Source organism: Klebsiella sp. CN_Kp106 (assembly GCF_040064575.1).
Taxonomy (GTDB): domain Bacteria; phylum Pseudomonadota; class Gammaproteobacteria; order Enterobacterales; family Enterobacteriaceae; genus Klebsiella; species Klebsiella michiganensis.
This window is the reverse complement of the sequence record NZ_JBEAIG010000001.1, coordinates 1-115,343: the sequence shown is the minus strand read 5'-3', so window position 1 is coordinate 115,343 and position 115,343 is coordinate 1. Positions and strand designations below refer to the sequence as shown.

The 115,343-nt window shown below is 56.7% G+C and carries 94 protein-coding genes and 3 pseudogenes (1 of these 97 running past the window's edge); 56 read left to right on the top strand and 41 right to left on the bottom strand.

Annotation, left to right across the window (positions count from 1 at the left end):
* The 3 genes in view from ABLU96_RS00485 to ABLU96_RS00475 are tightly spaced (at most 16 nt apart) and all read left to right on the top strand, a layout consistent with a single transcriptional unit that may run on beyond the window.
* On the top strand, positions 1–567 hold the final stretch of the coding sequence (locus ABLU96_RS00485) for an MFS transporter (RefSeq protein ID WP_025107089.1). 675 nt of this gene lie to the left of the window's left edge; 567 of the gene's 1,242 nt are visible here — the last part of the coding sequence; the start codon falls outside the window, past its left edge; it ends in the stop codon at positions 565–567.
* A 16-nt stretch (positions 568–583) separates the two neighbouring features.
* Positions 584–1,609, top strand: a complete 1,026-nt coding sequence (locus tag ABLU96_RS00480; RefSeq protein WP_064378339.1) for a sugar phosphate isomerase/epimerase — start codon at positions 584–586, stop codon at positions 1,607–1,609.
* On the top strand, positions 1,609–2,760 hold the full coding sequence (locus ABLU96_RS00475) for a Gfo/Idh/MocA family oxidoreductase (protein ID WP_064405473.1): 1,152 nt from the start codon (positions 1,609–1,611) through the stop codon (positions 2,758–2,760). The genes ABLU96_RS00480 and ABLU96_RS00475 overlap by 1 nt, the downstream gene beginning before the upstream one ends.
* Positions 2,761–2,797: 37 nt before the next feature.
* On the opposite strand, the gene ABLU96_RS00470 is transcribed toward ABLU96_RS00475, so the two are convergent.
* Complete coding sequence (locus ABLU96_RS00470) at positions 2,798–3,214, bottom strand: Exc2 family lipoprotein (RefSeq protein ID WP_014228272.1); 417 nt, start codon at positions 3,212–3,214, stop codon at positions 2,798–2,800.
* A gap of 600 nt (positions 3,215–3,814) precedes the next feature.
* On the opposite strand from ABLU96_RS00470, the gene ABLU96_RS00465 reads away from it, so the two are divergent.
* Positions 3,815–4,456, top strand: coding sequence for a LuxR C-terminal-related transcriptional regulator (locus ABLU96_RS00465; protein WP_233933021.1), 642 nt, complete (start codon positions 3,815–3,817; stop codon positions 4,454–4,456).
* Here the strand turns inward: ABLU96_RS00465 and ABLU96_RS00460 are convergent, their stop codons facing one another.
* From ABLU96_RS00460 to ABLU96_RS00430, 7 genes are all read right to left on the bottom strand, one after another.
* Positions 4,457–5,140: a fimbria/pilus periplasmic chaperone gene (locus tag ABLU96_RS00460; RefSeq protein WP_025107085.1), complete on the bottom strand. Its 684-nt coding sequence runs from the start codon at positions 5,138–5,140 to the stop codon at positions 4,457–4,459.
* A complete protein-coding gene (locus ABLU96_RS00455) occupies positions 5,137–6,771 on the bottom strand; it encodes a hypothetical protein (protein WP_064405474.1) in 1,635 nt (544 codons plus the stop codon). Before ABLU96_RS00455 ends, ABLU96_RS00460 begins: the two co-directional genes overlap by 4 nt.
* A complete protein-coding gene (locus ABLU96_RS00450; protein ID WP_046876903.1) occupies positions 6,761–9,298 on the bottom strand; it encodes a TcfC E-set like domain-containing protein in 2,538 nt (845 codons plus the stop codon). The genes ABLU96_RS00455 and ABLU96_RS00450 overlap by 11 nt, the downstream gene beginning before the upstream one ends.
* 8 nt (positions 9,299–9,306) lie before the next feature.
* Positions 9,307–9,984, bottom strand: coding sequence for a hypothetical protein (locus tag ABLU96_RS00445; RefSeq protein ID WP_025107082.1), 678 nt, complete (start codon positions 9,982–9,984; stop codon positions 9,307–9,309).
* 64 nt (positions 9,985–10,048) lie between these two features.
* Positions 10,049–10,627, bottom strand: coding sequence for a common pilus major fimbrillin subunit EcpA (locus ABLU96_RS00440; RefSeq protein WP_004111140.1), 579 nt, complete (start codon positions 10,625–10,627; stop codon positions 10,049–10,051).
* A 70-nt stretch (positions 10,628–10,697) separates the two neighbouring features.
* A complete protein-coding gene (locus ABLU96_RS00435) occupies positions 10,698–11,315 on the bottom strand; it encodes a LuxR C-terminal-related transcriptional regulator (protein WP_025107081.1) in 618 nt (205 codons plus the stop codon).
* Between the two features lie 675 nt (positions 11,316–11,990).
* The gene (locus ABLU96_RS00430) at positions 11,991–12,389 is read right to left on the bottom strand and encodes an NUDIX domain-containing protein (protein WP_025107080.1); all 399 of its coding nucleotides are present in this window, start codon (positions 12,387–12,389) and stop codon (positions 11,991–11,993) included.
* Positions 12,390–12,600: 211 nt separating this feature from the next.
* Between ABLU96_RS00430 and ABLU96_RS00425 the strand changes: the two genes are divergently transcribed.
* Positions 12,601–13,581 carry a LacI family DNA-binding transcriptional regulator gene (locus ABLU96_RS00425; RefSeq protein WP_014228283.1) on the top strand — a complete coding sequence of 327 codons (981 nt, stop codon included), beginning with the start codon at positions 12,601–12,603 and terminating at the stop codon, positions 13,579–13,581.
* Positions 13,582–13,586: 5 nt separating this feature from the next.
* On the opposite strand, the gene ABLU96_RS00420 is transcribed toward ABLU96_RS00425, so the two are convergent.
* Both ABLU96_RS00420 and ABLU96_RS00415 read right to left on the bottom strand, forming a co-directional pair.
* The gene (locus tag ABLU96_RS00420) at positions 13,587–14,831 is read right to left on the bottom strand and encodes a mechanosensitive ion channel family protein (protein WP_014837733.1); all 1,245 of its coding nucleotides are present in this window, start codon (positions 14,829–14,831) and stop codon (positions 13,587–13,589) included.
* A 77-nt stretch (positions 14,832–14,908) separates the two neighbouring features.
* Positions 14,909–16,336, bottom strand: a complete 1,428-nt coding sequence (locus tag ABLU96_RS00415) for an MFS transporter (protein ID WP_064405476.1) — start codon at positions 16,334–16,336, stop codon at positions 14,909–14,911.
* Between the two features lie 109 nt (positions 16,337–16,445).
* Here ABLU96_RS00415 and ABLU96_RS00410 point away from each other — a divergent pair, with 109 nt between their 5' ends.
* Together ABLU96_RS00410 and ABLU96_RS00405 are read left to right on the top strand one after the other, a co-directional pair.
* Entirely contained in the window at positions 16,446–17,309 is an 864-nt protein-coding gene (locus ABLU96_RS00410; RefSeq protein WP_064407202.1) for a helix-turn-helix transcriptional regulator, read from the top strand.
* 561 nt (positions 17,310–17,870) lie between these two features.
* Positions 17,871–20,747, top strand: coding sequence for a sigma-54-dependent transcriptional regulator (locus ABLU96_RS00405; RefSeq protein ID WP_064405492.1), 2,877 nt, complete (start codon positions 17,871–17,873; stop codon positions 20,745–20,747).
* An 83-nt stretch (positions 20,748–20,830) separates the two neighbouring features.
* Here the strand turns inward: ABLU96_RS00405 and gspS are convergent, their stop codons facing one another.
* The gene (gspS, locus tag ABLU96_RS00400) at positions 20,831–21,226 is read right to left on the bottom strand and encodes a type II secretion system pilot lipoprotein GspS (RefSeq protein WP_064405595.1); all 396 of its coding nucleotides are present in this window, start codon (positions 21,224–21,226) and stop codon (positions 20,831–20,833) included.
* A 431-nt stretch (positions 21,227–21,657) separates the two neighbouring features.
* Here gspS and ABLU96_RS00395 point away from each other — a divergent pair.
* The 17 genes and pseudogenes from ABLU96_RS00395 to ABLU96_RS00315 all read left to right on the top strand — a co-directional run bounded on the left by ABLU96_RS00395 (position 21,658) and on the right by ABLU96_RS00315 (position 39,177).
* Positions 21,658–22,567, top strand: a pseudogene (locus tag ABLU96_RS00395) (mannose/fructose/sorbose PTS transporter subunit IIB).
* A gap of 11 nt (positions 22,568–22,578) precedes the next feature.
* On the top strand, positions 22,579–23,379 hold the full coding sequence (locus ABLU96_RS00390; protein WP_014228290.1) for a PTS mannose/fructose/sorbose transporter subunit IIC: 801 nt from the start codon (positions 22,579–22,581) through the stop codon (positions 23,377–23,379).
* 14 nt (positions 23,380–23,393) lie between these two features.
* On the top strand, positions 23,394–24,239 hold the full coding sequence (locus tag ABLU96_RS00385) for a mannose/fructose/sorbose PTS transporter subunit IID (RefSeq protein WP_048263552.1): 846 nt from the start codon (positions 23,394–23,396) through the stop codon (positions 24,237–24,239).
* A gap of 131 nt (positions 24,240–24,370) precedes the next feature.
* Positions 24,371–27,058 (top strand): glycoside hydrolase family 32 protein, encoded by a 2,688-nt coding sequence (locus tag ABLU96_RS00380; RefSeq protein WP_064405494.1) that lies wholly within the window; start codon positions 24,371–24,373, stop codon positions 27,056–27,058.
* 281 nt (positions 27,059–27,339) lie between these two features.
* On the top strand, positions 27,340–28,197 hold the full coding sequence (gspC, locus tag ABLU96_RS00375) for a type II secretion system protein GspC (protein ID WP_064405497.1): 858 nt from the start codon (positions 27,340–27,342) through the stop codon (positions 28,195–28,197).
* Between the two features lie 33 nt (positions 28,198–28,230).
* Positions 28,231–30,177, top strand: coding sequence for a type II secretion system secretin GspD (gene gspD, locus ABLU96_RS00370; protein ID WP_086073926.1), 1,947 nt, complete (start codon positions 28,231–28,233; stop codon positions 30,175–30,177).
* A gap of 5 nt (positions 30,178–30,182) precedes the next feature.
* On the top strand, positions 30,183–31,682 hold the full coding sequence (gene gspE, locus ABLU96_RS00365; protein ID WP_233933023.1) for a type II secretion system ATPase GspE: 1,500 nt from the start codon (positions 30,183–30,185) through the stop codon (positions 31,680–31,682).
* Between the two features lie 4 nt (positions 31,683–31,686).
* Complete coding sequence (gene gspF, locus ABLU96_RS00360) at positions 31,687–32,907, top strand: type II secretion system inner membrane protein GspF (RefSeq protein ID WP_048263548.1); 1,221 nt, start codon at positions 31,687–31,689, stop codon at positions 32,905–32,907.
* A gap of 29 nt (positions 32,908–32,936) precedes the next feature.
* Complete coding sequence (gspG, locus tag ABLU96_RS00355; protein WP_042944533.1) at positions 32,937–33,365, top strand: type II secretion system major pseudopilin GspG; 429 nt, start codon at positions 32,937–32,939, stop codon at positions 33,363–33,365.
* Positions 33,365–33,916: a type II secretion system minor pseudopilin GspH gene (gene gspH / locus ABLU96_RS00350; protein ID WP_064374605.1), complete on the top strand. Its 552-nt coding sequence runs from the start codon at positions 33,365–33,367 to the stop codon at positions 33,914–33,916. The genes gspG and gspH overlap by 1 nt, the downstream gene beginning before the upstream one ends.
* Positions 33,913–34,278, top strand: a complete 366-nt coding sequence (gene gspI / locus ABLU96_RS00345) for a type II secretion system minor pseudopilin GspI (RefSeq protein ID WP_048263547.1) — start codon at positions 33,913–33,915, stop codon at positions 34,276–34,278. The genes gspH and gspI overlap by 4 nt, the downstream gene beginning before the upstream one ends.
* Positions 34,275–34,874: a type II secretion system minor pseudopilin GspJ gene (gene gspJ, locus ABLU96_RS00340; RefSeq protein WP_072065692.1), complete on the top strand. Its 600-nt coding sequence runs from the start codon at positions 34,275–34,277 to the stop codon at positions 34,872–34,874. Before gspI ends, gspJ begins: the two co-directional genes overlap by 4 nt.
* Positions 34,871–35,857, top strand: a complete 987-nt coding sequence (gene gspK / locus ABLU96_RS00335) for a type II secretion system minor pseudopilin GspK (RefSeq protein ID WP_348862241.1) — start codon at positions 34,871–34,873, stop codon at positions 35,855–35,857. Before gspJ ends, gspK begins: the two co-directional genes overlap by 4 nt.
* Complete coding sequence (gene gspL, locus ABLU96_RS00330) at positions 35,857–37,062, top strand: type II secretion system protein GspL (protein WP_064405499.1); 1,206 nt, start codon at positions 35,857–35,859, stop codon at positions 37,060–37,062. Before gspK ends, gspL begins: the two co-directional genes overlap by 1 nt.
* The gene (locus ABLU96_RS00325) at positions 37,049–37,543 is read left to right on the top strand and encodes a type II secretion system protein M (protein ID WP_014228304.1); all 495 of its coding nucleotides are present in this window, start codon (positions 37,049–37,051) and stop codon (positions 37,541–37,543) included. The genes gspL and ABLU96_RS00325 overlap by 14 nt, the downstream gene beginning before the upstream one ends.
* On the top strand, positions 37,533–38,273 hold the full coding sequence (locus ABLU96_RS00320; protein ID WP_064358069.1) for a type II secretion system protein N: 741 nt from the start codon (positions 37,533–37,535) through the stop codon (positions 38,271–38,273). The genes ABLU96_RS00325 and ABLU96_RS00320 overlap by 11 nt, the downstream gene beginning before the upstream one ends.
* 61 nt (positions 38,274–38,334) lie before the next feature.
* Positions 38,335–39,177 carry an A24 family peptidase gene (locus ABLU96_RS00315; protein ID WP_048263543.1) on the top strand — a complete coding sequence of 281 codons (843 nt, stop codon included), beginning with the start codon at positions 38,335–38,337 and terminating at the stop codon, positions 39,175–39,177.
* A 158-nt stretch (positions 39,178–39,335) separates the two neighbouring features.
* On the opposite strand, the gene nfsB is transcribed toward ABLU96_RS00315, so the two are convergent.
* The 3 genes from nfsB to ABLU96_RS00300 all read right to left on the bottom strand — a co-directional run bounded on the left by nfsB (position 39,336) and on the right by ABLU96_RS00300 (position 41,057).
* Positions 39,336–39,989 (bottom strand): oxygen-insensitive NAD(P)H nitroreductase, encoded by a 654-nt coding sequence (gene nfsB / locus ABLU96_RS00310; RefSeq protein ID WP_014228307.1) that lies wholly within the window; start codon positions 39,987–39,989, stop codon positions 39,336–39,338.
* Positions 39,990–40,107: 118 nt separating this feature from the next.
* Positions 40,108–40,476 carry an MmcQ/YjbR family DNA-binding protein gene (locus ABLU96_RS00305; protein WP_014228308.1) on the bottom strand — a complete coding sequence of 123 codons (369 nt, stop codon included), beginning with the start codon at positions 40,474–40,476 and terminating at the stop codon, positions 40,108–40,110.
* Positions 40,476–41,057 carry a TetR/AcrR family transcriptional regulator gene (locus ABLU96_RS00300; RefSeq protein WP_004848568.1) on the bottom strand — a complete coding sequence of 194 codons (582 nt, stop codon included), beginning with the start codon at positions 41,055–41,057 and terminating at the stop codon, positions 40,476–40,478. The genes ABLU96_RS00305 and ABLU96_RS00300 overlap by 1 nt, the downstream gene beginning before the upstream one ends.
* Positions 41,058–41,247: 190 nt before the next feature.
* Between ABLU96_RS00300 and ABLU96_RS00295 the strand changes: the two genes are divergently transcribed.
* The 6 genes from ABLU96_RS00295 to ABLU96_RS00270 all read left to right on the top strand — a co-directional run bounded on the left by ABLU96_RS00295 (position 41,248) and on the right by ABLU96_RS00270 (position 48,960).
* The gene (locus ABLU96_RS00295; RefSeq protein WP_064405508.1) at positions 41,248–42,348 is read left to right on the top strand and encodes an MBL fold metallo-hydrolase; all 1,101 of its coding nucleotides are present in this window, start codon (positions 41,248–41,250) and stop codon (positions 42,346–42,348) included.
* A gap of 32 nt (positions 42,349–42,380) precedes the next feature.
* Positions 42,381–42,722 carry a RamA family antibiotic efflux transcriptional regulator gene (locus ABLU96_RS00290; RefSeq protein ID WP_004848570.1) on the top strand — a complete coding sequence of 114 codons (342 nt, stop codon included), beginning with the start codon at positions 42,381–42,383 and terminating at the stop codon, positions 42,720–42,722.
* 425 nt (positions 42,723–43,147) lie between these two features.
* Positions 43,148–44,497, top strand: a complete 1,350-nt coding sequence (locus ABLU96_RS00285) for a glycoside hydrolase family 172 protein (protein ID WP_032694572.1) — start codon at positions 43,148–43,150, stop codon at positions 44,495–44,497.
* Positions 44,498–44,556: 59 nt separating this feature from the next.
* Positions 44,557–46,257 carry a glycoside hydrolase family 32 protein gene (locus tag ABLU96_RS00280; protein ID WP_049079263.1) on the top strand — a complete coding sequence of 567 codons (1,701 nt, stop codon included), beginning with the start codon at positions 44,557–44,559 and terminating at the stop codon, positions 46,255–46,257.
* Between the two features lie 18 nt (positions 46,258–46,275).
* On the top strand, positions 46,276–47,670 hold the full coding sequence (locus ABLU96_RS00275) for a glycoside-pentoside-hexuronide (GPH):cation symporter (RefSeq protein WP_064405510.1): 1,395 nt from the start codon (positions 46,276–46,278) through the stop codon (positions 47,668–47,670).
* A gap of 291 nt (positions 47,671–47,961) precedes the next feature.
* Positions 47,962–48,960, top strand: coding sequence for a LacI family DNA-binding transcriptional regulator (locus ABLU96_RS00270; protein WP_025107072.1), 999 nt, complete (start codon positions 47,962–47,964; stop codon positions 48,958–48,960).
* 361 nt (positions 48,961–49,321) lie between these two features.
* Here ABLU96_RS00270 and ABLU96_RS00265 read toward each other — a convergent pair whose 3' ends face one another.
* Entirely contained in the window at positions 49,322–49,570 is a 249-nt protein-coding gene (locus ABLU96_RS00265) for a DUF1158 domain-containing protein (protein WP_025107071.1), read from the bottom strand.
* 493 nt (positions 49,571–50,063) lie between these two features.
* Here ABLU96_RS00265 and ABLU96_RS00260 point away from each other — a divergent pair, with 493 nt between their 5' ends.
* The 3 genes from ABLU96_RS00260 to ABLU96_RS00250 all read left to right on the top strand — a co-directional run bounded on the left by ABLU96_RS00260 (position 50,064) and on the right by ABLU96_RS00250 (position 57,043).
* The gene (locus tag ABLU96_RS00260; protein ID WP_064405513.1) at positions 50,064–52,787 is read left to right on the top strand and encodes a cation-transporting P-type ATPase; all 2,724 of its coding nucleotides are present in this window, start codon (positions 50,064–50,066) and stop codon (positions 52,785–52,787) included.
* Positions 52,788–52,857: 70 nt separating this feature from the next.
* Positions 52,858–53,940, top strand: a complete 1,083-nt coding sequence (locus tag ABLU96_RS00255) for an efflux RND transporter periplasmic adaptor subunit (protein ID WP_064405515.1) — start codon at positions 52,858–52,860, stop codon at positions 53,938–53,940.
* A gap of 10 nt (positions 53,941–53,950) precedes the next feature.
* Positions 53,951–57,043 carry an efflux RND transporter permease subunit gene (locus ABLU96_RS00250; RefSeq protein ID WP_064405517.1) on the top strand — a complete coding sequence of 1,031 codons (3,093 nt, stop codon included), beginning with the start codon at positions 53,951–53,953 and terminating at the stop codon, positions 57,041–57,043.
* A 735-nt stretch (positions 57,044–57,778) separates the two neighbouring features.
* Here the strand turns inward: ABLU96_RS00250 and ABLU96_RS00245 are convergent.
* Positions 57,779–58,498 carry a phosphodiester glycosidase family protein gene (locus tag ABLU96_RS00245; protein ID WP_064405519.1) on the bottom strand — a complete coding sequence of 240 codons (720 nt, stop codon included), beginning with the start codon at positions 58,496–58,498 and terminating at the stop codon, positions 57,779–57,781.
* Positions 58,499–58,549: 51 nt separating this feature from the next.
* Positions 58,550–59,665 carry a YbdK family carboxylate-amine ligase gene (locus ABLU96_RS00240; RefSeq protein WP_049069797.1) on the bottom strand — a complete coding sequence of 372 codons (1,116 nt, stop codon included), beginning with the start codon at positions 59,663–59,665 and terminating at the stop codon, positions 58,550–58,552.
* Between the two features lie 449 nt (positions 59,666–60,114).
* On the opposite strand from ABLU96_RS00240, the gene ABLU96_RS00235 reads away from it, so the two are divergent.
* Genes ABLU96_RS00235 through ABLU96_RS00205 form a run of 7 tightly spaced genes read left to right on the top strand, consistent with a single transcriptional unit; the run spans position 60,115 to position 68,155 of the window.
* On the top strand, positions 60,115–61,779 hold the full coding sequence (locus tag ABLU96_RS00235; RefSeq protein WP_014228317.1) for an ABC transporter substrate-binding protein: 1,665 nt from the start codon (positions 60,115–60,117) through the stop codon (positions 61,777–61,779).
* Between the two features lie 18 nt (positions 61,780–61,797).
* Positions 61,798–62,751: an ABC transporter permease gene (locus ABLU96_RS00230; RefSeq protein ID WP_004848587.1), complete on the top strand. Its 954-nt coding sequence runs from the start codon at positions 61,798–61,800 to the stop codon at positions 62,749–62,751.
* A gap of 2 nt (positions 62,752–62,753) precedes the next feature.
* Positions 62,754–63,647 (top strand): ABC transporter permease, encoded by an 894-nt coding sequence (locus tag ABLU96_RS00225; RefSeq protein ID WP_014228319.1) that lies wholly within the window; start codon positions 62,754–62,756, stop codon positions 63,645–63,647.
* A 3-nt stretch (positions 63,648–63,650) separates the two neighbouring features.
* Positions 63,651–64,694 (top strand): ABC transporter ATP-binding protein, encoded by a 1,044-nt coding sequence (locus ABLU96_RS00220; protein ID WP_004848592.1) that lies wholly within the window; start codon positions 63,651–63,653, stop codon positions 64,692–64,694.
* A complete protein-coding gene (locus tag ABLU96_RS00215; protein ID WP_049101490.1) occupies positions 64,684–65,694 on the top strand; it encodes an ABC transporter ATP-binding protein in 1,011 nt (336 codons plus the stop codon). Before ABLU96_RS00220 ends, ABLU96_RS00215 begins: the two co-directional genes overlap by 11 nt.
* A gap of 18 nt (positions 65,695–65,712) precedes the next feature.
* Positions 65,713–66,897: an amidase gene (locus ABLU96_RS00210; RefSeq protein ID WP_064405521.1), complete on the top strand. Its 1,185-nt coding sequence runs from the start codon at positions 65,713–65,715 to the stop codon at positions 66,895–66,897.
* Positions 66,887–68,155: a Zn-dependent hydrolase gene (locus ABLU96_RS00205; protein ID WP_064405522.1), complete on the top strand. Its 1,269-nt coding sequence runs from the start codon at positions 66,887–66,889 to the stop codon at positions 68,153–68,155. The genes ABLU96_RS00210 and ABLU96_RS00205 overlap by 11 nt, the downstream gene beginning before the upstream one ends.
* An 816-nt stretch (positions 68,156–68,971) precedes the next feature.
* Here the strand turns inward: ABLU96_RS00205 and ABLU96_RS00200 are convergent.
* Positions 68,972–69,313: pseudogene (locus tag ABLU96_RS00200) on the bottom strand (DMT family transporter); the annotation flags it as partial.
* Between ABLU96_RS00200 and ABLU96_RS00195 the strand changes: the two are divergent.
* Positions 69,264–69,836: pseudogene (locus ABLU96_RS00195) on the top strand (aminotransferase class I/II-fold pyridoxal phosphate-dependent enzyme); the annotation flags it as partial. The pseudogenes ABLU96_RS00200 and ABLU96_RS00195 overlap by 50 nt on opposite strands.
* Before the next feature lie 275 nt (positions 69,837–70,111).
* Positions 70,112–70,759 (top strand): LysE family translocator, encoded by a 648-nt coding sequence (locus tag ABLU96_RS00190; RefSeq protein ID WP_025107060.1) that lies wholly within the window; start codon positions 70,112–70,114, stop codon positions 70,757–70,759.
* Between the two features lie 31 nt (positions 70,760–70,790).
* Here the strand turns inward: ABLU96_RS00190 and ABLU96_RS00185 are convergent, their stop codons facing one another.
* Complete coding sequence (locus ABLU96_RS00185; protein WP_014228326.1) at positions 70,791–72,257, bottom strand: PLP-dependent aminotransferase family protein; 1,467 nt, start codon at positions 72,255–72,257, stop codon at positions 70,791–70,793.
* Positions 72,258–72,491: 234 nt separating this feature from the next.
* Here ABLU96_RS00185 and ABLU96_RS00180 point away from each other — a divergent pair, with 234 nt between their 5' ends.
* The 4 genes from ABLU96_RS00180 to ABLU96_RS00165 are packed head-to-tail and all read left to right on the top strand — an operon-like array spanning position 72,492 to position 75,467.
* Entirely contained in the window at positions 72,492–73,343 is an 852-nt protein-coding gene (locus ABLU96_RS00180; RefSeq protein WP_004848610.1) for a transporter substrate-binding domain-containing protein, read from the top strand.
* A gap of 48 nt (positions 73,344–73,391) precedes the next feature.
* Positions 73,392–74,033, top strand: a complete 642-nt coding sequence (locus ABLU96_RS00175; protein ID WP_004100025.1) for an amino acid ABC transporter permease — start codon at positions 73,392–73,394, stop codon at positions 74,031–74,033.
* A gap of 14 nt (positions 74,034–74,047) precedes the next feature.
* On the top strand, positions 74,048–74,713 hold the full coding sequence (locus ABLU96_RS00170; RefSeq protein WP_025107058.1) for an amino acid ABC transporter permease: 666 nt from the start codon (positions 74,048–74,050) through the stop codon (positions 74,711–74,713).
* The gene (locus ABLU96_RS00165) at positions 74,706–75,467 is read left to right on the top strand and encodes an amino acid ABC transporter ATP-binding protein (protein WP_014228328.1); all 762 of its coding nucleotides are present in this window, start codon (positions 74,706–74,708) and stop codon (positions 75,465–75,467) included. Before ABLU96_RS00170 ends, ABLU96_RS00165 begins: the two co-directional genes overlap by 8 nt.
* A gap of 632 nt (positions 75,468–76,099) precedes the next feature.
* Here ABLU96_RS00165 and ABLU96_RS00160 read toward each other — a convergent pair.
* Entirely contained in the window at positions 76,100–76,864 is a 765-nt protein-coding gene (locus tag ABLU96_RS00160; RefSeq protein WP_032748618.1) for an SDR family NAD(P)-dependent oxidoreductase, read from the bottom strand.
* Between the two features lie 182 nt (positions 76,865–77,046).
* On the opposite strand from ABLU96_RS00160, the gene ABLU96_RS00155 reads away from it, so the two are divergent.
* The gene (locus ABLU96_RS00155; RefSeq protein ID WP_038424195.1) at positions 77,047–78,384 is read left to right on the top strand and encodes an aspartate aminotransferase family protein; all 1,338 of its coding nucleotides are present in this window, start codon (positions 77,047–77,049) and stop codon (positions 78,382–78,384) included.
* A 108-nt stretch (positions 78,385–78,492) separates the two neighbouring features.
* Here the strand turns inward: ABLU96_RS00155 and ABLU96_RS00150 are convergent, their stop codons facing one another.
* From ABLU96_RS00150 to ABLU96_RS00130, 5 genes are all read right to left on the bottom strand, one after another.
* Positions 78,493–79,197, bottom strand: a complete 705-nt coding sequence (locus ABLU96_RS00150; protein WP_025107055.1) for an ABC transporter ATP-binding protein — start codon at positions 79,195–79,197, stop codon at positions 78,493–78,495.
* Positions 79,184–80,020, bottom strand: a complete 837-nt coding sequence (locus tag ABLU96_RS00145; protein ID WP_046876883.1) for an ABC transporter ATP-binding protein — start codon at positions 80,018–80,020, stop codon at positions 79,184–79,186. The genes ABLU96_RS00150 and ABLU96_RS00145 overlap by 14 nt, the downstream gene beginning before the upstream one ends.
* Positions 80,013–80,846, bottom strand: a complete 834-nt coding sequence (locus tag ABLU96_RS00140; protein WP_064406577.1) for an ABC transporter permease — start codon at positions 80,844–80,846, stop codon at positions 80,013–80,015. The genes ABLU96_RS00145 and ABLU96_RS00140 overlap by 8 nt, the downstream gene beginning before the upstream one ends.
* Positions 80,846–81,895: an ABC transporter permease gene (locus ABLU96_RS00135; RefSeq protein WP_048263530.1), complete on the bottom strand. Its 1,050-nt coding sequence runs from the start codon at positions 81,893–81,895 to the stop codon at positions 80,846–80,848. The genes ABLU96_RS00140 and ABLU96_RS00135 overlap by 1 nt, the downstream gene beginning before the upstream one ends.
* A gap of 164 nt (positions 81,896–82,059) precedes the next feature.
* Entirely contained in the window at positions 82,060–83,628 is a 1,569-nt protein-coding gene (locus ABLU96_RS00130; RefSeq protein WP_064406579.1) for an ABC transporter substrate-binding protein, read from the bottom strand.
* Positions 83,629–83,837: 209 nt separating this feature from the next.
* Between ABLU96_RS00130 and ABLU96_RS00125 the strand changes: the two genes are divergently transcribed.
* Positions 83,838–84,533 carry a GNAT family protein gene (locus ABLU96_RS00125; RefSeq protein WP_049084278.1) on the top strand — a complete coding sequence of 232 codons (696 nt, stop codon included), beginning with the start codon at positions 83,838–83,840 and terminating at the stop codon, positions 84,531–84,533.
* A gap of 51 nt (positions 84,534–84,584) precedes the next feature.
* Here the strand turns inward: ABLU96_RS00125 and betA are convergent, their stop codons facing one another.
* From betA to betI, 3 genes are read right to left on the bottom strand one after another with little or no spacing between them, the layout of a single operon-like run.
* Entirely contained in the window at positions 84,585–86,249 is a 1,665-nt protein-coding gene (betA, locus tag ABLU96_RS00120; protein WP_014837759.1) for a choline dehydrogenase, read from the bottom strand.
* 14 nt (positions 86,250–86,263) lie between these two features.
* Entirely contained in the window at positions 86,264–87,736 is a 1,473-nt protein-coding gene (betB, locus tag ABLU96_RS00115; RefSeq protein ID WP_064406580.1) for a betaine-aldehyde dehydrogenase, read from the bottom strand.
* Positions 87,737–87,746: 10 nt separating this feature from the next.
* Positions 87,747–88,340, bottom strand: coding sequence for a transcriptional regulator BetI (gene betI / locus ABLU96_RS00110; protein ID WP_032693526.1), 594 nt, complete (start codon positions 88,338–88,340; stop codon positions 87,747–87,749).
* A gap of 128 nt (positions 88,341–88,468) precedes the next feature.
* On the opposite strand from betI, the gene betT reads away from it, so the two are divergent.
* A complete protein-coding gene (gene betT / locus ABLU96_RS00105; protein WP_025107047.1) occupies positions 88,469–90,502 on the top strand; it encodes a choline BCCT transporter BetT in 2,034 nt (677 codons plus the stop codon).
* 222 nt (positions 90,503–90,724) lie between these two features.
* A complete protein-coding gene (locus ABLU96_RS00100) occupies positions 90,725–90,877 on the top strand; it encodes a Hok/Gef family protein (protein WP_004130292.1) in 153 nt (50 codons plus the stop codon).
* A gap of 194 nt (positions 90,878–91,071) precedes the next feature.
* Here the strand turns inward: ABLU96_RS00100 and ABLU96_RS00095 are convergent, their stop codons facing one another.
* The 8 genes from ABLU96_RS00095 to ABLU96_RS00060 all read right to left on the bottom strand — a co-directional run bounded on the left by ABLU96_RS00095 (position 91,072) and on the right by ABLU96_RS00060 (position 100,227).
* Positions 91,072–91,857, bottom strand: a complete 786-nt coding sequence (locus ABLU96_RS00095) for an SDR family oxidoreductase (protein ID WP_064358087.1) — start codon at positions 91,855–91,857, stop codon at positions 91,072–91,074.
* Positions 91,858–92,036: 179 nt separating this feature from the next.
* Positions 92,037–92,834 carry an SDR family oxidoreductase gene (locus tag ABLU96_RS00090; RefSeq protein WP_014228342.1) on the bottom strand — a complete coding sequence of 266 codons (798 nt, stop codon included), beginning with the start codon at positions 92,832–92,834 and terminating at the stop codon, positions 92,037–92,039.
* 60 nt (positions 92,835–92,894) lie between these two features.
* On the bottom strand, positions 92,895–93,950 hold the full coding sequence (locus ABLU96_RS00085; RefSeq protein WP_004848640.1) for an ABC transporter permease: 1,056 nt from the start codon (positions 93,948–93,950) through the stop codon (positions 92,895–92,897).
* A gap of 17 nt (positions 93,951–93,967) precedes the next feature.
* Positions 93,968–95,512, bottom strand: a complete 1,545-nt coding sequence (locus ABLU96_RS00080) for a sugar ABC transporter ATP-binding protein (RefSeq protein WP_014228343.1) — start codon at positions 95,510–95,512, stop codon at positions 93,968–93,970.
* A 1-nt stretch (position 95,513) separates the two neighbouring features.
* Positions 95,514–96,134, bottom strand: coding sequence for a DUF2291 domain-containing protein (locus ABLU96_RS00075; RefSeq protein WP_025107046.1), 621 nt, complete (start codon positions 96,132–96,134; stop codon positions 95,514–95,516).
* A 43-nt stretch (positions 96,135–96,177) separates the two neighbouring features.
* Positions 96,178–97,113 carry a D-ribose ABC transporter substrate-binding protein gene (locus ABLU96_RS00070; RefSeq protein WP_004130307.1) on the bottom strand — a complete coding sequence of 312 codons (936 nt, stop codon included), beginning with the start codon at positions 97,111–97,113 and terminating at the stop codon, positions 96,178–96,180.
* A gap of 280 nt (positions 97,114–97,393) precedes the next feature.
* The gene (locus ABLU96_RS00065; RefSeq protein WP_047724265.1) at positions 97,394–98,914 is read right to left on the bottom strand and encodes an FGGY-family carbohydrate kinase; all 1,521 of its coding nucleotides are present in this window, start codon (positions 98,912–98,914) and stop codon (positions 97,394–97,396) included.
* 362 nt (positions 98,915–99,276) lie between these two features.
* Positions 99,277–100,227 carry a sugar-binding transcriptional regulator gene (locus ABLU96_RS00060; RefSeq protein WP_004848649.1) on the bottom strand — a complete coding sequence of 317 codons (951 nt, stop codon included), beginning with the start codon at positions 100,225–100,227 and terminating at the stop codon, positions 99,277–99,279.
* A 364-nt stretch (positions 100,228–100,591) separates the two neighbouring features.
* Between ABLU96_RS00060 and ABLU96_RS00055 the strand changes: the two genes are divergently transcribed.
* Positions 100,592–101,422 carry a transketolase gene (locus ABLU96_RS00055; RefSeq protein WP_004848651.1) on the top strand — a complete coding sequence of 277 codons (831 nt, stop codon included), beginning with the start codon at positions 100,592–100,594 and terminating at the stop codon, positions 101,420–101,422.
* Positions 101,415–102,350 (top strand): transketolase C-terminal domain-containing protein, encoded by a 936-nt coding sequence (locus ABLU96_RS00050; RefSeq protein ID WP_004848653.1) that lies wholly within the window; start codon positions 101,415–101,417, stop codon positions 102,348–102,350. The genes ABLU96_RS00055 and ABLU96_RS00050 overlap by 8 nt, the downstream gene beginning before the upstream one ends.
* A gap of 54 nt (positions 102,351–102,404) precedes the next feature.
* Here ABLU96_RS00050 and entD read toward each other — a convergent pair whose 3' ends face one another.
* On the bottom strand, positions 102,405–103,028 hold the full coding sequence (gene entD, locus ABLU96_RS00045) for an enterobactin synthase subunit EntD (protein ID WP_048263526.1): 624 nt from the start codon (positions 103,026–103,028) through the stop codon (positions 102,405–102,407).
* Between the two features lie 67 nt (positions 103,029–103,095).
* Positions 103,096–105,345: a TonB-dependent siderophore receptor gene (locus ABLU96_RS00040; RefSeq protein ID WP_049079990.1), complete on the bottom strand. Its 2,250-nt coding sequence runs from the start codon at positions 105,343–105,345 to the stop codon at positions 103,096–103,098.
* A gap of 272 nt (positions 105,346–105,617) precedes the next feature.
* On the opposite strand from ABLU96_RS00040, the gene fes reads away from it, so the two are divergent.
* From fes to entF, 3 genes are read left to right on the top strand one after another with little or no spacing between them, the layout of a single operon-like run.
* Positions 105,618–106,817 carry an enterochelin esterase gene (fes, locus tag ABLU96_RS00035; RefSeq protein WP_032748633.1) on the top strand — a complete coding sequence of 400 codons (1,200 nt, stop codon included), beginning with the start codon at positions 105,618–105,620 and terminating at the stop codon, positions 106,815–106,817.
* Positions 106,818–106,844: 27 nt separating this feature from the next.
* On the top strand, positions 106,845–107,048 hold the full coding sequence (locus ABLU96_RS00030; protein WP_004848660.1) for an MbtH family NRPS accessory protein: 204 nt from the start codon (positions 106,845–106,847) through the stop codon (positions 107,046–107,048).
* A 10-nt stretch (positions 107,049–107,058) separates the two neighbouring features.
* Positions 107,059–110,940 carry an enterobactin non-ribosomal peptide synthetase EntF gene (gene entF, locus ABLU96_RS00025; RefSeq protein WP_064406582.1) on the top strand — a complete coding sequence of 1,294 codons (3,882 nt, stop codon included), beginning with the start codon at positions 107,059–107,061 and terminating at the stop codon, positions 110,938–110,940.
* Between the two features lie 223 nt (positions 110,941–111,163).
* Here the strand turns inward: entF and fepC are convergent, their stop codons facing one another.
* From fepC to fepD, 3 genes are read right to left on the bottom strand one after another with little or no spacing between them, the layout of a single operon-like run.
* Positions 111,164–111,958, bottom strand: a complete 795-nt coding sequence (fepC, locus tag ABLU96_RS00020) for an iron-enterobactin ABC transporter ATP-binding protein (RefSeq protein WP_025107037.1) — start codon at positions 111,956–111,958, stop codon at positions 111,164–111,166.
* The gene (gene fepG / locus ABLU96_RS00015) at positions 111,955–112,947 is read right to left on the bottom strand and encodes an iron-enterobactin ABC transporter permease (RefSeq protein WP_009653197.1); all 993 of its coding nucleotides are present in this window, start codon (positions 112,945–112,947) and stop codon (positions 111,955–111,957) included. Before fepG ends, fepC begins: the two co-directional genes overlap by 4 nt.
* Positions 112,944–113,951: a Fe(3+)-siderophore ABC transporter permease gene (gene fepD, locus ABLU96_RS00010; protein ID WP_014228353.1), complete on the bottom strand. Its 1,008-nt coding sequence runs from the start codon at positions 113,949–113,951 to the stop codon at positions 112,944–112,946. Before fepD ends, fepG begins: the two co-directional genes overlap by 4 nt.
* 112 nt (positions 113,952–114,063) lie before the next feature.
* Here fepD and entS point away from each other — a divergent pair, with 112 nt between their 5' ends.
* On the top strand, positions 114,064–115,296 hold the full coding sequence (gene entS, locus ABLU96_RS00005; RefSeq protein WP_064406583.1) for an enterobactin transporter EntS: 1,233 nt from the start codon (positions 114,064–114,066) through the stop codon (positions 115,294–115,296).
* Positions 115,297–115,343: the final 47 nt, after the last annotated feature.

Below are 115,343 nucleotides of genomic sequence, written 5' to 3'. Positions count from 1 at the left end.
TCCCTCTGCGCGACGCTGATTTCGATTCCGCTGGGGACCTACTACGCCTATACCGCCTCTTATCTGGCGGATGCCGGCATCGCGGACGTCAGCACCGCGATGTCGTTCGGTCAGATGTCAGAAATTTTCTTTATGCTGGTGATCCCGCTGCTGTTCCGCCGCCTCGGGGTGAAATACATGCTGCTGATCGGCATGGCGGCGTGGTTCGTGCGCTACGCCTTCTTTGCGCTGGGGGTCAGCGAAGAGGGGCGTTTCCTGCTCTATCTCGGCATCCTGCTGCACGGCGTGTGCTATGACTTTTTCTTTGTTGTCGGCTTTATCTATACCGACCGCGTGGCCGGTGAAAAAGTGAAGGGCCAGGCGCAAAGCATGATCGTGATGTTCACCTACGGTATCGGCATGCTGCTGGGGTCGCAGATCTCCGGCGCGCTGTACAACCATCTGGTGGCAGGCCAGAGCGTACCGCAGGCGTGGGTGACCTTCTGGTGGATCCCGGCGGTGGCCGCTGCGGTTATCGCGCTGATTTTCCTTTTCTCTTTCCATTACAACGAGAAAGAGCAGCGTTAATTTTTCAGGAGGTGGTATGAAAACAATCAAAGGACCGGGCATTTTCCTGGCGCAGTTTATCGGCGCGCAGGCGCCGTTTAATACCCTGGAGGGCCTGGCGCAGTGGGCCGCCGGTTTGGGCTATCAGGCACTGCAGATCCCCTGTAACCATCCGGCGATTTTCGACGTTGAACGCGCCGCCGCGAGCCAGACCTACTGCGATGAGGTGAGCGGCATCCTGGCGGAACAGGGCCTGGCGATCGGCGAGCTGTCCACCCATCTTGAGGGGCAGCTGGTGGCCGTTCATCCGGCTTATGATACGGCCTTTGACGCGTTTGCGCCCGCCGCGCTGCGCGGTAACCCGCAGGCGCGCCAGCAGTGGGCGGTAGAGAAAGTGCGCCAGGCGGCGGTGGCCTCGGCGCGTCTGGGGCTGAAGGCGCATGCCACCTTTTCCGGGGCGCTGGCGTGGCCTTATTTTTATCCGTGGCCGCCGCATAATCAGCCGCTTCTCGATGAGGCCTTCGATGAACTGGCCCGGCGCTGGCGACCGCTGCTGGACGTTTTTGACGAACAGGGCGTGGATGTCTGCTACGAAATCCATCCCGGCGAAGACCTGCATGACGGCGTGACCTTCGAGCGTTTCTTGCAGCGGGTCGATAACCATCCGCGCTGCAATATGCTCTATGACCCCAGCCACCTTCATCTTCAGCAGATGGACTACCTGGCGTATATCGATATCTATCATTCGCGAATCAAAGCGTTTCACGTCAAAGATGCCGAATTCCGCCGCGACGGGCGCAGCGGGGTCTACGGCGGCTATCAGAACTGGCAGCAGCGGGCGGGGCGTTTTCGTTCGCTGGGCGATGGGCAGATCGATTTCAAAACGATTTTCAGCAAGCTCACCGAGTATGATTTTGACGGCTGGGCGGTGCTGGAGTGGGAGTGCTGCCTGAAGGACGCGGAGGTCGGCGCGCGCGAAGGCAGCGAGTTTATCCGCCGCCATATCATCCCGGTCTCCGGGCGGGCGTTTGACGATTTCGCCGCAGGCAAGGAGGAGGAATAATGATTCAGGTCGGCATTATTGGCTCCGGATTTATCGGGCCGGCGCATCTGGAAGCGCTGCGCCGGGTGGGCGACATCGAGGTGGTGGCGCTGTGCGACGGTTCGCTGGAGATGGCGCAGCAGAAGGCGCGCCAGCTCAACGTGGCGCACGCCTACGGTAGCGTTGAGGCGCTGCTGGCGCATCCCGGGCTACAGGTGGTGCATAACTGTACGCCGAACCATCTGCATGCGCGGATTAACCGACAGATCCTCTCCGCCGGACTGCACGTCTTTTCAGAAAAGCCTCTCTGCATGACCGCGGAGGAGGCCTGTGAGCTGGTGGCGCTGGCGGAAAGCGCCGGGGTGATTCATGGCGTCAGCTTTGTTTATCGCCAGTTTGCCATGGTGCAGCAGGCGGCGGCGATGATGCGCAACGGCGATGTCGGGAGGCTGTTTGCGGTGCACGGCAGCTATTTGCAGGACTGGATGCTGCTGGAGACCGACTATAACTGGCGGGTGGATTCGGCGCAGGGCGGGGCCTCGCGGGCGATGGCCGACATTGGTTCCCACTGGTGCGATACGGTGCAGTTTATGACCGGCCGACGCATTGTGGAGGTGATGGCGGACCTCTCCATCGTCTGGCCGACGCGCCAGGCGCCCGTGGCCGGCGACGCGACGTTCAGCCAGCATCGCGATGATATCGCGTATGAAGCGCGGCCCGTCGATACCGAAGATTTGGGGTCGGTCCTGTTTCGCTTCGACGATGGCAGCAAAGGGAGCTTTATCGTTTCGCAGGTCAGCGCCGGGAGAAAAAACGGCCTGACGGTGGAGATCGGCGGCAGCCGCTGTTCGCTGGCCTGGGATCAGGAAATGCCACAGCGGCTGTGGATTGGCCATCGCCAGGGGCCAAACCAGCTGCTGAGCGACGATCCGAGCCTGATGCTCGGCGAGGCCGCCGCCAGCGCCCACTTCCCCGGCGGGCATAATGAAGGCTGGCCCGATGCGTTTAAAAATATGATGCTGAGCTTTTATCAGGCGGTGCGCACCGGTGAGATGCCGCCGGCATCGTCACGGCGTTTCGCCTCGTTCTACGAGGGGGCGGATGTGATGTACATCATTGCGGCGATAGTGAAAAGCCATCAGCAGCAGCGCTGGGTGAAGGTGGAAAGATAAGCCGAAGGCGCGGTGCGCATTTCGCGCACCCGCTGGGTTATTTCACGCCAAAATAGCCGTCGAGATACGTTCCGGCCAGTTCATTACCGAACAGCACGGCGTCTTTATTTTCCATTTCGTTATCCCATTTATCGCTGACGTTGCCGGTAAATGCGTGCTGGGTTTTTGTGCCCTCTGCCACCTGCTGCCTGATTGCGTCGGCGGTACGGCGGGCGTCGCTTTCGCTCATCCCCGACTTTCTGTCCTGCTGGCCGCGGGCATAGATGTCGGTAAAGTTCGGCAGATTTAAGCGGTAGTTTTCCTGACGGTTACTAACGAAGTTACCGCCGACGAAATCGCTGCGGTGTGAGACAAAATAGTAAGCGTGGCGTTCCGGGGACGATTTTGAGGAGGTACAGCCGGAAAGGGCGGCAAGCGAACAGCCGAGCGCGATAAACGCTATTTTTAGTTTCATTGATATCATCATCCATAATTATTAGAACAGGTATACCGATCATTCGGCTACAGAACAAAACGGCTAATTATGTCTATACGGTAGCACCTGAAGACCCATGAATCCAAGGGTCTTCAGGCAGCATTTTTTAGTTCTGCGCCAGCCCGCCATCAACGTAGTCTGGTGGTTGCTGACAGCCCCTCGGACCTTATCAGCGGCAATATCGACTGCGCGTATTTATCGACTGGCTGGCGGAGGCATTTCCGGCGGCGGCGAGTGGGCCACTGCCCACCGGAGCCAGAGAATGACGATTGCCTGCGAATATTATGCATCGCGTGATGATAAATTAAGTCACAAAATTGTATGCTCGCTTCGAGTAAGGGAATCAGGCAGCGATGTTTTGCTATATATGATATAGTTAAATTATATGATGGTTCTATTAAAATATTTAATGAAAGGTGTTAACGTTATTTTTCCGAAGGTCTGGAATTATAAATTAGTCTTTTGTTTTCTATGGTTATAGTAAATATAATAGCGGCAATAATTTTTGTTTATAGTATGTTTGATATTCCATATGTATCTTTTTGAAAATATTTTTTAGCCACTCAAGAGGTAAGCGTAATGCCGGCAGGTAACCATGAGATTAAATGTATGGCGTGTGGTTTAAACTGCCCTATTGAAGCGGAAGATAAAATGGAGCGATCCCTTTGCGGAGAGAGGAAGTTTTCTGTATGGCCAGATAAAAACTATTTTTTTAAGCGAGCGGTTAATGATTTGGTTTTTCGTGAAATTACCTGTTTTCTGCCTGAGGGAATGGTGGTAGTGGATTTCTCCCTCGACAATATTTTGTATTTTCTGCATGAGGAGTGGGCTGAAAAACTGCAGGAGACCGGACTGAAAGTTATTTTACTCGCGGATAAGAGCATGCTGCCCATGGCTAATTTTTGGATGCTGCGCTCCGGATTATTATGGTCGGTGGTGGAAGTCAACGATAGCTTAAGCAGCTTAATCAAGAAAATAAAACGCATCATGCTGGGGCGAAATCTTCGCTGCCGGCGCACACCGTCGCTGACGGAGCATGAAATGAAGACGCTGCGCCTGCTGGCGGACGGGCATTCCAGCCAGGATATCGCCCGCATCATGGCGTGCGATACCCGCAGCGTCTGCCGCTTTCAATACTCTTTATGCAAGAAGTTCGGCGGACTCAATCGCCTGCGCGAGCTGCGCTTCAGGCATAACATACCCGCTCTGGATCGGCAGTGATTAGTCAGAGGCATCGGTAAAGCAGCTGCTTCCTAAGCGATGGTATTTACCCAGTGCGACAATAAATTTTTTATTACCGTATTGAGCCTTAGGATCTTTCCAGCTTTCCCCTGGCAGCATGTAAAATTGCGTCGAACTTTCATCATCACCATTGCATCCTTTCTGGATAACAACTCTAAAAAAGGTGTTACCGGTATTTTTAATAGTGCCTGTTTCTTCGTTTATCTCATACTTGAACTGCGTTTTACGCGGGCGCACGATGAGAATGGTGCTCATAGACACTGAGGGAACGACATCCATTTGTTTCTGGTCCTGACGCCAGGGGAAAATCGTAACCGGGGTTTCCTTAAAAATTACCCGATAATATCTCTCAACGGCATCTTTAGGCCCGCGATAATAGAGTTTAAAATATTCCTGGCCATTCGCCTGTACCGTGAACTTCAGCGGCGACCAGACCAGATCTTTATCCTGGCCTGGAACGGGTCTTTCATCTCCGCTGCCCGGTCGGGAGATTTTATAAGCCGATATGGTATACAAATTGTTGTTTTTTGTATCATTGACTATTGGCCGGGAGATAAAATCTTTACTGGCATCCATATCATAGATAATAGAGTCAAAGTACACCGCAGACGCGGGCGGCATCCACAGTCCGCATAATCCGATGACAAGGATTTTTTTCATCATACCCCCCGATCGACGCCAATCCAGGTGGCGGTCACTTTCACATCTCCGGTAGCGTTGACGACACCCATCCAGTCATGGCCATTGGTGGTGAACTGTGAATGCGGGTCATCCATCGGAAACAGCAGTTTCAGCGTGGTGGTAAAAAAGAAACCATCGTTAACGTTGGCGTTCCAGGCCGTCTGAACCCAGGCGGCATTGGTCATATCGACAGGATCTTCGCCACAGCTGTTGCGGACTTTTACCGCTTTACCGGTAGCGGACGTCCATTCGAGGTAGGCCGGGACAGGCACTTTTAGCGTCTCGTCCGCTGAGGTAAACAGGCAGTACGGCAGACCATACATGTTGATGGAGTCGCCGATTACCTGGGCGGTGATGCTATCGGCCTGACGCGATGCGGAGGTGGTGACTTTATACTCAAAGGTGATGGGCTCTTCGCTACCGATCTTGCCGGATGCTTGTGGATGCGAATGCCCGTCGCTGGCGACAATGCTGATGCCGTATTCCCGCGGGATGAGGTTAATTAATGTTGATGGCGTGAACTGATAATAACCCGATTGTGTGGTGACGGCGTTATCAAAATAGAAGGTAAACAGAGAATCCTTGTTGGTTAAATCCGTTCCCGCCTTGAGGACTTTTTGGAAAAAGGCGTTGGACAGGAACACGTAGACGTAGTTACCTGACGGTGTGAAAACCTGGTTATAGTCGACGGTAGTGCTACTGTAGTTGTACCAGGTTGCCCCATCACCGCTGAACCTTACTTCCGATGCCGAAGGAGAGAATCCCAACATTGCCGTATCAATGAGCATCCGGATATCAAGGCTGGAGGTGAGTACTTTGGTCTCCTGTAAATTGTAAGACACCATTTTACAGATGATTCCCGAAGCGCTCGTCAAACCGCTCCCTACCACGCCCATCTGGCATAAATCAGAGCCGAGGTTAACGCTTGGCGTGCCATCGCTGGCAATCCACACTTCTGCCATAGCACCGGTACTGTTTAACTTCAGATGCGAGACCTTTTCGAGGTTGAACGTGTAGTAGCGCCATGTTCCCCCGCTGGGGAGATCTTTACAGCGAACGCCGGAGGCAAAGTCATAATCGGTATTGGTATTCATGTAGCAAAGATTAAGCTGCAAAGAATCGATGGTCCCCACTGGCCGATCGCGAAAATACTCATAGGCCGACTGGCTCAGCGCGCCGGCGCCGTAATAACCGTTTGCTACGGTGTTGCCGGACATCGCGTGATAGTAGCCGTCTTTATCGATGACATCGGGAGAAATATAGCCAGACGCCGGGCAGTTTGCGCCCGTAGACATGCAGCGGATCCCGAGAAACGGCTGGTTAATGGGCGAATTCTCGATCCACAGGTCGAAGTAGCGGTTGGCGTAAGCCCAGCCTACGTAGGTTATATACCCCAGGCTACGCTGGTTAGTCGGATATTTTGTCCAGACGTTGGCTCCGGTGAAGCGTGGGTCGAGGGAGCTGGTGGTGATGAAATATTCGTCATCGACATCATTGTCGATAAACATATAGGAGTTGCTGCCGCTTCCGCTGTTGCTGGGGGTGAGCGCCATAGCCGGCGCGGCCAGCAGCCAGCCGGCCAGCAGCATGATGCTCTGGGGTTTAATAGACATTCTTAACATCTCCAGTCACTGATGCCGTTTGTTGTTGGATCTCACAAGGAATCTCCCCGACCCACACGGCGCCTTTCGCTTCATTCAGATCCAGATCCACTTCGCAAATGCCGCCGAATTTATCCACCAGGGTAATCACTGGATAACGCTTATCGACGTCCATGGCGAACTCACCGAGTTCGTCGGTTCGGGTTTTACCAATGTGGTTATGAATATCGGCGTTGGCGTAGTAACCGCCGCGACGGTCTTTCACCCGGCCAAATACGGTGACCAGCTGTTTGACTTCCGGATTAATCACGCTGACGTTGCCCGGATAGAGCACGACTTTGCTGCGGCGGTCGGTCACGATGTCGACGCTGTCTTCTGAGTTTTTGTCGTTCATCAGCTCCACCTTATATTCCGCGTAAGGCGGAAGGCTGATGAAGTTGCTTTTGCCGGTGAGGGGATAGCTTTGACCGTTGATCTGCGCCATCATCCGGCCCTTGCCGCTGAAATTGGTGTTGACCACCAGGCCGGCGGTTTGGGTACCTTTTCCGGCATAGATATTTTTTTGCGTCCAGGCCACGCTGCCCTGCGAGCTCAGGCTGTAGTTTGAGCTGTGCTGCGATGAGCGGCTGACGGAGACGGTGCCGGCGTTATATTTGGTGTCATAGCTGACGTAACCATTGGTTGCGTAATCGTCGGCGCGATAGCTGCTATCGTCATTTTTATTCTGTTTAATTTGTTTCGAAACCGATGCCCCCACCTGGGTAATGGCGCTGTTGTCGAAGCTTTTGCGCAGCGTGGCGTTCGCCAGCATGTTTCCGTTCTGGCTGGACACCCCGGTGCTAAGCCAGGTAGAGAAGGGGATAGAGATATCAATATTGACGTACTTATCGCGCAGATTTTCGTGGTTGTTGTACTGATAATTCTGAATACCGGCGCGCAGAGAAATCGTCGCATAGCGATTGGCTAACAGCGATTGATCGTAATCGACGTTGGTATAGGTGCTTCCGGTATATTTATTATTGGTTCGGCTGACGCTCAGCGTACCGAGGAACGGCGCTATTTTGCGCAGGTTAGCGTTAGCGCCTACGGTAAAGTAGTCGTTCTGCTGCATGGGCAGCGCGTTACCGATAGAACCATACTGGCGCGACCCCCACAGGCTGCCGTACCCATCCGGTAAACTCATATTGAAGGTGGAGGTACTCTGCCAGCTGCCGTCGGTAGCGAGCAGCCCCTGCTGGTTAAAGCTGAACGAGTTGTTGAAAATAACGTTCGCTTCCGTTTCATTGACGCCGTTATTGTCAAAACCGTAGAGCGTGGTTTTCAGATTCACGCCGGAAAGCCAGGGTTGGCTGGTTGCAGCGGCGACCCCGGCAATCCACGTATTCCGTGTGCCATAATTGATGTTGTAGTTGTGGCGATAGTCCATCTTGTTGTATTCGAGGCTGCCCGCGAAGGTTTGCCATGAGAGATCGCCGGTGACGCTCGATTTTCGGGCGAACGTTTTATTGATGTTCGCCGTCCGGCTGCTGACTACGCGCCCGTTAACGACCACCTGTATATCAACGTTATAGATGCCAAACGGCAGGCGCGACGTATCCAGTTCGTAGCTGCCCATGGAGAAGTTTTGAATGCTGAGCAGTTTACCGTCACGGTAAACGTGCACTTCACCGGCGGCCGGCAGGAACACCGTTACGGGCACCAGAGCAAGCGTGTTGTCTTGCGTTTGTGAACTGCTTTTATTGCCATAGCTGATGCCGTAAATGCGGCTGGAGTTCAGGGCGCTCATGCTGGCGATCGATTGCAGATTCCAGGTATCCACCATCCCCATCGCCAGGCGGCGCCCCTGATAGTCACGTTCGTACATCGAGCGATACAGTTTGCTCTGCTGATTGCTGGTACCAATACCGTACAGAGAACCGTTGAAGTTCAGATGGTGCTCGCGCAGCGACCAGGTATTGTCCAGCGTCAGGTAGCTACTTGCGCTATCGGTATTCTCATATTTGTTGTAATAGCTTCCCATGGAGTAATTCAGTACGCTGGAGAGGTCCTGCGCAGTGGATTCTCCAAGTACGTTGGTACGCGGCAAAATAGCGGCCTGCATGGCCTCCCGGTTAACCGTCAATTCAAGATAAAATGAACGCGTATCGAGTGATAGCGAGGCGTCTTTGTTGATATAAACGCGCTGACCGTCGCCGATGCTTTTGTCCTGCATCTCGTTAATCAGCGATTTTATTTGCGGCGATAGTTCAGTTCGCTCTGGGAGATCGCTGAGGGTGATCTGGTTCAGGCGAAACTCATTATCCTTGATGGTAAGGATGGCATCAGCGATTTTTTGCTGGCTGCGTTGGGTACTATTATCGCCTTCATAACGAATAAAAACAGGGACCGACATGCCCTGATATAACGCGTTAGCAAATACCGAAGGAATAACATAGTTACTGACTTTAACTGGCGCTGTAGCATTAGCTGCCCAACCCTGGTTTACCGTAAGCAATAACCCAGCGAACAACGTCCCTTTGACATAACCAAGATTATCCATAATGTTACTCAGTTTACATTTATATATTGCTCACCGTGCCATATTCCAATTCGCGTTTTTTTGTTGGTGAGATCGGTATGCTTTATTTTTACGCTGACACCAGGCATGACATAATAGCGTTCACGGCAGCCTTGACCCTCATCCTTCGCTTTATCACGACAGGGCCCATAGGAGATAACGCGGAATGAAGCGTTGCCGGTATTGGTCACCGTGTCATTATCGCGACGATAGTCAAATCTTTCTTCACGCGGCGCGACCACCAGAATGGTACCAATAATGGCAGAGGTCGTTGCCTCACCCTGTTTTTTCTTTTTACTGGCTTCGAACTCGGTCACCGGCTCATCGGTCCAGGATATGCGGTAATAACGTTCCTGGTTGTCCTGAGGTCCTTTGTAAAAAAAACGAAAGTTCTCTTTAGCATTTCCGGGTAATATCAGGCTGGCTGGCGTTGATAATAATTCCGATCTGCTCGCCATCGGGATAACCGTGCCACCGGCCATAGGCGATGAAATACGCTCCACGCTGACGCTAACGTAACGCGCCGTATCGGTGGTATTAATGATTTCTTTTGCCAGAGTCGAGGCATCCGGCCCCATTATTGAGGTGACGTCTCCGACATTAATTGCATGGGAGGAGGGCGTCACGGTGAATAAGAAGAGAGAGAGTAATAATGGATTCAGTTTCATGGCGCATCCTTATAAGGAGGCCGAAGCCTCCTTGTCATACCGGACAGGTGTTGGCTACACCTGATTAGATAGTCCAGACCGCGTTGAACTGAACGCGAACGTCGCCGCTCCAGTAACCGTCGGTTAAATCTTTGAACTCAGCTGCGGTGCTGCCGTCAGAAGTCGCGGAGTCGACAGTGAAATCGAAGGAACCCTGAGTGCTGACGCGATCGGCGCCTGCGAAGGCGGTAGCGACAGCCAGCGCATCCAGACCCGCGGAGATGTTGTTGGCGGTATCAATCATCGTTACCGGGGTGGTTTTGTTCAGCGCGTTGCCGTTCCAGCTCACACCGACGGCCAGAGTAGAGGCATCAGTGGTACGGCTCAGGGTGTTGCTGACGATCTGAGAGGTCAGCGTGAAGTCGGTCGCGCCAGACTGGCCCTGGATGGTGATGTCAAAAGCGCCTTTCTGGGCGTTAAACGCTTCAATCCCTTCAGCGTACTGGAAGTTCAGGGATTTCAGCGGAGTGACAACCAGCGCGCTGGTGGTGTCTTTAGTTGCGCTTGCATCCCAGCTTGCAGTGGCGGAAGTGGTCACGTCAGCCATTGCGTTGGAAGAGATAAGAGCCGCAGCCACAACACCCGCTAATACGATTTTTTTCATTTTAAATTTCCTGAGAATAATTAAGTTAGTTCCATTTATGGAGTTATTGCTACAAATACTGATAATGACTTTATCCAGATAGAATAATGTTTAACTTCCCTCTGCCTCCCATCTTATTCTGCAAGCTGAGCTTGATTGCGTAGATCCTTTTTTCTGCCATCTGCAATTCGTTGGCTATTTGCTTAACCGACTTTTCTGCGAGTAAAAGATCGAGAACCAGCACTTCCTGGTCGCTGAGTTTTTGGCGGTAACCTCGACCATCTCTTTGACCGAGAAACGAAAGCTGTATTTTCTTTTCAATCTCGTCTCGGGTATCGCTGGTGTTGATAATCGAAACTATCTGCTGACAGCGGTGTTTCCAGAACAGCGCCAGCGGCTGCGCTAACCTGTCGGCAATCAACACTATCCGCAACCCTGTTTTGATCAGATATTCAATCCATTTATCATTGGTGAATAATCTGATGTTGTAGCGAGAAAAATCAACAAAAATAAATCCAGAATTAGAGAAGTTGTAGTGCTTGTTAATTAAAAAACAATGCACACCATTTTTTAAATAGATGTTTTTATCGGGCCATACGCAATAGCGGGTTTCAATGCAGTTAATCGATTTTATCGTAGGTCGTGGATAGATTTCGCATTGATACTGACAGCTTATGCAGTATACCTTCTCATATTTCTGCGGAGCCATATGTCGATTTATTTCCCTATATTGTATTACCCTATCGTTCAATGATGTGGCTATATTATGGCTAGTTAATAAATGTGACAACTTTAATTTCTGGAGAGTTATATAGATGAAAAATGTGTAAATTCTTAAGGGCTGAAATTGACTGGATTGATACTAACCTACTATTCTGAATAAGAAAAATCTTAAGGTGCAGGATTTTATGTCGATCGCTCCTTAAGAATTATCCATGGTGACCAGGAATTTTCTCGCTGAATGGGGGAGAATTGGTTAAAAAAAAACAGCACAATAAGTCAAAAAAAATGCTATTTCATCGCTGTTTGTTAATTTTGTGTTTTTGTTTTGTTTTATTTTGTGGTGTTTATTCTGTAATCACCTGTTTTTTGTAAGGGAAAGTTGCGATATTTTGGATTATGGGGGAAAGGACCGTCTGGCGAAATATGATCTGGCGTACAAAACAGGGCGTTTTTAAGAACTAAAACGCGTCGGCGCTTGAAAAGGAGCGAATCAGAAGGATGTGCTAAATCTTAACCGGAAGAAGCGGACAAATGCTTCTCGGGGAGACGGGGCGCTGCAGCCTGAACGGGCTCTGCCTGCAGGCCGCCGTAGCGCCACCGGGACGATGGCAGCGTGAATGTGCAGACAAATGAGCCAATACTTTCGATGCGCCCCGGGCGCTTACGCCCCTTTCAGCAGAGGAAGCAGGTGATTCTCGGTAAGAGGAGCAAGCTTAATATGCCGATCCTGGCCCGGCGTATACCAGATAACTTCTTCTATTTCTGCCGTCGGTGTAAAGCTCGCTCTGTTGGTGGCTATCTGAAAGATATCCGCCGAGACCGTATGGCCCGGCTCGTTTGCCGCCGTATCGGTGAAGCGGCCTAACGGGACCAGTTCTTCAGGTGAGACGATGAAGTTGAGCTCCTCTTCGAGCTCGCGGATCAGCGCCGCTTCCGGGGCTTCCCCGATTTCAGGTTTTCCACCGGGCTGCATAAAGTACTCAGTCCCTCGTTTGCGTACTAAAAGACAGCGTCCTTGACCGTCGGCGATCACTGCCGCCGCGATATGAATATTTTTTATTGTGTTCAAGAGATACCCCAGTTATATGCCGATGATGTTCAACGGCCGGCGTACGTTTCATCTCTCGCGAAACAACGCCGACGCTATCATGATAGCGACCTTAGCGTGCTAATCAATCCCGTCGATTCTCGCAAAACCTGCTGACGGCGCAGGCGGGGCTCATTTATGATAGCCTGCGAAATATAACGTCTATGCGGGAAGTGCAGCCTCTATGTCAATTCAGAAAATCGCTCGCCTGGCGGGCGTCTCGGTGGCGACGGTATCGCGGGTATTGAATAACAGCGATACCGTTAAAGCGAAGAATCGCGAACGTGTGCTGCAGGCGATCAAAGAGAGTAACTACCAGCCGAATTTGCTGGCCCGCCAGCTGCGAACGGCCCGCAGCAATATGATTCTGGTGATGGTCTCTAATATCGCCAACCCCTTTTGCGCCGAGGTGGTCAAGGGCATTGAAGAAGAGGCGGAAAAGAACGGCTACCGGATCCTGCTGTGTAATTCAGGTTCGGATTTAGCCCGTTCAACCTCGGGGCTGCAGCTGCTCTCCGGCAAAATGGTCGACGGCATCATCACCATGAACGCGCTCTCCAGCCTGCCGGAACTCACCACCATGATCGGCGACGCGCCCTGGGTGCAGTGCGCGGAATATGCCGATAACGGCAGCATCTCCTGCGTCGGCATCAACGACGTCGACGCGGCGCAGGGCGCCGTTTCCCGGCTGGTTGACGGCGGGCGTAAACGCATTGCTTTAATCAACCACGATCTCAGCTATCGCTACTCGCGCCTGCGCGAGCGCGGCTATAAAAGCGTTCTGCACGTTCGCGAACTGGCGTATCAACAGGTGATCTACGCCAGCGATCTGAGCGCCGCGGCCGGTAAACAGGCGATGGAGACGCTGCTGGCGCAGGAAGAGCAGCCGGACGCGGTGTTTGCCGTCTCTGATTCGCTGGCGGCGGGCGCGCTGCGGGCTATCGCTCAGGCCGGAATGCGGGTGCCGGAAGATATTGCGGTGGTCGGTTTTGATGGCACCGAACTGGCTGAAGTGGTATCGCCGCAGCTGACCACCGTGGAACAGCCTTCGCGCGAGATTGGCCGTACGGCGGTCACGCTGCTGATGAAAAGAATCGACAATCCCGACGCCGCGGTCGAGCGGGTGATGATGGACTGGCGCGTCATTTCCCGCGCCAGTGCCTGAGGATATTACTGAGACACCGCGCCCGCCAGCGAACGAATGTCGTTACCGGTAGGGGACTGATGGATCCGCAGGCCGAATTCGTCAACCACGGCATAGACGTGATCGAATATATCCGCCTGAATGCTTTCATATTCCGCCCACACCACGGTGTTGGTGAAGCAGTAAATCTCAATCGGCAGGCCGCTGGCGTCCGGCGCCAGCTGGCGCACCATCAGCGTCATATCTTTGCGGATGCGCGGATGATTACGCAAATACTCCTGCAAATAGGCGCGGAAGGTGCCGATATTGGTCATCCTGCGCTGATTCAATATCGATTGATCGGCGGCGTTCTGCTGGTTCCACAGGCTGATTTCCTGATGACGTGAATCCATATACGGCTTCAGCAGCCTGGCCTGAATTAAGCGCTGCTGCTCCTGTTCATCAAGAAAATGAATGCTGGTGGTATCGATATTCAGGCTGCGCTTAATGCGGCGACCGCCGGATGCCGACATACCGCTCCAGTTTTTAAACGAGTCGGAAACCAGCGACCAGGTTGGAATGGTGGTGATGGTGTTATCCCAGTTGCGCACCTTCACCGTGGTCAGGCCGATGTCAATCACCGCGCCATCGGCGCCATATTTTGGCATCTCCAGCCAGTCGCCGAGCTTGAGCATATCGTTGGCGGAGAGCTGAATTCCCGCCACCAGGCCAAGAATAGGATCTTTGAATACCAGCATCAGTACCGCGGCCATCGCGCCGAGTCCGCTAATCAGAATCGCCGGCGACTGGCCAATCAGTAAGGAGATAACCAGAATGCCGACAATAATCGCGCAGACCAGCTTAATACCCTGAAATATCCCTTTAAGCGGCAGCTGAGAAGCGGTGGCGAATTTCTGCGATAAATTGAACACCACGTCCAGCAGCGAAAAGAAGGATAGCATCGCGTAGATCATCACCCACAGCTGCGCGCAGGTGGTGAGTATTTCCGCGGCCTCGCTGCCTTTTTGCAGCCACAACACCGCCTGCACGTTGACGATAATCCCCTGCAGGGTGAAGGCCAGACGATGAAACAGTTTGTTCTGGGTAATAATTTGCAGCCACAGGTGGCTACTGGCCTTCGCCCGCTTTTCGAAGGTGCGCAGCACCACTTTGTGCAGAATAAGATGAACGACAATCGCCGTCAGAAAAATAATGCCGAAGATAATAATGAGTGAGGTGGTGGGGGTAATTTTGATGCCTAATGCGGCGATTTGCGATATGAATTCCTGCATAACGTCTCCTTTACATCCAGCGGTTATGATGACCGCTGGATGTCTATTATGCAAATCGCAGGTTACGCCGTTGTGAATTATGGGGTCGCTACCGCCGGACGGACGTTAAGGTGATGGCGTAGCCACAGCGCGATGGCGCCCAGTACCAGCATCATCACCACTTCCACCGCCAGGAAATCGATCAGCGCCCGCGGATAGTCGCCGCCGCTGCGCTGGGCAAGGGTTAAGAATAGCGACCCGAGAATTGCCGGGCCCAGGCCCAGCGTCGCCTGCTGCAGAGTGCTGAGAATCGCGCTCCCGGCCCCGGCGTCGCAGGCGCTGATATCGCGCATCCCGATACGGTAAAAGCTGTTGACGATCAGCGCCTGCCCGTAGCCGATAAGCGCCGTGGAGGGGACCAGCGCCAGGGTGGTGGTGTAGATACCAAGGCGATAAAAGGTCGCGCTCAGCAGCAGCAGGCCGACAATCTGCACCGACAGGCCGGTCAGCAAAATGCGCCCCATGCTGTAGCGGGCAATCAGCTTCGGCGCGTACAGCGCGGAGATGAAGTAGGCCACGCCGAGTGCGATAAAGCTGTTGCCGGACTGCCACGGCGCCATCCCCAGACCGGCCTGCATGGTCAGCGCCATGCAGAACATAAACCCGGACCAGGCGCTGAAAAAGAGCAGGGCGATGGCCATGCCAAAGCGAATGCTGGTGAGTTTCAGCAGGCGAGGCGGCAATAGCGGCTGCTCGCCGCGCTGCTGTTTGCTCAGCGCGCTGGCCCGCATCCAGACCAGCAGCGGCAGCACCGCAGCTAACATCAGCTGCAGCGTCCACGGCCAGTGCAGCTCCGGCCCCAGCGCCATCGGAAACAGCAGGCAGCAGAGGATTAGCGCAAGGCTGAAGGTGCCCTGCCAGTCGATGCGCGAATGCGCTTCGCGCCGGGTCTCCGGGACGTATCGCGGGCTAAAGGCCAGCACCAGCAGGCAGATCGGCACGTTAATAAAGAAGGCATTTCGCCAGCCTAAACCGGCGATATCCGCCGAGACCAGCCAGCCGCCGCCCATCTGACCGACGATAAAGGCGATTCCGCCGATGCCGCCGTAGAGGCTGATGGCCCGGGCGTGGGCGGTGCCTTTGAGGGTGATATGCAGCGTAGCGAGAATCTGCGGCACGATCAGGGCCGCGCCGGCGCCCTGGACCGCGCGCGCCGCCAGCAGCGTGGAGATGGAGTTCGCCATCCCGCACAGCAGGGAGGCGACGCCAAAAATCGCCACGCCCCACATAAACAGACGGCGGCGGCCATAGTTATCGCCAAGCTTGCTGCCCATCGCCAGGCAAACGGCAAAGGCGACGCCGTACAGCGCGACGATCAGCTCCAGCTGGGTGGCGCTGGTGTTCAGCGACTGGGTGATGGAGTCCAGCGCGACGTTGGCGATCGAGGTGTCGATCAGCGGCAGCATCTGGCCGGTCAACAGAAGGAATAAACCGGCGCGGCCGGGTGAAACAGCAGACGAATTCATCGGATCTCTCCATTGCGTCATTCAGCGGATGGCCGTAGCATCACCGATAAATTAAACGGGTACCAGTTCCTGCTTATACTGGTATTGGCACTACCATGCTGGAGGTTTTATGACGACCATGCCGCAACGTGAATCGACGATCGCCGCGCCCGATGACGGCCGTAAACAGCTGGGGGCGTTTCTGCGCGCCCGGCGTGAGAGCCTCGATCCGCAGCGCCTGGGGTTACCTCGCGTCGGCCGGCGGCGCACGCCGGGCCTGCGGCGGGAAGAGGTGGCGATGCTGGCGGAGGTCGGCGTCACCTGGTACACCTGGCTTGAGCAGGGGCGGGAAGTGAATCCGTCCGAGGCCGTGCTGGTGTCGGTGGCGAACGCGCTGCAGTGCAGCCCGCTGGAGACCCGACATCTGTTTGTCCTGGCCGGACTGACGCCGCCGGAAGCTGCGCAGGTCACGGTATGCGAAGGCATCAGCCCGGGCACCCGGCGGATGCTCGATAGCCTGATGCCGCAGCCCGCCAGTATTCAGAAGCCGAGCTTTGATATTGTGGCCTGGAACGACAGCTTCTGCCGCCTGATGGGCATCGATTTCGCCATCATTCCGGAAGAGGATCGCAACTGCATTTATCTGTATCTGACCAATGAAACCTGGCGCAGCCGCATCGAGAATCGCGACGTGCTGGCGACGTTTGTCTCCTATTTCCGCGCGGCGATGGCGGAGCACCGCGGCGATCCGCTGTGGGAGAATAAGCTGGCGCGCTTTTTCGCCGCGTCGGCGGAGTTCGAGGCGCTCTGGCATCAGCGCTATGAGGTGCGCGGGGTGGAAAATCAGGTGAAACACTTTAACCATCCGCAGCTCGGACGCTTCAGCCTGCAGCAGATGTACTGGTACTCGGCCCCGCGCAACGGTTCGCGCCTGCTGGTCTATTTGCCGATGGATGAAACGGGCGAGCGGGCGCTGGCGTGGCTGGATAAATAAAACCATATATTGCTGGAGAGTCAGAGCGGGACTCTCCAGCCACGTTTTGCCAGAGGGGTAAATCCTCCGCGGGTAAGGTTCGCCGGGAGCGGATGTGAACGCCGGGTAACGGCGGCCTATCAGGGCGAGGCCCATGGATGGGCCGAGTAATCCGAAGCCAATGCACAGGCAACCTGAAGTATGGCGGGGATAGATATTTCTCTGTTTATTGCCAATAACCCGGCTGCTTGCTTATTCTGGCGATAGCGTGGTCAGGGTGAAGACGATAATTAAATAATCATTTACGCCAGGAATCTATTAATTGTGGCGGCGGGAGGTCGAGTCATCTGGGAAAACTATCCAAAGATTAAATAAGTGTTTTTGTTATTATCATTATCCATGATGATAGTGCCGGCGGGTTATGTGACACAGTACAAATAATTACAATTATTGAGCTTATTGAGAATATATTTCACATGCGTTGAATGCATGGTTTCCTCTATTGTGATAGGTTGCTTGTTAAATAATAACTTCATATAAATCTATATATTTTCAGAACATGTAAATATAACGGGAAGTTGAATGAAACGAATTGACCGGGTTTACCATTGGCTGCTGGAACACGCAGACAAAATGAGCTGGCATGAAATGTGTTTGCAGAGAGGGTTCAATACCCATGATATTGCTGACGGACTGCGTATTTTGCGAAACAATGTCAGTTTCGAACTGGGTAATTTGTTACGTATGCAGCAGATCGTTAAAGTGAAAGGAAGACCGATAGCCTACATTCCCAAAGTCAGCGTTGAACGTGCGTTGGGTATCGCTCTGTCAGAGGTGGAGTTTGACAGTTTTGATGCGCTGAATGCGCTGGTTTCTCCTGGCGGGGGAGTCGCGGCGCAGGCGCCGGCCGATTCGCGGGTTTCTGAGCACCGGAGCGCCGATCCTTTTAGTTTGCTGATTGGCTTCGATGGCAGCTTAAAAACGCAGGTCGAACAGGCAAAAGCCGCTATCCTGTATCCACCGTCCAGCCTGCATACATTAATTACCGGACCGACAGGCGTTGGGAAAAGCCTGTTTGCTTCTGTCATGTTCAACTATGCCTGTTTTGTTGGCCGTTTTGATGCGAAAAAACCCTTCATTGTGTTTAACTGCGCAGACTATGCAATGAACCCGCAGCTGCTGATGGCGCATATTTTTGGTCATATCAAGGGGGCGTTTACCGGCGCCGGCGAGGACAAAGAGGGATTGGTTGATAAAGCTAATGGCGGAATGTTATTTCTGGATGAGATACACCGATTACCACCGGAAGGGCAGGAGATGGTCTTCTACTTTATGGATACCGGTACCTACAGCCGGCTGGGGGAAACGGAAAGAAGACGTACCGCGAGCGTTTTATTGGTGGGGGCCACTACCGAGAATTTAGAATCTGCAATGCTCAAGACCTTCATTCGCCGTATTCCAATCATCATTCATCTGCCAACATTCGAACGGCGCAGCACCCAGGAGAAAATATCGCTGTTGAAATTCTTATTGAATAGAGAAGCACAGCGTATTCAGAAACCGATCAGAATTGATGTGGAAGCAATGAAGGCGCTGATCGGTAATACTTCTTTTGGCAATATTGGCCAGATGAAATCCAATGTGCAGCTGGTATGTGCGAATGGCTTTTTACACTGTTTGCATCAAGATATTATTGATATCCGCTTCCGCGATCTGCCCAGCGAAATTAAAAACGGCCTGTTTCATCTCGGCGCACGGCGCGATGAAATGCAGCAGATCAATGATTATCTTGAGGATTTTTTAGTTATTCAGCCGGGAGGCGAGCCGTCGCCGCTACAGGAAGACGATCAATATGAACCCACTTTCAACCTGTATAATATTATTGAAGACAAAGTTACCTTTATGCAGGATCATGGCCTGTCCCATGAGGAAATTACGCGCTTTATTTTACTGGACATCAGCATTCATCTGAATACTTTTTATATGAAGTTTCAGAACAATGCCGGGATGCAGGAAAATATATTAAAAGTAGTCAATGAGGATATCCTGCATTTCTCACAGCAGATGAAAAAAATCGTGGAACGGGAATTGAATCATCATCTGACGGAGCGCTTTTTATTGGCATTTAGTTTACATCTGACATCTTTTTTAGCGCGAACGGAAAATCGCCATACCGCTCTGCTTCCCCGTATTGAGCATCTACTGATGAACCAGGGGCAGGAGTATCAGGCCGCTAAAATAGTCAAGCAGCACATTGAAGACAAATTTGGCATTGATGTGCCTGTCGTCGAAGAGATGTATTTAACGTTGCTGATTAGTTCTTTGTTGAAAACCCAGCAGGAAGAGCGTGTTGCGGTACTTGTCGTAATGCACGGAAGCCATACCGCCAGTTCGATGGCTAGCGTTGCCCAAAAGTTACTGGGTGAGGGCAATATTGACAGCATTGATATGCCTTTGGACATCAGTCCCAAACTGGTACTCGATCAAATGCGCCAGCGTATTAAAGAGCTGAATTGCAACAAAGGCGTGCTGCTGCTGGTGGATATGGGATCGTTGAATGGTTTTGGCGACATTATCATGCAGGAAACGGGGATACAGATACGCACATTAACCATGGCTTCGACGCCCACGGTCATTGAGGCAGTAAGAAAATCGGCGGTCATGGGAATGGAGCTGGATGATATCTACTTTTCGCTGTGCGATTTCAAGGGATATGGCAGTTATCGTAAAACGACGCAGCAGCTGGATACATCCATGCTTTATCAGAAAGTGAAGGCGATCCTCTGCGTGTGCTCAACCGGGCAGGGAACGGCGGAGAAGCTGAAAACCTTTGTCGACGGTATGCTGTGTAATATGGAACGTTGCGATATTAACGTCATCGCGATGCCGCTGAATGAAGTCGAAATACAAAGAGACCTTTTACTCAAACGTTACGAGTTCATTATGTCTTTGGGGATAGCAGATCCCAGAATCAATGCCCCTTTCTTACCTCTGGAAACGTTGTTTTCCAGCAACGGTGAGGCGCAGTTTACGCTTCTCGTTCAACGGAGCCATTTACAGTCGGTTATTCGGCCGCATGCGATGGTGCGCAAAATTAGCGAGGAGAGTATGACCGAGTTTCTGACTTACCTTAACCCGAAAAAAGTGGTCGATCCGGTGCTGGAGTATATCAGTGAGCTGGAGAAGCTGGAGGGATTCCCCTTTGATAATGGCATGAAGGTCAGCATTAGCGTGCATATCGGGAGCGCGCTGGAGCGAATGGTACAACACTGCGGCCTGAAGTATGATGGTGACCTTAGCGAAGACAACCAGAAAAAACTGGATACCTACCAGACGATTGCTCGTTGCTTCCAGAAAAAGCTGGCGATTACCCTGGATCGCGACGAGCTTAGCTACATCCTGGAGATGGTCGCGGAACTCTCCGAGCGTTCGGCTGCACAACAGGAAGATTTATCGTAGCCGTTTAATGGCCTCGTTCAGAATGTGCAGGTTCTCCGGCGCCGGGCGTTTTGTCCTGTCCGGTGAAGCGTGACGTTTTTCGCCTACTGGCCGTTAAATGCTGTGGGTAGAGCGTCGATGAAAGGCTTCAGTAGACGATTAAAGCTACTACACTTGGTTGATTCTGGCGTGCTGTCGCGCTGCAGATGTTGATAAATTTGCTCACTGCGCTGCGACACGGCTTTATCTTCAGCGATATCCCAACCCCGCTGCCTGGCTACCTTATCGATAGCGTTGTTCATGACCGCGTCGCTGGGTAAATCACTGCGGTGACATTGATATTTTAGATATTTTGCGCTGGCGCTCACGGAGGCCAGTTGTTCTATTTGCTCGTCAGGAGGAATAGGCTTTTGTTGTAATGAAGAACGGGATTGTTGACAACCTGTGCTGACTAGCAGAAATGCAATCAGCATAAAATGGCAAAAACGGAATGACCGCATGGCAATAATCTTACTCTTATCTAAAAAACAGCATTCTAGCAAGTTACCCCCGGTTGTCACGAATTAGCGCGGCAGGCTTTCTTTATTGCGATCTTGTTCTCATATTTGCTTTTATACTTTCTGATTTATCCCCCAGTGAATCCATCACGCCTTCGGCTAACATTTCTTAAGATCCACGCTATAATAATAGTGCGATACACATGGGTTCGTATCCTAAATTCCCGGTTCTAGTGTATTGATATTTTAATACACAAAATATACCACCGTTCACAAACCCCGAGTTCATCACCTTCTCAGCCCTGTTAACGTCCTTAATACACTAACCTGGCACATTCTTTGCTGGTACAGACTCGTATATTATTTTCGCTCAACACGGTTATGGTTTCATTTACTAAAAGCAGACGTGATGGTTTAAACAGGAATTTGAATCAATGAATACAGCAATCATAGTTGCTACTCATGGCGCAGCCGCAGGACCTTTGATTAATACCACTCAGATGATCGTCGGGCAGCAGGAAAATATCGCTACGATTGATTTTCTACCTGGGGAAAACGTTGATACGTTGGTCACTAAGTTTGAAAACGTTCTCCAGACGTTGGACCAACGAGATGGCGTTATCTTTCTGGTTGATATTTACGCCGGTAGCCCTTTCAATGCGGCCAGCCTGCTATCGATGAAAAAAGATAACTGGGATGTAATAACCGGGGTCAATGTTCCGATGCTGATCAACGTGTTTTTAGAGCGAGAGAGCGTGGGGGAATACCTGCAATTAGTCGATATCTCAAAACAAACGGCAAGAGATGGCATTAAGTCTCTCAAATACAGTTTAAATAACAATAATACAGAAGAGGATCATCTTTGAAATGAATGTTTTATTATCACGTATCGACGATCGTTTTATTCATGGCCAGGTGGTTACCCGTTGGGTAAAAGCGTATCCAGCCGATCGTTTAATTGTCGTCTCTGATGCCGTGGCGGCGGATGAATTACGCAAGTCTCTGCTCATCTCTGTTGCTCCTTCAGGCATGATTGCTAGCGTGGTGTCCGTGGAAAAAATGATTAACGCCTGGCATAGCCCTCGCTACGCAGGGGTCAGCGCATTTCTGCTATTTGAAAAACCGGGGGATGTTCTGCGGTTAATCGAAGGCGGCGTCGCGATTAAAAGCGTGAATGTTGGCGGAATGCGCTTTGAGAACGATCGCGAGCAAATTACCAAATCCGTCAGCGTAACCTCAGACGATGTTGCGGCATTTCATGCTTTGCATGCGTTGGGCGTAAGTCTGGAATTACGCCAACTGCCGTCTGATGCCGCCGTCGACTTTATCTCCAAATTAAAATAATCGAGGGAATCATGACCACTATACAAATTATATTGCTGCTGGTGATTGCAGCCATTACCGGGATGGGTAGCGTGCTGGATGAAGGGCAAACGCATCGTCCACTTGTTGCCTGTACGCTGGTTGGCTGGGTACTTGGCGATATGACTACCGGTATCATTCTTGGCGGTACGCTGGAAATGATGGCCCTCGGGTGGATGAACGTTGGGCTGGCGATGGCGCCGGATACCGCCATTGCCTCGGTGATATCGACCATTCTGGTGATTAATACAAATCAGGGGATTGGCGAAGGCATCGCGATTGCCGTCGCGTTAGCCGCTGCGGGTCAGGCGCTGACGATTTTTGTCAGAACGATGACGGTGTTCTTGATCCACCGGGCGGATACCTATGCTGAAAAGGGCAATATGCGCGGTATCGAAATCATGCATATCACTGCGCTTGGTTTCCAGGCGCTGCGCGTGATGATTCCCACCTTTGTGGTGGTCATGATGAGCGTTGATTCGGTGCAGGCCATGTTGAACGGTATTCCGCCAGTAGTGACGCATGGTCTGCAAATTGGCGGCGGTATTATTGTTGTTGTGGGTTATGCCATGGTCATCAATATGATGAGCGTCAAATATCTTATGCCGTTCTTTTTTGCCGGTTTCTTGATTGCGGCTTTTACCAGTTTCAACCTTGTTGGTTTAGGGGGAATGGGATTAGTCGGTGCGTTGCTGTATATACAGCTGAGTCCAAAATACCAGCCTAAAACCCTGACCGCCGTGGCGGATGGTGGGCCGGCTTCTTTAAATAATAACGACGATTTGGATGCATAATGAAGAACACTATAATGACGAGACACGCCGCCGCTCAGGGTGAAAAAAAATTAACCCGCGGTGATATTATTAACATGTTTATCCGTTCAAATTTCCTGCTCGGTTCATTTAACTTTGAACGTGTACAGGCGATGGGCTACTGCTTCATCATGATCCCCGCCATTAAACGCCTGTATGGGCCGGGCGCGGAACGTAATGAAGCCTTGAAGCGTCACCTTGAATGGTTCAACACGCAGCCTTTCTGTACTGCACCGATTCTGGGGGTGACAGGGGCGATGGAGGAAGAGAAGGCCAACGGCGCGAATATTGATGGTAGCAGCATCAGCGGCGTAAAAGTGGGCCTGATGGGGCCGTTTGCTGGCGTCGGAGATCCGATCTTTTGGGGGACGATTCGCCCGGTTCTCGCGGCGCTGGGGGCTTCCCTGGCCCTGGGCGGAAATGTGCTTGGCCCGTTGTTCTTCTTTTTCGCTTTTAACGCTATTCGTCTGGCGGTGAAATATTTCGGTTTGAAATACGGTTATGAAAAAGGGCGTGAGATATTAACCGATCTCGGCGGTAATCGAATCCAGAAACTGACCGAGTCAGCGTCAATCCTGGGACTGTTTATTATGGGGGCGCTGGTTTGTCGATGGACAACGATCAATGTGCCGATTGTCGTCTCCCGCATTACCGGCGCGGATGGGCAGGTCGTCGTGACAACGGTCCAGGGGATATTGGATCAGCTATTGCCGGGTATGTTACCGCTGCTGTTAACCCTGTTTGTGGCAAAGCTACTCCGTAAGAAGGTGAACCCGCTGCTGATGATTATCGTCATATTTATTATCGGCATTTTTGGCTACTGGGCCGGGTTCCTGGCATAAATAATAATGAGGAGATAGTTCAAATTATTAAAATAATATAAGTTATGGATAACGTATTATATCTCCTCATTAAACTTGTTTTTTAAATATCAAGTATTGGAACAGAACGAAAGAATATATAAGGACAGTATATGAAACATCATTTTTTTCTGAAAAATAGACTTACCCTTATTACTCTGGCAAGTTTAGCGTTACTGGCGGGGTGTGATAATTCGGATGATTATAGCGAGAATCATTCCTCACATCAGCAGTCATCGTATCTTGAAAAATATCGCCCTCAGCTACAGTTTACTGCGGCTAAAAACTGGCAAAACGACCCTAACGGCATGGTTTATTTTGACGGCGAATATCATCTTTTTTATCAATATAATCCGAATGGCAATAGCTGGGGAGATCTCTCGTGGGGACATGCCGTCAGTCGGGATCTGGTCTATTGGGAGGAGCTTCCCGTTGCGCTGCCGGTGGAAAAAGATGCCGATGGTAACGTCACGCAGATGTATTTTTCCGGCAGCGCGGTAGTTGATTTCAATAATAGCAGCGGTTTTGGCAAAGCGGATCGGCCGGCAATGGTGGCTATGTACACCAGCTATTATCCAACCGACATGACGCTGGATAATGGAAAGACCATCGCGGCGGGAACCCAGGCGCAGTCTATTGCTTATAGCCTGGATAAAGGGCGAACCTGGACGCAGTATGAAGATAATCCGGTCATCCCTTTACCGCCAGCGGGCTATGAGAGTCAGTTTAAGGAGTTTCGCGATCCTAAAATATTCTGGTATGCGCCGGAAAACAAATGGATCATGGTGGCGGTCATTGCGACTCAGCATAAAGCGGTATTTTATTCATCGACCGATTTGCGTAATTGGAACTTTATGAGCGAATTTGGTCCGGAGAATGCCGTTGGTGGCGTCTGGGAATGTCCTGATTTATTTGAACTGCCCGTTGATGGTGACAGTAATAATAAAAAATGGGTAATGGTCATAAATATCAATCCCGGCGGGCCTGCTGGCGGATCGGGTAATCAGTATTTTATTGGTCACTTTGATGGTGAACGTTTCACGCCTGATGATGATAGCGTGTTCAACGGCGAGGCGCCCGTCGGTTCACTCATTGCCGATTTCGAGGAAAGCGAGAGCGAATCCGGCTGGACGGCAACAAAAGATTTGCAGGGGGCTTATCTGTCTAAAGGTGACCGCGCCGGGCAGTCTGGCGTTAGCCAGTATCTGGGAGAGCAGCTCGTCAATACCTTCATTAATGGTGATGCCAGCGTCGGCAGCGTAACGTCTCCGGCGTTTAAAATTACCGATCGCTACATCAATCTGCTGGTCGGCGGCGGCAACCATCCGCGTAACCCGGATGCGGTTGAAGACAGCGTTCCGCCTTCCGGCGATCTGCTGTTTGCCGGTGCCGATTTTGAGGGGGAAGATGGCGCAACCTATGATGATATTGGTTGGACCTCAAACGGCGATTTTGTTGGTCAGGTCGTTGCCAGCGGCACGATAGCGACGCAGCAGCAGGTTTCCGGTTTTATGGGCGGGAAACTGGTCAACAGCTATTTTGGTGAATTAGTGGGTAAAGGGGGAGATGCGGTGACGGGGACCCTGACCTCAGCGAACTTCACCATCAATAAACCCTACATCAACTTCCTCGTTGGCGGCGGTAATCATCCTTATGGCGCGGAAGGCGCGGCGGCCGTCGTGCTGTTGGTCGATGGTAAAGTCGTCAGGTCGGCGACCGGTAGCGACAGTGAATCGCTGAACTGGACGCACTGGGATGTGCAAGAGTATCAGGGTAAGTCCGCCCGGATAATGATCGTTGATGAAAATACCGGTGGATATGGCCATATCCTGGCTGACCAGTTTATGGCCGGGGATGAGCCGGCGCAGCCAGTATCAACGGAGACCACGGTTAACCTGCTGGTGGATGGCAAGGTCGTTTATAGCGAAACCGGGGATAATTCGGAAACGCTGGGCTGGCGCTCCTGGAACGTGGCCGCGCTGAAGGGAGAGATGGCGCAAATCCGGATTGTGGACAATAGCACCGCCGGTTTTGGTCATGTGCTGGTCGATCACATCATACAGTCCGATCGGCCCAAACAGATTGCGAACTGGGGGGACTTCGGGTCGGATTTTTACGCGGCAGTGACCTGGAATGACGCACCTGATGGTAAACGCTATTGGCTTGGCTGGATGAGCAACTGGAACTACGCGGGCAGCATTCCTACCACCCCGTGGCGGGGCGGGCAGACTCTGGTTAGAGAGTTAAGTTTGCAGACGATTGATAATAAGATTCGCCTGGTACAAACGCCGGTGGATGCGCTGAAATCGCTGCGTGATAACGCCTTGTTTACCCTGTCCGAGGAGAAGGTGGTTGCCCCTGGTGACACGCTATTAGCGGATGGCCAGGTTCAGGGCCAGGTGTATGAAATCGAGGCGGAACTGCAGCCAGGCAGCGCGAGCGAAGCGGGCTTTAAGGTTCGCACGGGGAGCCACGGCGAGGAGACGCTGGTTGGCTATGATGCCGCGGCCGGCGAAGTGTTTATCGACCGTACAAAATCGGGAGCGAATGCGTTTAATTCTGGATTTGCGGCCCGCCATAGCGCCCCGCTGCCGTTGTCGGATGACGCCTCGGTAGCGCTGCGTATTATTGTCGATACTTCATCTGTTACCGTTTTCTCAGGGAAAGGCGAGGTCGTGCTGACGGATCAGATTTTCCCGGAGCCGGCCAGTCAAGGCATTGAGATATACAGTAAAGGCGGAGATATAAACGTAAAATCGTTGACTATCTGGCCTCTGAAATCAATCTGGGCAGATAAATAAAATATTAAGCGAGTATCGCGTAATACTTTGCCATTGGTTCGTTTTTTTATTCACACAAGCGCGGTCTGGATAATCGTAAGATATTCAACCGTGCTTGTGTGGAACCGATTGGTTTATTGTCTGCGTATGCCGCGGGGCATATTGCGGAAGTTATATTAATAAATATTTTCCTGATGGGATAACAGAGCAAGGATTAGCATCGTGATGACCAAAGGCATAAAGGTCGCGTTCCATAAAAGTTCCTCTGTAAATAAACAGAAAGTAGGGTAGAGGTGGGCGAGATGCAATTATCTGGCAGGTTGCTGGCATGCAGAGAAGCGACTTCGCGGTTTTTGACTCCGCGTTGGATGATGTGGGGATTATCGCTCTTGATATTAAATCAGCTCGCTCTGCTGAGCTGGCGGAGCTGGCTGGCTGACGATATATACCATGTGGACCTGGCGAAAGCGAAAGCCAATCCCGCTCCAGCAAAACCAGACCGCGGAATTGCGGCGGAAAACGATCGTTTTACCCTCTTTGGGACTTCGTCGCCCGCTTCCTCCGCCTCAGGCCGATCGGTATCCGACAATATTCTCCGTCATGCGCCGCCGTCGTCGCTCAAACTCCGTTTGGCCGGGGTTGTGGTGAGCTCCGACCCTAAAAATTCGATGGCGATTATTGCCAAAGATAGCAAGCAATTGACGCTTTTTGCCGGTGACAGCCTGCCGGGTTATTCTGCCAAAATTATGTCTATTCTTTCTGACCGCATTGTGATTTCTTACCAGGGGCGCTATGAATCGTTATTGTTTAATGAACAATCGGAGGCCGGAAGAAGCATCAATAAATCATCAGTAGCGCAAATCAAGACCCGGTTGCAAAAACACCCGCAAAATATTCTTGATTATATCAAGGTGGCACCCGTCATGGTGGAGAACAAACTTGCAGGCTATCGCCTTAATGCAGGTAAGAATAGGGATTTATTTTATCAATCAGGTTTGCAGGACAACGATCTTGCTATTGTGCTTAATGGTATGGATTTACGCGATACTCAACAGGCTCAGCAGGCACTGAAACAGCTTGCTGAACTCAGTGAGTTGAATCTTACCGTTGAGCGTGACGGTAAGCGGCAGAATATTTATTTTGTGCCTGGAGATGATTAATTGTTGAATATAAAAATAATCAAAAGACTCTGTATCGTTGTCTTGGTGTTTTTTTCGCTGGTCATTCGGCAGGGAGTGGGCGCTGAGTTTTCTGCCAGTTTTAAGGGGGTGGATATTCAGGAGTTTATTAATACCGTCAGCAAGAACCTGAATAAAACGATTATTATCGATCCGGCTGTACACGGCACGATTACGGTGCGTAGTTACGATAGGCTCAACGATGAACAATATTACCAGTTTTTCCTGAGCGTGCTGGATGTATACGGCTTTGCCGTGGTGGACATGAAGAACGGCGTGCTGAAGGTGGTCCGCGCCAAAGATGCAAAAACCGCGGCGGTACCTCTTGCCAGCGATGCTCAACCGGGAAAGGGAGATGAAGTCGTGGCGCGCGTTGTGTCCGTCAATAATGTGCCTGCCCGTGATTTGGTCCCGTTACTTCGTCAATTGAATGATAACGCCGGGGTGGGCAGCGTTGTGCATTATGAGCCTTCCAACGTCCTGTTGATGACGGGACGGGCGGGAGTGATTAAACATTTGATGGAAATAGTTGAGCGCGTTGATAAAGCGGGCGATCGCAGCGTCGTCACGTTACCGCTGGCCTACGCGTCTGCTGCAGACGTTGTCAAAATGGTGACCGAATTAACCCGGGATGCCGGTAAATCAGCGTCATCGGGCTTAATGATAGCGAATGTTGTTGCGGATGAACGCACGAATTCGGTATTGATTAGCGGCGAGCCGAATTCTCGTCAATTAATTATCGCGATAGTTAAGCAGCTGGATCGCGAACAATTTGTTCAGGGCAACACCAGAGTCATTTACCTGAAGTATGCCAAAGCGACCGATTTGGTCGAGGTCTTAACGGGGATCGGCGACACTATTCAGGGCGAGCAAAAGAGTGCTAAACCGGCCATCGCATTACGCAAAGACATTACTATCAAAGCGCATGAGCAAACCAACTCGCTGATCCTGACGGCGGCCCCGGACGTTATGCGGGATTTGGAGGGGGTGATAGCTCAGCTGGATATTCGTCGCGCCCAGGTCCTGGTCGAAGCGATTATTGCCGAAGTACAGGATGCTGATGGTCTCAATCTGGGCATTCAGTGGGCCAATAAAAATAGCGGCATGTCGCAATTTACCAATACGGGCCTACCTATTACGACCGCAATTGCCGGAGCCAATCAATATAAAAAAGAGGGCGCGGTGGATAGCTCGATTGCCAGTACGCTCAACGGTCTTAATGGTATTGCGGCCGGGTTTTATCAGGGTAATTGGGCGATGTTATTGAGCGCGCTTTCCAGTAATAGCAAGAATGATATTTTGGCGACGCCGAGCATCGTGACGCTGGATAATATGGAGGCCATGTTCAATGTCGGCCAGGAGGTACCGGTGCTCTCCGGCTCGCAAACAACCTCTGGCGATAACGTCTTCAATACCGTGGAGCGCAAAACGGTCGGGATTAAGTTGAAGGTAAAGCCACAGATTAACGAAGGGGATTCTGTTTTACTGGAAATCGAACAGGAGGTTTCCAGCGTGGCTGACGCCGCCTCCAGCAGTAGCGCTGACCTGGGGGCGACCTTCAATACTCGCACGGTTAATAATGCGGTGCTGGTGGGAAGTGGCGAAACGGTCGTCGTCGGAGGGCTGCTGGATAAAAGCGTGACGGATAGCGTGGATAAAGTCCCGGTGCTGGGAGATATTCCGGTTCTGGGTTACCTGTTTCGCTCTAACAGTAAAAAAGTCTCCAGACGTAATCTGATGCTCTTTATTCGCCCATCAATTATCCGCGATCGCGATCAGTATCGTCATGCATCCGCTGATAAATATCATGCTTTTAATCAGGAACAAATTCAGCAGCGTGGTCATCAGGATAACCCCGCGACGTTAAACAATGACGTATTAAAGCTGCCTCCGGATCAAAATGGCGCCACCTTCCTGAAGGTTCGCGCGGCGATTAGCGCATTTTATTCGCAGGAGGGGTAAAGAATATGCCTGTTGCCGACGTGAATAAACCGCATCCGCAGCTTCCCTTTGCCTATGCGCATGCTCAACGCATTTTACTGCAGTGGGAGAATACTGAATGCCGGGTGCTGCGTGTCGTGGAAACGACAGCCGCAGCGTTGCTTGAAACCCGTAGGGTTGCCGGGTGTGCCCTGAATATTCGTACGCTATCGAATGCGGAGTTTGAGAAACAACTGATTAGTAGTTACCAGCGAGACTCAACCGAAACGCGGCGACTGATGGTTGATATCGGCAACGAAGTGGATTTTTATACCCTGGAGGAAGAGTTACCTGACAGCGATGATTTGCTGGATGCCGATGATGATGCTCCGATAATCCGTCTGATTAATGCCATGCTGACCGAGGCGATTAAGGATAAAGCGTCAGATATTCACATCGAAACCTATGAACGTCATTTGCAAATTCGCTTTCGGGTAGATGGCGTACTGCGTGAAATATTACGCCCTCAGCGCCGTCTGGCTTCTTTATTGATCTCTCGTATTAAGGTTATGGCGCGGTTGGATATCGCGGAAAAGCGTATTCCTCAGGATGGGCGCATGGCGTTACGCATTGGCGGCCGGGCGATTGATGTGCGAGTGTCGACTTTACCTTCTCATTACGGTGAACGAATTGTTCTGCGTTTGCTGGATAAAAGCAGCGTGAATTTGGATCTGTCGACATTAGGCATGTCATTATCGCACCAGCAGCAGATCGATGAACTGATTCAGCGGCCGCACGGTATTCTCCTCGTCACCGGTCCGACAGGTTCAGGGAAGAGCACGACGCTTTATGCGGCGTTGAGTCGTCTCAATGCGAGTGAACGCAATATTATGACGATTGAAGATCCTATTGAGTATGAGCTCGAGGGTATTGGTCAGACGCAGGTAAACGCCAAAGTAGAGATGACTTTTGCGCGCGGTTTACGCGCCATTCTGCGTCAGGACCCTGATGTCGTACTGGTTGGGGAGATCCGCGATAGTGAAACCGCGCAGATTGCGGTTCAGGCATCCTTGACCGGGCATTTGGTTCTTTCAACACTCCATACCAACAGTGCGTTGGGGGCATTATCACGTCTGCAAGATATGGGGATTGAACCTTTTTTACTGTCTACGTCGTTATTGGCCGTATTGGCGCAGAGGCTGGTGCGGACTCTTTGCCCCGATTGCCGCCAGCCCTACTTAGTCGATCCCGCGTTGGCCCATCAGATGGGGATTGCGCCCGGAACTCGCTTATGGCAGCCGAAGGGATGTCCGCAATGCGGCTTTACTGGCTATCGTGGGCGTACCGGGATACATGAATTACTGCTGATTGACGATAGGATCCGTACCGCAATCCATAAGGGCCACGGCGAGTTCGCGATTGCCCGCTTACTGGAGCATGAATACAAAACGTTACGCTATGCCGGGCTGGAAAAAGCCCTGTCCGGCGAGACAAGCTGGGAAGAGGTCATCCGGGTGACTGAAAACCAGTCTCAGGAAAAGGAGTGACCGCGTGTTATTCCACTATCAGGTATTAGACGAGCGGGGTAAAAAGCGGCGGGGGAGCCTGGAGGCAGATTCCGCTCGTCATGCTCGTCAACGCTTACGAGAACAAGGGCTGGTTCCGCTGGCGCTGGTCGAAGGGCTGAATGAGGCCGGGCGGAATAAACGCGGGTGGCGTATTTCCTGGTCGCGTGGAATAAGCAGCGCCGATCTGGCGCTACTGACTCGCCAGTTGGCGACGCTGGTCGCTGCCGCTTTACCTCTGGAAGATGCGCTGGATGCGGTGGCAAAACAAAGTGAAAAACCGCGCCAGCGTAGCCTGATGGCCGCCGTGCGTAGCAAAGTTCTTGAAGGTCATTCGCTGGCGGAAGCGATGGCAGGATATCCTGCCAGTTTTGAGCGGTTGTACTGCGCGATGGTGGCGGCGGGTGAAGCTTCTGGTCACCTGGACCAGGTTCTGAATCGACTCGCTGATTACACCGAACAGCGCCAGCAAATGCGCGCGCGCATCATGCAGGCCATGATTTATCCCTGCGTGCTCACCGTTGTCGCTATTAGCGTCGTTGCCACGCTTCTTTCTGCCGTCGTGCCCAGGATCGTCGAGCAGTTTATTCATATGAAGCAGGCGCTACCGCTATCAACGCGAGTGCTCATGGCGATGAGCGACGGGGTTCGCACTTTTGGTCCCGGGATACTGTTGCTGCTGTTCGCCGGGCTAGTGCTGATTCGTCGATTGCTACGCCATGAAAGTCGACGTATTGCTTTTCATCATCGGCTGCTGCGCCTGCCCATTATTGGGCGCGTTGCCCGCGGCCTGAATACCGCTCGTTATGCCAGAACGCTGAGTATTCTGAACGCCAGTTCCGTGCCGTTGCTGCAAGCGATGCGTATTAGCGGCGAGGTGCTCACCAACGAATATGCGCGTCAACAGCTGTCGTTAGCGACGGAATCGGTGCGCGAGGGGGTTAGCCTGCATCGCGCGCTGGAAATGACCGAACTCTTTCCCCCCATGATGCGCCATATGATCGCCAGCGGTGAACGTAGTGGGGAACTGGACAGCATGCTGGAACATGCTGCGGATAACCAGGACCGGGAATTGACGTCTCACATGCAATTAGCGCTGGGGCTGTTTGAACCTCTCTTGATCGTTGGTATGGCGGCAATAGTGTTATTTATCGTCATCGCCATTCTGCAACCGATCCTGCAATTAAATAATTTAATCAGCATGTGAATCTGATGGGCAAATATAAGGAGATTAAAATGCGGCGACAGAGTCAGCGTGGTTTTACGCTGCTGGAAATCATGGTGGTCATTGTCATTATGGGCATTCTGGCAAGTTTAGTTGTACCTAATCTGATGGGAAATAAAGATAAAGCCGATCGTCAAAAAGTCGTCAGCGATATTGTGGCGTTAGAGAGCGCGCTGGATATGTATAAATTGGATAACAGCCGATATCCCACCACGGAGCAGGGGCTGCAGGCGCTAATCACGAAACCGTCGGTACCACCCGAAGCGCGTCATTATCCCCAGGATGGTTATATTCGCCGTTTGCCTCAGGACCCGTGGGGTGGGGATTATCAGCTAGTCAGCCCGGGTCAGCACGGACAGATAGACATATTCTCCTCCGGGCAAGATGGCGTGCCGGGTACTGACGATGATATCGGTAACTGGACGCTGGGTAAGAAATAGTGCGTCAGCGTGGTTTTACCGTGCTGGAAATGATGCTTGTTGTGCTGCTGATGGGGAGCGCGGCCAGTCTGGTCATCATGTCATTTCCGGCCATGCAGCAGGATACCGCGGAGCAACAGTTGCAACGCTTTCAGGCGCAGCTGGAGTTTGCCATGGATAGCGGTATGCAAAACGATCGGCTACTGGGGATCCAGATTCGGCCCAATGGCTGGCAGTTTCAGGTGCTGCAAAGCCAGGCGGCGGAAACGCGTTCTTCGGTTGCGCATTCGGATCGTTGGCAGGGCTACGTCTGGCAAATATGGCAACCGCGTCAGGCTGCGTTAGGCGGCCACGTTCCGGATAACCAGCCGCTCACGCTACGTCTCCCTCCTCTGCAGGAGTGGCCGCCAACCGCGGAACCGGCGGCGGACCCCGATATTTTGCTATTGCCTGGCGGGGAGATTACGCCCTTTACATTAATTTTCGGCGAGAAAAACGATCGCTCCGAAGTCTGGCTGCGGGTAGATGAAAGCGGCGCGATTGCGACATCGGCAAAAGGAGGCGCGCCATGAATAAACAAAAAGGGATGACGCTGCTGGAGGTTCTGGTGGCGCTGGCCATTTTTGCTCTGGCCGGGCTAACCCTGCTGCAAACCACCGCCCAGCAGGCCAGAAACGCAGGCATGATGAAAGAGAAAATGCTGGCAAGTTGGCTGGCCGATAACCAACAGGTCAGATTACATCTCAACAAACTATGGCCCGAAAAAAGCGCGACGGGCGCTTCGGTGACCTATGCCGGAGAAGAGTGGTATCTCAGCTGGCAGGGGGTTGATACAGAGCTCAGCCAGCTACGGGCGCTGGATATTGAAGTGCGGCGCCATAAACAAGATGCCGCGGCGATATTTTCTTTACGCAGCTACGTGGTGCACGAATGAGCCGTTGCCGCGAACGAGGTTTTACGCTGCTGGAAATGTTACTCGCATTAGCCATTTTTGCAGCGTTGAGTCTCAGCGCTTTCCAGATATTACAGGGGGTGATGCGCAATGATGAGATGGCACAGCGTCAGGTACAACGGTTAACCGAGCTTCAGCGCGCCTTCGTTTACCTGGAGGGCGACTTTGGTCAGATCATCCCGCGCCCTCCGCGAGGGGATGAACGACTGTTCTACGCTGCTCGTTATCAGCGCCAAAGTGCGGACTGGAGCATCTCCTTCATGCGTAACGGTTGGCAAAACCCGATGGGAATATTACCCCGCTCCGAGCTGCAGCGGGTGGGGTATCGTCTGCGCCATCAGCAGCTGGAGCGGCTGAACTATGTTCATACGGATCCGCAGGCTGGGGAAGAGCCAATCGTGAAGGTTTTGCTGAAAGACGTGAGCGCTTTTCGTTTGCGCTTTTTTGCCAACGGTATGTGGCGCGATAGCTGGAACGACACAACGCGTTTACCCGAGGGAATTGAAGTGTCGTTAGTCGTGGCCGACGTGGGTGAAGTGAGCCGCTTATTTTTCGTCACGACCGGAGAGCAAGCATGAAGCGGCGGCAAAGAGGCGTAGCGTTGCTGGTGGTATTGCTGATTCTGGCGCTCATGGTGACCATGTCGACAACGATAGCCGAGCGTAATGGCCGAGCCTGGCAGCGGACGATGGCTCAAGTGGAGCGTCTGCGGGCGAAATGGTATGCCCGGTCGGCGGAATCATTGGCCGCAAAAATACTACAGAGAGACGCATCTGGTTCACCGAATAAAACGGATTTAGCCCAAAAGTGGGCGCAGGGACCTCGCCGTTTTACCATTGATGATGGCGAAGTCTCCGGGCTGATCGTTGATGGACAGGCCTGTTTTAATCTCAATGCGATTAACCAGGGGGGCGCCGGCGAGGGAAGGCAGTCGACGTTACCTTACTCCAGACAGGTTTTCAGACAGTTACTTATCAACCTGGGTGAGGGGGCATTGCGTGCGACGCAGATAACCGCAGCCCTGAGCGACTGGATAGACAGCGATAATGCGCTGGGAATCGAGGGGAGTGAAGATGCGCGCGACGGGCCGCAATCGGCGCCGTATCTACCCGCGCATCAACCGATGCAGGATATCAGCGAGCTGCGGACCGTTTCTGGCGTTGATGCCGAACTTTATCGTCGCCTTTTGCCCTATGTTTGCGTACTGCCTGTCCAGACGCTGTCGATAAATATCAATACGTTGAGCGAGTCGCAAAGTCCCTTATTCGCGGCGCTATTTGTGGGGGAACTGGATCCCGCGGGGGCGAAGAAGCTGCTACAGCAACGTCCGCACGGCGGCTGGAATAGCACAACAGCATTTTTGGCTCAGGAGGCGCTTAAGGACAGGGATACCTCTGCGATCAAGTACGTATTGACCGTAAAGAGCGATCTGTTTTTTGCCGATTTTAATGTGCAGGTGGGGGACATTCACTATAGCCAGCGCAGCCTGTTGAGCAAGTCGGGTCATCGCTTCCAGGTGATACGACGACAGCCTGGATTCAGCATGCTGAGGGAGCCCTAATGAAGAGCAAAAAATCGCGTCTACAGGCCCGGTTGATACTGCATTTGCCCGGTGATGAAAAACAGCCCGTGCGGTGGTCTTTCCGTTCGCCAGGCGGGGATGAGCAAGGCGAACTGGCGACGGGGGAAAACGATGAGAGATTAACGCATCTTTTCGCGACTTATCCGGCACATATCCTGGTCCCTGCGAGTGAGTTTGTTTTCCATCAAGTGACGCTTCCGCCTAACGCCGGGCGCCAGCGTCTGCAGCTGCTGCCGTTCATGCTCGAGGAGCAGCTGGCAACGGAGGTCGATGGGCTTCATTTCGCCATTTTACACCAGCGCGGCGAGGTATGTGACGTTGCGGTAGTCGACAAACGCGATATGCATCAGTGGATCAGCCGTTGCGATCGGCTAGGGGTACGGGTGCTGACAATGCTTCCGGATGTGCTTGCGCTGCCGCGGGTCGACCACGGCTGGAGCGCGGTGAACGTCGATGATCGGTGGTTATTTCGGCGAGAGGCTCACGCCGGGATGGTGGTGGAATCGTCCTGGCTACCCGAGTTTTTAGCCATCTGGAGTCCGAAGGTGATTGAGAGCTATTCCCAACCGCCTGCGTTAAGCCCCCCTTGTTGTGAATGGCGAGCGCATACGCCGCAGAATTTTCTGCAACTGGCGGCCGGGGGGGAACCCTATGATGGCGCCGATCTTCGTCAGGGTGAATTTGCCCGCGTCGGGACTTTGCGAGCGGGACTACGGCCCTGGCGGCCGGTGATGATGTTATTCACCGGCTATTTACTCTTGTCGTGCGTGAATGCCGGTTTATCTCACTATCAGCTGGGACAACAGGCAGACCATTGGCGGCAGGAAAGCCGTCGGGTCTACCAGGCGCTGTTCCCGGCGGATAAAAATGTGCTTAACCCTCGTACGCAGCTGCAAAAGCACCTACAGCAGCTACGGCCGACCGGGCAGGATGGACTGGCTGTACACATGCATCAGTTGCAACAACTGATGGCGAAGCATCCGCAAATCGAGTTGCGGGCGTTGTCCTATGATGCCGGGCGTAAAACGCTGAAAATTGATCTCTATGCCGCATCTTTTCTGGTGTTAGAGCAGTTCCAGAGCGGCGCGGGGCAACATTATCGGGTGCAGCCGGGCGAGGTTAAACAGAACCCGCATGGGGTTGAGAGCCGGCTGACGCTGGAAATAAAAGATGAATACATTTAAGCGCTACTGGCAACAGCTTAGCCTACGGGAGCGTGCCCTGGTATTGGGGGGCGGAGGCCTGGCTGTCGCGTGTCTGTTTTATTACATCCTGTGGTTACCGTGGCGGCAGCAGGCGGCGCAATGGCAGCGCACGATTGCCGATGAAAAGAGCACGATAGAGCGGATGTTGCAGCTGGCGCCACGTATACGCCAACAGGATACACGGCCGCTATCCGCCCGTGACGAAAACCTCAGCGTGTCGGCGGTTGTTACGCAGAGCGCGGCAGCTCAGGGGGTGAGTATCACGCGTATTCAGCCGCAGGGACAACAGCTGGCAATAACGCTGGAGCCCGGCGACTTTAACGGATTCATGCATTGGCTGATTACTCTGGAGCAACAGCATCGCATCCATATTACGGCCCTGGAGGTGGCAGCGTACCGCGATAAACCGGGATGGGTAGCGGTAAATAAACTGACGCTGGAGCGTAAAGATGAGCCTTAAACTCAAGAAGCTGGTGCTTGTATTGGTCTGTTATCTGCTGCTGCTGGCGGGAAATGCCCCTGCCGGGGTAGTGCGCGTTTTTATGCCCGCCGATATTAAGGCCGGTCGCTTTTCCGGGTCTTTATGGCAAGGTCGCGTGTACCAGCTCACCTGGCGCAACGTTACGATTGAAGACGTCCATTGGCAGCTCACTTTCTCCTCCTGGCGACCGGCAATAAAAGTCGCGTTGCGGGATCCCCGTGGCTTGCAGGGAACAGGAACTTTACGCGGTTGGCACGATCTTGAATGGTATGAGTGGCAACTTTCCGCTCCTGCCGATTTTGTCCGCCAGCAGCTGCCGCTGGCGTTAGCGATGACCCTCAAAGGGGGGCTGCAGCTGCAATTGCACCAGGGGGAGTTTACCTCCCATGGCTGCCAGCGTCTTGGCGGCGTCATCAAGTGGCGGCAGGCTCAGATGGCGACGCCTCTGGGCGATTTGGATCTCACCGATGTTGACGGAGAGTTGAGCTGCAACGGAAAAGGGGAACTGGCGTTGGTCCTGAAACAGGACTCTCCTCATCTGAACATCGAGGGAAGGGGAGTCGTGGGGGCTGGCGGCGGCTATCGATTTAACGGACTGGTGCGGAGCGGACCGATGCTGCCTGAGGCCATGAAACCATTGATAGCGAAGGTTGGCCGGGCTAACGAGCGGGGCCAGATAGCCTGGCAGACGCAGGGGCAATTATTTTGATCCGTGATGTCCCCCTCCGACAGGAAAAAGAGGGAGATGCTGGACCCGCAGAGGGCGCTTTATGACATTATTAGTGGCTTTTTCATCCACGTATCCCATCATTTGGTGGTTTGGTCTTGGGGCGACAGGCGCTATCGTCGGGAGTTTTCTCAATGTGGTGATCTGCCGCTTACCCGTAATGCTCGAGAAACACTGGCAGCGTGAGGCGTTGCTGCAGCTGTCACTGCCTTCATCTGAACCCACGGCGCGCTTTAATCTGGTATTGCCGCACTCTCGTTGCCCATATTGTCATACTCCTGTTGCCGCAAGGGATAATATACCTCTGCTGAGTTTCCTGTTGTTAAAGGGCAAGGCTCGCTGTTGCGGCGCGCCTATTTCCGCGCAGTATCCGCTGGTTGAGGCGGCCACCGCCGCGCTGTTTGTCTTAACCGCGCGTGTATTTCCGCCGGGGCTGGCGCTTTGTGGCGCCTGGGTATTCGTCTCTTTTTTATTGATCCTGGCCGTTATTGATTATCACCGACAGCTGCTACCCGATGTCCTGACGCTGCCCTTATTGTGGATCGGCTTACTGTTTAATCTTCAGTCGTGTTTTGTTTCGTTGCCGCAGGCGACGATTGGCGCAGTGGCAGGATATCTCTGCTTGTGGTGCCTGTTCTGGCTCTTCAAGCTACTGACAGGCAAGGATGCGCTGGGCTATGGCGATTTTAAGCTACTGGCCGCGCTGGGGGCCTGGCTAGGCTGGCAAGCATTACCCCATGTGGTTTTACTGGCGGCGATAAGCGGATTGCTGTTTGCGTTCGTACAGCGAGGAGGGGCAAAAAAAGATCTCAATCAGCCGCTGGCATTCGGCCCGTGGCTGGCCTTAGCCGGTGTGGCAAATATGCTGCTATTTCAGGGTATTTGACCGAGAAACGGTTGATGTTCGCGCCCGGAAGGCGGGTCAACGGCGATATCCTTCCTGCGGAGCGCTAACGGCGGAAAAAGAGGGCGAAGAGAAGAGCTACGGAAGCCCCGGGCGAGGCGCAGCTGCGCCATGACCCGGGCGTTCCCGGCTGAAGGGAATTAAATCTCGGTAATGGTCGTCGCCTGCGGCAGGCGTGATTTCGGCAGCGTAGCGTTGAAGTCTTCGACGCTATGATGGCCGACCGGCACCACCACCAGGCTGGTGTAGCCCTGGGCTTTCAGGTCGAATTCGGCATCGAGAATCGCGAAATCGACGCCTTCAATCGGCACGGCGTCCAGGCCCATTGCCGCCACGCCCAGCAGGAAGTTGCCGACGTTGAGATAAACCTGCTTCGCCATCCACTGATCGTCGTCGTGCAGCTCTTTGCGGTGCATATCGGCAAAGAAGGTGCGGCCTTTATGGTTCGCGGCTTTGGCGTCGGCGTTTGCGAAGCGGCCATCGGCCTCTTCCTGGTTCACCACGCGCTCAAGCCAGGCGTCGTCCATTGCGGTTTTGGCGCAGAACACCACCACGTGGGAGGCATCGAGAATTTTACGTTCGTTAAACACGTAGGTGCCGCTCGCCGCTTTGGCAACGCGCGCTTTGCCTTCATCGCTGCTGGCAACGATAAAGTGCCACGGCTGGGAGTTGGTGCTTGACGGGCTGTACTGCAGCAGCGTTTTCAGGTTTTCCGCCTGCTCGGCAGTTAGCTTTTTGGTGGCGTCAAATGCCTTGGTGGAGTAGCGCTTTAAGGCAACCGATACGATATCCATACTCTTCCTCACTGTTTACAACCCCTTGCGGGTGCGTTTCGTGAAGGAAGAGTACAGCGATGGCGGGCAAATGATAAGGGGCAAAAATGCGATAACACTTATCGCGCAGCGCTGAAAATCAACCCGGACGTAGGCGCTGCTGCTCTTTTTTGCTGAGTTTATCGACGATCAGATTCCACGAATCATCGATCAGCTCCGCCAGCAGATCCACGCTGATGTCCTCGCCGGGAACTACGGTGATCCAGTGCTTTTTGTTCATGTGATAGCCGGGCTCGATGCTGCGGTAAATCGCCTGATGAAGCAGCGATTTTTGCGGATCGCACTTCAGGTTGACCAGCGCGCGGCCGCGTACCGTCGCGGTGAGCATAAAAATCTTCCCGCCGACTTTAAACACATCGTACTCCGGGCCAAACGGCCAGCAGTGCTCGGTAAAGGGGAGCTCCAGCGCGATACGATGCGCGTTGTCATGCAGCGAGCGGTGATCCATCAGCTATTGTCCTCGGCAAGGGCCTGCCACATGGCTTCAAAGCCCAGCTCGACAAAACGGACGGCGCGCTCCGGCTCGTGGCTGGCGTATTCAATGGTGGTTTCGGCCAGCGAAAGAAACAACGCATCGCCGAAGGTACGGTACTCGTCGGATTGAAAAACGGGTTTGATTGAGCGCTGGCACAGTTCATTGAGCTCGGGAAACATCTCCTGGACGCGGTTGCGGGTTTCGTCGGTGATCCGTTCACTCAGCGCCATCCGGCGAATCGCTTTATGCTCCATGGGGTTACGCACGCCCCAGCCGATATAGCTATTCCAGATATTGCGCGTGTTCTCTTTTGGCCGGGTCTCGTTCGGGTTGAGACCCGCTATCATTGTCTGAACCAGGTCTGCTTTTATGGTCAGATAAAGCTCGTTGAGCAAATCGTCCTTGGTGGCAAAGTAGCGAAACAGCGTACCCTCGGCAACCCCGGCGCTGCGGGCGATGGCGGAGGTTGAGGCGGCGATTCCCGATTGGGCAAAGGCGGCGGTTGCGGCCTCCAGTAACGCTTGCTTTTTATCTTCACTCTTAGGACGAGCCACTACACTTTACCTCACTCATAATAAAACCACGATCTAAGCACGCCCGGCATGGGCGCTGCAACGCTGTCTGTCAAAATTTGAAAATCGTCTTGACGACTTTCAGCTTCTTCCTAATAATGAGTGCTTACTCACTCATAATCAAGCCTTATAACAAAAACCTCCAGGAAGGGGGATTTCGCCAGGTCAGGATATGAACCGTGTCACTTTCAGCGTGGTCGCCATCATGTTATTAGCGTCAGCAACAACTTTGCCGTTTGTGTTAAATGCCGGATTTGGTCAGGCGCCGCAGGGCGCGCAGCTCAGCCTGGTGGAGCAGTCGCCGCACTATCATGACGGTCAGTTTCACAATCAGCTTCTGACGCCTGGCTTTACCGGGCAAAAAAATATGCTGGCCGCATGGTGGGAGTTTCTGGTCGCCAAACGTGAAAATGCCAGACCGGCCCAGCCGCTGCCGCTGGTGAACACCGATCTGGCGGGCTTGCCGTCAGGGCAGGACGTGATGGTCTGGCTCGGTCACTCCTCCTGGTATCTGCAGCTGGCGGGCAAACGCATCCTGATCGATCCCGTATTTAGCAACTATGCCGCACCGTTTTCGTTTATTAATAAGGCCTTTGCCGGGGATTACCCGTGGCACGCTGAGGGCATGCCGGATATCGACCTGCTGATTATCTCGCACGATCATTACGACCACCTCGATTACGCCACCATCAAAGCTCTGATGCCGAAGGTCAAGCGCGTGGTGACGCCGCTGGGCGTGGGGTCGCACCTGCGCTACTGGGGAATGGAGAGCGCGATCATCAGCGAGGCGGACTGGAATCAGTCGCTGCAGGTGAGCGATGAGCTAACGGTACACGTCCTGCCCGCGCGCCACTTTTCCGGCCGCGGCCTCAAGCGCAACCAGACCCTGTGGGCCAGCTTTATGTTCGTTACCCCGCAGCAGAAAATTTACTACAGCGGCGACAGCGGCTACGGCCCGCACTTTAAAGCCATCGGCGAACAGTTTGGCGAAGTGGATTTGGCGATCATGGAAAACGGTCAGTATGACCAGGACTGGAAGTACATCCACATGATGCCGGAAGAGACGGCGCAAGCCGCTGACGATGTTCATGCACGCGCGGTACTGCCGGGTCACGCCGGGCGCTTCGTGCTGGCAAAACACACATGGGACGATCCGTACAAAAGGCTGGCGGAGGCCAGCACAGGGCGACCGTGGCGACTGCTGACGCCAATGTTGGGTGAGCCGGTTTGGGTCGCTGATAAAACGCAATCATTTAACGCCTGGTGGCGCTAACGATGAGAGTGGTTCAGGAGGAGAGAGGACATATGACTATTTCCGCTCAGGTCATTGATACTATCGTCGAGTGGATTGATGATAATTTGCATCAGCCGCTACGTATTGACGATATTGCGCGCCACGCCGGTTATTCGAAGTGGCATTTGCAACGACTGTTTTTACAGTATAAAGGGGAGAGTCTTGGGCGCTATATCCGCGAGCGTAAGCTGCTGCTGGCGGCCCGCGATCTGCGCGATACCGATCAGCGGGTCTACGATATTTGCCTGAAATACGGTTTTGACTCGCAGCAAACCTTTACCCGCATCTTCACCCGCACGTTTAATCAGCCGCCGGGTGCCTACCGTAAAGAAAATCACAGCCGCGCGCACTGAAAAGCGTCCGCCGGGGGAAGACCGGCGGACGCTTTTTTACCAGGCTCACATCGTCAGGCCGATTAATGAGTTCCCAGAAACAATTCTCTTAAATAATGCACTAGCGCGATGTCAGGTTCTCCATGGGCCAGCCGTGATTAGCGACTTTGCTCGCGGGAATATCATTATTTTTCAGGCGGAATAGTTGCCCCCACTTTAAGATTTTTTATCTCTTTAGCCTCAGTATTCCATAATCATTTCATTTTAAACACAAAAATGTACACGTGTACATTTTTGTGTTATCGATCACATCTCTTTAATTTCCTGCCTTAACGTCGGTCAAACGAGATTTTAATCACATTTATGCCTGAGTTTAGTCACTAACATTCAAACCAACGCAAATGTACACGTGTACATTTAAATTAAACTGACAATCGGAGGGTATCATGGCTCAACAATACGGTGGTTTTTTACAAAGTCTGGCAACGGTTCGGGATGCAAAAACGGGGCGTCTTTCAAGCTGGGATCAAAGCGGTAAGAATCAGGATTATTGGCTAATTGGTCCCGGGGAAAGCGTAACGCTAGCAGATATTCAAGGGGCTGGCTGTATCACCCATATCTGGATGACGCAATTTTGTCGCCGCGTGCTGGGGGCGAGTGTTATTGATCCCAAAATGGGCCAATGGATTGCGCCAGTCAATGAAATTCACAATGCGTTGGGTGTGTGTTGGGAAGTGGCCGATCCCCATTATTACCGCAAAGTGCTAATTAAAATGTACTGGGACAATGCTGAAGAACCGAGTGTGGTTGTGCCCCTGGGGGACTTTTTCTGTATTGGTCACTCCATGCCCGGTAATATTAATACCCTCCCGATTAATATTTCTACGAAGCCTGAAGAACGCTATAAGTTTGGCGGCAGCGCGGCACTGAACTGTTTCTTTCCAATGCCGTTTAACACGCGCGCCGTCATCGAAATTGAAAATCAGAATGATATTCCCTATGGGCAGTATTTTTACATCGATTATGAAATGTATGCTGAAGAACACAAGGATGATATCGCGTATTTTCATGCTAACTGGAAGCGCGCTAACCCATGCAATGGCTGGGGACCCGAGCTGCAAACCAATAGCCCGGAAGTCAATATCTCAACTTTGAGCGCTGAAGGGAACTATGAAGTGCTTAATGTTGAAGGCGAGGGGCATTATGTCGGCTGTAATTTATCGGTCGCTCATTTCCAGGGAAGCTGGTGGGGGGAGGGTGACGACATGATATTTGTCGATGATGATACATGGCCGCCGAGTATACACGGTACCGGCACGGAAGATTACTTTAATCACGCCTGGGGGATGCAGGATAACGCGGGTTTATATAATGGAACAGCATTACACGAAAGCATCGTTCCCGGCTTCCAGACAAGCTATAAATTTCATATTACCGATCCTGTACATTTCAAGAAACGCATTCGCGTAACAATTGAGCATGGTCACGCCAACCATCTTTGTGATGACTGGGCCTCTACGGCTTACTGGTATCAAAAAAAGCCAGGCGCTGTCACTATCCAGCCTTTAGATGAACGTATTCCTACGACCCCTGGCGATATTGAACGTCGGGGTATCGGTAAATCAACGTGCGAATTGACCGCAGAGCAGCAAATGCAGAAGGACACGGCTAAACGGCGCTTCGAAGAGTTTATGAAAACCCGACAAATTGAAATCGAAGCCAAATTAAAAGCCACCCGAGAAAAAGAAGCCGGCAATAAGAAGCACGCGCAATTTATCGCACGCAAGGTGAAGTAATTTATTAAGTCGTATCGGCCAGTGGCTGAACTGGCCGAGCTTACCTACAGGTCATCAATATGAAAAGTTTCTCAATACCCTCTGCTGAAGGCATCACGATTGAATTTTGGCTGCGCCAAAAGAAAAATAATGAACCGCTACCTCTATTAGTTATTAAAAGCGATAATCAACTGCTATATAAAATCCAGGAAGGGGCTGGTTTTTTTAATTATTATCATTATACCCACCATCAAAAGGGTGAGTTAACCTTAAGCTATGATGAAGACAGGGCAGAGATATCCCTTTTTTATTACTATGATAAAACTAACGTCTATCATCAAGGCGTTATTTACCTTATTGATAATGGCACCGGTCTGCAATGCTACCCAAAATCAAAACTGAAAGAGTGGTATACGCAAGAAACATTCAGACCTCAACTGCATTTCTCACCTTTTCAGGCCTGGATGAATGATCCAAATGGTTTGTGTAAGATAGATGACACTTATCATATGTTCTACCAGTTCAATCCAAACAGTACCGAGTGGGGCCCGATGCACTGGGGGCATGCCATCAGTAACGATTTGATTTCCTGGACGCATTTGCCGGTATTTAACCATCCCGAACATCCCCTGGCTTCTCTGGGGGCGACCGGTGGGGCTTTCTCCGGTACGACCTTTATCAATAACGAAGGCGAGGCGGAAATTTTCTATACGGAACGTCTCCCGGCCTACGATCTCTATAAGGATTATATTGAAGTACAGAAGAAGGCCGCGATTGATCGCTATGGTATTAAAGCAACGCATATCCAGACTATTCTGGAGAAAAAAATAGAATTAGTCGGCTGTGATATTCGCGATCCTAAAGTTTGGTTTGATAGCGAAACGCAGTGCTATCGAATGATCCTCGGCTCCGTTTATGACGGGAACCCGTCCGTGCTTCAATTTGTCTCACGGGACAGTGAGGAATGGGCGTTTGAAAATGTCCTGTATACGGCGCCGGGATATTTTGCTGAAAATAAAGGCCGTTGCGTTGAATGTCCGGATTTTTTCCAGCTGGGCGCTAAATGGGTACTGACTATCGGTATTGTCGGTTATCAGGAGCCAGAGACAAAGCGTCACAATCTTCTGTACGCCATTATTGGCACATTTGACAACGGCGTTTTCACTGCGGAAAGCGAGATGCAAGTGCTGGACTTCGCGACGGAGTATTATGCATTACAAACGTTCAAGGACGGCCAGCGCCAGGTTGGTATTGCATGGCTATTTAATTGGGCAATGAAAAAGCCAATTAAATCATCATATAACGGTGAAATGTCTATTCCAAAAGAAATCTTCATTAACGCCAACAATAAAGTCGCTATGCGCCCCGTTAACGAACTTGAAAAATATGTTGACGAATATTGTGACGTCAAATTGAAAGCCGGTGAGGACCATCGTATCAACAAGGGAAAATCATTAAGGATCCGCTTAGAGCAGGGTTTACAGCCGAACGAAGACCTCATATTGGCCGGAGATAAGGGGGAATGGCTGGCGATTTCATACCGCGATGGCTATGTGAGCATAGAAGAAACCGTCGTGAGTGAAGCGCAATACCGGGCTCGCGCAGCAGAGATAAAAAATCTCGAGATTATTTTTGATGCGGGAATTGTCGAGCTGTTTATCAATGATGGTGAAATCTGCGCAACGAAACGCAGCTATAAACTATCACACTGTAAGCAATTAAAAGTGAATACTCTTCGCGAAAAAAACATACGAATCGAAACCTTACATACAAGCTGGTAAAGCCTGGAGGATTGAAAAATGAATACCACAAGCCAAGAACGGATGTCCGTGCGTGAGCACGTGGCATACGGCTCCGGAGATATGGCCTTAAGTGTTTCAATTATTTCCGCCTCTCTCCTTATTTATACTTTTATGATCAGCGTGGTAGGGCTAACGCCGATTGATGCGGGATGGGTACTCCTCGCCGTGCGTTTGATCGATGCCATTACCGATCCTGTGATGGGGTGGTTGTCAGGTAAGGTGAAAACTCGCTGGGGCCGCTATCGTCATTGGATCGCTATCTGTTCAATTCCCTTTGGTATTTCCCTCTTTATGTTGTTCACCGTGGTTGGTGAAAGTTACAGTGCCAGGCTGGGGTGGACAACAGGGGCATATATTTTAAATAGCATTATGTTTACCATGATTGCGATCCCCTATATTTCTCTTGTCGGGGTAATGACCAACGACCCTGCTGAACGCCTGAAGGCGAATACGTTTCGTTTCCCGATGGCGAAAGCCGCAACCATTATTGTGACCACCTTTGTACCATACTATGTGACTTCTAAAGGCGTTGCCGAGGCTGGAAATGCCTATGCCCTGGCCTTTTTGGTCTTAGGGATTGCCAGCATTATTGTTCTTATGTTTTGTGCTTTTTATGTTAAAGAACGGGTTGAAATTAATAGCCCCAAAAATATTTCAACGAAGAAGCAAATTCTATCATTAATGAAAAATGACCAATGGTTGATTCTCTGTATTACTATGGTCCTGCTACTGATTGCTTTCGCCACGCGTGGTAACATTGCCTTCATTTATGGCACTGAATTTGCAAAAGCCGCAGGTGGATGGGAAATCGGTATCTTCATGGGGATGTGGTCTGCCGGCGGTATCGCTGGTGCGTTGATATCTAAATGGTTAACGGATCGCTATAATAAGCTGGCCGTATTCCGCTGGTCTCTTTATTTGTCCGCGTTAATGGCCGTTGCCATGTATTTTATCGTCGGTATCGGTGATTTATATTTGGCAATCCTCTTCTATTTCCTGTGTTGCGCCGTCTCGGAGATTAACTCGCCTATTTTATGGGCCTCTATCGCTGAGGTGGGTTTTTATGGTGAAATTAAAACCGGGGTGAATACCTCAGGCTTATCGATTGGCTTTATCTCGTTTAGCCAAAAGCTGGGAATGAGTATTTCTGGCCCTATTACGGGCTATACCCTGACCTGGATTGGATATGAAGCGGGAGCTAAATTATCTATGGAAACATTGCTGGGGCTATCGATGGCGGTAACATTTATTCCTGCCATTTTCTTTTTGATAGCCAGTTTTGTATTTAAACGCTATTTTATTGATAATGAATATTTCAGGGAGATGATCGTTAGCAATAAATTACCCACTGATAAGCTATCTAGTGAAAAAGATCGGATAGTAGATTGTTAATGACTTTTTGCTTAAGCATTCAGGTACTAGATTTTGCCGTATCTGGTACCCCGATAACAATTGTTCCGATATCTCCGTAGTGGAAAACGAACATCTTAAAGAGTATAGTAATATTAGGATCGCGGTACTCTTCAAGGCTCACCGATTGCTGCTGAGCGGTGGCAAGCAGATAAGGACCCCGTTGATGATTGGACAAATATCGGAGAGAAAGGTGCGGGTTGGTATTTTTGAGAATAGTTGTGACCCATGTCTGATTTATTTAACGACACACGTTATTGATTGAGAGGGTAGATGGAAATGGTCACAATCAAAGATATAGCGTTGGCATTGGGTATTTCACACGTCACCGTATCAAGAGCGCTTAATAACCCTGAAAAAGTTCAAGCCAAAACCAGAGAGAAGATTTTGGCCAAGGCCAAAGAGCTGCACTATGTCCCCAATGCGGCGGCAAGGGACATGAAAAAATCCCGGCTACCGGTTATTGGCGTTATCTCATTAAATATGGGAAGAAGTAGCTATGGTAGTGAAATGCTGGGTTCGATCAGTGAAAAAGCTAAGGAAACCAACTATCAGTTAATTTTTATCCATGTTGAAGATTCCTCTCCCACCGAACTGGACCTTAATTTTCTTAGAGAGAAACGAATATCAGGTCTTATTTACCTTTCGCTTGATCCTTGTGAAATTGAGTATCAGTCAATATTTGATGAGGTCAAGACCGTGTTTGTTAACTGTCATTGTGCGCGCGGTAATTATTCTAGCGTGCAGGCTGATAACGAGCAAGGATTGTATAATATTGCTAATCTGGTCTTTCATCGCCCATGGTTTACCCGCAGCCTTTTTATTAATTTTGATGAAAGTTATCACGCCGCGGTTAAGCGCAAGCAGGGATATATAAAGGCGCTTAATGATAATCACATTGCGTTTTCTGCTGATGATTACTTTGTTGTTCCGGTTAGCTATGATTATGATTTCACAGTATTAGATAATGATATTCTTGGCGCTATTCAGCGTGGCGTTAATGTCATCTTTTGCGGTCGTGACGAAATTGCGCTGGAAGTATACTTTTCTTTGCAACGGCTGGGATTTTCTATTCCCCAGGACGTTTCGGTGATCGGTTTTGATAACCAGAGTATTATTTCGCAGAGAGTCTATCCTAAGCTTACTACGGTAGAGTTACCTTACCGAAATATGGTATTAAAAGGTTATGATTTAATCGTTTCGGAAGATTCACACTCCATCTGTAATGTAGCGATTAGTTGTGATCCGATCATTCGGGGTTCGTTAAAGTAGGTGGCGGGTATGAGTACAAATAAAGCGGCTTGCGCAGGCGCTTCAGCTATTTATACCCTAAAAACTTGAAAGTATGACGGGTATATTCCGATCAAAGCAGAGACCGGCTCCGTGGACTCTGCTTGCAGAGCCCATCCTGAATCTCTCTTTGTAAGCCTTGACCTGGTGACTCAGGGAGACCTGAAGCACCGTGCACCTCCATTGCCAGGGGACTGTGAAAACCGCAGGCTTCTTCGGCCAGCGGCTCTTACCCTTAACTGCGCTGCGGCTATTGCGAAAACGCGTGAAGCGATAATTTACCGGCCCCGATGACGTCGCCTGGTGAGAAGGCCAGGTCAACGGCATGCGCGACCTGACCGGCTTAGCGCTCAAGGGAAAACCAGCGACGCCAGACCCAGCGTAGCAGCAGATACTCGATGGCGCCCAGCGCTAAAAACCACAGGCAAAAGATCAGGGTATAAAGCTGGTTGAGATCCATCAGATGGAATGTCGCCACCAGCTTCTGCGCCAGCGTCAGGCCCAGCGAGGGCGCCGGCAGCAGCAGGCAGGAGAGTAAAGCCAGCAGGAGAATGCCGGCGGCGCTCATGAGCGTTTCTAGCGGATGTTTCATTATTTGTTAATCATCAGTTAAAAACATATTGTCCGGTAAAAAGAGAATCAATGCAATATGGTTTCGTACGTTATTAAAATACGCATTAAGTATTATATTTAAACATCCGCTTTCTTTTTATGTTAATTATTTTAGTAATATTTGTGATTAAGTTAATTACATTGCAATGTAAATTAACGTCATTATTAAGCCAGCGCTTTTACAAAAGTATAGGTGCTATATCCCACCAGTGTAGCGATAATAATGGCCAGCAGGATGTACAGCACCAGACGGCGTCCGCGATAGATTCCAAACATAGTAGACCTCGTTTAGTTTTGGTTTATTAATATTCTGCAATAGTTGTTTTATAGAATTAACTTACCATAAATTTTGTATTGGCGAGAGAGTAAATATTGCGCAAGCTCAAATTATCTCCCGCCTGTTTGAAATTTTTCTCATTGGCCCGGAATGATTCCAGGCTTTCCGCCTCACGGAATTTTAAGGGAGATATATTTTGACCAAAACGATCAAAACTAATAATACCACCCCCTCAGGGGATGTCGCGCCACGCCGCGCATATCAGCAGACGGTTGATGCGGTGCTGGCGCAGAAAAAAAGCCACGTCGACGGCCTCAGCGCCGCCGAGGCCGCCGAGCGTTTGAAGACCTTCGGCCCCAACGCCTTGCCGGAGAAAAAAGGCAAGCCGGCCTGGCTGCGCTTCCTTGCCCACTTTAACGACGTCCTGATTTTTGTCCTGCTGGCCGCCGCCGCACTCACCGCGGTCATGGGCCACTGGGTCGATACGCTCGTCATCCTTGGCGTTACGGTGATCAACGCCCTGATCGGCCATATCCAGGAGAGCAACGCCGAAAAATCGCTGCAGGGCATCCGCAATATGCTCTCCAGCGACGCGCGCGTGCAGCGCAGCGGCAAGCATGAAACCATCCCGACCCGCGACCTGGTGCCGGGCGATATCGTGATTCTGCGCGCGGGTGACCGCGTGCCTGCCGATATGCGCCTGATTGAGAGCCATAATCTGCGGGTCGAAGAGGCGATTCTCACCGGCGAGTCGACGGTGGTGGATAAAACCACCGACGCGCTGGAAGGCGAACTGCCGCTGGGCGACCGTATCAATATGCTCTTCTCCGGCACCACCATCAGCGCCGGCGGCGGCGTTGGCGTGGTGACCGCAACCGGTCAGGAGACCGAGCTCGGCCACATCAACCAGATGATGGCGGGCATCGAGAAGCACCGCACGCCGCTGCTGGTGCAGATGGATAAGCTCGGTAAGGCGATTTTCGTTATCATCCTGGCGATGATGGCCGCGCTGTTCGTCTTCAGCCTCGCGCTGCGCGACATTCCTCTCGGCGAGCTGCTGCTCTCCCTGATTAGCCTGGCGGTGGCCGCCGTGCCGGAAGGCTTACCGGCGATTATCTCGATTATTCTCTCTCTGGGCGTACAGGCGATGGCGCGCCAGCGGGCGATTATCCGCAAGCTGCCAACGGTGGAAACCCTGGGCGCCATGACCGTGGTGTGCTCGGATAAAACCGGTACCCTGACGATGAACGAGATGACCGTCAAAGCGATCATCACCGCCGACTGCTGCTACCGCGTCGAAGGCGACAGCTACGAGCCTCAGGGTAACATCTGTCTGGAAGGCAGCAACGAGCCGGTGCAGATTAAACCGGGCAGCGTGCTGGAAACCTATCTGCGCACCATCGACCTGTGTAACGACAGCCAGATGATTCAGGACGAGCGCGGCCTGTGGGGCATTACCGGCGGGCCGACCGAAGGGGCGCTGAAGGTACTGGCGGCGAAAGCGCAGCTTGCGCCCGTCGATGCCCGCCTGGTCGCGAAAATCCCGTTCGACTCGCAGTACAAGTACATGGCGACCCACCAGAAAATGGGCGACGTCGAGCAGGTGCTGATTACCGGCGCGCCGGACGTGATTTTTGCCCTGTGCCGCCATCAGTTGAGCAAGCAGGGGGCGGTGCCGTTCGAGCCGCAGTACTGGGAAGAGGAGATGGCGCGCTTTGCCCGCCAGGGCCTGCGTATGGTCGCCGCCGCCTACAAACCGGCGAACGTCGGCAGCACCACGCTGACCCACGACGATCTGCGCGAAGGACTGGTCTTCCTCGGCATTGCCGGAATGATGGACCCGCCGCGTCCGGAAGCGATTGACGCTATCCACGCCTGCCAGAACGCGGGGATCCGCGTGAAGATGATTACCGGCGACCACCCGCAGACGGCGATGAGCATTGGCCAGATGCTGGGGATCACCAACAGCAGCCAGGCGATGACCGGCTATCAGCTGGAGCACATGGACGACGCCGAGCTGGCGAAAGCCGCCGTTGAGTACGATATCTTTGCCCGTACCAGCCCGGAGCACAAGCTGCGCCTGGTGAAAGCGCTGCAGGATAACGGCGAAGTGGTTGGCATGACCGGCGACGGCGTCAACGACGCCCCGGCGCTGCGCCAGGCCGACGTCGGGATCGCCATGGGGATTAAAGGCACCGAGGTGACCAAAGAGGCCGCCGACATGGTCCTGACCGACGACAACTTTGCCACCATCGCCAGTTCGGTCAAAGAGGGGCGTCGGGTCTACGACAACCTGAAGAAGACCATTCTGTTCATCATGCCGACCAACCTGGCGCAGGGGCTGCTGATTATCATCGCCCTGCTGGCGGGGAACATCATTCCGCTGACGCCGGTGCTGATTCTGTGGATGAACATGGCCACCTCCGCGACGCTCTCCTTCGGCCTCGCGTTTGAAGCCGCCGAGCGCAACGCCATGAACCGGCCGCCGCGTAAAACCGGCCAGCACGTTATGGACGCCTTCGCCGTCTGGCGCGTCGCTTTCGTCGGCACCATGATCGCCGTCGCCGCCTTTATGCTTGAAGCCTGGCTGGCGCCGCGCGGCCACAGTCCGGAGTTTATCCGCACCGTCCTGCTGCAGATGCTGGTCACCGCACAGTGGGTCTACATGATTAACTGCCGCAGCAGCGACAGCTTCTCGCTGAACATGGGACTGCTGCGCAACAAAGGCATCTGGCTGGTGAGCGGCGTGCTGCTGCTGATGCAGCTGGTCATCATCTACGTACCGGTGATGCAGACGATGTTTGGCACCGAAGGGCTGCCGCTGCGCTACTGGTTCATCACGCTGGTCATCGGTATCGCGATGTTCCTGGTGGTGGAAGTTGAGAAGCGCCTGACCCGTCGTTTCCGCAAAGCCGCATAGCGTGTCTGACCCGCCCGGCGTCCCTTCTCCTGAGGGGGGAGGGACGCCGCATCGTCGTAAGGAATTCCCCATGAACAAGATTATCCGCTCCGCCCTGCTGGCCTGGGGCCTGGCAGGCTACGCGCTCGCCGCCGCCGCCGCGCCGGCCGTTCCGGTGCGCGTCGCCACCGTGGAACACGCGCCGCATGCCGGTGAACGGCAAATCTCCGGCCGCGTCGAGGCCATTCACTCCGTCGATATTCGCGCCCGCACCGAAGGAAAGATTGTGCAGCGCCACTTCCAGGATGGGCAGTACGTCAACCAGGGCGATCCGCTGTTTACGCTGGATGACGCCCAGCCGAAAGCCGCACTGGCGCTGGCCCAGGCTGAACTGAAAAGCGTGCAGGCTTCGCTACGCCAGGCCCAGCAGCAGCTGAGCCGCTACCAGCAGCTGAAAAATAACCACGCAATCAGCCGCAACGACGTAGACACCGCGCAGATGCAGCGCGATGTCGCCGCCGCCGCCGTCGAGCAGGCCCGGGCGCGCATTGCCGCCCAGCAGATTACGCTCGGCTACACCCGCATTACCTCGCCGGTCACCGGGCGCGTCGGCCATAGTCCTTTTCACGTCGGCGGCCTGGTGAATCCCGCCAGCGGCGTGCTGGTCGATGTGGTCCAGCTTGATCCCATTCGCGTGGCGTTCTCGCTGGATGAGACCGCCTTTTTCGCGAAAGCGGGACAGCACACGGATATCGCCGCGCTGAAGCAGGCGTGGCTGGCGCAGGTGGATGTCGATGGACGGCGTGAAGACGGCGCCCTGACCTCCGTCGATAACCGTATTGATAGCCGCACTGCCAGCGTGGCGCTGCGCGCTGAATTTGCCAATCCGCAGCACCGTCTGCTGCCGGGCGGCAACGTCACGGTTTTCTTCCGGCCGCAGCAGCTTAAGGAGAGCCCGATGATCCCGGCCTCTGCGCTTCAGCAGGATGCGCTGGGCTTTTACTGCTGGGTACTGACGGCGGACAACACCGTGACGATGCGCCGTTTAGCGCCCGGCGGTCAGCATGGCCAGAGCTTCGTGGTGGCCGATGGTCTGAAAGCGGGGGAGCGCGTAGTGACGGAAGGCGCCCAGCGCCTGCGTGACGGCGCGGCCGTTCAGCTGCTGAGTGAATAAGGGAGAGGCGATGCTCACATTTTTTATCCGTCGCCCGCGCTTTGCGATGGTGATTGCCCTGCTGATGACCTTTGTCGGCGCGGTCTCGCTGAAGCTGATCCCGGTCGAGCAGTATCCGCAGATTACGCCGCCGGTCATCAACGTTAGCGCCAGCTGGCCGGGCGCCAGCGCGGCGGACGTGGCGGAAGCCATTGCCGCGCCGCTGGAGACCCAGCTCAACGGCGTCGATCATATGCTCTATATGGAGTCCACCAGTTCCGATGAGGGGACCTACAGCCTGAGCCTGACTTTTGCCGCCGGGACCGATGCCGATTTAGCCGCGATCGACGTGCAGAACCGCGTGTCGCAGGCGGTGGCGCAGCTGCCTGCCGACGTGCAGCAGAACGGCGTGCAGGTGCGTAAGCGGGCGACGAACCTGCTGATGGGCGTGAGTCTCTATTCGCCGCTCGGCACGCTATCGCCGCTGTTTGTCAGCAACTACGCCAGCACTCAGGTGCGCGAGGCGCTGGCGCGTCTACCCGGCGTCGGGGAAGTGCAGATGTTCGGCGCGCGCGACTACAGCATGCGCATCTGGCTGCGCCCCGACCGCATGAACGCGCTGAATATCACAACCGACGATATTGCCCAGGCGCTGCGCGAGCAGAACGTACAGGGCGCGGCGGGGCAGGTGGGGACGCCGCCGGTATTTAACGGCCAGCAGCAGACGCTGACCATCAACGGTATCGGGCGACTCAGCGACGCCGCCGGCTTCGGGCAAATTGTGGTTCGCAGCGGCGAACGCGGCCAGCTGGTACGCCTGTCTGACGTGGCGACCATTGAGCTGGGCGCGCGCAGCTACAGCTCCGGCGCGCAGCTCAACGGCAAAGATTCCGCCTATCTCGGTATCTATCCGACACCCACCGCCAACGCCCTGCAGGTCGCCACCGCGGTGCGCGCTGAGCTGACCCGGCTGCACGCGCGTTTCCCGGCGGATCTCACCTGGGAAGTGAAGTTTGATACCACCCGCTTTGTGGCGGCGACGATCAAAGAGATCGGCGTGTCTCTGGCGCTGACCCTTATGGCGGTGGTGGTGGTGGTTTCGCTGTTCCTCCAGAGCTGGCGGGCGACGCTGATTGTCGCGCTGGCGATCCCGGTGTCGCTTATCGGCACCTTTGCCGTGCTTTATGCGCTGGGCTACAGCGCCAATACCCTGAGCCTGTTCGCGATTATTCTCGCCCTGACGATGGTGGTGGATGACGCCATCGTGGTGGTGGAGAGCGTGGAAACGAAAATGGCGGAGGGGCTGGATCGCGGCGCCGCGACCGCCGAGGCGCTGCGGCAAATCGCCGGGCCGGTGATCGCCACAACTCTGGTGCTGCTGGCGGTGTTTGTGCCGGTAGCGATGCTGCCGGGGATCGTCGGCGAGCTGTATCGCCAGTTTGCGGTGACCTTATCGACGGCGGTGACGCTGTCGAGCGTGGTGGCGCTGACCCTGACGCCCGCGCTGTGCGCGCTGCTGCTGCGTCCGCGGCCGCAGCAGCCAGCCGCCATCTGGCGCGGTTTTAACCGCGGTCTGGATACGGTGCGCGATGGTTACGGGCGTCTGGTCGGGAGGATGAATCGTCGCCCCTGGCTGGCGCTGGCGGCGACGATGGCGGCGGCCGGGGTGGTGGTGTTTAGCTTTATCACCATGCCAAAGGGTTTTCTGCCGCAGGAAGATCAGGGCTACTTCTTTGCCAGCGTGCAGCTGCCTGAAGCCGCCTCGCTGGAGCGTACCGAAGCGGTGATGGCCCAGGCGCGCGAGCTGCTGTTGTTGAATCCGGCGGTTGAGGATGTGATTCAGGTCTCCGGTTTTAATATTCTCAACGGTACCAGCGCTTCAAACGGCGGATTTATCTCGGTGATGCTGAAGGACTGGCACCAGCGGCCGCCGCTGGAGGCGGTGATGGAAAAGGTGCAGGGCCAGCTGATGGGGCTACCGGAGGCGACGATCATGACTTTTGCGCCGCCGACGCTGCCGGGGCTGGGCAACGCTTCCGGGTTTAATTTACGCATTCTGGCCCAGGCCGGACAATCGCCGGCGGAGCTGGAGCAGGTGACGCATCAGGTGCTGCGGACGGCTAATCAGTACCCGCAGCTGAGCCGGGTATTTACCACCTGGAGCAGCAACGTGCCGCAGCTGACGCTCACCGTCGATCGCGACCAGGCGGCCCGGCTGAACGTACCGGTGGCGAGGATTTTCAGCAGCCTGCAAACCGCGTTTGGCGGCACCCGCGCCGGCGATTTCAGCATCAACAATCGTGTCTACCACGTGGTGATGCAAAACGAGATGCAGTGGCGCGAGCGGGCAGAGCAGATAAGCGAGCTGTACGCGCGCAGCGACAGCGGCGAGCGGGTTCGCCTGAGTAATCTGGTGACGATTACGCCGACGGTAGGCGCGCCGTTTATTCAGCAGTATAACCAGTTCCCGTCGGTATCGGTGAGCGGGTCGGCGGCCGAAGGCGTCAGCAGCCGGACGGCAATGGCGGTGATGGAGCAGATTTTACAAGCGAACCTGCCGCACGGTTATGATTACGCCTGGAGCGGCATCTCCTGGCAGGAGCAGCAGACCGGTAACCAGGCGGTGTGGATTGTGCTGGCGGCGGTAGCGATGGCGTGGCTGTTCCTCGTCGCCCAGTATGAGAGCTGGACGCTGCCGGCGAGCGTGATGCTGTCGGTGCTGTTCGCTATCGGTGGGTCCCTGCTGTGGCTCTGGTGGGCCGGTTACGCCAACGATGTATACGTGCAGATAGGCCTGGTGCTGCTGATCGCGCTGGCGGCGAAAAACGCGATTTTGATCGTCGAGTTTGCCCGGGCGAAGCGCGAAGAGGGGATGTCGATCGTCGACGCCGCCCGCGAAGGGGCGACCCGCCGCTTCCGCGCGGTAATGATGACGGCGGTCTCTTTTATCATCGGGATTGTGCCGATGATGCTCGCCACCGGCGCCGGGGCGCAGAGCCGGCGGATTATCGGTACCACGGTGTTCAGCGGCATGCTGGTGGCGACGGTAATCGGCATTTTATTTATTCCTTCGCTATACGTGCTGTTCCAGCGGCTGCGCGAGTGGGCCCACCGCCGGATGTAGGTGGCCCGGACCTGTCCGGGCTACAATACTGCATATTGCCGATAACCCGTAGCCCGGATAAGGCGTTTACGCCGCAACCCGGGGAATATGCCGCGACGTGGTATTGCTGTGGCTTCTTCCCGGCTTGCGCTGCGCTTAGCCGGGCTACCGGGCCGCAGATTACCGGTAATCCGTAGCCCGGACAGGCGCGGCAGCGCCGCCTCCGGGAGATTTTCATGCCGCTGCGGATATGTTTCTGAAACAACGTGTCATGCAGCGATGCCCTGGCCCCCGCTGAAATCGGCGAACCGGAGGACCGAAGACAAGGGCTGGCCGCCAGGGATGGCGGACAGAGGCGAATCGAGACACGACAAAATTGCCTGGAGCAATTTTGAACAGCGCTTGCGCTGGCCCCGTAGGGGCGAGTCCCAGGGATGGGACGAGTAAGGTCGAGTTGAGCCGACCGCAGGCTGAGGTCCGGGAGGTGAGCGCAGTGCGCAGCACCGATTTCTTTGCGGGACCGCGGGGATTGTAAAGGGGGAGACGGTTTTCTCCCCCTTTACCCGTTCACGTACCACGGTGAGATATTTTCTGTGGGATAATAGTGAACGGAATCCCTCAACACCGTCCCGGAGGCGGCGCTGCCACGCCTGTCCGGGTACCCAATCTCCCTCCCTCAGGCACCGGGCCCGGAAATCCCGGGTCGCGGCGTAAACGCCTTACCCGGGCTACTCCCCGCAGACGATGTTTTGCCGACTACCTGCTCTCCACCGCGATCATGGTGACGAACGGATGGTACTGCCACGGCACGCTGCCGCCTTTCTGGTACATCTTCGAAATGGTGCCGTCGAGATAGAGCATCTGGCGCACGTTGAGCCTGGACTGCGCGTAGCAGGCAAAATCATAGAAATTGGTTTCGCGCGCGCTGAGCATAAAGACCACTTTGCCATCGCCGGTGATGCCCACGCCGTTACGCAGCTTGCGCGAACTGGCGGACGGCTTCAGCCGCCAGTTGATCTTGCCGTTTTCAATCAGCATCGGCCCGGACTGCACGGCGTAGCGGATGGCCGGCGACGGCCTGAATTTATCAATGCTGACAATCCCCGCGTTTTGCCCGCGCAGATAAAACACCCCGCCGGGACGAATAAAAAAGTTGCCGCCGCCGGAAGCACGGTTAAGCGGGGTCAGTTGCCTGCCTTTCTCGATATACAGCCCCAGCGGCGCATAGGCTTTATCATAAATTCCGCCGTTCATCGCCATCTGCACCTGTCCGTTGTGGTCGATATCCGCCAGCAGGGCGCGCAGCGATCCCCAGGCTTTGCCGTCCTCTTTTTGCCAGTACATCACGATGCGCTCGCGCTGCGGATCAACGGTATAGCTTTGCAGCGTCAGCGACGGGTCGGTCAGCGAGCACTTCCCGCTGGCGAAAGCGGGCAGGGATAACAGCAGCAGCGGCAGAAGAGAGAAAAAGCGCACGACAGGTTCCAGACAGACGACGAAAGCGTGCAGTATAGCGTTTTATCGCCGCTACGCCGTCCAGATTTCGCAGTGCTTTTGTACCAGCCCGATCAATGACCCGCCGTTGGCGACAAACTCGCGCATCTGCTGCGGCTCGCTGCGATCCTGCTTCGCCTGGCGCACAATCGCCTCCAGCGCGCTGCCGGCATTCAGCTTGTGGGCGCTGGGGGCCAGCCTATCCGCCAGCTGTAAAATTTCTTCGCGCAATGTTCGTTGTTCGCCGCCGTTAACATCGGTATTGATCCCATCGAGCCCGTAGCGGCAGGCCTGATAGCGGTTGAAGGGGTAGAGCAGATAATCCTCGGGCTGATGCTTAAACGGCCGCTCCGTCAGCAGCCAGCAGGCGATGATCTGAATAAACCCGGCGATATTCACCGCCTGAGCAATCGTCAGCGGCGTATCCATCACCCGGACTTCGACGGTACCAAAGCGCGGGCTGGGGCGGATATCCCAGTGCAGATCCTTCATGCTGTCGATCATGCTAGTATAGCTAAGACGGCGAAACAGACCGGTAAAAGCCTGCCAGTTATTCACCCACGGCATCGGGCCGTTATCGGGATAGGCGGCAAACAGGTTAAGCCGCGAGCAGGCAAAGCCGCTATCGGTCCCGTCGAGCCAGGGCGATGCCGCATTCAGCGCGATAAAATGCGGTACGAAGCGCGACAGGCCGTGCAGAAGATAGATGGCATCATCGCCGTTTTGACACCCCACGTGCACGTGCTGGCCGAAGATCGTCGCCTGCTTCGCCAGGTAACCAAAGTGCTCGACGGTTTTCAGGTAGCGCGGGTTATCGCTGATCTGCTGGCGCTGCCAGCTTTGAAACGGATGCGTTCCGCCGCCGCAGATCAGCACATGATGGCGGGAGGCGGCGCGCAGCACCGCCTGTTGAATCGCGCTCAGCTGCGCGGTGGCCTGGTGGATATCGCGGCAGACGCCGGTGGCGATCTCCAGCATGCTTTCGGTAATGTCATGCTTGGCCTCGCCCGCTTTCAGCGTGCCCTGCACCTCGTCAATCAGCGCGGAAGAGTCCTGGCTCAGATCGAAACCCGGCGGGTTGACGACCTGAAGCTCCAGCTCGATACCGAGGGTAAACGGCTCGGAGCGGTGAAAATCAGGTAACGGCATGGCGACTCCCTCTTTCTCTATATAAAGGAGTATATACCCTAAATAATTCGAGTTGCAGGAAGGCGGCAAGTGAGCGAATCCCCGGGAGCTTACTTTGGTAAGTGACCGGGGTGAACGAATGCGGCCAACGCACATGCAACTTGAAGTATGACGGGTATAGAAGAGAACGCCTCAAACTGATGAACTGCCGGACATCATGAATTTAATTTATAGAAAATAACGCCACGTGATTATCCCTTTAAAAAGAAAGTAAGGCTGGTGCAATCCTGCAACAGAATTCCCGCCGGTGGTGCAAAAAGATAAGGTTATTCTATTTTTTAAATAAAATCATATAGATGATATAAGTCATTCTTATTTTATAAGCCATTTCACGCTTATTCCCCGCGCGTTCAGAACTGGTATGTATCTTGCCTGTTAAATAGCGACTTTTATTTAACAGGGACAATGTGATGCTGAAGAAAAAAATATTTTCGCGTAAATGCCATCTCGCCGTTGCTGTTAGCGGAGCATTGGCGCTGATCGCCTCTTTGCCGGCCAATGCCTCAACCCTGCGGATCGCCATGACCGCCGCCGATATCCCTTTGACCCTCGGCCAGCCCGATCAGGGCTTTGAGGGCAATCGCTTCACCGGCATTCCGCTCTACGACGCCCTCGTTGAATGGGATCTCTCACAGGGAGAAAAGCCCAGTGGCCTGGTGCCGGGGCTGGCGACCGAGTGGCACGTTGACCCGCAAAATCAAAGCCGCTGGATTTTCACCCTGCGCCCGGGCGTTAAGTTTCACGATGGTTCAACGGTCAACGCCGATGCCATCGTCTGGAACGTGGATAAGGTGCTGAATAAAGCCGCGCCGCAGTATGCCCCGGGCCAGATAGGCAACACCCTCTCACGCATGCCGACCCTGACCGGCGCGGAAAAGATTGACGACCACACCGTGGCGCTGACCACCTCCGAACCGGACGCGCTGCTGCCGTACAACCTTACCAACCTGTTTATCGTTTCGCCGACGGCGTGGCAGAAGCTGTATGACGCGGTGCCGGCAAACGCCGGCGATGCCGCCGCGCGTAGTAAGCAGGCGTGGACCGAGTTCGCCGCCCACGCGGTGGGCAGCGGTCCGTTCAAAATGGAAAAACTGGTTCCTCGCCAGCAGCTGATCCTCGATAAGAACCCCGACTACTGGAACAAAGATCGCATTCCGCGAGTGGACAAAGTGGTGCTGATCCCGCTGCCGGAAGCTAACGCCCGCACGGCGGCGCTGCTCTCGAAGCAGGTGGACTGGATCGAAGCCCCGGCCCCGGACGCGGTCGATCAGATAAAAGCCCAGGGCTTTAAAATCTACGCCAACACCCAGCCGCACCTGTGGCCGTGGCAGTTCTCCTTCGAAGAGGGCTCGCCGTGGAAAGATATTCGCGTGCGCAAAGCCGCCAACCTGTGCCTGAACCGCGCGGAGCTCAAAAGCTATCTCGGCGGCTATATGACCGAAGCGACCGGCGTCTACGAGGCCGGCAGCCCGTGGCACGGTAAACCCACCTTCCAGATCAAATATGACCCGGATACCGCCCGTAAGCTGATGACCGAAGCCGGGTATAGCGCCGGGAAACCGCTGCACGTCACGGTCGCCACCTCGGCCTCCGGCTCCGGGCAGATGCAGCCGCTGCCGATGAACGAGTACATCCAGCAGAGCCTGAAAAGCTGCTTCTTTAACGTCGACATTAAGGTCAACGAATGGAACACCCTGTTTACCAACTGGCGTCTCGGGGCGAAAGATCCGTCGGCGAAAGGGATCGACGCGATCAACGTCAGCGCCGCGGTTAACGATCCCTATTTCGGCATGATCCGCTTCTCCACCGCGAAGGCCTTCCCGCCGGTGGCGACCAACTGGGGCTACTTCTCGACCCCGGAAACCGAAAAGCTGGCGGCGGCGGTGAAACATGCGTTTACCCCGGCTGAAATGGATAAAGCCGCGGGTGAACTGCACGCCGCGCTGGTCGATCAGGTGCCGTTCCTGTTCGTCGCACACGATGTCGGGCCAAGGGCGATATCGCCAGCCGTCACCGGTGTGGTACAGCCGCAAAGCTGGTTTATCGACCTCAGCCTGGTGAGCAAAAAAGAGTAATCGACACGGGAGCAAGAGATGATCAATACGCTGCTATATCGCATCCTGCTGGCCGTCCCCACCATGCTCGGGGTGGCGGTGATCTGTTTTATGCTGGTGCAGATAGCGCCGGGCGACCCGCTGGTATCGGTGATGCCGCCGGACGCTTCGGAATCGCTGCGTCAGACCTTAATGCAGGCCTACGGCTTTGATAAACCGCTGCCGCTGCAGTTTGTGCACTGGCTATGGCGGGCGCTGCACGGCGATCTGGGCATGTCGGTCGCCACCGGGCGCCCGGTCATCGATGAAGTGATGACGGCGGTCACCTACTCTCTGCGTCTGGCGCTGCTGGCGACGGCGATCGGGTTTGCGCTGGGCAGCCTGTTCGGTTTTGTCGCCGGCTACTTTCGTAACAGCATTATTGACCGTCTGGCCTCAGTGCTATCCGTGTTTGGCGTCAGCGTACCGCACTACTGGCTGGGGATGCTGCTGGTCATCGTTTTTAGCGTCAAATTCGCGCTGCTGCCGGCGACCGGCGGCGGGCCAATCGGCGAGGTGGGCTGGCAGTGGAACTGGGAACACCTGCAGTTTATGCTGCTGCCGGCCTTCACGCTGTCGGTGATCCCGACCGGCATTATCGCCCGCACCGTTCGCTCGCAGGTGGCGGACATTCTCAGCCAGGAGTTTATCGTCGGCCTGCGCGCCCGGGGGCTCAACGAGTCGCGGATCTTTCTGCACGTGGTGAAAAACGCCGCCCCGACCGCGCTGGCGGTGATGGGGCTGCAGGTCGGCTATCTGATGGGCGGCTCGATTCTGGTGGAAACCGTCTTCTCCTGGCCCGGCACCGGTCTGCTGCTGAACACCGCTATCTTCCAGCGCGATCTGCCGCTATTGCAGGGCACCATCTGGGTACTGGCGCTGTTCTTTGTCCTGCTCAATCTGCTGGTGGATATTCTGCAAACCAGTCTCGATCCGCGAATTAAGAGGAGCTGACGATGGTGGATACCGTGACGACCAAAGGCATTACCGTCTCTGCCGCGACGGTTGCCAGACAAGGCTACTGGCGCGGCGTGTTTCGCCGCCTGCTGCGCGACCCGGGCGGCGTATTCGTCGGCGCGATCATTCTCATCCTGCTGGCGCTGGCGCTGTTCGGTCCCTGGCTAATCGTGAAAGATCCGTATCAAACATCGATGTTTTTACGCCTCAAACCGATTGGCGCCGACGGCTTTCCGCTGGGCTCCGATGAGCTCGGGCGCGATATGCTATCAAGGCTGATTCTCGGCACCCGGCTGTCGCTGTTTATGGGGATTGTCCCGGTGGTGTTCGCCTTTTTCATCGGCGGGGCGATCGGCATTATTGCCGGCTATGCGGGCGGTAAAACCAACACCCTGATTATGCGCACCGTGGACGTGTTTTACGCCTTTCCCTCGGTGCTGCTGGCGATCGCGCTCTCCGGCGCGCTGGGGGCGGGCATCGGTAACGCGCTGCTCTCGCTGACCCTGGTGTTCGTGCCGCAGGTGGCGCGTATCGCCGAAAGCGTCACCGCGCAGGTGCGGCATATGGACTATATCGACGCCGCCCGGGCCACCGGGGCCAGCGCGTTCACCATTATTCGCGTCCAGGTGCTGGGCAACGTGCTGGGGCCGATTTTCGTCTTCTCCACCGGCCTGATTTCGGTGTGCATGATCCTCGCCTCCGGGCTCTCTTTTCTCGGTCTCGGGGTTCGCCCGCCGGAGCCGGAATGGGGGCTGATGCTGAACACCCTGCGTACGGCGATTTATACCCAGCCGTGGGTAGCGGCGCTGCCCGGCCTGATGATTTTTATCACCTCCATTTCGTTCAATATCCTCGCGGACCGCCTGCGTGCGGCAATGGCGATTAAGGAGTAAGCGATGCAACCCTTTATCAATATCGACCTCGGCGGACCGGCGCAGCCGCTGCTGAAGGTCAACAATCTGCTGAAACATTTTCCCGCCGGCGGCGGCAAAGCGCGCGAAGTGGTGCAGGCGGTGGACGACGTCAGTTTTTCGGTGATCAAAGGCGAAACCCTCGGCGTGGTGGGGGAGTCGGGCTGCGGTAAATCCACCACCGCGCGGCTGCTGATGCAGCTGCTTAAGCAGGACAGCGGGGAGCTGATCTTCGATGGTCTGGAGGTGGGCTCATCGCGCCTGCCGATGAAAGCGTATCGCCGCCAGGTGCAGATGGTTTTCCAGGATAGCTACGCCTCGCTCAACCCGCGCATGACTATGGAAGAGAGCATTGCGTTCGGCCAGCGGGTACACGGCGTCAGCGCCAAAGAGGCCAGCGAGTACGCCCGCTATCTGCTGGCGCACGTCGGCCTTGAGCCGGAACGTTTTGCCCATCGTTATCCGCACGCGCTTTCCGGCGGCCAGCGCCAGCGGGTGAATATTGCCCGCGCGCTGGCGATGAAGCCCCGGCTGGTGATCCTCGACGAGGCCGTCTCGGCGCTGGATAAGTCGGTGGAAGCTCAGGTGCTGCAGCTGCTGCAGGAGCTGAAGCGGACGCTGGCGCTGACCTATGTGTTTATCAGCCACGATCTGCACGTGGTGCGCTGGCTGTCGGACCGCATTCTGGTGATGTATCTCGGCGAGGTGGTGGAGATTGGCCCGGCGGAGCAGCTGTTTACCGCCTCGGCCCACCCCTATACCCGGGCGCTATTAAGCTCGATGCCGTCGATGGACCCGCACAATCGCACCTTAACCTCGCCGCTGAGCGGCGATCCGCCCAGCCCGATTTCTCCGCCCTCCGGCTGCCGCTTTCATACCCGCTGCCCGCACGCCAGAGCGGTGTGCGCCGAGGTGAAACCGACGCTCGAAAGCGTCGGCGAGGGGCACCAGAGCGCCTGCCTGATGGCGCAGCCCGCGTCGCCCTGGCATCAAAATATCGCCATTCAGGAGGTCAGCCATGTCGCATGAAGCCTACGTCCATATCCGTGACCTGCGGGTTGAGTTTCGCCGCGACGGTCAGACGGTCAACGCGGTCAACGGCGTCTCCTTTGATGTGCAAAAAGGCGAGGTGATGGCGCTGATCGGCGAGTCTGGCTCCGGGAAAAGCGTCACTCTGCGCGCCCTGATGCGGCTGCACCCGCCGAAAAGCAGCGTGCTTTCCGGTACCCTGAGGGTCGGGGAAGAGGATGTGTTGAACATGAGCGCCGGGCAGCTGCGGCGCTACCGCGGCGCGCGCTGCGCGATGATTTTCCAGGAGCCGCTGCTGGCCTTCGACCCGGTCTATACCGTGGGCCAGCAGATTGTCGAGGGGCTGCGTCGCCATGAAGGCCTGTCGCGGCAGGCGGCGCGGGAAAGGGCGCTGGAGGCGCTGCGTCAGGTGCGCATTCCGAGCCCCGAGCGGCGGCTGGATGCTTACCCGCACGAGATGTCCGGCGGGATGCGCCAGCGGGCGATGATTGCCCTCGCGCTCTCCTGCAACCCGCAACTGCTGCTGGCGGATGAGCCGACCACCGCCCTCGATGCCACGGTGCAAATCCAGATCTTGATTCTGCTGCGTGAGCAGCAAAAGCAGCGCGATCTGTCGATTATATTTGTGACCCACGATATCGGCGCGGCGGTGGAGATCGCCGACCGGGTGGCGGTGATGTACGCCGGGCGCATCGTGGAGGAGGCGTCGATCGAGGAGATTCTGTATCGTCCGCGCCATCCCTATACCCAGGTGCTGCTGGGCAGCCGGCCGAAAGAAGGGTTGAAAAAGGGCGACGCGCTGCACTGTATTCCCGGCTCGCCGCCGGATCTCTCGCGCCTGCCGCCGGGCTGCGCGTTTGCCGAACGCTGTCCACACGCGCGCCCCGCCTGCGCGCAAAGCCAGCCGACGACCGAACCGGCCGGGCTGCGTCACGTGGTAAGTTGCCATCGCTGGCGTGAGCTGAGCCCGTCCGTTGAAAACCAGGCGCTTTACGCCTGAGGCCAGGAGGAAACCATCATGCAGGACGACATTCGCGCCTTTATGCCCTATCCGCCGCATCCGGTGGCGCATGCGCTCAGCGGGACGCTGAGCGGCTTAACCTTTGCGGTCAAAGATCTGTTCGACGTGGCGGGCTACCCAACCGGCGGGGGCAATCCGCACCTGCTGGCGCTGTCCGGGATTAAAAACCGCACCGCGCCGGTGGTGCAAAAGCTGTTAGATAACGGCGCGCGCTTTATCGGCAAAACCCATACCAGCGAGCTGGCGTATTCGATGAGCGGGCACAACGTGCATTACGGAACCCCGCGCAACGGCGCCGCGCCGAATCATATACCCGGCGGATCGTCGTCCGGCTCGGCGTCGGCGGTATCGAACGCGGCGTGCGACTTTGCCCTCGGCAGCGATACCGGCGGTTCGGTACGCACGCCGGCGAGCTACTGCGGACTGTTTGGCCTGCGTCCAACCCACGGCCGTCTCTCCCTCGACGGCTGCCAGCCGCTGTGCGCCACCATGGACACCTGCGGCTTCTTTGCCCGCTCGCCGGAGGTCTTTTCCGCCGTCGCCGCTTGTCTGTTCGACGATGAACGCGCGGATTTCGACGGCGTGCGGCTGGCCTGCCACGATGGGCTGTTTTCCCGCCTGCCGCTGTGCAGCCAGCAGGCGCTGCTGCCGGTCCGCCAACGGCTGGCGCGCTTTTTCGGCCCGTTAGCGCCGCTCGATGCGCCGCTGCCCGACGCGGACGATATTTATCTCGCCTTCCGCCAGATTCAGGGCTACGAAGCGTGGCAGGCGCAGGGCGAAACCATTGAGCGCTATGGTCTGCAGCTAGGCCCGGACGTCCGCGAGCGCTTTTTCTGGGGCAAAGCGGTCACCCGCGCGCAGTTTGACGCCGCCTGCCAGCTGCGTGAGCGTTTTACCGCCTGGTGGGACGCGCAGCTGGGCGATGCGGTCCTGGTGATGCCGACCGTTCCCGATGGCGCGCCGCTTCTGACGGCGCAGGCCGAAGAGATAGAAGCGGTCCGGCGCCTGTCTCACGACCTGCTGTTAATTTCCGTGATGACCCAACGTCCGCAGGTGACGCTGCCGGTCGCCCAGACGGGCGGTCTGCCGCTGGGGATGTCATTTTTAGGCCCGCGCGGCAGCGATCGTCTGCTGGTCGAGCTGGCCGCCGCGTTTATGCAAGGAGACCGAAATGAGCAGTGATGTCCTTTTTACCCCGATGACCGAAACCACCGACTGCCGGGTTAACGGCGAGCGTCTGTGGGAGTCGCTGATGGCGCTGGCGGAAATCGGCGCCACGCCGAAGGGCGGCTGCTGTCGTCTGACGCTCACCGATCTCGATCGCCAGGGGCGGGATTTGGTGATTAGCTGGGCGCAGGCGGCGGGGATGCGCGTCACCGTCGATAAAATCGGCAACGTCTTTATGCGCCGGGAAGGGCGTAATCCGGCGCTGCCGCCGATTGTCTCCGGCAGCCATATTGATACCCAGCCCACCGGCGGCAAATTTGATGGCAACTACGGCGTGCTGGCGGCGCTGGAGGTGGTGCGCACCCTGAACGATCGGCATATCGAAACCGAAGCGCCAATTGAAGTGGTGTTCTGGACCAACGAAGAGGGCTCGCGCTTTGTGCCGGTGATGATGGGCTCCGGGGTGTTTGCCGGAGTATTCCCGCTGGAAACTGTCTATGCCGCGCAGGATGCGGACGGTAAAACCGTGGGCGAGGAGCTGGCGCGCATCGGCTATATCGGCAGCCAGACGCCGGGCGATCATCCGATTGGCGCCTACTTTGAAGCGCATATTGAACAGGGGCCGATTCTGGAAGATGAAGCGAAAATTATCGGTATCGTGCAGGGCGTGCTGGGGATCCGCTGGTATGACTGCGTGGTGACTGGCCAGGAGTCCCACGCCGGACCGACGCCGATGCGCCTGCGTCAGGATGCGCTGCAGGTGGCGACCCGCATTATGCAGGAGGTCGTGGCGATCGCCGGGCGCAGCGAGGAAGGGCGCGGTACGGTAGGGTGGGTGCAGGTCTATCCGAACAGCCGCAACGTGGTGCCGGGAGAGGTCACTTTTTCGATTGATATGCGTAATCTCAGCGATGCGCTGGTGGATGAGATGGACCGCCAGCTGCGGGCGTTTATCGCCGGGGTTGAGCGGGAGAGCGGCCTGAAGGTGGCGCTGAAAGAGGTGAGCCACTATCCAGCGGCGCCGTTCCACCCGGATTGCCAGGCGGCGATCGCCGACGCCGCGCAGCGGCTGGGCTATCCGGCGCGGGAGATTGTCTCCGGCGCCGGGCACGACGCGGTGTATATGAGCTACCTGGCGCCAACCGGGATGATTTTTATCCCCTGCAGGGACGGGATCAGCCACAACGAAATTGAGTATGCGTCGCCGGAGCACGTTGAGGCCGGCGCGAACGTGCTGCTGCAGGTGATGCTGCAGTACGCGCGGGTGGTATAAACGGCCGCTCTCCCCGGTCGCGCTGCGCTTACCGGGGCTACGGGTTTCCAGCCGCCTGCGGGGCAGTAGCCCGGGTAAGGCGTTTACGCCGCGACCCGGGATTTTCGGGCTCGGTGTTGGAGGGTGGCAGATTGGGTAGCCCGGACAGGCGCGTCAAGCGCCGCCTCCGGGACGGTGTTGAGGGGTTCCGTTCACTATTATCCCGCAGAAAATGTCTCACCGTGGTAGGTGAACGGGTAAAGGGGGAGAAAACCGTCTCCCCCTTTACAATCCCCGCGGTCCCGCAAAGAAATCGGTGCTGCGCACTGCGCTCACCTCCCGGACCTCAGCCTGCGGTCGGCTCAACTCGACATCAATGTCTCGATTCGCCTCTGGCCGCCATCCCTGGCGGCCAGCCCTTGTCTTCGGTCCTCCGGTTCGCCGATTTCAGCGGGGGCCAGGGCATCGCTGCATAACACGTTGTTTCAGAGATATCCCCGCTGCTGTATGAAACTCTCCCGGAGGCGGCGCTTGACGCGCCTGTCCGGGCTACCAGGGCTACGGGTTTCCAGCCGTCAGCGGGGAGTGGCCCGGGTAAGGCGTTTACGCCGCGACCCGGGATTTCCGGGCTACAAGGACAATACAGGCTAGCTGCCAAATTTGCGCGAACCGATAACGCATAGAATCACGCCCAGGGTTACGGTCAGCATCAGGCCGTTCTCCCCGGTCGCGCTGCGCTTACCGGGGCTACGGGTTTCCAGCCGTCTGCGGGGCGGTAGCCCGGGTAAGGCGTTTACGCCGCGACCCGGGATTTCCGGGCTACAAGGGCAATACAGGCTAGCTGCCAAATTTGCGCGAACCGATAACGCACAAAATCACGCCCAGCGTCACGGCCAGCATCAATGGGCTGACGGTTTCGTGCAAAAGCGCCGCCGCCAGGCCAAGCCCGAAGAACTGCTGTAATAGCTGGAGCTGGCCGACAGCGGCGATACCGCCAGCGGCGAGCCCTTTGTACCAGAAAATAAAGCCGATAAGCATGCTAAAGAGCGACACATAGCCGAGCGCGATCCAGGCGGAAGGCGATATAGCGCCCCATGACGCTGGCCGGGTCATCCACGAGGCCACCAGCATAAAAGGCAGCGCCATAATCAGCGCCCAGCTAATCACCTGCCATCCGCCGCCGCCGGTGGCCAGCTATGCGCCGGAAAGCACGGTTTATATCACCGGTTTTTCGAAAAACGTCGCCACCGGACTGCGCGTGGGGACGGTTGTCTGCCCGTCCCGCTATCGGCCGGAGATTGAGCGCGCTATACGGGCCACCACGTGGAACACCCCTTCGCTGGTGAGTTCGCTGATCTGCGCCTGGATTGAAGATGGCACGGTGGCGCGTTTTGAAGCGCAGAAACGCCAGGATGCGCGGCGGCGGCAGGGGGTTGCCCGCGAGGTTCTCGGCGCGCTTCCCTTCGTCAGCCATCCGGATTCGTATTTTGTCTGGCTGCCTCTGGGCGAGGAGAGTCGGGCCGATCGGCTGGCGAAAACGCTGATGGAGCGCCATATTTCCGTGTCGACCGCCGAGCCTTTTTGCGTTACAGCGAACGTTCCGCAGGCGATCCGCATCGCCCTCGGCTCCGTTCCCTTCGATAGCCTGCGCGCGGCGCTAGTCCAGGTTCGCGAAGCCGTGGAGTATGAGCAATATCGCTAGCGTTTCGGCGGCGAGCGATAGGGTGACTTATTAGTAACGTTTTATGGGGTAAATAGCGGGTTAATAGTCTTAAAATAAATGTTTGTTTTTTATTATTATGATTTATAGGGTTAATTTTAAATTTGATGACAATATAAAATTGTTACGGTAGTGTACAAAACACATCAAGTACGGTTGTGCTGTTGACGCTGAGCGAGCGCACGTCCTGAAGATACGACGTTGTTAATCATTTCAGGGGCGGAGCCGCGCCCTGTTCTGTACAGGATCCTTTTTCAATGCAGCAGCTCTACCTTTATATACTGATTGCCAGCCTGACCATTGCCAGCCCCGGGCCAGGAGTGCTTCTGACGCTGACCAACACCCTGAATTATAATCTGCGTAATGCAATGGCGGGGATTATCGGCGTGGCGGTGGGGATGGGCGTCATATCGATTATTGCTGCCAGCAGCGTTGGCGTGATGATTACCACTTCTCAGCTGACGCTGTTGATAGTCAAGGGGGTTGGGGCGGCCTATCTGATCTATCTGGGCGTAAAGCTCTTTCGCTCGGTGCCCCGCGCGCTGAATCAACCTCTCTCTTCTGCCGATTCAACGATGCCTTCCGCCAGCCAGCGGTTTCGTCAGGGAGTACTGGTGTCGTTGTTTAATCCCAAACCCATTGTGTTTTTTATGGCGCTGTTTCCCCAGTTTATTCATCCGCAGCAGCCCTTTATTCCGCAGTTCAGCGTGCTGTCGATAACCTTCTGTATTCTGGTGGTTGTCATTCATTCACTCTACGGCCTTTTCGCACACAGCGTAAAAACGAAAATGTCGTCCGGGAATGCCTTTGTTAAGCTGAATAAAACCGGTGGCATCGTGTTTGTGTGTTTTGCCGTCGGTCTTATTGTTTCCGCCGTTCATCCTTATTTGTCGCTATCATCGTGAGGCCGCCGCGTTAAGGCTGGGGGCCCTGCGTTCAGCCCATCTGCGCCAGCTGGCCGCGCAGTACCTCCACGCCCTGTTCGATGGCGTCAGGGTGAATGGCGTGGAACCCCATCCGGAAGAAGTTAGCCGGCGGCGCGTCGCTGAGAAAATGCCGCGCGCCGGGCTCAATCAGCACCCCGGCGTGGGCGGCGCGCCAGGTCAGCTGCTGGGTGTTGATTTGCTCCGGCGTGGCCAGCCAGAACGCGTTGGCGTGTTCGCTGCCGGGGATGATGCGGCACTCCGGCAGATGCTGCTGTAGCGCGTTGTTGAGACGGTCCCAGCGCTGGGCAGAGTCGTAATGGTAGCGCCGCAGGTGGGTTTCATAGTGGCCCTGGGCGAGGAAATGGGCCATCTGATACTGAATATTGGTCGGCGGATGACGATACACCAGCCGCCGCAGCGCCCGGGCTTCGTCAATCAGATCCGGGTCAGCGACCATAAAGCCCAGCCGCAGGCCCGGCGATAGCGCTTTTGACAGGCTGCTCACGTAGATCACTCTTCCGCAGCGATCGCTGGCCTTCAGCGCCGGCAGCGGGTTGAGCATAAAGTTACTTTCAGAGTCGTAATCGTCCTCAATAATCACCGCATCATGGCGAGCGGCATGCTCCAGCAGCTGATCGCGCCGCGCTTTGCTCATCGCCACCCCGGTTGGCACCTGGTGTCCGGGAGTGACGTAGTAGTAATCGCAGGGGGCGTCGTTGAGGACGATCCCCTGTTCATCCACCGGATGCGGCACGATATCGGTATCGGCAAGCAGAAAGGTGTTAATGGCCTCGCGAAAGCAGGGATTCTCCACGCCAACGCGCGTGCTGGATGACATCAGCAGGCGCGTCAGCAGGTACAGCGCGTTTTGCGAACCGAGGGTAATCAGAATCTCGTCCGGCGAGGCGACAATGCCGCGTTTAGGCAGTACCCGGGTGCGGATCTGCTCAATCAGCATCGGCACGTCGCGATCGATGTGATCCACCACCCACTCCGGGTCGCGAACCCCGCCGTGCAGCCAGTTTGCCGCCGAGCGCCAGGTCGCCAGCGGGAACTGGCGGGTATCCGGCTGGCCGTAGATAAACGGATAGCGGTAGTTCATCCAGCCGGCCGGCTTCAGAATCGACTCCTGCTGGCTGGGGGTGATTTGCAGCCGCGTGCCCCAGCGTGGTGCAGAACCCTCGTCCTGCGGTGCAGCTTCCGGCGCCGAAGAGGGGCTGGCGTGCTGGTAATCCGGATGCAGGTAATAACCGCTGCGCGGGCGACTCACGAGGTATCCCTCGTTAACCAGCCCTTCAAAAACCAGCGCCGTGGTGTTGCGCGAGACCCGCAGCTGGCTGGCCAGCTGGCGGCAGGAGGGGAGCGGCGTGTCGGCGGAAAAAATGCCGCCCAGAATGGCGTTAATCAGCGTCTCGCGCACCTGCTCCTGCAAACCGCGGCGCGGGTCGAAATCAACGTGTAACAGGTGTCGGATCATGCCAGGCTCCTTACTCAAACGCACAGTACAGGCACTGGAGCAAATTCCATACCACCCTGAGAATGACTGACACATCCGCGCGGTGAATCTGGCTCTATCCGGAAATTTAAAACGCTCCCTACAGTAAAAACGTATTCATCAGTCGCGGACCGGAACTTCCGTCGGCACATATTTTGCAAAACCTTTTCATGTTCTGGAGTGAACACGTCTGGCGAATTAATTAGGGGTGAATTAATGAAAAAATCATTAGGTTCAATTTGTCTGGGCGCCATCATGGCGATGGCCTTTTCTTATCACGCAGCCGCCGCGGATCTTCCGGAAATAGAAAAATCCGGCACCCTGAAAGTCGCAACCGAAGATGATTACGCGCCTTTTAACTTTATGAATAACGGCCAGGCGGATGGCTTCAACAAAGATATGCTCGATGAATTACGCAAATACGCGAAATTCAACGTCGACCAGAGCATTTTGCCGTGGACCGGATTACTGGCGGCGGTTTCTACCGGGCAATACGATATGGCCTTAACCGGCGCGGTAATTACCGACGATCGTCTCAAGGTCTTTGATTTCACGCCGCCGTGGGCGTCAGCGCAGCACTATTTTGTCAAACGCGCGGGCGATAATTCATTGAACACCATTGCCGAACTGAGCGGGAAAAAGGTGGGCGTGCAGGCGGGCAGCGCGCTGCTGGCAAGGCTGCCGGAACTGAAAGCGATGCTGGAGAAAACCGGCGGTAAGCTGGGGCCGGTGGTGGAGTATCCCTCCTACCCGGAAGCCTACGCCGATCTTGCCAACAAACGCCTGGACTACGTGATTAACGTGGTTATCTCGGTCAACGACCTGGCGAAGGCCAAGCCGAAGGTGTTCGCCAAAGGTCTGGCGGTATCCGGCCCGGGCTATATGGCCTGGCCGATCCCGAAAAACTCGCCGCAGCTGCTGGCCTATATGACCAAGTTTATGAACCACATGAAGGAGACCGGCAAGCTCGCGGAACTCCAGAAAAAGTGGTTTGGCGAAACCTATGACGATCTTCCGAACGTGCCAATCACCAGCCCGGAACAGTTCCATAAATTGGCCGGTCTGTAATGCGTTCTGCGGCGGGTAACCGCCGCCCGTTGAGTGAAGGAGGGCTTCATGGATGCAATTTCCTGGCAGTTACTGATTGAAGGCGCATGGACGACCCTCTGGATTTCGGCCATCGCCATTGCCTTTGGGGTGGTGATTGGCCTGCTGATTGCGCTGGTGCGCATGCTGCGCATTCCGGTTATCGATCAGCTGCTGGTGGTCTATATCAGCCTCGCCCGCGCGACGCCGCTGGTCACGCTGGTGCTGTTCCTGTTTCTTTCTCTGCCGACCGTCGGGATTAACCTCGACAAAAACGTCGCAGCGATAGTGGCGCTGACGCTCAATACCTCGGCCTTTAACGCCGAAATATGGCGCAACGCCTTTCGCACTTTTCCCCGCGAACAGCGGGAAGCGGCGGAGTCGGTCGGGATGCGCCGCTGGGCCTACTTCCGCTACATCATGCTGCCGCAGATGTGGATTGAAAGCCTGCCCGCGCTGGTTAACGAGATGTCGTTCCTGATTAAGGGCAGTCCGGCCATTGCGGTGATTGGCGTGGTGGATTTGACGCGCGTCACCAACCGGATTTCTTCGGTCACCTATGAACCGCTTTCGCCGATTCTGGCGGCGGGTCTGCTGTACGTGGTGATTATTGGCCTGCTGCTGAAACTGCAGGGAATGGCCGAGCGTAAAGCGAAGCGTCTGGCACGATAAATACGGGAGGTGCTATGAATCAGTGGGCCGTTATCTGGTCGGTGCGCGACAGCTTTATTGCCGGTTTACTCGCCACCCTTGAACTTTTTATTACCGCGGCAATTGCCGGATTAATTATCGGCGTTGTCCTGTGCTATTTAAGCGAATATCAAAAGAAAACCCTTAACCGGCTTATTATTGCCTTTGTCAGCTTAATGCGGGCGATTCCCTTTTTGATCCTCGCCTATTTGCTCTATTACGGGCTGCCGCAAGTGGGTATTAGTATGGAGCCCTGGACCGCCGGCTTAATTGCCTTAATTATCTACCACGGCGCCTATTTCTTTGAGATTTTGCGCAGCCAGCGGCGGGTATTTTCCGGTGGCTATATCGAGGCGGCGGTCGCGCAGGGGTTTTCGCGCTACAAAATATTCCGCCGCATTATTCTGCCCAATATTCTCTCTTCCGCGCTCCCGCTGATGGGGAACCAGCTGATTATCTGCCTGAAAGATACCGCTTTCCTCAGCATTATCACCGTCCAGGAGATAACCGCCGCGGCTAACAGCGTGCAGGCCACCTATTTTATCCCGTTTAACGCTTTTATCGTCGCGATTGGGCTCTACTGGGCGATCAGCATCCTGGTGGAGCTGCTGATTAAACGCCTGAGCGCCTGGGGAGTCAGAAGAGGAATGAGTCATGTCTGATACTACTGCTGTAAGCGTCAAAAACGTCTCTAAACAGTTTGATAACGTGGAAGTTCTGCGTGATATCAACCTGACGGTAGAAAAGGGGACCGTGGTGAGCATTCTCGGCTCGTCGGGGTCGGGTAAATCGACGCTGCTGCGCTGCATGAACTGGCTGGAACAGCCGGATCGCGGCGAGATCCGCATCAGCGGCCAGCGGCTGGGGATTGATGAGCATAATGGCCGCGCGATGTCCCATCGCCAGCTGTCGAAAATCCGCGAGCGGGTTGGCATGGTGTTTCAGAGCTTTAACCTGTGGCCGCACCTGACGGTGCAGCAGAACGTCAGCGAAGCGCTGCTGCACGTGAAGGGGATGAAGCGTGATGAAGCGAAAGCTATCGCCATGCAGCAGCTGGAGAAAGTGGGGATGGCGCATAAAGCCGACGTTTACCCGATTACGCTCTCCGGCGGACAGAAGCAGCGGGTGGCGATTGCCCGTTCGCTGGCGATGTCGCCGGAGGTGATTCTGTTTGATGAGCCGACGTCGGCGCTGGACCCCGAGCTGGTCAACGAGGTGCTGGGGGTAATGAAGGCGCTGGCCGCCGAGGGCTACACGATGGTGGTGGTGACCCACGAGATGGATTTTGCGCGCCAGGTCTCGGATGAGGTGGTGTTTCTAGAGAAGGGGTTGTTGATTGAGAAAGCGCCGCCGGAGAAGTTTTTCACCAACCCGGATTCCGAGCGCGTCAGGCAGTTTTTGCAGAGCAGTCGGTAAGCATCAGCGGCCGTTCTCCCCGGTCGCGCTGCGCTTACCGGGGCTACGGGTTTCCAGCCGTCAGCGGGGAGTAGCCCGGACAGGCGCGATAAGCGCCGCCTCCGGGACGGTGTTCGTGCAGCTACGATATGCCTCTGAAACAACGTGATATGCAGGGGAGTAGCCCGGGTAAGGCGTTTACGCCGCGACCCGGGATTTCCGGGCTCGGTGTTGGAGGGAGGCAGATTGGGTAGCCCTGACAGGCGCTTCAAGCGCCGCCCCCGGGACGGTGTGGTAGGGGTTCCGTTCACCGCTATTTCGCAGAAAATGTCTCACCGTGGTAGGTGAACGGGTAAAGGGGGAGAAAACCGTCTCCCCCTTTACAATCCCCGCGGTCCCGCAAAGAAATCGGTGCTGCGCACTGCGCTCACCTCCCGGTCCTCAGCCCGAGGTCGGCTCAACTCGACATCACTGTCTCGATTCGCCTCTGTCCGCCATCCCTGGCGGCCAGCCCTTGTCTTCGGTCCTCCGGTTCGCCGATTTCAGCGGGGGCCAGGGCATCGCTGCATAACACGTTGTTTCAGAGACATATCCGTAGCTGCATGAAACTCTCCCGGAGGCGGCGCTTACGCGCCTCTCCGCTCTACCAAACCTTAATCCCGATCGATGGCGAACGGCTGCCAGGCCTGACGCACCGGCATCACCTCGACCCGGTTGATATTCATATGGTCCGGCAGCGTGGCGATGTAGAACATCTGTTCGGCAATATCCCGCGCGCTCAGCGGCGTGGTACCGCGATACAGGTTGTCCGACGCCGCCTGGTCGCCTTTGGTGCGCACCAGGGTAAATTCCGTTTCGGCAATGCCCGGTGCGAGATCGGTCACGCGCACCCCGGTCCCGAGCAGATCGCAGCGCAGGTTATAGCTGAACTGCTTCACGAAAGCCTTACTGGCGCCGTAGACGTGGCTGCCGGGATAGGGCCACTGCCCGGCGATAGAGCCAATATTGATGATGCTCGCCCCCGCGCCGTGGTTAATCAGCGTCGGCAGCAGCGCGTGGGTCACGTTGACCAGCCCGGTGACGTTGGTGTCGATCATCGTTTTCCAGTCGTCCAGATCCACTTTCTGCGCGGGCTGCGGCGACAGCGCCAGCCCGGCGTTGTTAATCAGCGTCGTGATATCGGCGAAGCCCGCGGGCAGCGCCGCCACGGCCGCGGCCACCGCATCGCTATCGCGTACGTCGAGTTCGATAATGTGCACCGGCACCTGCGAGGCGAGCTTATCCTGTAGCGTCTTCAGCCGCTCAAAGCGGCGTCCGCTCAGCACCAGCGACCAGCCCGCATCGGCGAAGACCTGCGCCGCTGCTTCCCCAAATCCCGAGGTCGCCCCGGTAATAAACACCACTTTGCTCGTTGCCATTTCATTCTCCTGTGCAGGTTGTCGCTCCCACTATAAAAACCGCGCGCGTGCGGGCACAGGGCCAGTCGGCGCGCGGCGATGTGACACGGTGTCACATCATTTTCGCCTGACTGGCTCTATCCGTTTCTCCCCCGCACGGCCAATGATGAGGCCAACAACAACGACATGAGAGAGGGCAGGGTATGAAGCTGGCACTACAGAACGAGGTAGCGATAAGCAATGATGAAGTTCGGCAGCTGGATCGCGCTTATGTGTTTCATTCATGGTCGATGCAGGGCAATTTACATCCGCTGGTGATCGCCGGGGCAAAAGGCTGCGAGCTGTGGGATTACGAAGGCAATACTTACCTGGATTTCAGCAGCCAGCTGGTCAACGTCAACATTGGCTATCAGCATCCTCGCGTGCTGGCGGCGATGAAAGCCCAGCTGGAAGAGCTGGTGACCATCGCGCCCGCCACAGCCAACCTCGCCCGCGGCGAAGCGGCGAAGCGGATTGTCGAGCTGGCGCCGGAAGGCTTTAGCAAAGTGTTCTTCACCAACGCCGGCGCCGACGCTAACGAGAACGCCATCCGTATGGCGCGGCTCTATACCGGGCGCGATAAAGTGCTCTCCGCCTATCGCTCCTATCACGGCAATACCGGCAGCGCGATTGCCGCCACCGGCGACTGGCGCCGCGTGCCGAATGAGTATTCACGCGGTCACGTGCACTTCTTTAATCCCTATCTCTACCGCAGCGAATTTAACGCCACGACGGAAGAGGAGGAGTGCCAGCGCGCGCTGGCCCATCTGCGGCGGATGATTGAGTGCGAAGGCCCGAACGCGATAGCCGCGATTCTGCTGGAGTCGATTCCGGGCACCGCCGGGATTCTTGTCCCGCCGGAGGGCTATATGCAGGGCGTGCGGGCGCTGGCCGACGAGTTTGGCATTGTGCTGATCCTCGATGAAGTGATGGCCGGTTTTGGTCGTACCGGGAGCTGGTTCGCCTTCGAGCAGGATGGCGTGGTGCCGGATCTGGTGACTTTCGCCAAAGGGGTTAACGCCGGCTACGTCCCGGCCGGCGGCGTGCTGATTAGCGAGCCAATCGCCCGCTACTTTGATGACCATTTCTTTGCCGGGGGGCTGACCTATTCCGGCCATCCGCTGGCGATGGCGGCGATTGTCGCCACCATTGACGCGATGAAGGAAGAGAAGGTGGTGGAGAACGCGGCGACCATCGGCAACGAAGTGCTGCGTCCGGGGCTGGAAGCGCTGGCGGAGAAGCACGCGATTATCGGCAACGTGCGCGGCCGCGGTCTGTTCCAGGCGCTGGAGCTGGTCAGCAGCCGCGAGCGGAAAACTCCGCTGACCGCTGCCGATATGGCGGCCATTAAAGGCGCGTTAACCGAAGCCGGCCTGCTGGCGTTTGTGGTGGAGAACCGCATTCACGTGGTGCCGCCGTGCACCATCAGCGCCGAACAGGTGGCAAAAGGGCTGGCGATTTTTGATGCGGTATTCGCCCGCTTCGCGAGCCTGGCGAAATAAGGGGATGATTTCCCGGGTCGCGGCGTAAATGCCTTACCCGGGCGACCTTCTCGCAGATGGCGGCGAACCCGTAGCCCCGCTAAGCGTAGCGCGAGCGGGGGCGGGTTTTCAGCCTATCCGATGTTCGCCGTTCACCAGCGCTTCGCGGTCAAAGAAGCGCTGAATCACGCCTTCCGCCATAAACGCCGCCCGGTCCGACATATGGGCAATCACATCGGCATCGTGGCTGACCAGCAGATAGGTCATTCCGTGCTCCTGCTTTAGCCGATTGAGCAGATTCAGTATTTCCGCCTGCACCGACATATCCAGCGCCGACGTTGGCTCATCCAGCAGCAGAATCTTTGGCCGCAGCAGCAGCGCGCGAGCAATCGCCACCCGCTGGCGCTGGCCGCCGGAAAGCTGGTGCGGATAGCGGCGCGCGGCGTCGGCAGGCAGCCCCACCTCTTGCAGGGCGGTGGACACCCGATGTTCGATCTCGCCGATAGCGTGAATTTTCAGCGGCTCCGCCAGCGTGCGCCATAGCGTATGATTGGGATGCAGCGAAGCGTACGGGTCCTGAAACACCATCTGTACGTTGCGCCGCAGCTCGCCCTGAAAACGCAGGCCCGGCGTAATGGCCTTATCAAACAGTTCAACGCGGCCGCGCCAGTCCCGCTGCAGCCCGGCTAATACCCGCAGAATCGTTGATTTTCCGCAGCCGGATGCGCCGATCAGGCTGAACGTTTCTCCCGCGTCAACGGCAAAGCTGGCGGCGGACACCGCGGTTTTTTCGCCAAAAATAACCTGTAAATCCTTGAGATTAACGACCGCCATGCGCCGCCTCCGTCAAGTTCAGGGTTCGGTCGAGGGTCGGCAGCATCTGACCGTAAGTTTGCGCGGCCGGGCGACAGGTCCAGAGCGTACGGGTGTAGGGATGCGTCGCCGTCGGCAGATCTCGCGCCGCCATCTCATCGACCTTTTCCCCTTGATACAGGACCAGCACCCGCTGGCAGTGCTCGGCCACCAGCGGCAGGTCGTGGCTAATCAACAGCATCGCCATCCGCCGCTGTTCGCACTGCTCTACCAGCAGTTCGAGGATCTGATTGCGCAGCCGGGCATCGAGGGCTGAAGTGGGCTCATCGGCGATCAGCACCTGCGGATTATTGAGCAGCGCAAGGGCAATCATCACCCGCTGGCCCATCCCGCCGGAGAGTTCGCCTGGATAACGGTTGAGCACCGGTAAATCCAGACCGACGGCGGCAACGGCGGCTTTGACCGCCTCCAGCCGCGCGCGGCGGCTAAGGCGCTGATGCAGAGTTAATGCCTCTTCCAACTGCGCCTGAATGCTTTTTACCGGATTGAGCGCGTAGCGCGGGTCCTGCAGCACCATCGCTATATCGTTGCCGCGTAGCTCGCGCCAGCCGCGGTCGCGAAGGGTTAATGCGTCGCGCCCCAGCACGTTGAGCGCCTCGGCGCTGACGACGCCGGGCCGGCGTACCAGCCCCATCAGGGCGCGGGCGGTCATGGATTTACCGGAGCCGGATTCGCCGACCAGCGCCAGCCGCTCGTTGCCGAGCGTGAAGCTTAAATGGTCCACCACTCTGGCGGTGGGATAGTCGATGGTCAGTCCCTGAACGATCAGGCGAGTATCAGTCATGTTGCGGCTCCAGAACGTCGCGCAGGCCATCGCCCAGCAGGTTAAACGCCAGGCTGGCGATCAGGATAACGGCGCCAGGGGCGGCGGCGATCCACCACTGGTCGAAAATGACCTGCATGCCGTCGGCGATCATCGCGCCCCATTCCGCCATTGGCGGGCGGGCGCCGAGGCCAAGGAAGCCGAGACCGGCAGCGGCGAGAATAATCCCGGCTAGATCCAGCGCCAGCCGGACGATGGCCGAGGGCAGGCAGAGCGGCAGAATATGGCCAATCAGCAGACGCCAGCCGCGAATGCCCATCATCTCCGCCGCCGCCAGATAGTCGCTATGGCGCAAGCGCTGAATTTCGCTGCGCGCCTGACGGGCGTAAGCGGGCCAGGTCGTCAGCGCCAGCGCCAGGGCGCCGTTCACCAGGCCCGGGCCGAGCATCGCGACAAACGCGAAGGCCAGAATCAGCCGCGGCATCGACATTACCACGTCGGTAAAACGCATCAGCACGCGTTCCAGCCAGCCGCCATAATAGCCGGACAGGATCCCCACCAGCAGACCGGCGGGGAGCGTAATCGCCGTCACCAGCGCGACCAGCCCCAGCGCCGGACGGGCGCCGAAAATCAGCCTTGAGAGAAGATCGCGGCCGTAGCTGTCGGTGCCGAGCCAGTGCCGCGGGCCCGGACCCTGCAGCCGCGCGGCGGCGTCCTGCCAGTTCGGGTCGAGCGGAGCCAGCCAGGGCGCAAAGAGCGCAATCAGCAGGAGTAACGTAATGATGATCAGGCCGCAAAAGGCGGCGTGAGAGCGGCGCAGGCGGCGTAAAAACAGATAGCCCGGCATCAGCGTATCCTCGGGTCGGTCAGCCGCACCAGCAGGTCGGTGAGGTGATTAATCAGCACAAAGCTCGCGCCGATCAGCAGCGTACCGCCCATGATAGCCGTGGTATCGCCGGCAAAGAGCGCGGTAGTCAGATAGCGGCCAATTCCCGGCCAGGAGAAGACGGTTTCGGTCAGCACCGCGCCTTCCAGCATGGCGGTATAGGCCAGGGCGATCACCGTTAATAGCGTGCCGCGAATGTTCGGCAACACGTGGCGCAGCAGGATGGTCAGCTCGCTGGCCCCTTTGGCGCGCGCCAGCAGGATGTACTCTTTGTTCATTTCGCTCAGGCAGGCGGAACGGGTCAGGCGAGTGATGCTCGCCAGAGAATAATAGGCCAACAGCAGCACCGGCAGCAGCAGGTGCCCGGCGGCGTTTTTAACCGCCTCTTTATCACCCGAGAGCCAGGTATCAATGAGCGCAAAGCCGGTGCGCGGTTCGACGGTATACTGATAGATATCGTCCAGCCGCCCCGGCCCCGGCGTCCACTGCAGTTTGGCGTAAAACAGCGCCAGCATCAGCAGACCGAGCCAGAAGATCGGCACCGAGTTGCCGAGCAGCGTAAAGGTGCGCATCGCCAGATCCCACGGCGAGCCGACGTAGCGGGCGCAGAGAACGCCTGCGATAACGCCCGACAGCGCGCCGATAATCAGCGCCAGCGTGGCCAGTTCGAGGGTGGCCGGGAACGCGGCAAGCAGGTCGTGCAGCACCGGCTGGCCGGTTGAGCTGGCGATACCGAGATCGCCGTGGGCGAGATTCACCAGATAGCGCCAGAACTGCAGCGGCAACGGCTGGTCGAGGCCGAGCTGGTGACGTACCTGATCATAGGTGGACTGACTGGCGTGGTCGCCGACGATTTGCAGCACCCGATCAACCGGCGACAGCGCCGAGAGCGCAAAGGTCACCAGCAGCAGACCGAGCAGCGTCAGGGCCAGCGTCAGCAGTCCCTGAAACAGCGCGAGCAGGGGGCGTTTTGCGCGCCGCTCTGCTCGGGGGGGTAACACAGCAGACATGGTTATTCCGTTGGTAAAAAGTACAGTGTTATCAGCTGGCGCGATCTGTTGTTGTAGCCCGGTCAGCGCAGCGCCACCGGGAAAACATAAGGTATCGGGGCCTGCGTTCCCGGAGGCGGCGCGTTGCGCCTGTCCGGGCTACCTGATCGTACCTGCCCCAGGCGTTATTTGGTTACCCGGTCATACCAGACCATATCGGCATTGAGACCCTGCTGATAACCTTTCACGTTATCGCGAACCACAATCTGGGTTTTACCCTGATCGATAAACACGTAAGGCGAACTGCGCTGCAGCGCCTCCTGCATGTTTTTATACAGATCCAGGCGCTTCGCTGCGTCCGGCTCGGCAACTGCCGCCAGGGTCGCTTTATTCAGCTCCGGGATCTGCCAGCCGTTTAGCCCGGCGACGGTACTGGATTTACCGTCGTTGTACGCAAAGGCGCTGGCGTTAGAGTGGGCATCGAAATAGTCAGGGATCCACAGCCGAATCGCCGCCTGATGCTGTTTGGCGCGCACGCGAGCATAGACCTGGCTACCCGCGGCCGGCAGCAAATCCACCTTCACGCCGCCCTGGGCGAAGCTCGCCTGCATCGACTGGGCGATGGTGATAAACGGCGGCTTGTTTTCGACGTCGAGGGTGAAATGCGCCTCTTTGATGCCCGCTTTAGCGAGGATGTCTTGGGCTTTTTGCGGGTTGAATGTAAACGGGTTATTGTCCAGCGCGCCCGGCAGGCCGACCGGCAGGAAGCTCTGATGGACGAAATATTGCCCCTTCAGCAAATCTTTCGTGATGCCGTTGTAATCTACCAGCCAGCGCGCCGCTTCCCAGAAGGCCGGGTTTTTCAGCAGCGGGTTGGCGCTGTTGCCGGTATTAAAGACCAGATAGTTCTGCTCAGCGGAAGGGATGCTGAGGACCTTGACGCCCGGTTTACCCTGTAGAGCCGCAATCTGGTCGGCGCCGAGATCGCGCGCCACGTCGGCATCACCCTGCTGGATGAGAAGACGACGTGAGGCCGGGTCCGGAACGTTCTTAATAATGATGCTTTTCAGCTTCGGCGCGCCGCCGGGTGCGCTGCTGTTGGCCTCCAGCACGATGGCCTGATGCGGCTGATAGACCCGCATTTTATACGCGCCGCTGCCCGCCGAGTGCATTTTCAGCCAGCCGTTACCGAAGTCGTTATCTTTGGCGTTCGGGGCGACCTGTTTCTCATCGACGATAGAGGCGATCGGCGTGGAGAGAATATTCAGCGCCACCGCCGGGCTGACGTCGGCGGTCCAGCGTAGCTCCAGGGTATGGTCGTCTAGCTTCTTCAGCTGGCTGGCGATGTTATCCGGCTGCCAGCCGAGGACGTTAAGAATAAACGCCGGCGATTTGTTCAGGATGACCGCGCGGGTGTACGAGTAAATGACATCTTCCGGGCGCAGCGGGTTACCGGAGGCGAATTTGGCGTCGGGCTTTAGCTTAATGGTCAGGGTTTTCGCCGCCGGATCGGCCTGCCAGCTTTCGGCCAGGATCGGGGTGATTTTTTCAGGGTTATCGCGGTCCGGCTGCACCAGGCGCTGATAAAGGCTCGGTACCGTCTGGATGCTCGAGAGCTCGTTGGCTTCCGCCGGGTCGAGGCTGACGATATCGTCGAGGCCCTGCGCGACCACCAGGGTCCCCGGCGGCGTGGCGGCGTCAACGGCGGCGGATAACGCGGCGAGCACCAGCAGCGGCAGCAGTTTTTTAGTCATATGCGATCCCTGAAAAAAGTTATTGTGATTATTGATGTTTCGCTACGTTAGGCCGCTTAATTACGGGCGTAAAGTCAAAGATCGGCTAAGTTTATGCTTAAAAAGCATAAGCAAGACCAAGGGGTTATGACGATCGATCGTACCGGGCATCTTCCGGCCATTCGCCTTTCTTGATATAACAATTTGATAACACTACGGGAGATATAAGCGTGCCGGAAATTAATGAATTTGGTCAGCAGGTCAACGATCGCGTGCCAGGGTGGCAGGGCGCGGGACTTCTGCGCCGCACGGCGTTAAATGGCCGCTTTTGCCGGCTGGAGCCGCTGGATACCGAGCGGCATGCGGCGGATCTGTTTGCCGCCTATGCCCTCGGCGACGACAGCGACTGGACCTGGCTTGCCAGCAACTGTCCACAGAGCGTGGAGTCAACGGCGAACTGGATCACCGGTAAGGTTATGGACGACGGGCTGGTGCCGTATGCGGTTATCGATTTGCGCGCCGAGCGAGCCGTCGGGCTGGTCAGCTATATGGCGATTGAGCGGGCGATGGGCACGGTGGAGATAGGGCACGTCACCTGGTCGCGGGCGATGAAAAATACGCCGCTCGGGACCGAGGCGGTGTGGCTGCTGCTGCAAAATGGTTTTGCTCACGGCTATCGTCGGCTGGAGTGGAAGTGCGATTCGATGAATCTCGCCTCCCGCCGCGCCGCCGACCGGCTGGGGTTTACCTGGGAGGGGCGTCTTCGTCAGAGGATGGTGCGCAAAGGACGCACCCGCGATAGCGATATGCTGTCGATTATCGATAGCGAATGGCCCGCGCGCGACGCGGCGCTGCGGGCGTGGCTGGCGCCGGAGAACTTTGATGCTGATGGACGGCAGCTAAAGCGGCTGGAAGATTTTCGCTAGTTTTTCCTCACCCTAACCCTCTCCCGCAGGGAGAGGGGCGGGGGCTTACTCTTACCGGCGAACCGGCGCGCCGTTCGCCACGTAATACGCCGCGGTGCTCTTCGGCAGCGGCTGACGGCCGCGAATGGCGTCAGCCATTTTTTCGCCAATCATGATGGTGGTCGCGTTAAGGTTGCCGGTAATAATCTGCGGCATAATCGAGGCGTCGACCACGCGCAGGCCCTCCAGCCCGTGAACCCGACCTTCGCCATCCACCACCGCCATCTCGTCGTAGCCCATTTTACAGGTGCCGCACGGATGGAAGGCGGTTTCCGCATGATTGCGCACAAACTCATCCAGCTCGGCATCGCTCTGGCACTCCGCCCCCGGACTGATCTCCCGGCCGCGATAGTTATCCAGCGCCGGCTGATGCATGATTTCGCGGGTAATGCGAATCGCGTCGCGGAACTCCTGCCAGTCCTGTTCGCTGGACATATAGTTAAACAGAATCGCCGGATGTTCGTGCGGGTCGCGCGACTTCAGACGCACGTGGCCGCGGCTTGGGGAGCGCATGGAGCCGACGTGGCACTGGAATCCGTGCTCTTTCACCGCGTTTGAGCCGTTGTAGTTAATCGCGACCGGCAGGAAGTGGTACTGAATATTCGGCCACGCAAAGGCTTCCCGGCTGCGAATAAATCCGCCCGCTTCAAACTGGTTGCTGGCGCCGATGCCGGTCCCGCCGAACAGCCATTCGGCGCCGATTTTCGGCTGGTTCCACCACTGCAGCGCCGGGTAGAGCGACACCGGCTCTTTACATTCGTACTGCAGATACATCTCCAGATGATCCTGCAGGTTCTCGCCGACGCCGGGCAGGGCGTGAACCAGCGGAATATCGAACTGGCGCAACAGTTCCGGGCTGCCGACGCCGGAGCGCTGCAGGATTTGCGGCGAAGCGATGGCGCCCGCGCAGAGCAGCACTTCTTTACTGGCGGTGGCGTTTGACGGCGCCGTGCTGTCGCCCTCCAGCCACTCGACGCCGACGGCGCGTTTGCCGGCAAAAATAATGCGATCGGTCAGCGCATGGGTGCGAATGGTCAGATTGGGTCGCGCGCGCGCCTGGTCGAGATAACCGCGCGCGGTACTGGCGCGGCGTCCCTGCGGCGTCACGGTACGATCCATGGGGCCAAACCCTTCCTGCTGGTAGCCGTTAAGATCGTCGGTGCGCGGGTAGCCGGCCTGTACGCCGGCTTCAATCATCGCGTGGAACAGCGGATTGTTGCCCTGCTTTGGCGTGGTGACGCTGACCGGGCCGTCGCCGCCGTGGTAGTCGTTGGCGCCAATATCGCGGGTTTCCGCTTTGCGGTAGTAGGGCAGGCAGTCGAGGTAGCTCCAGTGCTCAAGCCCCGGCGCCGAGGCCCAGTTATCGAGATCCATAGCGTTGCCGCGGATATAGCACATGCCGTTGATTAACGAGGACCCGCCGAGGCCCTTACCGCGTCCGCACTCCATGCGGCGATTGTTCATATGCGGTTCAGGCTCGGTCTCGTAGGCCCAGTTATAGCGCCGACCCTGTAGAGGAAAGGCCAGCGCGGCGGGCATCTGGGTGCGGAAGTCGAAACGGTAATCCGGGCCGCCCGCTTCCAGCAGCAGGACGGTGGTCTGGGGATCTTCCGTCAGTCGTGTAGCCAGTACGTTGCCGGCGGAACCGGCACCAATAATAATGTAGTCAAACTGCAAAAATGACCTCCTGGTTAAAATATGGATTGAAACTGACCCATCTCAACCTGGATGGATTTTATCTGGGTGTAGCTGTGCAGCGTCTGCACGCCGTTTTCGCGGCCAATCCCGGAGTGCTTGTAGCCGCCGACCGGCATCTCCGCCGGGGATTCGCCCCAGGTGTTGATCCAGCAGATCCCGGCCTCCAGCCGATGAATCAGGCGATGGGCGCGGTTTAAATCCGGCGTGACGACGCCGGCGGCGAGGCCGTATTCGGTGGCGTTGGCGCGGCGAACCGCTTCTTCCTCATCGTCGTAGCTCAGAATCGACATCACCGGGCCGAAGATCTCTTCGCGGACGATGGTCATCTGGTCATCGCAGTCGGTAAACACCGTCGGGGCGACCCACGCGCCTCGGTCGAAGCCTTCGCCTTTCAGCACCTCGCCGCCGCAGAGCAGGCGCGCGCCTTCTTGCTTGCCGATCGCGATGTAGCGCAGCACGTTATCGCGGTGCGGGAAGCTCACCAGCGGCCCGAAGTTGGTGCTTTCAGCAAACGGATCGCCGGGACGGATACGCGCCACGCGAGCGAGGATTTTCTCTTCAAACGCCGCCTTCAGGCGCGCCGGAACGAATACCCGGGTGCCGTTGGTGCAGACCTGTCCTGAACTATAGAAGTTAGCCATCATCGCGATGTCGGCGGCGAGGTCGAGGTTGGCGTCTTCGCAGACGATCAGCGGCGATTTACCGCCCAGCTCCATGGTGACTTCCTTCAGCGAGGAGGCGGCGGAGTTGGCCATCACTTTTTTGCCGCTGGCGACGCCGCCGGTAAAGGAGATTTTGGCGATGTCCGGGTGCTCGGTAAGATACTGGCCGGTTTCGGCGCCGATGCCCGGCAGCACGTTAAATACCCCCGCCGGCAGTCCCGCCTCGCGGTAAATTTCCGCCAGCTTCAGGGCGGTGAGCGGGGTGACTTCACTCGGCTTAAAGATCATCGCGTTACCGGCCGCCAGCGCCGGGGCTGATTTCCACAAGGCGATCTGGATCGGGTAGTTCCAGGCGCCGATCCCGGCGACGACGCCCAGCGGTTCCCGGCGGGTGTAGACGAATGCACTGTCGCGCAGCGGGATCTGGCTCCCTTCCAGCGCCGGGATCAGGCCCGCGTAGTACTCCAGCACATCGGCGCCGGTGACGATATCGACGGCGGCGGTTTCGCTCAGCGGTTTGCCGGTATCGAGAGTCTCCAGACGCGCCAGTTCATCGTTGCGATCGCGCAGAATATCGACCGCTTTACGCAGAATGCGCGAACGTTCCATGGCGCTCATCGCCGCCCAGATTTTTTGCCCTTTTTGGGCGCTCTTTACCGCCCGGTCGACGTCTTCGCGGCCGGCGGCCTGGACGGTCGCCAGCACTTCCCCGCTGGCGGGGTTAATCGTCTCGAAGGTTTTACCGCTGGTGGCGGAAACATAACCACCGTCGATGTAAAGCTGCTGTTCGGCCATTCGGGACATGGGTCCTCCATTAGTGAGAAGTCGGTGGCAGATATTGGCTGATGAAGTGCTCGGCGAGCGTTTCGGCGCGGGCTTTATCCAGCGGTTTACCGCTCAGCGCCGCGCGTAGCCACAGCCCGTCGATCAGCGCGGCGAGACCGTATCCGGCCTCCTGCGCCTCTTCGCGCGGCAGGGCGCGCTGAAACTCATAGACGATATTCGACAGCAGTCGCCGGCTGCTGACCTGCTGCAGGCGATAGAGCATCGGCTGATGCATGCTGCTGGCCCAAAAGGCGAGCCAGGCCTTCATTGCCGCGCTGCTTATCTGGCTGTCGTCGAAGTTTCCCGCCACGATGGCGCGCAGGCGTTCCTGCGGGCCGGCGCCGGGCAGGGCGTGCAGACGGCCCAACACCGCCTGGCGCAGCTGGCCGGTGATATCGCGCATCGTCGCTTCCAGCAGCCCGTTCTTATCCTTGAAATAGTGGCTGATGATGCCGGTTGATACGCCAGCCCTCCGGGCGATCTGCGCGATGGTGGCATCGTGCATTCCCACTTCATTGATGGCGGCCAGGGTGGCGTCAATCAGCTGCCGCTGCCGTATCGGTTGCATCCCCAGTTTGGGCATTTCTCAGACTCCATTCATCAGCTTTGTTTATCTATTAAAGCGGTTTTTGATTGGACGTTCAATATAAAATGTGTCTTAATTGTTGCCGATTTTGGTTCTAATAGTTGCAAAAACAGTAAGGAGAATGGATGACAGACCTTTCGCCGAGCAGAGAAAAGGACAAAATCAATCCGGTGGTTTTTTACACTTCCGCCGGACTGATTTTGTTGTTTTCCCTGATGACTCTCTTCTTCAGCGATTTTTCCGCGGCCTGGATTGGCCGTACCCTGAACTGGGTTTCCCGCACCTTTGGCTGGTACTATTTGCTCGCCGCGACGCTCTATATCGTGTTTGTTGTGTGCATCGCCTGCTCGCGTTTCGGTTCGGTGAAGCTCGGGCCGGAACATTCGAAGCCGGAGTTTAGCGTGCTCAGCTGGGCGGCAATGCTGTTCGCCGCCGGTATCGGTATCGACCTGATGTTTTTCTCCGTCGCCGAACCGGTGACCCAGTATATGCAGCCGCCGGAAGGGGCGGGGCAGACCATGGAGGCGGCGCGCCAGGCGATGGTGTGGACGCTGTTTCACTACGGGCTGACCGGCTGGTCGATGTATGCCCTGATGGGGATGGCGCTGGGATACTTTAGCTATCGTTATAATTTACCCCTGACCATCCGCTCCGCGCTCTATCCGATCTTCGGCAAAAAGATTAATGGCCCAATCGGCCACAGCGTGGATATCGCCGCCGTTATCGGCACCATTTTTGGTATTGCCACCACGCTCGGGATTGGCGTGGTGCAGCTAAACTACGGCCTCAACGTGCTGTTTGATATTCCGGACTCGCTGGGCGCGAAAGCGGCGCTGATCGTGCTGTCGGTCATTATCGCCACCATCTCCGTGACCTCCGGGGTGGATAAAGGCATTCGTATTCTTTCCGAGCTTAACGTGGTGCTGGCCCTCGGGCTGATCCTGTTTGTCCTGTTTATGGGCGACACCGAGTTTCTGCTCAACGCGCTGGTGCTCAACGTTGGCGACTATGTGAATCGTTTTATGGGCATGACCCTGAACAGCTTCGCCTTCGATCGTCCGGTAGAGTGGATGAACAACTGGACCCTGTTCTTCTGGGCGTGGTGGGTGGCGTGGTCGCCGTTTGTCGGCCTGTTCCTGGCGCGTATTTCACGTGGACGCACCATTCGTCAGTTTGTGGTAGGAACGCTGATTATCCCGTTCACCTTTACCCTGCTGTGGCTGTCGGTGTTCGGCAATAGCGCGCTGTATGAAATCATCCACGGCAATGCGGCCTTCGCCGCCGAGGCGGTCGCCCACCCGGAGCGCGGCTTCTATAACCTGCTGGCGCAGTATCCGGCGTTTACCTTTAGCGCTTCGGTGGCAACGATTACCGGCCTGCTGTTCTATGTGACCTCCGCGGATTCCGGGGCGCTGGTGCTGGGTAACTTCACCTCGAAGCTGAAGGATATCAACAGCGATGCGCCAAACTGGCTGCGGATCTTCTGGTCGGTGGTTATCGGCCTGCTGACCCTCGGGATGCTGATGACTAACGGCATTTCCGCCCTGCAGAACGCGACGGTGATTATGGGGCTGCCGTTTAGCTTCGTGATCTTCTTCGTGATGGCGGGATTGTACAAGTCGCTGAAGGTCGAGGATTATCGCCGCGAGAGCGCCAACCGCGACACCGCTCCGCGACCGCTCGGCGTGCAGGATCGCCTGAGCTGGAAGAAGCGCCTGTCGCGGCTGATGAACTATCCCGGCACGCGCTATACCCGCCAGATGATGGAGACGGTGTGCTTCCCGGCGATGGAAGAGGTGGCGCAGGAGCTGAAGCTGCGCGGCGCTTACGTCGAGCTGAAAAGCCTGCCGCCGGAAGAGGGAGACAGCCTGGGCCATCTTGACCTGCTGGTGCATATGGGCGACGAGCAGAACTTTGTTTATCAGATCTGGCCGCAGCAGTACTCCATTCCCGGCTTTACCTACCGGGCGCGCAGCGGGAAGTCGACCTACTATCGTCTGGAGACCTTCCTGCTGGAAGGGAGTCAGGGCAACGACCTGATGGACTACAGCAAAGAGCAGGTCATTACCGATATTCTTGACCAGTACGAGCGTCATTTGAACTTTATCCATCTGCATCGCGAAGCGCCGGGCAACAGCGTGACCTTCCCCGGAATGTAGGTCATCTAAACGTTTTCTGAAAAAGGATTGCGGCTGGTTAAATATACAGTGAATTGCGCAGGGAAGCGTATGATGGCGGCGGGTGCCTGAGGCTTTCTGCGTTCAGGCTTAGGTGAGGATTCAGAAAGACGAAGCCCCAGGAGATGTTCCCATCAACCTGAGGCTCACGATCCAACCCTAGCACGTTGGATAGTAGCCTCTTCTTCGCATGGAGGCAACGAGATGCTGACAAAATACGCCCTGGTGGCAATCATCGTGCTGTGTCTGACAGCGCTGGGATTGACGTTAATGGTGCGCGATTCGCTGTGCGAGCTGAGCATCAAAGAACGTAGTATGGAGTTCAAGGCCGTTCTCGCTTACGAAACGAAGAAGTAGCCGGTATGCGGGGAGCTATCCCCGCTTATCCGCAGGCTGGGTAAGGAACCTTAAGGCACCTTTTTTCTGCTTATGGGGGCAGGATGGACGGCGAGAGAACATCGACCGGTTAAAACAATCGCGCCGCCACCCTGCATACTGCTTCGCTGACGTTAACCTCACCCTTACCGGCATTTTTCTAAGCTAAATCCGTTCTACCAGCAGACAAAACCACCATCAACCACCAGGTCAACGCCGGTGCAGAACGAGGCGGCATCGCTGGAGAGGAACAGCGCCGGGCCGGCCATCTCCTCAACCTTCGCCATGCGCTGGATCGGCGTCTGGCTTTCGAATTCGCGGGTCTGATGAACCATCTCAGGGCGGGTGTTCATCGGCGTGGCGGTATAGCCGGGGCTGATGGAGTTGACCCGAATCCCTTTGCCGATCCACTCCATCGCCAGGCTTTTTGACAGGTGGATAACGCCCGCTTTAGAGCAGTTATAGTGCGCCTGATCGAGACCGCGGTTAACGATAATGCCGGACATCGAGGCGATATTAATAATCGAACCGCCGCCCGTTTCCTGCATCAGTTCGGCTTCCGCTTTGCAGGAGTTCCACACGCCGGTCAGGTTAATATCGATAACCCGCTGCCACTGCTCGGTTTCCATCTCCAGCGCCGGATTGGCGTTGGCAATCCCGGCGGCGTTGACGGCTATATCGAGGCGGCCAAAGCGGCTTTTCGCTAATGCCACGCCGGCGCGTAGGTCGCTAAGCTGGCGCACATCGCCGGTGTAGAAGCCGGCCTCTCCGCCGATGGCTTCAATATTTTTGACGGTTTCGGCGAGGCCGCCGTCTTCGCGGAGATCGAAGCAGACGACCCGAGCTCCCGCGCTGGCGAGCCCGTAAGCAATCATCTGGCCGATGCCGCTGCCCGCGCCGGTGACAAAGGCCACGCGGTCCTGCAGGTTAAACAGCTGTTGGGCAAAATCTTTTGCGATCATAGTCATTTCTCTCTAAAAAATATTCTTTAGCATGCCCGGTGTTGGCGTTCCCGGAGGCGGCGCGTTGCGCCTGTCCGGGCTACGGGGCTTGTGCCGTCGGGTAGCCCGGACAGGTGCGCAGCACCGCCTCCGGGACATGATTTGTGTAGCCTGACCTGAAAAATGCCAGGCTGGCGGCATTACGACATAATCAAGCCGCCATCGATATTGATGGTCTGCCCGGTGAGGTAGCGCGCGTCGTCGGAGGCGAGAAATGCCACCAGCCCGGCAACGTCTTCCGGTTTGCCGGCGCGCTTCATCGGAATGCCTTCGACCCACTCCGCCATCAGCTCGCCTTTACCGTAGCGCTTCTGCTCGGTGCTGAGGATTTCGCCCCAGACGCGGTCGTTGTAATCCCACATCTCGCTTTCGATAATGCCCGGACAGAAGGCGTTAACGGTGATATTCCACGGCGCCAGCTCGTGCGCCAGGCTTTGGGTGATGCCGATCACGCCCATTTTGCTGGCGGCATAGTGCGGGGTGTAGATAAAGCCCTGACGACCCTGGCCGGAAGAGGTGTTGATCAGGCTACCGTGGTTCTGCTTGACCATATATTTGGCGGCTTCGCGGCAGCACAGCCAGACGCCGGTGGTGTTAACGGCGAGCACTTTTTCAAAGTCGGCTTTCGGCATGCGATCGTAATAGTCGATGGTGATCACGCCTGCGTTCTGGATAGAGACGTCGATGGTGCCGAAACGCGCTGCCGCCTGCTCGTACAGCGACTGCACCTGCGCTTCGTCGGTCACATCAACCTGTAACGACAGGATGTCGGCCTGGTAGCGCTGGCGGAGGGTTTCCGCCGTTTCGTGGACGCGCTCGGCGTTAGAGACCATCACCAGATTCGCGCCGTCGCGCGCAAAGCGCTCGGCAATACCGGCACCAATTCCGCGGCAGGCGCCGGTGATAACAACCGTTTTGTTGTGGAAATTTCTTTGCATGTTTTTCATCCCTTATTGAAGCCGGACGGCAGTGCGTCCGGCGGGGTAATAAATAGGTGATTAACTGGTGGCGCCTGCCGCCGCCAGCTTCTCCTCATGGCGGCGCATCAGGATGACTTTGTTCTGCAGTTTCTGCTGGAACTGGTCGACGACGACGGCGGTGACGATAACCACCCCCTTAATGACCATCTGCCAGAAATCGCTGACCCCCATCATCACCATGCCGTCGGCGAGGAAGACGATGACGAACGCGCCAATGATTGATCCGGTTACCCGGCCGCGACCGCCCGCCAGCGCGGTTCCGCCGAGCACGGTGGCACCAATGGCGTCCATTTCGAACATATTGCCGGTCATCGGGTGCGCGGTTTGCAGCTGCGAGGCGACGATAAGGCCGACGAACGCTGAGCACAGGCCGGAGAAGGCGTAAACGAAGATTTTTGCCTTGACGATAGGCACGCCGGCCAGGCGTGCGGCGGATTCGTTACCGCCGATAGCGTAGATATAGCGGCCCAGCGGGGTTTTGGTGGTCAGCCAGTAGCCCAGCAGCAGGAAGCCGATCATCAGCCAGATTGGCAGATAGATGCCCAACAGCGTCCCGGATCCCAGCGTGGAGAAACCGGTGTTGCCCAGCGCTTCCATGCCGTTGAGGTTGGGGTAGGTGCTGCCGTCGTTGAACAGCAGCGCCGAGCCTCTGGCGACATACATCATGCCCAGGGTGCAGATAAAGGGTGCGACGCCGAAGCGGGTGATGACCGCGCCGTTAACGAAGCCAACCAGCACGCCGAAGAGCGCCACGCAGAGGATCACTTCCGGTACGTTGAAGAAGATAACGCTGCCGTTCCATAAGGGCAGGCCGTTGGTTAACAGCGCCCCGGCCACCATGCCGCAGATGCCAGCCACGGCGCCGACGGAGAGGTCGATACCGCCCGTCAGGATAACCAGCGTCATGCCGATGGCCAGCAGGCCGGTGATGGCCACGTGCTGGGTCATAATCAGCAGGTTAGATGTGGTCAGGAAATTCGGTACCATCACGCTGAAGAACGCGATAACCAGCAGCAGAGCGATGAACGTTCTGGCCTTCAGCAGGTACATATAAATCATATATTTCTGGTTCATGATGGGTTCCAGCCTGATTAATCTTGAGGTGTTGAAGCCGCGATTAATTTTTCGCGGGTCACCGCATGACGCGGTAAATCGGCGGTAATCCGACCGTCGGCCATGACCAGGATGCGATCCGCCAGCGCCATCACTTCATCCAGCTCCGATGAAGAGAACATCACTGCCAGACCCTGCTGGGCCATTTTGCCGATCAGATGATAAACGTCGGTTTTCGCGCCGACGTCGATACCGCGAGTGGGCTCATCGAGAAACACCACCTCCGGCTTCGTCATCAACGCCTTGCCGAGCACCACCTTTTGTTGGTTGCCGCCGCTGAGCGAGGTGACAGGCAGATCGGGGTCGCTCACCTTGATTGCCAGTTCGCGAATCATCTCTTTGACGCAGGCGATTTCTTTCTGCGGATTCAGCCATTTCCACGCCCGGCGAAATCCCTGCAGGCTGAAATCGGATAAGGTCATATTTGATTGAATCGACATCATCTGCACCACGCCTTCGCCCTGACGGTCTTCAGGCACCAGAGCCAGCCCTTTTTTCAGCCGCGCCTGGAACGGGGCCTTTTCGATATTTTCGCCGTTGAGATGGACGTTACCGCTCTGGCAGGGCATCAGGCCGACCAGGCCTTTAAACAGCTCCGTGCGTCCGGCGCCGAGCAGGCCGTAGATGCCGATCACTTCTCCCTTACTTAAGGTAAAGGTCACATCGTTGAGCTTATAGCCGCCGCTGGGGTGCAGCGCCGTCAGACCTTCAACGGCAAGGACCGCTTCGCCTTTCGGCGCCGGCCGGTAGTCGAAATGTTTTTTCTTATCGCCGACCATCTGTTCGATAATCCACGGAATACTGGCGTCGCTGACCTCGCGCTCGCTGATAAAGCGCCCGTCGCGGAAAATAGTGATGTGGTCGCCAATTTCCATCAGCTCTTCCAGACGGTGGGAAATATAGATAATGGTGACGCCGCGGCGTTTAAGCTGTTCGATCACGTTAAACAGGATTTTGACTTCCGACTGGCTGAGCGCGGAAGTGGGTTCATCCATAATTAATACCCGGGTGTCCTTAGAAAGCGCGCGCGCAATTTCCACCAGCTGCTGATGGCCAATGCCTAATTCGCCAAGCTGGGTGTAGGGATCGACATTCAGCTCCAGTCTTTCCAGTAATGATTTGGCTAACTCATATTGATATTTTTCGTTAATCTTCCCTTTTTGAAAGAATTCGTTAGCCATAAAAATATTATCCATGACGTTCATATTCGGGAATAAATTTAATTCCTGAAAAATGATGCTGATTCCCTGCTTTTCAGCCTGATGCGTCGAGCTAAGGGTCACCGGGGCGCCATCAAGAATAATTTGACCGGAAGAGGGTGTTTCAACGCCAGCAAGCATTTTCATCATGGTGGATTTACCCGCACCATTTTCACCGATCAGAACGTTTACTTTATTTCGATAGACCCGGTAATTCACGCTATCTAAGGCGACAACGCCCGGATAAACGCGAGATAATTCGCGAGTTTCGATAATAACTTCAGAGTCGACTGGTTGGGAATTGACGAGTTCTTGCCGCTGCATGTTATTGCCCTCCCAAACGAACAATTTTGGCTGGCGTAATATCAGGCATGGTCTGCGGAATATCCCAGGCCGAGAACACGCCGTACACCTGTACCGCTTCGCCGGTTTTCACCTGCGCCGTCTGGATCATCTTGACCGCATGTTCGTTAATCGCCCGGCTATATTCGCCAAACAGCACCTGATCGTTAAAGTCCTGATAGCTGGCGCCCTGATAGCCGTCGCGTAATAATGTGCCGCGCAGCGTTGGGCCAATTTGCACCACCACGTTGCCGCCACTGATATCCTCAATCGTCATTTTTCCGCTGCGCGAAGCGGAATCAATTTTGCTGATATTGCCTTCGACTTTGACGTAAAACACGCAGGGGTTTTCGTCCTGAGCGCGATAGCCTAAGGTTTTGCAGGCGCTATCGATATCTTTCGCCGCGCGCAGGGCGGTCATCAGCTCGGCAACGGGACGGGCTTTAGCCACAACCTGGGGAACCAGCTGGTCTTGCCATGTCCGATCGATATCCGCCATATGCGGGTTGGGCGGAGATTTAAGATCGGCCAGCTCCTGCTGAGAGACGATACGACAGCCTCCGAGCGCAAGAATGACCAGCGTCAGCGAGATTTTTTTATACATAATACGCTCCTGTGCGCCCCGGACGGGGCGCAACAACCCGAAATCAGGATTTGATATTGAAGTCCTGCACTTTGTCTGCATTGTCCTGAGTAATCAGAATGCCGCGGAACATCACGCGCTGCTTGGCCGGTTTTTCACCTTTTTGCAGGTAGTTATCGAGGTCGGTCACCCCCTGAGCGGCGATGGCCTGCGCCTGAAGCATCACGGTGGCCTGCAGGGTGCCGGCTTTTACCGCGTCGCGCTCATCGTTGCTGCCATCGATACCGACCACCACCACATCGTTACGATTCGCGGCTTTCAGCGCGGCAATGGCGCCGAGGGCCACAGGGCCGTTGCCGCAAATCACGCCTTTCACGTCAGGGTGCGCCTGCAGAATACTGTCCATAATGCGCTTGCCGTCGATTAAGGTGCCTTTCGCGTCCTGCTTAGCGACGCTGACCATATCCGGGTACTGGTCAATCACCTGGTGGAAAGATTTAGAGCGGGTCACGCAGTTATTATCCGCAAGGTTACAGGTCAATTCGGCATATTTGCCTTTCTCCGCCATTTTCTCGACAAATACGTTGGCGACTTCAGAACCGGCCTGGAAGTTATTATGGGTAATTTGCTCCAGCGCGATATCATCGACAGGAATTTCGCGGTTAATTAAAACCACCGGAATACCCGCTTTCTTCGCTTTTTCAATGGCGGCGACGCTGGCGGTGGAGTCGGCGTTATCCAGAATAATGCCCTGAACTTTTTTACCGATGGCGGTATCGATCAGCTCATTCTGTTTTTTGACATCTTCGCCATGCGACAAAATGGTGGTCTGGTAGCCCAGCTCTTTGGCTTTCTCGCTAGCGCCCTTGGCTTCAGAGGCGTAATAGGGGTTATCCAGCGAGTTAACCATGATCATGATGGTGCCTTTTTCTGCCGCCTGGGCAGCGAAAGAAAAGGCGGTCAGGGTAGCAGCGGTTAAAAGCGTTAAACGTAATTTCATGACAATTTTCTCTCTTGGTTGTTATTGTCGGGTACGGTGAAACAACGTAAGGCCTGTAAATCGAGTTTATGGGCCGGGGTTCTCCTTTTGTTGATGATTAAGAGCCTATCCATTAGGGCTATTTTACTGGCCATTTTGAACCAGGGCAGTGCTCAAAACCCTCACGTACTACGTGTACGCTCCGGTTCTTCCGCGCTGTCCGTGTTCAAACTGCCTGCGCCAATAACGCCTACTGGGATAGGCTCTAAGGTGCGTCACGCGTTCGATTCCCTGGTGGGCGTCAGGCGGACGTTGCCGGTTTCCATAATGTTCTGTTCACCGCATGGCGCCACTCCTGCCATCTTTTCTGCAGGCGCTGGTGGCGGGCCATATCGGGGATAAATTCGCTGTGTTCGGTTAAAAACGCGTTCAGGTCGGTTACCGATCCGGGATTCAGGGCTTTGCGCGCGAGCAGGGCCGCGCCAATCGCCGACAGCTCGGCAACGTCGCTGCGCATCACCGGACAGCCGAGCAGGTCAGCCTGATACTGCATTAGCCAGTCGTTCCTGGTTGGGCCGCCGTCGACCATCAGCGCCGTTAAGTGGAAGTCGTCCTGCTGGCGCATCGCTACCACGACATCGGCGATTTGATAGGTAATGGATTCCAGCGCGGCGCGAATCAGATGGGCGCGCTTGACGCCGCGGCTCAGGCCACAAATCACGCCGCGGGCGCTGTCATCCCACCACGGGGCGCCCAGGCCGGTTAACGCCGGCACAAAATAGACGCCCAGCGTGGAGTCCACGGAGGCGGGCAGGGTGTTGAGTTCATGCGCCAGTTCGGCATCGGAAAGTTCGCTCAGACCGGTGCTGTCCGCCATCCACGCCACGGCATCGCCGGTATGCGGAATATTACCTTCGAGTCCGTAGGTGATGCTGTCGCCGTCGTGCCAGGCGATGGTGGTGGCCAGCGCGTCGATATCGCACTGTGCGGATTTTACCGGCGCCATCACCGATGACCCCGTACCGTAGGTGGCTTTTACGCAGCCGAGTTCACCCAGCGCGTGGCCAAACAGCGCGGCGTGGGAATCCCCGACCATCGCCATCACGGGAATACCGTCAGGGATAGCGTTCAACCCCCGGGTATAGCCAAACAATCCGCTGGAGGGCTTGATCTCCGGCAGCGCGGCGCGCGGGATCTGGAACAGCGCCAGCATGTTGTCATCCCACTGCCCGGTTTGCAGGTTCAGCAGCTGGGTACGCGCGGCATTGGAGTAATCGCAGCAGAACGCATCGCCCTGGGTTAAGTTCCACAGCAGCCAGCTGTCGATAGTGCCGAGGCAGATTTCTCCGCGCTCAGCCAGCGCGCGCCCCTCAGGAAGGGATTCCAGCAGCCAGCGCATTTTCGAGGCCGAAAACAGAGGCGCAATCGGCAGGCCGGTCACGGCCTTGATTTGCTGCTCTTTATCGCTGTGGCGCAGTTCATCGCAAAACGCGGCGCTGCGGCTGCACTGCCAGGTGATCGCGGCGTTGATTGGCTTACCGCTCTGGCGATACCAGCCGATCGCGGTCTCGCGCTGGTTACTGATGGCTAATGCCGCGACGTTTTCTGCGCCAACGTGCGCTACCGCTTGCGCGATAACCGCCAGCGAAGCGTCAACCAGGACTTCTCCCGACTGCTCGACCCAGCCTTCACGCGGCGTCTGGATTGCCAGCGGCTGAGAGAATTTCACCACGACCTGGCCGCGGCTATCGAGTACGACGGCTTTGGCATTGGTGGTACCTTCGTCCAGCGCAATGATGAACTCTTTACGTGTTGCCTGCATTAGGTAGTCTCCTGAGTCACACTTCGTCCTGGCGCGGAGGGGGAAGTCGGCATTCCTCTTTATCGCATTGCTTCTTAGCAGGCCATGATGTGACAATTCGTTTTCACTTTTTTAATCACTGAATATATATTCGATAGTGATTATTTATTTGTTACCTTAGCCAGAAACTTCCCGTCGGGCTACAGGAAAAGTTATCAATTGTGCTGGCAATCACACTTATCCGTTTGGTGAAGCTTCCGGGTGTCGGGGGAAAAGAGCGCGGTTGGCTGGTTATATACGATTGAAATATAAAAATTTATTGGCGAAGCCTTTACGCCTGAAGGAAAGCGTAAAGGCTGTGGGAAAGTGTTTGAGTGAGGAAATTACCCGGCGATAAGCAGCCTGGCCGTTGGATAATCGGTGATCAGAACATCGATATAACCGCCTGAAAGCGCGCCTTTGATAGCCGCTACCTTCTCGCTGCCGCCGGCAAGGGCCACCACGTTAGGGCACTTCTTCACTTTCTCCAGCGCCATGCCGATCACAGGATCTTCATCATCGCGTAACACCGCCTTGCCGTTTTTATCGTAGTAGTGCAGGCAAATGTCACCCACGGCGCCGCGTTCCGCCAGCACCTGCAGCATATCTTCGTGATAGTAGTTACCGGACGTTTTGAGCAGCTGCGAAGGTTCAAGGATGCCAATCCCGACGATGGCGATATCGACTTCGTCGAAGCGCGCAATCACATCGGCGACATCTTTGCTGGCCACGAGGCGATTTTTCTCCTCCGTAGAACCTTCGATGCTCTGGGAAGGGAGCAGCCAGGCTTCACAGTTCAGACGCTGCGCCAGGGTCTGGGTCAGGATGGTCGCCTGCACGTTACCGTTAGGACCCACGCCGCCGAGCAGTTGAATCACGCCGTTGGCCTTCAGGTTTTGCGCGTGAACCTCATCAACCATTGCGCGGATAGTCGAACTCCACGACGAGACGCCAATCAGATCTTTCGGCCGCAATCGCGTTTCCAGATAGTGGGCCGCGGCGGATCCAATGGCGCGCTTGATGGTGTGATCGCTGGCGTCCTCTTCGGTATCCACGACGATGGCCTGTTTAATTCCGTAGCGATCCTCGAGGCCTTTTTCAAGATTGAGGAAAATATTCGATGGCTGAACAACGCTGATTTTGACCACGCCTTCTTTTTGGCAGCGGGCGATCGCTCGGGAGATAAATGACTGAGAAAGCGAGAGAAGTTGAGCGATATCGGACTGCTTTCGTCCTTCAAGATAGTAGAGCGTGGCAATCTTAACTAATAGCCGTTGTTCATCCTGCTTAGCCATATATTTCCCCGAAAATCATTTACGTGCAGCCATTATGTTAGAGCTCATTATCATACGCGAAAAGAAAAGACAGTTAAGTGTGATGGATATCTAACTTTCGCCAATCCTCAAAATCAGCTATGGACAAAAACAGAACAGTAGCCGCATAATTGAATAAAGAGTCGTTAGTGAATATATATTCATAGCGATTTCAGGTCAACTGAAAAGTGCCCGGGTGACGTCACGCCCGGTGGTAAGGAGGCAGAATGTTCCTGAGTATGATGCAGCGGCGTAAGCCTTACGATGCGTTGCCTGGGGATGTCTGGTTTTTTTAGTCCCTGACGGAATAAATATTCCAAGTTGAAAATAAATTCAGAGGTATTAAATGAATCCCTATAGCTATGATGTCCAGGCCCTTGAGCGTAAAGCCCGTGCCGTACGTCGCCATATCGTCAGATTGAACGCCAACAGCCCTGCGGGCGGGCACACCGGCGCCGACCTGTCGCAGGTTGAACTGCTCACCGCGCTCTATTTCCGCATTCTGAACGTCGCGCCGGAGCGTCTGGCTGACGACCAGCGCGATATCTACATCCAGTCGAAAGGCCATGCGGTGGGCTGCTACTACTGCGTGCTGGCCGAGGCGGGCTTCTTTCCGGTTGAGTGGCTGGAAACCTATCAGCATGCGAACTCCCATCTTCCGGGTCACCCGGTGCGCCAGAAAACGCCGGGGATTGAGCTCAACACCGGCGCGCTGGGCCACGGTTTGCCTGTTGCGGTGGGGCTGGCGCTGGCTGCGAAAAAAAGCAACAGCTCCCGCCGCATTTTTTTAATTACCGGCGATGGCGAGCTGGCGGAAGGCAGCAACTGGGAAGCGGCGCTGGCCGCTGCGCACTACGGCCTTGATAATCTCATCATTATTAATGACAAGAACAATCTCCAGCTGGCGGGTCCGACGCGCGAAATCATGAATACCGATCCGCTGGCTGATAAATGGAAGGCCTTCGGGATGACGGTCACCGAATGCCAGGGCAACGACATGGCGTCGGTAGTGGCGACCCTGGAAGGGCTGAAGCAGGAAGGTAAACCGAACGTCGTTATCGCCAACACCACGAAAGGTGCCGGTATTTCCTTTATCCAGGGGCGCCCGGAGTGGCACCACCGGGTACCGAAAGGCGAAGAAATTGCACTGGCACTGGAGGAACTGAAAGATGAGTAATGCAGAACACCTGGCGAGCGTGATGGTTCAGGCCTTTATTGATGCGGTCGACCGCGGCGTCGATCTGGTGCCGGTGGTGGCTGACTCCACGTCAACGGCCAAAATCGCGCCGTTTATTAAACAGTTCCCCGGGCGTCTGGTGAACGTGGGCATCGCCGAGCAGAGCATGGTTGGGACGGCGGCGGGTCTGGCGCTGGGGGGCAAAGTGGCGGTCACCTGTAACGCCGCGCCGTTCCTGATTTCCCGCGCCAATGAGCAGATTAAAGTCGACGTTTGCTATAACAACACCAACGTTAAGCTATTTGGCCTTAACGCCGGCGCCAGCTACGGCCCGCTGGCCAGCACCCATCACGCGATTGACGATCTGGCGGTGATGCGCGGTTTCGGTAATATCCAGATTTTCGCTCCGTCTTCGCCGCGCGAATGTCGGCAGATTATCGATTACGCCATCGGCTATCAGGGGCCGGTCTATATTCGCCTCGACGGCAAGGCGCTGCCGGAGCTGCACGATGAAAGCTATCGCTTTGTGCCGGGGGCGGTCATCACCCTGCGGGAAGGCGAGGATATCGCGCTGGTGGCCACCGGCTCGACGGTGCATGAAATCGTCGATGCCGCGCAGAGGCTGGCCGATGCGGGGATTCAGGCCAAAGTGGTGAGCGTGCCGTCCATTCGCCCTTGCGATACCGCCGCGCTGCTGGCGGCGCTGAAACCGTGCAAGGCGGTGATAACGGTGGAGGAGCATAACGTCAACGGCGGATTGGGGAGCCTGGTGGCGGAAGTGCTGGCCGAAGCTGGCGCGGGAATCCCGCTCAAACGTCTGGGGATCCCGGATGGCGAGTATGCGGCGGCGGCGGACCGCGGCTGGCTGCGCAAACACCACGGTTTCGATGCCGCTTCCGTCGCCGGGCTGGCGCAGAAAATGCGCTGACTTTACGCCGGCTTAAACCGATAACCCGCGCGGTCTGCCGCGCGGGTTTTGTTTTTACGTCGCGCAGAGCGTGATGACGTAGTCACCGGCCTTAATCCATTGCAGCCGATACTCCCCGGCGGAGATCCGAAGAAGCAGATTTCCTTCCTTTATATACGTCACCTCAAAATCGCTGAAACCCACGCCGTTCTGTATTTCGGGCGGGCTGGCCTTAAATGCGCTCTCTTTTGCCGAAAACGCCAGCGTCAGCGCCAGCGCCGACGGCAGGCCGCTGGCGTCCAGCAGGCTTTTTTCCGCGCTATTGACGATGCTGCTTTCCAGCTCGGCCGCGAGGGCGGGAGACAGGATGCGCTCAATATCAACGCCGACCGGCCCGGCGGAGACAACCGCCAGCGCGCTGCGTTCGCAGTGGCTGATGCTGCCGTACCACGGCGCAGGCCACAGGGGCTGGCGTTGGTCGCCAATGGCAGGGATCTCTGTCTCACCGACCTCCCGCAGCGCATAAACCGCGGCGATACGCCCGGCAAGATGTTCGCTCTGCCGCTTGCGGGCGCAGCCGCTTAGCCGGGCATGATGAGGCAGCCAGAGGAGATCTTCAGGCCGAAAGGTCAATGGGTCGAAATCGACACGCTGCAGCGAGCGATCGGCAAGCTGAATGATAGAACGTTGGGTTTGCATAGGGGGGATGTTAACAGATTCTCCCCGCCGCCCTCTATGGCAAGAGGGCGGGGGGAACGGTAAACAATCAGAAGTGGGTATTGACGCCCAGATACCAGGTGCGGCCTGATTCGTTATAGGTATTGGCGCCCGCGCCAGCCATATAAGAAACATCGGTCAGGCTACCGGTGGTTTGCGCATTCCCCGCGCGCCAGTGGCGCTTGTCGAAGACGTTATCCACGCCGCCGGTCAGGCTGACGTTTTTGGTCACATCCCAGGTGGCGCTCAGGCCAACGATGCTGTATGGGCTGACTTCATCCGTTTCAGAACCCACCGCTGGCTCACCTTTGTAGTTATATTTCTTCGGCTGCTGCTTGCCGTACCAGGTGAAGGTCGACTGTACGGAAATATCCTGCTGAATCTGCCAGCTCAGGGTGGAGTTCAGGGTATATTCCGGAATAATCGACAGACGATCGCCGGTTTCTTTGTTTTTACTTTGCAGCATATAAGTGATGTTATTGGTCCAGTTCACCGTTTCGCTGACCGGCACGTTCAGGGTGCCTTCCAGACCTTCAACCACCGCTTTAGGCACGTTTTCCCACTGATAGATATCGGTATTGACGTTACCTTTCGAAGTGTGTGCAATCGGCGCGTAGCCGGCTTCGATTTTATCGCGGTAGTCGTTGCGGAACCAGGTCACCCCTGCCAGCCAGCCGTCGCGTTTAAACTCAAGGCCAATCTCTTTGTTGATGCTGGTTTCGGCTTTCAGGTCATCGTTACCCATCATGTAGCAACCGGTACCGGTGCCGCTGGCGTAGCAGCCCTGGCCTTTGCTATAGAGAATATAGTTCGGGTTGGTTTGGTACAGGCTCGGCGCTTTATAGGCGCGGGCGATGCCCATTTTCAACGTGAAGTCATCCCCCAGCCCCTGAGACAGGTTGAGCGACGGGCTCCAGTTGTTGCCGACGATCGTGTGATGATCGAAACGCAGCGCCGGCGTCAGCATGGTGGTGTCGGTCAGCTCCACGTTGTCTTCGGCAAACAGGGAGAAGATCTCGGCCTTTGAGTATGGGCTACGGCCGGTGCTGTCATAGCCGTCGATATCGCCGCCCATAAAGGTCTGGGTATTTGACGCCAAATCCTTCATCCGCTGCTGATTCCACTCGGAGCCCAGCGTCAGGTTCTGGTTAAACACCAGATCCAGCGGGATGTTAACTTCGCTGTGCAGCATCACGTCGGCGAGGTCGATATCGCTGAACTGGTTGCTGTTGAAGATACCTTCCGTACCGCCCGCCAGACCTTCGCCTTTACGCGAGTTGCGGGTACGTTCGTACTGGGCCCAGTTGCTGGTGGTCACGCCGTTATCCCAGCCGCCGTTCCAGGTGACGGAGTAAGTCTGGCGATAGAGGCGGTTCGTCTCTTTTCCGTAGTTCTCTTTTACCAGATCGTTGGTATTGGTGTTCTGCGTATCGCCCGCGTAGAGGTTGCCCTGACGGCTGTAGCCGGATTCAAACTCCAGCGACTGCATCGGGGCGAAATCCCAGCGCACGACGCCGTTAATGTTCTTATTTTTAACCCCTTCACGCCCGGCAGGCATGGTATTAGCGTACGCGCCGGTACGCTCTGACTGATGCCCGTCGTTGATATCCCAGGCATCGGCCTGCGTTTTATCGAGGTTGCCCAGCAGGCGGAAGCTGAAATCGCCGCCCAGCGGGCCGCTGAGGCTAAAGTTGGTGCGTTTGGTCGAGCCTTCTTCTTTATGCTCCGGGGCGTTCATGTAGGTGTTCCATGAACCGTGCCATTCGCCGTCGCTTTTCTTGGTGATGATATTGACCACGCCGCCCGCCGCGCCGTTGCCGTAGCGCGCGGCCGCCGGGCCGCGAATGACTTCAATACGTTCGATCAGCTCCGGCGGTACCCATGAAGTATCGCCGCGGGTATCGCGCTCGCCGCGCCAGCCCAGACGCACGGAGTTGCGGCTGGTCACGGGCTTGCCGTCAATCAGGATCAGGGTGTTTTCCGGGCCCATGCCGCGAATATCAATCTGGCGATTGTTGCCGCGCTGGCCGCTGGTGGAGTTGCCGGTCAGGTTAACGCCGGGCATGGTACGGATAATTTCCGACACGTCGCGCGCAGGCGGGCGTTTACGAATTTCATCTGCGGTAATGGTTGAAACGCCGGGCGCCTGCAGGTTCTGCTCGGCGGCGGTGACGACCATGGTTTCATCAGCGGTTGCGGTTTTGCTATCGGAGGCGGTTTCCGCCGCGCTCAGCGGAAACGCAGCCCCGTAGATTCCCAGATTGACCAGCAAGGCCAGGGATTTGATCCTGTTATTCATTGTAATTCCTGCTTTTTGTCGCCACCTTCTCCAAAAGACCCTTCCCAGCGGGAGGAGAGGCGGTATCAATGTTGCCAGTCGAGGGCAAAGGGCGCTCCGTCGCGGACTAAATGAGCCCTCTCAGACATGTTTAATTTTGAAAGACGCGCTTCCCACAGCGCGCTAATACGCTATTGCAAATGAAAATAGTTATCAATAATATTATCAATAAATATTGCGTTTATTAATGCGTTTGTTGATAAATGTCACGATAAACATAGGGTTGAAAAGGAATGCATAAGACAGGAAGTGACGACTGGTGGCAGCATATCTCCGGCCCGCAAATCGAAGCCGTTGACGGCGCGTATCGGGTAACCTTCTGGTGGCGCGATCCGGCGGGCAACGAAACGTCTTCGGCCATCCAGCGGGTATGGATTTATATCACCGGCGTGACTGACCATCATAAAAATGCCGTACCGCAAACCCTGCGGCGCATTCCCGGTACCGATGCCTGGTGCTGGCAAACCACGCTTTCTCCGACCTGGCGCGGCAGCTATTGCTTTATCCCTTCCGCCCGCGACGACGACTTTTCCCCCCAGCTTTTTAACGGTGACGGCCCGGACCGCGCGCTGCTGCGCGAAGGCTGGCGCAGGCTGCTGCCGCAGGCGATTGCCGACCCGCTCAATCCGCAAAGCTGGAAGGGCGGGCGCGGCCACGCGGTCTCCGCGCTGGAGCTGCCGGACGCCCCCGAACAGCCCGGCTGGGCCCTGCGTGATGAACCTTATCCACCACCGCTCTGCATCGAATGGCAGAGCCAGCGCCTCGGCAACCGCCGACGGATATGGGTTTACGCCACCGGCGACGCGCAGCCGCAGGCGCGCCCGCTGGCGATCCTGCTGGATGGCCAGTTCTGGGCCGAAAGCATGCCGGTATGGGCGCCGCTGGCGGGCTTAACCCGCGAAAAACGGCTGCCGCCGGCAATTTATCTGCTGATTGACGCGATTGATAATCCGCACCGGGCCGCGGAGCTTCCCTGCAATGAGGCGTTCTGGCTGGCGGTTCAGGAAGAACTGCTGCCAATGGTTCACCGGCTGGCGCCTTTCAGCGATCGCGCCGACCGCACGGTGGTGGCGGGTCAGAGCTTTGGCGGCCTGGCCTCGATGTTCGCCGCGCTCTACTGGCCCCAGCGCTTTGGCTGCGTGCTCAGCCAGTCCGGCTCTTACTGGTGGCCGCATCGCGGCGGCGCGCAGACGGGTCTGCTGATTGACCGCCTGAGCCGCGGCGAATTACATCCGCAAGGGCTACGTATCTGGCTGGAAGCCGGTATTCGCGAGCCGATCATTTTTCGCGCCAACCAGGCGCTACTGGCGCATCTGGAACAGCAGACGATTTTCTGGCGTCAGGTTGACGGCGGGCATGATGCGCTGTGCTGGCGCGGCGGGCTGACCGCCGGGCTTATCCAGCTGTGGCAGCCTTTATGCCGTGATGAGTAACAACGCGCGCTTTACGAGGAATTAGACATGCAATTCAGTAACCCCTTCGACAATCCGCAAGGGCAGTTTTACATCCTGCGCAATGGCCAGCAGCAGTTCAGCCTGTGGCCACACTCCTGCGCGCTGCCGGAAGGCTGGTCGGTGGAGTGCCCGCCGCAGTCGTTAGCGGCGTGCAATGCCTGGCTGGCGGCAAACTGGTCAACGCTGACCCCCGCCCACCATGCATCCTGAGGAGCCCACGATGACCACACGTTTACCGCTGGTTGCGGCGCAGCCGGGGATCTGGATGGCGGAGCGCCTCTCGACGCTGCCCGGCGCCTGGAGCGTCGCCCACTACGTTGAGCTGCGCGGTGATATCGACCCGATACTGCTCGGCCGGGCCATTGTCACCGGGCTGTCGCAGGCCGACACCCTCAGCATGCGTTTTTGCGAAGATAACGGCGAAGCCTGGCAGTGGGTCGATGAACATCGCGCGTTTGCCGAACCGGATTACCGGGATCTGCGTGCCGCGAGCGACCCGCACGCGGCCGCGCTGGCGCTGATGCAGGCCGACCTCGGGCAAAACCTGCGGGTGGACGGCGGCAATCCGCTGGTCTGCCATCAGCTGCTGCGGGTGGGCGATAACCGCTGGTATTGGTATCAGCGTTACCACCATTTGCTGGTCGATGGCTTCAGCTTCCCGGCGATTACCCGCCAGATCGCCGCGATCTACCGCGCCTGGCAGCGCGGCGAAGCGACGCCTGATTCCCCGTTTACGCCGTTTGCCGAGGTGGTGGAAGAGTATCAGCGCTACTACGGCAGCGACGCCTGGCAGCGCGACAAACAGTTCTGGCAGGCGCAGCGTCAGGCGCTGCCGGCACCGGCCTCGCTGTCGGACGCGCCGCTGGCGGGAAGGGCGACCAGCAGCGATATCTGGCGCATGAAGCTGGAGGTGGATGCCAGGGTCTTTAGCCGGCTGGCGGCAGGCGCGCCGCAGTGCCAGCGCGCCGATCTGGCGCTGGCGCTGACCGCCCTGTGGCTGGGACGGCTGTGCAGCCGAACGGACTACGCCGCGGGCTTTATTTTTATGCGCCGCATGGGCTCTGCGGCGCTCACCGCTACCGGCCCGGTGCTCAACGTTCTGCCGCTGGCGGTCACTATTGACGCCGGGGAAACGCTGCCGGAGCTGGCCACGCGTCTTGCCGGGCAGCTGAAGAAAATGCGCCGCCATCAGCGCTATGACGCCGAACAGATTGTGCGCGACAGCGGCAGAGCGGCGGGCGATGAACCGCTGTTTGGCCCGGTGCTCAATATTAAAGTCTTCGACTATCAGCTGGATATCGACGGCGTGGAGGCCATTACCCACACCCTGGCCACCGGCCCGGTCAATGACCTGGAGCTGGCGCTCTTCCCGGATGAAGCCGGGGGGCTGTCGCTGGAGGTGCTGGCGAATAAGCAGCGATACGAGGAACGGACGCTGCGTAACCATATCTCCCGACTCTCCGCGCTGCTGGCCCAGTTTGCCGATAATCCGACCCTGCGCTGCGGCGAGGCGAATATGCTGTCGGCGGCGGAAACGGAACAGCTGCGGCAGGTCAACGCGACCGCCGTCGACCTGCCGCTCACCACCCTGAGCGCGCTGGTAGCGGAGCAGGCGGCGAAAACCCCGAATGCCCCGGCGCTGGCGGACGGCCGCTGGCAGTTTAGCTACCGCGAGATGCGCCAGCAGGTGGTGGCGCTGGCTGAACAGCTTCGCGCGCGGGGCGTCAAGCCGGGCGATAGCGTCGCGGTCGCGCTGCCGCGTTCGGTATTCCTGACGCTGGCGCTGCACGGTATTGTTGAGGCCGGCGCCGCGTGGCTGCCGCTGGATACCGGCTATCCCGACGATCGTCTGCGGATGATGCTGGAAGACGCCCGGCCGTCGCTGCTGATTACCTCTGAAGATCAGCGGGCGCGCTTTAGCGATATTCCCGGCCTGGAAAGCCTGTGCTACCAGCAGCCGCTGGCGGCGGGCGAGTCCGCACCGCTGGCGCTCTCACGGCCGGAGCATACTGCCTATATCATCTTTACCTCCGGCTCTACCGGGCGACCGAAAGGGGTGATGGTCGGGCAAACCGCCATCGTCAACCGCCTGCTGTGGATGCAGGACCACTATCCGCTCTGCGCTGACGACGTCGTGGCGCAGAAAACGCCGTGCAGCTTTGATGTGTCGGTCTGGGAGTTCTGGTGGCCATTTATCGCCGGCGCGCAGCTGGTGATGGCCGAGCCGGAAGCCCATCGCGATCCGCTGGCGATGCAGCGGTTCTTTGCCCGCTATGGCGTCACCACCACCCACTTTGTGCCGTCGATGCTGGCGGCGTTCGTCGCCTCGCTGGAGGCGGAGAACGTCGGCGCCTGCCAAACCCTGCGCCGGGTATTTTGCAGCGGCGAAGCGCTGCCGACGGCGCTGTGTCGGGAATGGGAGCAGCTGACCGGCGCGCCGCTGCATAACCTGTATGGCCCGACGGAAGCGGCGGTGGACGTTAGCTGGTATCCGGCCTATGGGCCCGAACTGGCGGCGGTAAGCGGCACCAGCGTGCCGATTGGCTGGCCGGTGTGGAATACCGGGCTACGCATTCTTGATGCCGCCATGTGCCCGGTGCCGCCGGGCGTGGCGGGGGATCTCTACCTGACCGGCATTCAGCTGGCGCAGGGCTATCTGGGGCGCCCCGATTTAACCGCCAGCCGCTTTATTGCCGACCCTTACGCGCCGGGCGAGCGCATGTACCGCACCGGGGACGTTGCCCGCTGGCTGGATAACGGCGCCGTCGAGTATCTCGGGCGCAGCGACGACCAGCTAAAAATTCGCGGCCAGCGGATTGAGCTGGGCGAGATTGACCGCGCGATGTCCGCGCTGCCGGACGTTGCGCAGGCGGTGGCTCACGCCTGCGTCTTCAATCAGGCGGCGGCAACCGGCGGCGATGCCCGTCAGCTGGTGGGCTACCTGGTTTCTGACTCCGGCCTGCCGCTGGACGCCGTCGCGCTCAAAGCGCGGCTTGGCGAACAGCTGCCGCCGCATATGGTGCCGGTGGTGCTGATACAGCTGCCGGCGCTGCCGCTGAGCGCTAACGGCAAGCTGGATCGTAAAGCGCTGCCGTTACCCACGTTGAGCGGTGAGCGCAGTGGCCGTCCGCCGGAGCCTGGCGTGGAAACCACCGTCGCCACGGCCTTTAGCCAGCTGCTCGGCTGCGAGGTGAACGATATCGACGCCGATTTCTTCGCCCTCGGCGGCCATTCGCTGCTGGCGATGCGCCTGGCGGCGACGCTCGGCCGCGAGCTGGAGCGGCAGGTGACGCCGGGGCAGGTGATGGTCGCGTCTACCGTCGGCAAGCTGAGCGCGCTGCTGGCATCGGACCTCAGCGATGAGCAGGCGCAACGGCTGGGCTTCGACGCTCTCCTGCCGCTGCGCGAGAGCGACGGCCCGACGCTATTTTGCTTCCATCCTGCTTCCGGTTTTGCCTGGCAGTTCAGCGTGCTGGCGCGTTATTTAAGCCCGCGCTGGTCGATCGTCGGCATTCAGTCGCCGCGACCGCAGGGACCGATGGCCACGGCGGCGGATCTGGATGCGGTGTGTGAACATCATCTCCACACCCTGCTGACGCAGCAGCCCCACGGCCCCTATTATCTGCTGGGCTATTCGCTCGGCGGTACCCTGGCGCAGGGGATTGCCGCCCGGTTACGCCAGCGCGGCGAAGCGGTGGCCTTCCTCGGGCTGCTCGATACCTGGCCGCCGGAGACGCAGAACTGGGCGGAGAAAGAGGCGAACGGTCTGGATCCTGAGGTGCTGGCGGAGATTGCCCGTGAACGCGAGGCGTTTCTGGCCGCCCAGCAGGGGCAGGCTTCCGGCGAGCTGTTCAGCGTTATCGAAGGCAACTATGCCGATGCGGTGCGCCTGCTGACCACCGCGCACAGCGCGAAGTTTGACGGTAAGGCGACGCTGTTCGTGGCGGAGAAAACCCGTCAGCCAGGGATGGACCCGCAGGTGGTGTGGGGGCCGTGGGTTGGCGAGCTGGAGGTGTTCAGCCAGGATTGCGCCCACGTGGATATTATCTCTCCGCAGGCCTTTGAAGCGATCGGCCCGGTGCTCAGGGAGATATTGGATTAGGGGCAGATGAACTCCCGGGTTGCGGCTAACGCCTTACCCGGGCTACCGTTTGTGCCAGATTGGGTAGCCCGGCTAAGCGCAGCGCGAGCCGGGAAGCATTAGCGCCAATGTATCAGCCCGGCTCATTTACCGGAGGCGGCACCTGACACGGCTGTCCGGGCTACCGGACCGCAGATGGCGGTGAACCTGTAGCCCGGCTAAGCGCAGCGCGAGCCGGGAATCTCTACTTGCGGCCCAGCGGCACCACCAGCGGCGTATGCGCCACCGGATCGTCAATGATCGTACAGCGCAGGCCGTAAATTTCCTCGATCAGCGCCGCATTGACAATCTCCTTCGGCGCGCCCTCGGCGACGATTTTGCCGTCGCGCAGGGCGATCAAGTGGGTCGCGTAGCGGCAGGCCTGGTTCAGATCGTGCAGCACCGCCGCCAGGGTATAGCCCTTCTCCTGATTCAGCTCGCTTAGCAGCTCAAGCAGGTCGATCTGATGGCTGATATCCAGCCAGGTGGTGGGCTCATCGAGCAGCATAATCGCCGTCTCCTGGGCCAGCACCATGGCGATCCACGCCCGCTGGCGCTGGCCGCCGGAGAGCGTATCGACGCTTTGCAGCGCCAGGTCGGTAATGCCGGTGGCCTTCATCGCCCTGCTGACCGCCTCTTCATCCTCTTTGCGCCAGCGGGTAAACAGCGGCTGGTGCGGATAGCGCCCGCGGGCCACCAGCTCCTGAACCGTAATATCTCCCGGCGTAGTGGCGTTCTGCGCCAGCAGGCCGACCCGCTTCGCCACCTCTTTACTGGCGTAACGCTGGATCTGCTCGCCGTCGAGATACACATGACCGGATGTCGGGGTCATCAGGCGGCTCAGGGTGCGCAGCAGCGTCGATTTACCGCAGCCGTTAGGGCCAATAATGGCGGTGAAGTGGCCGTCGGGAATGGTGACGCTCAGCGATTCGGCGATGGTTTTTTTTCCGTACGCCAGGGTCAGCTGGTCGCCGCGCAAACGGGAGGTTACTGCGGTCATTTTTTGCGGGACTCCTGAATTAACAACCCGATAAGGTAGATGCCGCCAAGGCTGACGGTCACCACGCCCACCGGTAGCTGATAGGGCATAAACAGACGCTGCGCGCAGTAATCAGACAGCGCCAGCAGCAGGGCGCCGCACAGCGCCGCCTGGGCCAGCCCCCAGCGCGCGGTGCCGCTGAGGCGGCGCGCGATATGCGGCGCCACCAGGGCGATAAACGAAATCGGCCCGGCGAGCGCGGTAGCGGCGGCGGTCAGCACCACCCCGACCAGCATCAGCAGCAGCCGCGAGCGCTCAACCCGCACGCCCAGGGCGCAGGCGGTATCGTCACCCATCTCCAGCAGCCGCATGCGCCGCGCCAGCAGCGCCCCGCAGACCAGCATCAGCAGAATCAGCGGCGCCGAGGGCCAGGTTTTTCCCCAGGTCAAACCGTTAAGCGAACCGGCATACCACAGCCCGGCGGAGAGGGCGGTTTCCAGCGAAGCGCGCAGCAGCAGCCAGGTATTGAATGCCACCAGCATAGCGCGCACGCCGATGCCGATAATAATCAGGCGAAAGGTTTCAATCCCGTTGCGCCACGCCAGCAGCCAGACCGCCAGCGCGGTAAGGATCCCGCCAGCCATGGCCGCCATGGCGATGGCCGCCAGGTTCTGGCCAAACATCACCATCGCTACCAGCACGCCGCTCCAGGCCCCGGTGTTAAACCCCATCACGTCCGGGCTCCCCAGCGGGTTGCGGGTCAGCGACTGGAAAATCGCGCCGCTGACGCCGAGGGCGGCGCCAATCAGCAGCGCCATCAGCACGCGGGGCAGGCGCCACTCGGTCACCACCATGGCGACGTTGCGCGGCGCATCGCCGAGCAGCGCCGAGATAACCTGCTCAACGCTCAATGGCACCAGGCCGGTGCCCAGCCCCCACAGGGAGACCAGCGCGCTGGCGACCAGCAGCAGCAGGCAGCTAAAAATCAGGCGACGAGAAGGCGCAATCACATGCCACCTCCGCGCGGCTGGCGGCGTACCAGCCAGATCAGCACCGGTGCGCCGATAAAGGCGCTGACCACCGAAACCCGCAGTTCGCCGGGCACCAGCAGGCGCCCCAGCACGTCGGCAAACAGCAGCAGGGCAGGGGTAGCCAGCAGGGTCACCGGCAGCGACCAGCGATGATCCGCGCCCACCAGCCAGCGGGCCATATGCGGCATCATCAGGCCGATAAAGGCGATGGGCCCGACCACCGCCGTGGCGCTGCCGCACAGGACGGTAATCGCCAGCAGACCAATAAGCTGAGTACGCGCGACCCGGCTGCCGAGCGCGGTGGCCGTATCGTTGCCGAGGCTCAGGCTGTTTAAGGCCCGGCTCAGCAGCAGCGTCACCAGGCCGGCAATGAGTACCGGGATCAGCACGATTTTCAGTGTTTGCAGGGTGCGCACATCCAGCGAGCCCGCCTGCCAGAAGCGCAGCTGGTCGTAGACGTCAGGGTTAAGCAGGGCGATACCGCTGGAAAGCCCTTCCAGCACCGCCGCCAGGGCGACCCCCGCGAGGGTCAGGCGAACCGGGCTCAGCTGGCCGCCGCCCTGGCTGCCGGTAAAGGCTACCAGCAGCGAGGCGCCGAACGCGCCGCAAAAGGCCATCAGCAGCTGCTCCTGCGGCGAGGAGAGACCAAACAGCGCCGCGCCCAGCACGATAGCGAAGCTGGCGCCGGAGTTGACGCCGAGGATCCCCGGGTCCGCCAGCGGGTTGCGGGTCAGCGTTTGCATCAGCGCCCCGGCCAGACCCAGCGCGGCGCCGGCCAGCAGCCCGGCGAGGGTTCGCGGCAGTCGTGCATCAAGGACGATGGTGCAATCGGCGCTCTGGCAGGTGCCGGTGAAGGCATCAATGACGACGCTAAACGGCAGGGGTTTGGCGCCGACCAGCAGGCTGAGCGCAACGGCGATGATTAAAACGATTAAAAGACCCGGCACGGCAAAGGCGCGCGCCGCGGTCGTGGAAGACGACATGGCTTACATCCCTGACATGATAATGATAGTAATTATCGTTATCGATTCTATCCGGTTATGTTAGCATGTGCACCCATAAAAATGGTATGGAAAATAATAACAAGGCGCTGTCATGAACCGACAATCCTGGCTGCTGAATCTCAGCTTGCTGAAAACCCACCCGGCCTTTCGCGCCGTCTTTATCGCCCGCTTTATCTCGATCCTGTCGCTTGGCCTGCTGGGCGTGGCGATCCCGGTACAAATCCAGCTGATGACCCATTCCACCTGGCAAGTGGGGCTGTCGGTGACCTTAACCGGCGGGTCGATGTTTGTCGGTCTGATGATCGGCGGCGTGCTTGCCGACCGCTATGAGCGTAAACGTCTGATCCTGCTGGCGCGCGGCACCTGCGGGATTGGCTTCGTCGGCCTGTGTCTCAACGCCATGCTGCCGGAGCCGTCGCTCATCGCCATCTATCTGTTGGGCATCTGGGACGGCCTGTTTGCCTCAATCGGCGTGACCGCGCTGCTGGCGGCGACTCCGGCGCTGGTTGGCCGGGAAAACCTGATGCAGGCCGGGGCGATCACCATGCTGACGGTGCGGCTGGGCTCGGTGATTTCGCCGATGATCGGCGGCCTGCTGCTGGCAACCGGCGGCGTAGCCTGGAACTACGGCCTGGCGGCGGCAGGTACCTTTATTACGACGCTGACGCTGCTGCGTTTGCCGCGGCTGGCGCCGCCGCCGCAGCCGCGCGAGCATCCGCTAAAATCGCTGTACGCGGGACTGAAGTTTCTGTTTAACAGCCCGCTTATCGGCGGCATTGCGTTGCTTGGCGGCCTGCTGACCATGGCCAGCGCGGTGCGCGTGCTCTATCCGGCGCTGGCCGGGAGCTGGCAGATGTCGACGTCGCAGATTGGCCTGCTGTACGCCGCGATCCCTCTGGGCGCGGCGTTCGGGGCGTTGACCAGCGGACAGCTGGCGCAGACGGCGAGGCCCGGCGTGCTGATGCTGGCGACCACCGTTGGCTCCTTTGTGGCGATTGCGCTGTTCAGCCTGATGCCGGTGTGGGCGCTGGGCGCCCTGTGCCTGGCGCTGTTTGGCTGGCTGAGCGCGATAAGCTCGCTGCTGCAATATACGCTGATTCAGACGCAAACCCCGGAAAATATGCTCGGGCGTATCAACGGGCTGTGGACCGCGCAGAACGTGACCGGCGATGCGATAGGCGCGGCGCTGCTCGGCGGCCTGGGCGCGATTCTGACGCCGGCCGCTTCGGCGAGCGCCAGCGGCTGGGCGCTGGTCATTGTGGGCGTGGTGCTGGTGGGGCTGCTACGCGAGCTGCGCCGCTTTCAGCGCCCGGAGACGGCGTAAACGCCTGACCCGGGCTACCGGCCCGCAGACGGCGGTGGACCCGTAGC

Excerpts from the sequence above, each read along its gene's own strand:
- ABLU96_RS00405 (WP_064405492.1), top strand. The coding sequence starts at position 17,871 with ATGAAACGAATTGACCGGGTTTACCATTGGCTGCTGGAACACGCAGAC.
- ABLU96_RS00190 (WP_025107060.1), top strand. The coding sequence starts at position 70,112 with ATGCAGCAGCTCTACCTTTATATACTGATTGCCAGCCTGACCATTGCC.
- ABLU96_RS00090 (WP_014228342.1), bottom strand. The coding sequence starts at position 92,834 with ATGCAAAGAAATTTCCACAACAAAACGGTTGTTATCACCGGCGCCTGC.
- ABLU96_RS00255 (WP_064405515.1), top strand. The coding sequence starts at position 52,858 with ATGAACAAGATTATCCGCTCCGCCCTGCTGGCCTGGGGCCTGGCAGGC.
- ABLU96_RS00280 (WP_049079263.1), top strand. The coding sequence starts at position 44,557 with ATGAAAAGTTTCTCAATACCCTCTGCTGAAGGCATCACGATTGAATTT.
- ABLU96_RS00270 (WP_025107072.1), top strand. The coding sequence starts at position 47,962 with ATGGAAATGGTCACAATCAAAGATATAGCGTTGGCATTGGGTATTTCA.
- ABLU96_RS00205 (WP_064405522.1), top strand. The coding sequence starts at position 66,887 with ATGAGCAGTGATGTCCTTTTTACCCCGATGACCGAAACCACCGACTGC.
- betI (WP_032693526.1), bottom strand. The coding sequence starts at position 88,340 with ATGCCCAAACTGGGGATGCAACCGATACGGCAGCGGCAGCTGATTGAC.
- ABLU96_RS00390 (WP_014228290.1), top strand. The coding sequence starts at position 22,579 with ATGACCACTATACAAATTATATTGCTGCTGGTGATTGCAGCCATTACC.
- ABLU96_RS00455 (WP_064405474.1), bottom strand. The coding sequence starts at position 6,771 with ATGTCTATTAAACCCCAGAGCATCATGCTGCTGGCCGGCTGGCTGCTG.
- entF (WP_064406582.1), top strand. The coding sequence starts at position 107,059 with ATGACCACACGTTTACCGCTGGTTGCGGCGCAGCCGGGGATCTGGATG.
- ABLU96_RS00250 (WP_064405517.1), top strand. The coding sequence starts at position 53,951 with ATGCTCACATTTTTTATCCGTCGCCCGCGCTTTGCGATGGTGATTGCC.
- betB (WP_064406580.1), bottom strand. The coding sequence starts at position 87,736 with ATGTCCCGAATGGCCGAACAGCAGCTTTACATCGACGGTGGTTATGTT.
- ABLU96_RS00100 (WP_004130292.1), top strand. The coding sequence starts at position 90,725 with ATGCTGACAAAATACGCCCTGGTGGCAATCATCGTGCTGTGTCTGACA.
- ABLU96_RS00085 (WP_004848640.1), bottom strand. The coding sequence starts at position 93,950 with ATGAACCAGAAATATATGATTTATATGTACCTGCTGAAGGCCAGAACG.
- ABLU96_RS00180 (WP_004848610.1), top strand. The coding sequence starts at position 72,492 with ATGAAAAAATCATTAGGTTCAATTTGTCTGGGCGCCATCATGGCGATG.
- entS (WP_064406583.1), top strand. The coding sequence starts at position 114,064 with ATGAACCGACAATCCTGGCTGCTGAATCTCAGCTTGCTGAAAACCCAC.
- ABLU96_RS00140 (WP_064406577.1), bottom strand. The coding sequence starts at position 80,846 with ATGCCGGGCTATCTGTTTTTACGCCGCCTGCGCCGCTCTCACGCCGCC.
- ABLU96_RS00145 (WP_046876883.1), bottom strand. The coding sequence starts at position 80,020 with ATGACTGATACTCGCCTGATCGTTCAGGGACTGACCATCGACTATCCC.
- gspK (WP_348862241.1), top strand. The coding sequence starts at position 34,871 with ATGAAGCGGCGGCAAAGAGGCGTAGCGTTGCTGGTGGTATTGCTGATT.
- ABLU96_RS00040 (WP_049079990.1), bottom strand. The coding sequence starts at position 105,345 with ATGAATAACAGGATCAAATCCCTGGCCTTGCTGGTCAATCTGGGAATC.
- ABLU96_RS00210 (WP_064405521.1), top strand. The coding sequence starts at position 65,713 with ATGCAGGACGACATTCGCGCCTTTATGCCCTATCCGCCGCATCCGGTG.
- ABLU96_RS00325 (WP_014228304.1), top strand. The coding sequence starts at position 37,049 with ATGAATACATTTAAGCGCTACTGGCAACAGCTTAGCCTACGGGAGCGT.
- entD (WP_048263526.1), bottom strand. The coding sequence starts at position 103,028 with ATGCAAACCCAACGTTCTATCATTCAGCTTGCCGATCGCTCGCTGCAG.
- ABLU96_RS00150 (WP_025107055.1), bottom strand. The coding sequence starts at position 79,197 with ATGGCGGTCGTTAATCTCAAGGATTTACAGGTTATTTTTGGCGAAAAA.
- ABLU96_RS00050 (WP_004848653.1), top strand. The coding sequence starts at position 101,415 with ATGAGTAATGCAGAACACCTGGCGAGCGTGATGGTTCAGGCCTTTATT.
- ABLU96_RS00030 (WP_004848660.1), top strand. The coding sequence starts at position 106,845 with ATGCAATTCAGTAACCCCTTCGACAATCCGCAAGGGCAGTTTTACATC.
- ABLU96_RS00440 (WP_004111140.1), bottom strand. The coding sequence starts at position 10,627 with ATGAAAAAAATCGTATTAGCGGGTGTTGTGGCTGCGGCTCTTATCTCT.
- ABLU96_RS00095 (WP_064358087.1), bottom strand. The coding sequence starts at position 91,857 with ATGATCGCAAAAGATTTTGCCCAACAGCTGTTTAACCTGCAGGACCGC.
- ABLU96_RS00155 (WP_038424195.1), top strand. The coding sequence starts at position 77,047 with ATGAAGCTGGCACTACAGAACGAGGTAGCGATAAGCAATGATGAAGTT.
- ABLU96_RS00065 (WP_047724265.1), bottom strand. The coding sequence starts at position 98,914 with ATGCAGGCAACACGTAAAGAGTTCATCATTGCGCTGGACGAAGGTACC.
- ABLU96_RS00265 (WP_025107071.1), bottom strand. The coding sequence starts at position 49,570 with ATGAAACATCCGCTAGAAACGCTCATGAGCGCCGCCGGCATTCTCCTG.
- fes (WP_032748633.1), top strand. The coding sequence starts at position 105,618 with ATGCATAAGACAGGAAGTGACGACTGGTGGCAGCATATCTCCGGCCCG.
- ABLU96_RS00295 (WP_064405508.1), top strand. The coding sequence starts at position 41,248 with ATGAACCGTGTCACTTTCAGCGTGGTCGCCATCATGTTATTAGCGTCA.
- gspS (WP_064405595.1), bottom strand. The coding sequence starts at position 21,226 with ATGCGGTCATTCCGTTTTTGCCATTTTATGCTGATTGCATTTCTGCTA.
- ABLU96_RS00385 (WP_048263552.1), top strand. The coding sequence starts at position 23,394 with ATGACGAGACACGCCGCCGCTCAGGGTGAAAAAAAATTAACCCGCGGT.
- ABLU96_RS00215 (WP_049101490.1), top strand. The coding sequence starts at position 64,684 with ATGTCGCATGAAGCCTACGTCCATATCCGTGACCTGCGGGTTGAGTTT.
- ABLU96_RS00230 (WP_004848587.1), top strand. The coding sequence starts at position 61,798 with ATGATCAATACGCTGCTATATCGCATCCTGCTGGCCGTCCCCACCATG.
- ABLU96_RS00410 (WP_064407202.1), top strand. The coding sequence starts at position 16,446 with ATGACGACCATGCCGCAACGTGAATCGACGATCGCCGCGCCCGATGAC.
- gspG (WP_042944533.1), top strand. The coding sequence starts at position 32,937 with ATGCGGCGACAGAGTCAGCGTGGTTTTACGCTGCTGGAAATCATGGTG.
- ABLU96_RS00080 (WP_014228343.1), bottom strand. The coding sequence starts at position 95,512 with ATGCAGCGGCAAGAACTCGTCAATTCCCAACCAGTCGACTCTGAAGTT.
- ABLU96_RS00170 (WP_025107058.1), top strand. The coding sequence starts at position 74,048 with ATGAATCAGTGGGCCGTTATCTGGTCGGTGCGCGACAGCTTTATTGCC.
- ABLU96_RS00480 (WP_064378339.1), top strand. The coding sequence starts at position 584 with ATGAAAACAATCAAAGGACCGGGCATTTTCCTGGCGCAGTTTATCGGC.
- gspE (WP_233933023.1), top strand. The coding sequence starts at position 30,183 with ATGCCTGTTGCCGACGTGAATAAACCGCATCCGCAGCTTCCCTTTGCC.
- ABLU96_RS00450 (WP_046876903.1), bottom strand. The coding sequence starts at position 9,298 with ATGGATAATCTTGGTTATGTCAAAGGGACGTTGTTCGCTGGGTTATTG.
- ABLU96_RS00135 (WP_048263530.1), bottom strand. The coding sequence starts at position 81,895 with ATGTCTGCTGTGTTACCCCCCCGAGCAGAGCGGCGCGCAAAACGCCCC.
- ABLU96_RS00185 (WP_014228326.1), bottom strand. The coding sequence starts at position 72,257 with ATGATCCGACACCTGTTACACGTTGATTTCGACCCGCGCCGCGGTTTG.
- ABLU96_RS00060 (WP_004848649.1), bottom strand. The coding sequence starts at position 100,227 with ATGGCTAAGCAGGATGAACAACGGCTATTAGTTAAGATTGCCACGCTC.
- gspL (WP_064405499.1), top strand. The coding sequence starts at position 35,857 with ATGAAGAGCAAAAAATCGCGTCTACAGGCCCGGTTGATACTGCATTTG.
- ABLU96_RS00475 (WP_064405473.1), top strand. The coding sequence starts at position 1,609 with ATGATTCAGGTCGGCATTATTGGCTCCGGATTTATCGGGCCGGCGCAT.
- ABLU96_RS00075 (WP_025107046.1), bottom strand. The coding sequence starts at position 96,134 with ATGTATAAAAAAATCTCGCTGACGCTGGTCATTCTTGCGCTCGGAGGC.
- ABLU96_RS00160 (WP_032748618.1), bottom strand. The coding sequence starts at position 76,864 with ATGGCAACGAGCAAAGTGGTGTTTATTACCGGGGCGACCTCGGGATTT.
- nfsB (WP_014228307.1), bottom strand. The coding sequence starts at position 39,989 with ATGGATATCGTATCGGTTGCCTTAAAGCGCTACTCCACCAAGGCATTT.
- ABLU96_RS00055 (WP_004848651.1), top strand. The coding sequence starts at position 100,592 with ATGAATCCCTATAGCTATGATGTCCAGGCCCTTGAGCGTAAAGCCCGT.
- gspJ (WP_072065692.1), top strand. The coding sequence starts at position 34,275 with ATGAGCCGTTGCCGCGAACGAGGTTTTACGCTGCTGGAAATGTTACTC.
- ABLU96_RS00225 (WP_014228319.1), top strand. The coding sequence starts at position 62,754 with ATGGTGGATACCGTGACGACCAAAGGCATTACCGTCTCTGCCGCGACG.
- gspI (WP_048263547.1), top strand. The coding sequence starts at position 33,913 with ATGAATAAACAAAAAGGGATGACGCTGCTGGAGGTTCTGGTGGCGCTG.
- ABLU96_RS00435 (WP_025107081.1), bottom strand. The coding sequence starts at position 11,315 with ATGGCTCCGCAGAAATATGAGAAGGTATACTGCATAAGCTGTCAGTAT.
- fepD (WP_014228353.1), bottom strand. The coding sequence starts at position 113,951 with ATGTCGTCTTCCACGACCGCGGCGCGCGCCTTTGCCGTGCCGGGTCTT.
- gspC (WP_064405497.1), top strand. The coding sequence starts at position 27,340 with ATGCAATTATCTGGCAGGTTGCTGGCATGCAGAGAAGCGACTTCGCGG.
- ABLU96_RS00380 (WP_064405494.1), top strand. The coding sequence starts at position 24,371 with ATGAAACATCATTTTTTTCTGAAAAATAGACTTACCCTTATTACTCTG.
- ABLU96_RS00070 (WP_004130307.1), bottom strand. The coding sequence starts at position 97,113 with ATGAAATTACGTTTAACGCTTTTAACCGCTGCTACCCTGACCGCCTTT.
- ABLU96_RS00220 (WP_004848592.1), top strand. The coding sequence starts at position 63,651 with ATGCAACCCTTTATCAATATCGACCTCGGCGGACCGGCGCAGCCGCTG.
- ABLU96_RS00240 (WP_049069797.1), bottom strand. The coding sequence starts at position 59,665 with ATGCCGTTACCTGATTTTCACCGCTCCGAGCCGTTTACCCTCGGTATC.
- ABLU96_RS00285 (WP_032694572.1), top strand. The coding sequence starts at position 43,148 with ATGGCTCAACAATACGGTGGTTTTTTACAAAGTCTGGCAACGGTTCGG.
- ABLU96_RS00470 (WP_014228272.1), bottom strand. The coding sequence starts at position 3,214 with ATGAAACTAAAAATAGCGTTTATCGCGCTCGGCTGTTCGCTTGCCGCC.
- ABLU96_RS00415 (WP_064405476.1), bottom strand. The coding sequence starts at position 16,336 with ATGAATTCGTCTGCTGTTTCACCCGGCCGCGCCGGTTTATTCCTTCTG.
- ABLU96_RS00420 (WP_014837733.1), bottom strand. The coding sequence starts at position 14,831 with ATGCAGGAATTCATATCGCAAATCGCCGCATTAGGCATCAAAATTACC.
- ABLU96_RS00275 (WP_064405510.1), top strand. The coding sequence starts at position 46,276 with ATGAATACCACAAGCCAAGAACGGATGTCCGTGCGTGAGCACGTGGCA.
- betT (WP_025107047.1), top strand. The coding sequence starts at position 88,469 with ATGACAGACCTTTCGCCGAGCAGAGAAAAGGACAAAATCAATCCGGTG.
- ABLU96_RS00315 (WP_048263543.1), top strand. The coding sequence starts at position 38,335 with ATGACATTATTAGTGGCTTTTTCATCCACGTATCCCATCATTTGGTGG.
- ABLU96_RS00425 (WP_014228283.1), top strand. The coding sequence starts at position 12,601 with ATGTCAATTCAGAAAATCGCTCGCCTGGCGGGCGTCTCGGTGGCGACG.
- ABLU96_RS00165 (WP_014228328.1), top strand. The coding sequence starts at position 74,706 with ATGTCTGATACTACTGCTGTAAGCGTCAAAAACGTCTCTAAACAGTTT.
- ABLU96_RS00290 (WP_004848570.1), top strand. The coding sequence starts at position 42,381 with ATGACTATTTCCGCTCAGGTCATTGATACTATCGTCGAGTGGATTGAT.
- ABLU96_RS00465 (WP_233933021.1), top strand. The coding sequence starts at position 3,815 with ATGCCGGCAGGTAACCATGAGATTAAATGTATGGCGTGTGGTTTAAAC.
- fepC (WP_025107037.1), bottom strand. The coding sequence starts at position 111,958 with ATGACCGCAGTAACCTCCCGTTTGCGCGGCGACCAGCTGACCCTGGCG.
- ABLU96_RS00445 (WP_025107082.1), bottom strand. The coding sequence starts at position 9,984 with ATGAAACTGAATCCATTATTACTCTCTCTCTTCTTATTCACCGTGACG.
- ABLU96_RS00320 (WP_064358069.1), top strand. The coding sequence starts at position 37,533 with ATGAGCCTTAAACTCAAGAAGCTGGTGCTTGTATTGGTCTGTTATCTG.
- ABLU96_RS00460 (WP_025107085.1), bottom strand. The coding sequence starts at position 5,140 with ATGATGAAAAAAATCCTTGTCATCGGATTATGCGGACTGTGGATGCCG.
- ABLU96_RS00175 (WP_004100025.1), top strand. The coding sequence starts at position 73,392 with ATGGATGCAATTTCCTGGCAGTTACTGATTGAAGGCGCATGGACGACC.
- ABLU96_RS00235 (WP_014228317.1), top strand. The coding sequence starts at position 60,115 with ATGCTGAAGAAAAAAATATTTTCGCGTAAATGCCATCTCGCCGTTGCT.
- ABLU96_RS00305 (WP_014228308.1), bottom strand. The coding sequence starts at position 40,476 with ATGGATCACCGCTCGCTGCATGACAACGCGCATCGTATCGCGCTGGAG.
- ABLU96_RS00130 (WP_064406579.1), bottom strand. The coding sequence starts at position 83,628 with ATGACTAAAAAACTGCTGCCGCTGCTGGTGCTCGCCGCGTTATCCGCC.